A 115,343-nucleotide genomic window follows, 5' to 3' on the forward strand; every position below is an offset into this window, starting at 1 on the left:
CATTTTTTCCGTCTGAAGAATAGGTATCTCCCAGATATCCAAGATAATCACAGTTTTCAGGCTCCTGTTTTAAGATCTCCAGGATGATGTTCCGATTCCTTTCAAATTTGGACTTATCCTTCTTCTCCTGTTCCTGGTAACCGGTATGGAGAAAAGCCAGCTGCTCTGTAGCATCTGTCAGATGCAGTCCGGATCTTCCTTTTCTGACCAGGTGTTCATGTATTTTTCCTACATAGCGCAGGTCCGGCCGGTTTACAAAAAATCGGATCATGGTTCCGCCGCTTGTAATATGGTTGTTTTCATCCAGATCTACGATCCCTGTAAGAAGGCCGTCTACATCATCTCCCACATATTCCAATATCTCCGGTATCTTCTTTGTATCCTCCGGTGTAAAGCTTTCATCTGCATCAAGAAAGGCGATCCAGTCTCCTTTTGCCTGGTCAATGGCGAAATTTTTGGCAGCAGCAAAATCATTGATCCATGGAAAGAAAAATATCTTTGCCCCCATTTCCCTGGCAATCTCCACAGTACGGTCACTGCTTCCTGTATCTACTACAATCTGTTCACACATGATATCCTTCCCCCAGGAAAGGGCGCGGCGGATATTTTTTTCTTCATTTTTCACGATCATACACTGTGATATGGTTTTTTTCATCATCTGTTACCTTCTTTTTAAGTTCTAAAGGACATATTGTAACTGTTCAGTAGGTCTGCGCACTTGCTGCGCTGACCGTAAGAAAACATAGGCTGGAAGGCAAAAATCCCATCAGCGAAGCTGATCTGGAATGGATTTTTGCACGTAACTATGAAGGTACTGAATAGTTACGACATATTTAAAAAAAGAGGATCTGCGCAAAGCAGATCCCCTAAAAGATGCAGAATCAATTTCAAGATTACTGCAGCATGCTTAATACACCCTGAGGCATAGCATTGGACTGGGAAAGCATAGACTGAGCAGCCTGTAAAAGAATGTTGTTCTTTGTATAAGCTGTGATCTCATCTGCCATATCTGTATCACGGATACGGCTTTCCGCAGAGGTAATGTTCTCAGAAGTAACCTTCAGGTTGTTTACCGTATGCTCCAGACGGTTCTGGGCAGCACCGAGGCTCGCACGGTATTTAGAAACTGCATCAATTGCATTATCTACAGTTTTCATTGACTTGAGTGCGTTCTCTGTAGAATCAACCTTAAGATCATGAACAGTTAATGCTTTTGCTGTCATAGTCTGCTGAGCAACTGTCATCTGGTTGGTTTTATCTGAAGAAGCACCGATGAAGAATGTCAGGTTCGCACCCTTGTTCGCAGGAGCTAATGGTTTCTCACCGTTAAACTCTGTAGTAGAAGCGATACGGGTAATCTCGGCGCTCAGTGCATCAATCTCTGCCTTGATGTTACCTCTTGCAGTTGCGGTATAAGTACCATTTGCTGCCTGGGTAGTCAGAGTCTTCATACGCTGAAGCATGGAGTGGGTCTCTGTCATAGCACCTTCTGCTGTCTGGATCAGACCGATCGCATCGTTTGCGTTGTTTACAGCCTGGTTTAAACCATTGATCTGGGAACGCATGGTCTCGGAAATAGCCAGACCTGCTGCGTCATCGCCTGCACGGTTGATCTTGTAACCGGAAGACAGCTTCTCTAAGTTTTTGCTCAGTGCACTCTGGTTGCTACTTAAGTTTCTGTAAGAATTGATCGCTGCAATATTATGCTGAATTACCATAATGAATTCCTCCTTTTATAAAAGAAAATATGGCAGTGGACTCCTTTCCTCTGTCTTCTATTGTCCCAAGGGCCCTTTCTGGAACAGCAGAATTTTCTTTCTATATATATATATCGTCTTATGTTAAAAAAACATAAGCCTGTTTTTCATTATTTCTTTCATTTTTATTTTAAAAGTTCAAGTATGGTCTGAGGGAGATTATTTGCATTTGTAAGCATCATATTAGAGGACTGTAGGACGATGTTACTGCTGGTGTATTTCGTGATCTCCTCTGCCATATTGGTATCACGGATCTGGCTTTCTGCCGCCTGCATGTTTTCACTTGTAACGCTTAAATTATTGTGGGTGTGATCCAGATGCATATAAGCAGCTCCAAAGGATGCCCTGACTTTAGAAACAGCCTCTATCGCGTTTTCAATGTATCCCACAGATTTATGTCCCTTTTCTACATCGGAAAAATCTGTCTGATCCAGCTGTAGTTCCCTGCTTCCTATATAATAGCGTTCTACATCCAGAACTTCTCCAGCCTGAGCAGAACCGCCGATCTGGAGCGGGATCGTATCGTCCAGCTCTGGCGGCTGCCAAAGCGGTGGATCTGTATTTGTATTGGCATCTGCCCTGGAAAACAGGGAGATTTCTCCAAATTTAGTGGTAGAACCAATCCTGTCAATCTCCTCAAGGATATGGTCTTTTTCCATGTTCAAGGTTTCCCTGTTGGATTGATCATAAGTTCCATTTGCAGATTTTAAAGCCAGAGTCTTCAGTCTCTGGAGCATGGAATGAACCTCCGTCAAAGCGCCATCTCCTACATTGGTAAGTCCGATGCCGTCATCAATGTTTCTCATCGCCTGGTTCAGGCTGTTGATCCTGCTGCGCATACCTTCCGAGATCGCCAGTCCAGCTGCATCATCTCCTGCACGGACGATCCGAAAGCCGGAAGACAGCTTTTCAAGGGACTTTTTCAGCTTTCCTGTTTCGATCCCCTGATTTCTGGCAGCATTTATGGATGCTATGTTATTCTGCACCTGCATGATGTTTCACCTTCCTTTGTATCTTCTATGAATATCATCAAATAACCATTTGTTTTTATTATCGGCAAAATGCCTCATTTTATTGATACCAGGGTCAAAAGGCCGAAATTGCGGGAGTGCAAAGCGCACGGCAATCCGGTATCTGTCTGTCAGATCAGCGTACCCGTATCCTTACCCATATTCATCATCATCTGAAGACGGAGGATCTGCACCATATTAGACCAGTCTTCCCCGGAAAGGTTCTCTCCCTTTCCTGCTGCCAGAAGTGTACCAAGGCTGCCAGTGCCGGACAGATCTGTATTTCCCACAAAGCTGCCTAAAAGACTGCCTGCTGTCAGGCTGCTTCCTGTAAGGCCACTTCCTATAAGACTGCTCACTGCTGTACTGCCGGATGTTTTCCCATATGTTCCGGTACTCACCGTACGTCCTGCCAGGATCGTATTGTTTCCCGTATAATCCGCCATGATCTTTTTTACATAATTCTGGGTTTCTTTATATGGTGGGATGCCTCCGTATTTGGTCACACTGTTCGGACCTGCGTTATAAGCTGCCAGTGCAAGGCTTACGTCTCCTCCGAACCGGTCCAGATTTTGTTTTAAGTATTTTGCCCCTCCAAGGATATTTTGTCTGGCATTGTAAGGATCGCTTACTCCAAGAGAACGGGCTGTTCCCGGCATCAGCTGCATCACGCCCATAGCCCCTGCTTTGGATACAGCCTTTGGATTAAACCCTGACTCTGCCTTTGCCACCGCCCTGAGAAGTTTAGAAGGGATCTGATATAAAGCAGAAGCTTCTTCGAAAATAGAATCCATATCTTCTTTTATGGCATTCAGCCCATTTTTCAGTATCCCCTGAAATTCCTGGACCGGTGTTGTCTTCTGTGTCTGATCCGCTGCCTGTGCAGCTAACTTTCCCCCATCTCCTGTTATCGGTGCTAAACTCATATTTCTTACTCCTTTCGGCCTGCGCCGTCTGCTCCAAGGTACCAGCCGTCCTGAGAACGGTTTACTGCCATAGATCCATCGTTATTTAAATAATACCAGATATTTTTATCATACAGCCAGCCGATCTTCATATCCCCATCTGGGTTTAAGTAATACCATGTTCCATTTCCTGTGTTCACCCAGCCGGTCTTCATACTTCCATCAGGGTTTAAGTAATACCACTTTCCGTTTCCTGTGTTCACCCAGCCGGTCTTCATATCCCCATCCGGGTTTAAGTAATACCATGTTCCGTTTCCTGTGTTCACCCAGCCAGTCTTCATATATCCATTTCCGTCGAAATAATACCATTTTCCACCATACTGGAACCAGCCCCTGGTTCGGTTTCCTTCCGCATTAAAGTAGTACCATATACCTCCCACCAGCTTCCAGGTATTGACTGCCAGAGTCCCATCCGGCATAACAAAGTTGTCTCCCTTTAGAGAACCTGCTACGCCTGGACCAGTACCGCATGCTGCATGTTCTTTTTCTTTCTCCTCTTCCGCACTGTCATCTATATCCTGTTCCTGTGATGTAATAAATTCCCCTTCTTTTAAGTATTTTTTCTGTTCTGCCGTAACCGGAACCGCTTTTACCTGATAATAGTAGATCTTGTCCGGATCTGTCATGTACTCCTTTAAGCTGACAGAGTTACCTGTAACTGTCATCCGTTTCACCACTTTATCATTTCCATATAAAGTCAGGGTATAGCCCGGAGCATAGTCTACCTTCTTCCACACTGCCTTTTCTGAGTCATGTGAGCTCCAGCCTGCTAAAGCTGTGTCACCCAGAACAGTGACCGGCGTATAGTTCACTTTTACCTGCATGGTGGTATTATCCAGGGCTTTCGCCGATACAAAATCAGCCCCGGTCACACGGCATTTGGATCGTCCAAGGGACACAGGGAAATACTTTCCCTGTGCAGCATCCACAGTGATCTCCATCCGTACCTTTTTACCAGGTTTCCAGTTTTCATATTCTGTTTTGTAATAAATATCCCCAATGGATACCCCTGATCCGCTGATGGTGATCTGGGGCTGTGGTATTTCCTCCGGATCTCCAAAAGTGGTGTTAAATTTAATACTCATGGTCTCGATGATGCTGCTCTCTGCCCCATAAGCTGTATCCATATGAAAGATTCCCCCTGGCACAGACTGTAAGCTTCCTGTGCTAAGCAGCAGTCCTGTTCCGGCACAAAGGAGTATTTTTCTGATCATTTTCATTTCCATTCCTCACATATCTTTACCTGTACCAGATCCCGTCCTCATTAACATAAAATCCATTGATATACTGGTTTTTTGCCATTTCACCTGAATCCGGCCAAAAATAATACCAATTCCCGTCAACCTGATACCAGCCGGTAGCCATAACTCCGTCAGCATCCAGGAAATAAGTTTTCCCTTCCCGGATCAGCCAGCCGGTAAACATGGTTCCCTGAAGGCTGTTGTCAAGTGTGTTTAGGTAATACCAGGAACCATTCTGTTCCAGCCAGCCGGTATATAAGGAGCCGTCTTCCCTGAAAAAGTAATAATCCGCCCCTATGATCTTCCAGCCTCCATAAGCCATGGTTCCCTGTGTATGCCCATTTTCCGTTAATGGCCAGAAATAATACCACTGTCCATTGATCTTTGCCCATCCGGCTGCCATTTCCCCGGTATCATACAGGTAATACCGGTCATTTGCCATCTTCTGCCAGCCGGTGAGCATCGTGCCATTGACATCAAAATAATACCAGTATCCGTTGACCGACTGCCATGTACCCCGGCATATAGAGCCATCCGGAAATCTGTAATTCCATATATTGCCTTTTTTTACCCAGCCTACTTTATCTGTGGTTCCGCGCTTTGCGGAAGGATTTTTTGATTGCTGTCCTTTACCATCTGATACATACCGGTCTGTAATGGAAAGCTCCCCGGATTCTATCCATTCGCTTTTTCCACCATATTTTTTTTTGGAATCCGTTCCCGGTACTGTGCGTACCTTAAAGGTATACTCTCCTGTTTTTGTCATATATGGATAAAAATTATACTGAGTTGCACTGGTCTGGGAGACGCTGTAAACTTTCGTTTTTCCTCTGTAAAGCTGCACTTCGTAATAACCGGATGTGTTATCCGGCTTTTCCCATTTAGCCTGTCCCAGGCTTTTTTCATTCCACCAGGCATCTTCCGGAGCAGCATAGTCTCCTTTGATCCCTTTTACCCGCAGGGTAACTACCAGTTCATCTCCATCTCGTCTGGCAGACACAAATGTGCCCCCACTGATCTTTACATCCGCTTTTTTATAGCTGGAAACAAAATAATCTTCACTGACATCTTCCGGTTCCAGGGTGACTTTCATCTGAGGCTCTTCAGCAGCTTTCAGTTCATTGGAGCTTTTATCCGTCCATTCGGCCTCGGAAACGCTGTATTTACCTCCACTTGTATCTACTGCCACTTCTCCATCTGAAACCGTGGTCGTTTCCAGTTTTATATCCGGAAGCTTGCTGCCTACTTCCAGCTTGGATGTAACACGGATATTTACTGTTTTAATCTCTTTTGCCGCCGCAAAAGCATCTATCTTTCCCCATTGGAACAGCAAGACTCCCGAAAGAAGGAGCAGAAGCATTTCCCGTCCGTGTCTGGATCTTCTGTCAGGTATTTTCGACTTTTTCTTCATTTTCTTTTTCCTCCGGTGATGGCACATATCCTAAAAAGTAAATATAGATCTCTATGATCGCCTGATATAATTCTTCCGGCACAGCCGCTCCCAGCTGTAATCTGCTTAAAAGAGTCGCAAGAGAATCATCCTCATAAACCGGAACCCCTGACTTTCTGGCTGCTTCCGTGATCTTTTCTGCCATATATCCCATTCCGGAAGCAACGATTACCGGGGCAGTGTCCTTTTCCGGCGAATATTGAAGCGCAACTGCCTTTTGCTCTAATAACCGCTCAAACGCTGACATTAATACCATTCTCCTTTTTTCTTATCTTTGGAAAAACATCCAGCAGACGGTAATGAGCTTTCCGTTCCTGCACCTGCATCATTTTCACGCGCATCCCGTTTCTGGTACATATTTCCTGAAGCTTTGCCTGTATCTCTCCGGCTCCGGCAGAAAGATTTTTAGGAACTCCCAGCTCCATGGATATTTTATGATCCTGGAGATCTGCCAGAAGCTGGAAATCTCCCAATCCCCTGATCTCAAAGTCCACCAGAAGGCGTATTTTCCTGCCTCCATCTTTTTCTTCTTCTTTTTTCTCCGCGTCCGGATCGATCCAAAATTCAGATACTGCCTCTTTTCCCTGATATTGAAAAGGAAGGACAAAATGATTCACAGACATATATACGCTTTCGTTTACCAGCATCCCTCGCATCAGCTGATAAAAATCCTGTACATGTTCCAGCCCGGCTTCTCCTTTGGCCCCTCTTTCCACAAGTGAGCCAAAAATATCTCCATAAATATTTCCTTTTTTTCCTTTTGAACCGGTAAGTACAGCATACAGTTCTTCAGGCTCTGTTTCAAAAAAACGTTTAAAATCCCTATTAGCTGCCATTTGTTCAAAAAGGCTTCTGAGAAGGGTGCTGCTTCCGTTTTCATAACGTGCCCCATAAAGGATCAGCTGGATCACGCTGCTTCTTACATTGCCATAATCATGGGTACGGGAAATATATCTTGAAAGAAAGGGGACCAGCTTCTGAAACAGAACCTGGGAATTTTCCTTTGTTTCCCCATTTTCTGCCTTCCAGTCCAGCTGATCCAGAATTGATGCGTATTCCTGTCTTGCAGAGGTGTAAAGCATTCCTTTTATTTCATCTGTCAGTTCCTGCATCTGTTCTAAAAGATGCTCACCGCTGGAATAATTGTTGAATACCTGAAGGAATTTGAGGGCTGTTTCCTGCAGGCCTCTGTTTCCTTCCTGCTGCAAAAGAGTTCTCAGGTTTTCAAAGAAAGTACCGGAAAATTTAGTCTGTCCCTGCATTTTTAAAAAATCCAGCAGCTGGCCAGAATCTTCAAAACTGGCAGAATCCAGCAGCTGCTGCACCATTTTACCCAGACCTTCATCACCTTTAGCGATAAAGGCTCCATCCCGGAACAGGATCCGGCTCAGGGAATCCTTTATTTCATTTTCCTGCCCCAGCTTCTGAAGAAAGTCAGTATAATTTCCATTATAATTGCGAACGCTGAAGCCACTTTCATTTTCCTGGTCACCAGCGGTACCGCTTTTCTGTCCATCTGCCCGCACTACACGAGATGGGTCAGAAGGATTCTGGATCTGGGAACTGTTCAGGGCGCTTTGCTGCTCCTGGCCTGTATGGACATTTCTATTATCTATATATGTAGAAGGATCTGTTACCTGTAATATATTAGACATGTTTTATCCCTTTTCTTTTTGATTCTATATATTATGATGTTGGGGTCAAAAGATTTTGACCCCTCTGATACCGAATTACCTGCATGCTTCCATATGTATATTTAATCGGCGTTTTCCCGTTTTTTATAATTATTATTTTTCTTATATTTTCAAGAAAAAAGGCGATAATTTACATAGATATAGATTCAGTAAGCATGTGAAAATCACAGGATACTTTTGTGGTCCTGCCGTTTTATTTTAAGGTGAGGAGTAATTGTATGAAAATTCAAAATTTTATCCAGGAGCAAATACACATGGAACATGTATCAATGAGACAAAGCAATATTGCTTTGTCTGATAATATTTCTGCAAAACCGGCTGATCTTGACCGAGCCAGTTTTGAATACACCGAAGGTATTTCGGCTGATGAAACACTTTTCGCACGCTCTCTGGCCCACAGCATTACAGAAGATGTCTGCCGCGAGAAAGGCGTTTCCGTTGAAAAGGTTGCCCAACTGAAAAAACAGGTTGAGGAAGGAACCTACGAACCGGATCCCATGGCCATTGCAAGGGCCATGTATAATCTATGAGGGCGCCTGAAAGCCTGATCCCGGTATTAGAACAGCTGTGTACTGTATTAGAACAGCTATGCCGGGTTGAGGCTGATAAACTAACCGTTGTTTCAGCTGATCATCCTGACCAGCTGGAATCTCTTTTAAATGATGAAAACATGCTTTTACTGCAGCTGCGCGGACTAGATAAAAAACGAAGTGATCTTCTTCGCAGGTCGGGTCTTGAGGGGCTTACTTTCCGCCAGATTTTGATGCAGGAGGACAGCGAGGAGGCTGTGGCACTTCTCTCTCCGATCTTGGAACGGTTATCCATCCAGGCTGAAAAGCTGAAAAAAGTAAAAGGTGGCACAGACCGTCTGATCCGGATCCGCATGAAGCAGTTAGAACAGCGCCTTGCCGGTGCGAAGCAGAGCGATCCTCATGTTTATGACAAATATGTCTGATAAAACTGTGGGGACTGCAGGATATTTATATTTCGGAGGTAATAATACTTTATGGTAAGAGCAACTTTTTCCGGTTTTAATACCGCTCTGTCCGCTCTCCAGGCCAACCAGAAACGTCTGGATATTACAGGACAGAATTTGTCAAATATGAATACTGCCGGATATACCAGGCAGCAGTTAGAGGCATCCAGCCTTAATTATACGAATCCTGTTTCCCATTATTCTAATGGGAATGAAACTGCAGTGGGCTTTGGGGTAAGTATGGACCGGGTCTCACAGATCAGAGATCCTTATCTGGATATCCAATACCGCAGCCAGTCTGCTGACTGCAGCTATACCAATCGTTTACAGACTGCCCTTAATTCCCTGTCAAAGGTACTGGACGAAACAACCATTTCCGGCATCCGTCAGGCATTTGATGATGTCCAGTCTACCCTTACAAGCATGCAGGATCCTGCAAAGGTATCCGATCCCATCTATGAAAGTGAGCTGCGAACTAAAATGCAGTCTGTATGTAATCTTTTTAACCAGGCATCCAGACAGATCACACAGGCCGAACAGAATGAATTTCAAAGGCTCACAGGGGAAGGCAGCAGTGAACAGGGCGATGTGCAGAAGATCAATGACATCCTCCGCCAGATCGGCGACCTGAACGTGCAGATCAAACGTAACCAGGTTGCCGGTCATCCTTCTCTGGAACTCCAGGATGAACGAAATCTTCTTCTGGATGAGCTTTCCGGTTATATTCCTGTTGAAACCAGATATTACAAGGATGATGCCCATTCCGGGAATAACGCCTATGACTATGATGCAAATGGTGCTGTAATAGGCAAGAAGGATTGGCCTGATGACCTGGAAGTGAGCATGAATTATATTGATGCCCAGGGAAAGAGCCAGAAGCTGATCCTGGTAAATGGATCTGACCTTGGTGCTGACGGTCTCACAAAAAACTACGGTCAGTTAAGTGTGTTAAAAGGCGATCACCAGACAGCTGCTTCTATTTCTGATCCTGCAAACATTTCCATCAAGTTTGAAAAAGCCCCCAGCTATAAAGGGAATGGACAGGCAGCTGCAGATGTATACGCAGAGTTAAAAGGGATCCATTTTGAAGGCGGCTCTCTTCAGGCAAGCCTGGATATGCTCCAGAAAACAGGTACCGGCAATGTGATAAATGGATCTACTGCTGTGGATGATGTCCGTGGATACCAGTATTACTCAGGAAAACTGGATCAGTTAGCTTCCACTTTCGCAAAATCCATGAATGACATCAACAATGGCAAAAACCACACGGATCAGAATCTTTTATCTAATTCCACCGATGACTCAACAACTGGTATAACAGCCGGAAATATCGGTATCAGCAAAGGCTGGACCAGTGGAACGATCCATATTTCTACAGACGGCACCAACCGCACAGATACAATCCTTGATATGATCGCAGCTATGAAGGATACCAAGAAATTGAACGGGAAAACATTTGCTGATTATATGAATAACCTTTCCACCCAGCTGGCATCTGATTCCAGCTCCAACCAGACCGCATTAAAGACGGGCACAACTGTTTTAAACAGTATCCAGGACTCCAGAGACTCTCTTTCCGGTGTCAGCCTGGATGAAGAAGCAACCAATATGATGGCCTACGTTTCAGCCTATAATGCTGCTTCCCGTCTGATGACTGCCCTTGATGAAGTGTTGAATACCCTGATCAGTAATACTGGTGCATAAATATAAGGAGGATTAATAAATTATGAGAGTTGTACGTTCATCTGTTTACCGCAGGTATACTTCTTCTTTAAATGATCTTCAAAGCAATCTGAACAAAAGCATGAACAAGGTTTCTACCGGCGCTGCTTATGAAACAGCTGCTGATAATCCTCTTGCTTATTATCAGGGAAAGAAAATGGATCATTTATATCAGGATGCAAAGAGTAAAAGTTCTATTTTAGGTGATATTAAAAACCGTCTGTACCAGCAGGAGCAGGGCGCAAGGGATATCCAGAAAACTTTAAGCAACAGCAAGACTTCCATGCAGTATGTGCTGGATTCCTCCCACAACAGTTCAAAGACCTCTGTCCAGACAAAAAGAGATGCTCTTCTTCAGGATGTGCAGAGCATGGTCAGCAATCTGAACAGCCAGTATCAGGATTTTTATATTTACGGCGGAAATGATATTACAACAGCTCCGTTTTCTTTAAGCGGAGATGGAAAAACCCTTACTTATACCCATAAGTATTCAGACGGTACCACAAAGACGGTCAATATGACCATGGCTTATGATAAGGGCAAAAATACTTACAGCTATCATTTAAGTGATGATGACCTGAACAGCCTTCTTACAGCCATGAGAGAACAGGGGCGGGTAGATATCGGCTATGGCGATATTTCCAACCGTCAGTCTCTTTTAGATACCTATACCGGAGGACTGAATATGCTTACAGGGCTTACCTCGGATTCTTTAAATGCCATGTCTGATGATGATGCAAAGAAGGCGATCAAAGCTGCCCTGGAAACCACTCCTGTGGCACTTCTCAGCCGTTCGGTTATGGCCTGTGATAATTATATCAATGATACTACGACCGTTGATCAATTTACAGATACTATGGGCAGTGTACTTAAAGATGCAGCTAATACAGAGCATACCATCAGCACCGTTTACAGCGACCTTGGCAATAAATATTCCCTGGTAGAAACTACAAAAACCCGTCTTGATACTTTAAGTGACAACCTGACAGAGGAATACAAAGACATTCTCGGAGCTGATCCTTATGAAGCCATCACAGAAATGTACTCTTACCAGTACTCCTATTCTGCTGCTTTAAAAATGGGGTCAAACCTGATGCAGTCATCTCTTTTTGATTTTATAAAATGATACCGGTACATTGTTTACAAAAAACAAGCAAAAAATAACTTTCTATTTTCAGGTCAGAAGAAGGTGAAAATGTATGAAACCTGTGATTGAAGCAAATTTTAAACCTTTTGAATCTGTCCATTTCCGTCAAAATGCCAGTCTGGTTTCAAAGGACCAGCTGGCAGCAAGACAGCATCAGGCGATTTCCCAATACCGCCTGAAAGTACGTCAGGCTCAAAATTACGGGATCAGTTCTCCGGAAAGCATGACCTGTATCCAGGATATCAGACAAGCTTTTGATCTCCGGGATACTGTCCAAAGAGTACATGGCACAGCAAACGTCTCTGGATCAGGAAACAGCTTTTGTGATCCATTTTCTGGCAGCCCTGACAATAATGGGCTGTATACCCTTCAGAGAGGTGAATTTGAATTTCGTGTGGCATCTGGCAATCTGGAATACGTACCAGCCCTGGAAATGACCATCATAACCTCTTATCCAAAAGTAGAGTTTGTGTATACCGGCACCCCCAATTATGTTCCACCAAAAAAAGAGCCGGATTCCCCTGCTCTTAATGTTACCATATAAAAACTGACCCCCGGAGGCTTATGCAATCATGAAGATTGATACAAAATATTACGGCGAAATTGATTATACAAAAGATGAACTGGTTGTATTTCCAGATGGTTTATTTGGTTTTTCCCAGTACCATGACTATCTTCCCCTCTCTATGGAGGAAGATGACAGTTCCCTGCTGATATTGCAGTCTGTAGACGAACCTTATGTAGCCTTTTTTCTCATCGATGCAGCAGCACTCTTTCCTTCTTATTCACCGGTTCTTCTACCGGAAGAATTATCCTTTCTGGAAGTAAATTCCAGTGATGAATTATCCTATTATGTCATATGTGCTGTAAAGAAGGATTATCTGGATGGAACCGTCAACTTGAAATGTCCTCTTGCCATTAATCCGGATACCCGCAAAGGGATCCAGGTGATCTTATCCAACGCTGACTATGATTACCGCCATACCTTACGTTCTCTTCTTAGTAAAGAGATAAAGGAACAGGACACTAAAAAAGGAGATAAATAGCCATGCTGATACTGAAACGTAAAAAAAATGACAGTATCCTGATCGGGAATGACATACGCATCACTGTACTTGACTGCGACAATGGATCTGTCAGCCTGGCTATAAATGCCCCGAAGCATATTTCTATTTTGCGGGAAGAATTGACAGAAGCAGAACGCAGCAACCTGGATGCCTTATTACCTGATACAGATTCACTGCGCTCTATTGAAAAAGGACTGAATTCTTATATGAAGAAATAGACCATAAGCTTAATGACCCGCAAACGGGTGAATACTGATAAAATGACTCTTATCTGCTATACAAAATATCATATAGCTCTTTCAGCTGCCGGCGTACGAGAGAAAAAAACTCTCTCAGACGCCGGTAAAATAATGCTCTTTTTTCCATGCGGTTTTCCCGCTCTTCTTCTTTTAATATGTCTGATCTAAGATCCAGCGCCTGTTCATCTGTTTCCGGCCCAAATTTCCCTGTCATGCCGTAGAATACATTTTTCTCCAGTATATCAAATACCTGGAGTTCTTCTTCCTCTGTCTCCATGCTGGCACATTCTTCCCGTGTTCCAAACCACATATAGCTTAAATGCAGAAGCTTCTGCGCCAGTATATTTACTTTAAATTCCTTTAGCCGGTTCTCAAGCTCCTGAAACTGGTCTTCTTCTGCTGCTTTTCTGTAAAATACATATAAGTCTGTCAGATGGCGTATCTGCAGATGTCCTGTTACATATAGGTAAGCAGACTGGATCATCAGATAGACTAGCTGGTCTATGGCATTCCATTCATAAATGTAGTTACCATTTTCTTTCAGGAAAGCACGCTGGAGCAGCTTTTCCATCCCCCTCTGGTATACCTGGGTTTTAAAAGGAAAGGTATGATAGATCTCCACAGAAAAGCGACCTGGTATACGCATCTTTTCACCCACTCCCGGATAGAGAGTATCCGTTTCGTAGCCTATATTGACCAGATAGCCTTTTGCAAAAAGATAATCTTCCGGGTCAAGAAAAAAAAGCTTCAGAGAGCTTTCCCCTGCCATTTCCTCCCTTGGATACAGCTGTCTGCGGCTGCTGGAGGAAAGGACGAGTACCGGGATTTTTTTTAATTCCAGAAGGACCAGTATCTCCCGTTCTCCTTCTGTGCAGCTTTCGTTGAATTTCAGAATATCGCTGTAGCGCTCATAAAAGCGTGTTTTCCACCGTTCCGGCATTTTTTCATTATTTCCAAGGATTGCAAGATAGATCAGGTTTGAAATTTTGTTATAATCTGCAACCCGGAACAGCCTTTCCCAGTCCAGATTTCCATGAAGCGGCTTTAAATCATCCTGGCGCATAACAGATGCAGCCATATTTACCAGTATGCGGCCTTCATAAAAGTTTTGATTTTCCATTTAACTTCACCTGTTTTTTGATATTCTTCTGTTAAGTCCCCCATCGATCCTGCGTATCTTATCTAAAAGCTTTTCTGTGCGGCAACGCAGATCCTCAATACGCTTCTCCAGCATTTTTTCGCGCTCTGTCTTTCCTTTAAAACAGCTTTTTACATTCATTAATGGACCTTTAGCCAGATCTCGTAGATACCGGTCCCGAAGGCTGTTTCCCGCAGTCTGCAGGATGATCTGTTCTTCACAGTCTGCATGGCGCTGCAGCTGTTCTCCCCTCATATCTAAAAGAAGAGAAGCGGAGACTGTGTCGCCGCGCTCCACTGCCTCCGCCAGTTCTTCCGTCAGACTACAAACTTCTCTTAATATATTATATCTCCTTTGAAGATATATCAAAATTGTTTCCAAGTCTGCGCTCATATATTCTCCTTTAACCGAAAACACTTCGTTCTCTCACAATATGCTGATCGCCGGAAATCTTTCCTGCCTGGTTAAATGCATCTCTTAATTCAGAAAGTATGTGGCTGATCCTTGGAATCTCTTCTGCCCTGCGTTCCCTTCCTGCTTTAACACGGCTGATATCATAGATCAGGTACTCATAGATACGTTTCAGATCCTTGCTGATGGGATACTGCATATCCAGTATCTGTATTAAATACCGGACGATCCGTCCTGTTTTTTCGAGACATTCTTCAAAAGTCTCATATTTTTTATCCTCAAGTGCGATCTGTGCCATTTTCAGACGTTTCACTGCTTCATCATACAATAAAAGCAACAACTCCAGATTGCTCATAGAATAGATCGTACTTTCCTTGTACTGCTTAAACTTTTCATACATGCTTTCTTACCCCCATCAGCCACCTAACTGTGACAGGTAGCTGGACTGTGAATTCATCTGATTGATCAGCCTTTCCATCTGCGTAAACTGACTGATATAACGGTCCTGCTCAGTTGACAGCTGGGACTGCAGGTTTGTGATGGTTTCCTGCATATCCTTTAATTCTTTATAAATACTGTTGTTAGTCAGGGTCAGGCTTAGTTTTTCAGATCCTGCCTCTTCAATAAGCACACCATAGGAATTTCCATTCTTGCTTGCATATCTGGTGGCATAAGTAGAAAGAGTACTGTCTATGGTGTTTACAATACCATGCGTGCCTGTGAACAGGTCTGATACCTTTTCCGGATCACTGTCCATGGCAGTTTTAAACTTTTCTTCATCAAATACGATCTTTCCACCTGCTGTGTAATCATCTGAGAAGGAAATTCCGATCTTTTCAAGATCGTCATAAGAAACACCGTTTATCATCATTGAAGAGAAAATGCCCTGGGTAGCATTGTCCAGATCTTTTAAAGCGCTGCTGTTGTACAGAATACCCTCTTTTGCCTTATCCTCCCAGTTTTTAATGGAGGTTTCATTCATTTCATTTTTCTGATCATCTGTCAGAGGCTTATAATTACTGTCCGGCTTGGTTGTTGCCTGGGTGCGGACCTCATCGATCATGGCATTATAAGCTTCAATGAATTTCTTTACAGTCTCCGTTACCTTTTCTGTATCTGCTGATGCAGTAAAGCTGACGCCTCCTTCAGCAGTTGCCGAGCCTGTATTAAATGTATTCGTGGCTCTAATATCCAGACCGTCAATGGAGAAGGTATTGCTGCTGCTGGTAATGGTGGTCTGTACCCCATTATAGAGAATACTCATCTCACCATCTGTGCCATCTGTGCTAACCCCGCCGAAAATGAGATTTGCTGCATCAGTAGTATCTTTTGGATCTGCACCAAGGGTGATCTTACGGCCCTCACCTTTTTCATTGGAAGAAAGAACAAATTTATTTTCACTGCCCAGATAGATGGCAGTTACTCCCGCATCTTTATTATTATTGATCGCAGTAAGCAGTCCGTCTACTGTGGTATCTGCAGTGATATTATCTATTTTTGCACCATTGACTGTAAAGTTTTTTAATGCGTCGTTTAATTCCTCTTTTGTATTGTATTTTCCCAGTCCCAGTTTGACCCTGTTCTCCCACAGGCTGCTTCCTGTACTGATCTTATTTGACTGGGTAGATGTGATACCCAGGGCATTCTGGAGTTCCTTTGAGTCTGCGGATATCTGTAATGTCTGTTTGTTGTCTTTTGCAGTAAACGTCAGGCTGCCATTTTGACCCTCACCTACAGTAACCTTTCCTGAACCGAAGGCTTTATCCAGCTTATTCTGTAAGCTATCCTTAAAAGCTTTAAAATCTTTTATCTCTTCCTTATCGCCGATCAGTTCAATATTCTTTGTCTGTCCGCCATAAGAAACAGAGATTGATTTTCCCTTAAGATAGCCGGAAAGGGGCTGCTTTGTTATAGCTGCAGCCTCAAATGAAGATGTATGGTCGTTAAATTCCTTAAGTGAAATGCCGTTATCTATTTCATCCTGATTCATGTTGCCGGAATTAAAGCCAAGACTCTTTAAAGCAGATGATGTTCCCCTGATCACATAGCTTTTTCCTTTATCGGTAATACTGTCTGTCTGACTGATCTGGATCTGATCACCATTCAGTGTAAATTTAATGCCGCTCTTTCCATCTTTTCCGAGAAATCCCTGGGAATCAAGGGCTTCATTCAGCTGTTCTACTATCTTGTCAGAACTAGCCGTATAATCAATGGTAACTGTCTCTGTTTTTCCATTGTCCAGCTTTTTTTCATAACTGGTGGGGAACGTAAAGGTTGCTTCCGTTGTAAACTGCTTATCTGTAATACTGTAGGTTCCAAATGTCAGCTTCGTTCCGGAAAGATTGGAGGTCTTTACTTCTTTATTTTCAAAATCAGACGCGCTGATGCCGCCTAAGGTAATAGCTGAATCTTTTTCATTTTCTGTTTTCTTTTCGCCGGAGATCAATGTGGCAGATGTTGCTAATTTGTTTACTCCCAGAACTGACACTCTGGATGCAGTGTCTGCGTTTCCTGTCGCTGATATATATTTTGTATAGTCAGGATCTCCCTGTACACTGACCTGGTTTTTTGCAAAGAAATCACTGTTTTTTAAGCTCTTTGTTGCTGAATAGCTAAGGTAATTGTCCTGAAGATCTATGATCTTATTGCTGATAGAACGATATGCATCCCGCTTCCATTCCAGTTTTGTCATAGCCTGCTTCTTGGCTGTGATCTTGGATGTTGTTCTTGCTGTCATCTGTTCGATCAGTGCATCCCTGTCAATACCGGAAGCTAAACCGCCATATCCTCTTAAAGCTGTATTTCCAAGACTGCTGCTTGTTCTTGATACACTTGACATATCTGCTGCTCCTTTCAGTCATGTGATGTCGCGGAGTACATAAAATGCGCCGCTTCTGTATACTTTATCCCTGTGATTCTATAGATTCTATATAAATATTTCGGCGCAGCATGAAAATTTATAAGATATGGCGTGGATGTTCTTTTACTTCCATACAGGCTCTCATGGACTGACTTAAAACAGCCACACGGAATTTATTGCGGTAAAAGGTTAGCAGCATCGGGACTGTCGTATTATCTGCTACAATATATTTGGGCGGCAGCCTGGTAAGCATCAGCGCTTTCACATCTGCCTGACAGCGGCTGCAGGTACAGGTATCATTACTTTTCAGTGCGTCAAGGATCAGTTCCGGAGTAAGGATCTCCTCCATGATATTTACGACCCGGTAACTTGGACCATCTTCCTGCTTCTGCTCTTCCTGTTGTTCCGGTTCTTTCTGTACAGGTGTCCCTGCGTTTGTTTTGGGCTGCTCTGTCTGTTCTTCTGTCTGTTCTTCTGTCTGTTCTTCCGGCTGTTCTTCCGGCTGTTCTTCCGGCTGTTCTTCCGACTGTTCTTCCGGCTGTTCTTCCTGCTCCCCGGGCTGTTCTGCCTGCTCTTCTGTCTGTTCTTTTTCCAGCTCCTGGATCAGATTCTTCTGGATCTCTTCTGCCAGCTTTCCTTCTTCTCTTGGATCGACTACAGTCACATTAGCGGAAGGCACTCTTACCGGTTCTTCAGCAGCTGATCCTTCCTGCTGTGTTTCACCGGAAGCTGAAGAAGGCGGCTGTGTTTCGCCAGAAGACGCAACTGGCGGCTGTGAACCTGTGATAAGGTTCAGCACATGTGAGGTTTTATTTGTTTTTTTTGCCATATTATTTCTCCCTGAAACCTATGATCTTTTCTACCTCATCTAAAAACTTTCCATAATCCTTTACAGCTGATGCTCTCGGACTGTACTCAAAAATACTTTCTCCATGGGCCGGTGCTTCCGCAATCGCCACTCCGGACCTTATTTTTGTGTCAAATACCCGGGTTTCCAGCTGCCCGGCCAGCTGCCCGGCCATTTCCAATACATCCCTGCAAAGACATGTTCTTGGATTAAAGCGGTTTAGCAGGATACCCATGATCTTAAGGCCGGGATTGATCTGTATGCGGACAGATTCTACTGTTTCCTTTAACTGTGACAGACCAACCAGACTGAGGATATCCGATGCCATTGGTATAATAAGATAATCAGAAACTGCATATGCGTTAACTGTGAGAAGATTTAAGGCAGGGGGTGTATCGATCACAATATAGTCATAAAAATCCATAACTGGTTTTAAAACATTTTTTAAAATAGATTCTTTTTCTTCTCCCGGATTATACTCCAGACCACTGCTGCTTAATGTAATATCAGAAGGAAGGATATCGATCCCTTCTGTGCGGCTGATCGCCTTTTGTATGGATACATCTCCTTTTAATACATCCAGTATAGTAGATCCTCCTTCGGTATCCAGACCAAGGCAGAATCCAAGATTTCCCTGGGGATCCAGGTCTATACACAGAACCTTTTTACCTGCCATCGAAAATCCTGCAGCCAGCGCTGCTGATGTTGTGGTCTTTCCCACACCGCCTTTTTGATTTGAAACCGTAATGACCATTTTATGTATCTCCTTTTATCCTCTCTTCTGCATACAATATTTTCTGAAAGATCTCCCTGTATTATTCTCCAAGGCGTTCCATAGATTCCTCTACCTGTTTTACCAGTTCCTGGATCTCCTGATATACAGCGGCTGACTCATTTGCCATACGGCCGATCTCATCTGCTACAACACCAAAGCCTACACCTGCTTTTCCGGCACGGCCTGCTTCAATGGCTGCATTCAGGGAAAGCATTTTTTCCATCGTAGCCGTCTGCTCCAGTCCCTTTGCCTTATACTTGATCTGTCCTACTGCATCCCGTACTTTCTTTTCCTCTTTTGCAAATGCTTCTACGCTGTCTGCATTGCTCTTCCGGTAATAAAGGGCATTAGCCCACAGATTCAGCATCTCAGCTAAAAGCTGTCCACCGGCACTTACTACTTCCTGGCTTGGGGCTGAATCATCCGGGTAATCTCCAAGGACGATACCGCCGATCACTGTACCTGCACGGAATCCTCCTACTGTAAGATCCTGGGTAAACTCTCGCAGCTCATTATGTTTTCCATTGGTATACCTGCTGTAAAAGCTGGTAAAGGAGTTTCCTCTCGTAATGTATTTTCCTTTCATATCCACTACTGCTGCTGTCATGCCTGTGACCGTTAAAAACAGATCCTGGATCCGCTGAAGTTCTTTTATATCCAGGATCTGGCGGATATCCAGATTTTCTGTACTTTCATCTTTTGAAACGGTATCCATATAGGAAGTTTTCCCTGATACTGCTGATCCTGTTGCCGCTTTAGAAGCTGTATCTTCATTTTTGGTCCCATTCTGGATCCACTGGGCCAGCTTGCGGTCTGTTGCCCGGATATGCTTAACCAGCACGCTTACCATATAGTTGATCTCGCCCAGGGAATTGATCGTCGGACCTTCCTGCTCCATTTTTATAATGGCATCCCCCAGTTTCTGTTTATACCATTCATGAAATTTATGATGTTCTGTATATTCCGGATATTTTGACTGCTTCTGGAGATCCTCCTCATCTGAAAAGTGTTTCGTTACATATTCAACAAGAAATTCTCCCAGACTTGAGAGATTTTCTCTTCCCTTTCCCTTTGAGCATGCATCCAGAAGGGTATTGACTTTGTCAAAAATCTTCCTGTGCTCACTGTCGATCAGTTCATTTCCTGTTACAAGATCCTGTGTTAATACATATTTTTCCATCCTTAGAGTCCTCCTTACTGCTGACTGTACTGTTTTTTAAAACGGGCAAGCAGTTCATCCATTACTGTGATCAGATGCCCGATCTCCGGCTTGGAAAGCTGTTCGTCTGCACCTAATTCTTTCCCCTTCTGCCTCATCTGCTCATTGATCAGGGAAGAGAAGATGATAACCGGGATCTTCTTTAAATGTTCGTCATCCTTGATCAGCTTTGTAAGCCTGTGGCCATCCATTTCCGGCATTTCGATATCTGTAATGACCAGATTGACCTTATCATACAGATCAGAATCATTATGTATTTGTGAAAGGTAATCCCATGCCTCCTGGCCATTGGAAAAATTCTTTACATTGGTAAATCCGGCTCTTTCCAGGGAATCATCGATCATTTTACTTAAAAGAATGGAATCTTCCGCGATCACAATAGGACTGTTGCAGATAGGGCGGTCTCCCATCTTATCTACATCTGCCACCTGTATAGTTGTTTCCGGTGCGATCTCTGCCACGATCTTTTCAAAATCCAGGATGATCACCAGCTCTTTTCCGCACTGGGCAATACCGGTAGCAACACTGTCATCTCCATTTGCAATGGTCTTATCTGGCTTCTGTATATCTTTCCATGAAATCCTGCTGATACCTTCGATGCTGTCTACCCGGAAAGCGACCGTCATTTTATTAAAATTTGTTACGATAAACAGATCTCTTGGCCCATTTTCCCGGTCATCTCCTGTAAGATATTTTGCCAGGTTGATCACTGTGATCAGCTCATCCCTTGGTTTAAAGATGCCTTCTACTGCCGGGTTTGCATGAGGCATCGGTTTTACCTTTTCACTCATGATGATCTCCTGGACTTTTGCCACATTAATGCCATAAAATTCACCCATAACTGTGAATTTCATTACTTCAATCTCGTTTGTTCCTGATTCTAAAAGAATCCCTTCTTTTTCATTTTTGACCATGATCTTCTCTCCTTTTTTCTGTAAACAGGCATGCCACAGATGGTGACACCACCATAAATGAAAGCCCTGGCTATAGATGGCGTTCCGGTCGTCCCACTGTACGCACGATCACATCGCCTGTTGCAAGATCTAAAAGCATGGTACGGGCATAATTTCCTCCTGTATCCTCTGCTGCGATACAGATTCCTTCCTGGGCCATGACTTTTTTTACACTTTCTGCATTTCTCTGCCCGATATTTCCAAAGCTGCTGTTTCCGCTGATCTCAAACATCTTGGCTCCCCCTGCAATCTTAACTACCATCCGGCTTTTTACCATACCGAATATTTTCAGCTTTCTGAGGGTTTCCCTGATGCCGCTGTCTGCAAATTTAAATGGATTGGAATCCTTTCCTTCAAACTGTGCCGGAAGCATGATGTGCAGAAGTGCTCCCAGACGGGTAACCGGATCATAAAAGGTTATCCCGATACAGGAACCCAAAGCATAGGTTATGATCCTTCCTTCCCCTCGTGAAAACTTCATATCACCGATTCCTACTTTTAATTCTGTGCCTCCGATCATTATGAAACTCCCAACCTCTCTAAAATATCGTTTAGAGAACGAATGTCCGGCAGCATGAGCAGCCAGTCAGAAAGTGCTTTTCCGCCGATCACAAAATCTGCATTGCAATACATCAGTTTATCTGTTTCATATCCATACTCAGCAATAGGTACCATTAAGATCCCACCCAGCATGTTGATGGTAGCACTTGGAACAGACAGTTCCACCTCTACATTTACAAGTTGTGAAAAAGCATTTATATAAGAACAGATAATGATGTTTCCTACTTCTACCAGTGCTGATCTGGCCATTTCGTCCATATCCAGAAAGGACTTATAACGGCTTCCAAGCAGTTTTTCCAATACCTCATTTGCAAAATCCAGGTCGAAAAGGAACAGCATCAACCCCTCAATATCACCTGACATTTTTACAAGGGCTGCTGCAACAAGCTCCTCCGCATCACCGATCCGGTTCATGGCATCATTGTATCCAAGGATATTCACAGATGGGATCGAGATCCGGACTTCTTTCTGCAGAAGCTTGGAAAGAGCAGTTGCTGCATGACTAGTACCGATACTGCCGATCTCCCGCATTACATCCAGAGCCTGCAGGTCCATATCTTCATATCGCTTTATTTCCATTTTTTACCTTATCCTCTCAGTGAATTGATCGTTCCCTCTATATCATCTGATGTAGTGATCATTTTTACAGCATAAGAAAAGGCTCTCTGACATTCGATCACATGGACCATTTCTTTTGCCATATCGGTGCCTGAATTCTCCAGTGCCCCTTTTTGCAGGACCGCATCTGATTTTAAAGAAGCTTCCATTCCATCCTGTGCTTTATATTCATTATCTCCTACGCTTAAGAGACGGCTGGGGTTTGAAAATGTGTATACACTTACCTTAGGAAGGTCAGTATCATCCTCTGTGCTGTCTGTATCATCTGTATCGTAGTCATCGTCTTCTGACTCTGATTCCTCCTGCAGCTTTTCTACATCTGTTACTTCCAGCTTAAGAGGCTGCCGGTTCTGGTCCAGCACCAGCTTTCCATCTTCTGTTGTAAGATAAAATCCATCTTCACGTTCTCCCCTGTGAAAATGACCGTTTCTTGTATAGGTGATCTCACCTGACGCAGGATCCTGTATCATAAAAAATGCATTAGGCTCCATAATTGCATAATCATATTCTTTTCCGGTCTGAGTAGCACCGGCTGTACTAAAATCCGTCCAGGTACGCTCCACTCTGGCTCCTGAACCTGTCTGCAGCTCTGTCTGGGCATTTTCAGAATCATTAAGATTATAGTGGATCAGTTCAGAAAAAGCCGCTGTTTTAGGTTTAAAGCCTGTATTGTTGATATTGGCCAGGTTATTGGATACAACTGACAGTTTTTTTGTAAACTGTCCGGCTCCTGCTGCTCCTGTATAAAATGACATATTCATTTCTTTATCCTCCTTACAGCTTACCGACATCTGACACAGACTTACTCATGATCTGATCATACATTTTCAGTGACTGGGCTGCGCTTTGAAGCGCTCTCTGGGATGACATCATAGCTGTCATCTGCTCCACCATGTCTACATTGGATTTTTCCAGCATTTTCCATTGAACAGTTGTATCTGCAGGCGTTGTTTCTGCCTGTGCAGTAGAGAAAAGTCCATTATCCTCTGCATGAAGCTGCCCCTGATCTGGAAAATCCACTACTTTCAAAGTTCCATAATCCTCTATGGTAACTTCCTGGCTGCCGCTTTCTTCACCATCAGACTGTTTTGTAATAGCAGCAGTAATGTGTCCTTTGGAATCAACTGTAAAGTTCTCATTTTTGATCTGGACAGGCTGTCCTTCTTTGTTTAAGACTCTTCCTGCCTGGTTTAAAACCAGATATCCATCTTTATCTACTGAAAATGAACCATTCCTTGTATACCGGATGCCCTGTGATGTCTGGATGCAGAAAAAGCCATTTCCATTTAAGGCAAAGTCATAGATCCCATCTGTCTGTTCCAGACCGCCCTGGTCATAATTGGTATAAACCTGCTTTGCTGTCTTTATTTTTGAAACAGTTGCCAGCTGGGTTGGATTTTCTTTGCTATACTGTCCTGTACGATAAAGCATTTCTTCTTTGAAAGTACTGCTTACCATTGTTTCGTTTTTATATCCAGGAGTCTGGATATTCACCATATTATTGCTGATGGTATTTAAGTTCCTGCTCTGGGTCAGCATGCCTGACGCCAGATTATAAAATCCCTGATACATCTGACTTTATCCCCTTTCCATTTTTTGTTTCTATAAAATGGCGCAGCTTACGCAAGGCGATCGTGTGGATCTGGGATGCTCTGGGCTGGCTGACACCTATGACCCGGCCCACCTGTTCCATTTTCAACCCTTCCATATAATGCAGTGCCAGTGTTTTTTGCTCTTTTTCATTTAGCTGGGCTATGCCTTCTGCCAGCACCCGCATATCCTCTTCCCACAAGCATGCCTCCTCAGGCTGTACCTGGGTATCGTTGTTTGTGATCTGGAGTCCATTGGATGTATTCTGGTTTTCCAGTAAAAAATCAAGAGACTGGATATTTCTCCTGTTTTTCATGGAAATGATCCTCTGGCAGCGTTTTTTTTCTATTCCAAGATGCTTTGCCAGTTCATCAACTGTTGGTGTTCTTCCTAATTCACGCTTCATGTCCTCGCATGCAGATTCTATAATCCCCAACTGCTTGTAAAATCCCCGGGGCATCCACTCCTGTTTTCTTACATAATCCAGCATTGCTCCTCTTACCCGCGTTGTAATGTAAGTGGAAAACTTAATGTTTTTATCCGGATCATACATATCGATCCCTTTTATGATCGCCACCACACCTTCATTCACTGCATCTTCCATCTGCATGGTGGTAGAATAAAGATCATATAGTTTCGTTGCCGTGGTTCTGGCTATGTACAGATACTGCATTGTGATCTCTTTCTTTATTTCCGGATCTTTCGTTTTTTTATAAAGCGCAAATAACTCCTTCTCTGCCTTTTCCTGCTTATCTTCCATAACTTTACTCACTCCTGTTATCTGCTGTTTATATCATTTGACCGTACACTTATGATCCTTTTTTCATTGTACTTATATTTCCAATTGACTGGATCTGCACATTATTTGCGATCTCATTAAATGAAAGCACCCTGATATTAGGATAAAAGGGTTCTACCAGATGGTAAAAATGGATCCTCATAACCTGTGAAGTCAGGATCACCGGATTCTGTGATAAACCACTGAACTTTTTTATCTGCTCTGCCAGCTGCCGGATCACATGCTGGAGCATTTCCGGGTTTAATGCCAGATATAAGCCATTTTCCCCTTTTGACAAGGATGCGACCATTTCCCGTTCCAGCTGGGCATCCAGTGTGATGACTTTCATGCATCCATCTGTACAGTACATGCGGGTAATGGTACGTTTAAGAGCTGTCCTGATCTTTTCTACTGTCTGGTCCAGCTCTCTTGGAGGAAGACCTGTTTCTGAGGCTGTCTGCATCAGATTCTCTACAATGGTCTCCAGGTCACGGACCGGAATTCCTTCTTTTAGAAGGTTTGTAAGAACTCTCTGGAAATAACTGTAGCTGATCATCTGTGGTATTGCCTCTTCCACCAGCTCAGGAGCTGTTTTTTTCAGATTTTCCGTAAGCCTTACCACTTCCTGTCTTGTAAGCAGTTCGTATGAATGCTGCCGGATGACTTCTGAAAGATGCATGAGCAATACAGACAGAGGATCAATGACCGTATAACCATATAATTCAGCCCGATCTCTGTTTTCAGGCTTGATCCACCTGCTGGGTATACCGTATGCCGGTTCAATGGCCTCAATACCTTCAATTTCTTCTTCCACCTCCTCTGGTTCCAGAGCAAGGAAATAATCAATCAGGATCTCTCCTCCTGCAATTTCTTCTCCTTTTATCCGAATACTATACTGACTTGGTCCCAGGGAAGAACTGTCCCGGAGCCGGATGGATGGGATCACAAATCCCATATCCTGGGCATATTGGCGGCGGAATATAACGATCCTGCTGATCAGCCTTCCGCCTACTGACTCATCTGCCAGAGGGATCAGACTATAACCAAACTCGATCTCCACTGGCTCCAGTGTAAGAAGGCTGTATACATTATTTACATCTTTAAAATATTCTTCCTCACTTACTTCCTCTTTTGCAGCAGCTGCCTGAGCCTGTGGGGAATCCTGAAGCTGGGTAGAAGGAGCCATTGCCATTTGTGACAATGCCTGTGGCTCTTTTTTTATCTTTCCGGAAAGATAAAATCCGCTTCCCATAAGACATGCAGCCACAACCAGAGTCCTTACTGCCGGCATTCCAGGTATCACAGCCATGACCGCCACTGCTGCACCACTAACGATCATAGCATGAGGCTGGGCCAGAAACTGCTTTGATACATCTTCATTTAAGCTGCCTTCTGAAACAGCTCTTGTAACGATCATTCCTGTTGCAGTAGAAATAAGAAGAGCCGGTATCTGGGATACCAGACCATCACCTACTGTCGCAATGGAATAGGTACTCAGCACGGCTGAGATGCTGCTGCCGGACTGTACAATACCGATGATGCTGCCGCCGATCAGATTGATGGCAGTTGTGATAAGTGACATAACTGCATCACCCTTTACGATCTTAGTCGCACCATCCATTGCGCCATAAAAATCTGCTTCTCTCTGAACCTTGGCACGCCGTTCCTTTGCCTGTGTTTCATTGATCAGGCCAGAACTAAGGTCTGCATCAATAGCCATCTGTTTTCCCGGCATGGCATCCAGATTAAATCTGGCTGCCACCTCTGCCACTCGTTCTGCACCTTTTGTGATAACAATAAACTGCATCAACACGATGATCAGGAAGATGATCAGACCTACTACTACGTTTCCTCTTAAAACGAAATCACCAAAGGCAGCAATGACACGGCCTGATGAACCTCCCTGAGAAAGGATATTTCTCGTGGTTGAAACATTGATACCCAGACGGAACAGCGTGGTAATAAGCAAAAGAGAGGGGAATATGGAGAATTCCAATGGCTCCCGAATGGTCATGGTTATTACCAGGATCATCATGGAAAGGGACATATTCAATATGATCGCCACATCCACCAGTCCCGCCGGAAGGGGAATGATCAAAAGCAATATGATCGTGATCACAAACATAACCACTGAGTAACTCAATAACCGTTTCATTCGTCCATTAATCTCCAACTATTATTTTTTATCTTTATTTTTCCCGTTATCCTGTTTATACAGATATACCAGGATTTCTGCTACTGCCGTATAAAATTCTGAGGGGATCGGCCTGTCCAGTTCACAGGAATTGTACATAGCCCGTGCAAGTGGTTTATTTTCAATGGTATAAACATTGTTTTCTTCCCCCACCTTTACGATTCTTAACGCCAGTTCATCTAATCCCTTGGCAAGTACTACCGGAGCATTGTCATGATCAGGATCATATTTTAAAGCAATGGCCACATGGGTAGGATTTCGTATGATCACATCTGCCTGGGGAACCTTCTGCATCATCCTGCTGGATGCCATCTGACGCTGCAGGCTTTTGATCCTGTTTTTAATCTCAGGATTACCTTCTGTCTGTTTATACTCATCTTTTACTTCCTGCTTTGTCATGCGAAGCTCTTTTTCATATTCCCAGCGCTGATACAGATAATCGCCAAAGGCAATGACCATAAAGGCAATACATACACGTATCAGCAGATCAAAGATCATTTTCATCATATAAGCCGCAGATGCTGCAGGACTCATATCGATCATTGATGCCATGGGCTGCAGATCCTGCTTCAGTATGTTGTAAAGCAATACCAGCAGCAGTGTTATCTTGATGGAGTTTTTCACCAACTCTACTGCATTTTTCATGGAAAACAGACGTTTTATGCCTGAAAGAGGATTAAGCCTGTTCCATTTTGGCCGGATGGATTTAAAGGATACATTAAAACGTGTTTGTACTCCATGCGCCACAATTCCAAGTAAAAGGGCTAAAAGCAACAGAGGAAGCGCACATTTTAAAAACACAGACAGTGTAACAAAAACAAGGCTGGCTGAAAGCATATCTTCTGAGGACCGGGCTGCTCCATCTATGACCCAGGTCATATAATTTTTCATCTGTCCATATATAAAAGGAAGCCATATGCGGATCCCGAAAAATATGCCAGCCAAGATCACTACGGTAGCTACATCCCTGCTTTGGAAGATATTTCCTTCTTTTCTGGCATCCCGCCGCTTTTTGGCGGTAGGCTGTTCGGTTTTCTCCTGGCCACTCTGTCCCATCTTCTATGACACTCCTTTCAGACTGGTTTCATATTGCTTAAAAGCTTCCACATCATCTGATACATATATGTAAAGATGGTATCTATATAATCTGCCATTGGCGAAAACAGCAGCAGCATCATCAAAAGCCCCATTATGATCTTTACCTGGAAATTTACCGTAAAAACATTGATCTGGGGAATGATACGCATCAGAATCCCCATTGCCAGTTCTGATACAAGCTCAATTGCTATCATTGGAAATGCAAACTGCATACCAGTAAGGATCCCCTGGCAGAATCCATCTGTGATCACATGGACCAGCATGGGATTAAATGTCACTTTTCCAAAAGGGATCAGCTGTACCGACTGGTAAAACAATGCTAACAGCCGCAAATGACTGTTGCTGGCAAAAAAGATCAGTACCATAAATGCATAATAAATACCGGAACTGACCGTTGACTGGGTTCCATACTGGGGATCATAAACCTGAGCCATGCTAAGTCCCATTGAATAATCCATAATGGAAGAAGCAAACCGGATCGTAAGGAATGCCAGTTCCATTGCAAAGGCTAACACTGCCCCAAGAAAAAGCTCTCCCGCAAGCATCAGGATGTATTCTGCCATTGATCCCGGATATGCCATCTGGGTCTGGTCTGCAGACAGATACAGGAGCAGTGACAGGGCAAAAATAAAATATGCCCTTATTTTTACAGGAAAATTACTTTTTCCAAAAAGGGGATTGAATCCGATGGCTCCGCTCATACGCATCACTGCCATTGAAAATGTGATAAACATAGATCTTCTTTACCCCTTTGCGATCAATTCCACTATGTATTGAAAAAATTCCTGAAGCATGACCAGCATAGAACTTCCTAAAAAACCTAAAAGCACCATAATAGCCAGCAGCTTGGGGACAAATGTCATTGTCTGTTCATTGATCTGTGTGGCTGCCTGAAAAACAGCAATGACCACACCTACGATCATACTGATCAACAGAAATGGCAGCGACAGCTTCATTGCCAGCTGGAATGCTTCATACATGATATCCAGGATCTGCACTTCTGTCATATTCCCACCTCTTTCCTACCGGAAGCTTTGTACCAGACTGGAAAATAAAAGTTCCCAGCCATTTACTGTAATAAATAAAAGTAACTTAAAGGGAAGAGAGACCATAGTTGGCGGAAGCATTACCATACCCATGGACATAAGGGTGGTAGACACCACTATATCTATAAGCAGAAATGGAAGATAAATCAGAAATCCTGCAAGAAACCCTTTTTTTAATTCGCTGGTCATAAAAGCTGGTACAACAACAGTAAGAGGATATTCTTTCACATCTTTCTTAACTTCCTGTTTTGACATCTGTACAAAATGATCCAGCGTATCCTTCTCTGTATTGCGAAGCATGAATTGCTTCAGTGGATCTGCCATGCGGCTTACTGCCTCCTGCTGTGTGATCTCCCCATTTTTATAGGGCTCGTAGGCAACCGTATTGATCTGACCTATAACCGGACTCATAATATACAGCGACAAAAAAAGTGCCATGCCTGTTAATACCATATTAGGCGGCGTCTGCTGGACTCCCATTGCATTTCTCGTAAAAGAAAGTATGATTATAATACGCATAAAGGAACTCATCATAACCACAATGGAAGGAAGCAATGCTGCAAAGGTAAGCAGCATGATAATATCCAGCGCAGGAACATTTCCTCCATTTAAGCCTGTAATCAGCTCATTCATTCGTTTTCTCCTCCTTAAACCGTTCCAGAACCTGGATCCCCGTCTGACTAGTCCCAAGCAGATATTGGTTTTCATCCAGTTTAAGAAGAATAATGTACTGATCATTTCCTACTTTTAGTTGTTCCAGTATCCGCATCTTTCCCCCTTTATTTCCATAAGGGGCGTTTTTCCCCAGGTACCGGCTTGCCTGCCATGCCAAAAACAAAATGACTACAAAAGCAAGCAGCATACCTGTTGTAGAAACAATATCTGTTATCATATTAAGGGCTCTCCGGATTGATATCCCTGGTTACAATATCGGTAATACGGATACCAAAATTATCCTCTACTACTACAATATCTCCCCTGGCAACACACTGTCCATTTACATACAGGTCTGCCTGTTCTCCTGCCATTTTGTCCAGGACTACAAGAGATCCCTGGGTAAACTCCAGAATATCCTTTACCAATTTCTTAGTGCGTCCTATTTCCACTGATATCTCCAACGGCACCTTCATGAGCATTTCCTGGTTGGCGCTTTCTTCTCCATTTTCACTTCCAGAAGATTCAAGACCAGGCGCATTGGCCGGCCGGATCAGGGCAGGTTCCCTGGATTCCTTTTTCCCTTCCTGTTCCCGTTTTTCCATATCCTGCATCAGCTGCATCATCTGCACCTGTGACTGCTGCATCTGATTCAAAAGCTGTAAAATAGCCGGATTCATATCTGCAGAAATACCAGCTGGAATCTGGGAATATACCGGCTGCGATGTAGGTGCTGGCTGCGGTGTAGGTACTGGCTGCGGTGTAGATGCTGGCTGTGGGACCGGTGCTGGCTGCGGGGCCGGTGCTGGCTGCGGGGCCGGTGCTGGCTGCGGTGTAGGTGCTGGTTCTGGATCAGGCTGCGTTTTTTCTTTCTCTGCTGCCTCTTCTATTACCTTCTCTGCAGTTTCTTCTGCTGCCTTTGATCCTGACTCCTTATTTTCTGTCTGAACCTCTGCTGCTTCTTCCAGGGATATCTCAAATGGTTCCAAAAGCCTTTTGGCAAGCTTTTCCGGCATAATATTTAAAAACTCACTTTTCAGCTTTCCTTCGATCTCAAGGGTAAAGGAAATGACCACCATAGGAATTGCTTCCGGAAAATACTTGTTTTTAAAGCTTTCTGCGTCTGTGATCTCAAAAGAAACTGGTGTGGATATATTAACTGTAAATTTCAAAAATTCTGAAAGTGCCGTTGCTGAAGCACCCATCATCTGGTTCATTACCTCACAAATAGCACTTCTGTTGATCTCATCCAGTTCAAATTTATCATCTGGTACCTCTTCGCCCAGAAGGGTTCCTACTATGATGCGCACGTCATTTCTGCTGAACATCATAATATTGCTTCCTTCCAGGCCCTCTACATAAGCGATTTCTACTCCTACTGCCGGTTCCAGCTTTTTAAACTCAAACTGATCCCTTGTAAGGATCTTTACCTTTGGAGTCGTGATGTGAACGGTAGATCCCAAAAGGGTAGACATTGCTGTCGCTGATGCTCCAAGGCTGATATTCATCATCTCCCCAAGAGCATCTATTTCCATCTCATTAAAGCTGAGTGCACCCATTCTTATTTTCCTCCTGTTTTCTACTTACCGATTTCCAGTGCTTTCTGAGCCATCAGCTTAATTGCGTTTAATGCTGTTACATTTGCTTCATAAGACCGGGTCGCTGACATGCTGTCTACCGTTTCCTTCAGCACATCCACATTTGGCATAGTCACATAGCCGTCTGCATCCGCATCCGGATGATCCGGATTGTAAACTTTCTTAGCTTCTCTGTCATCTTCCACAATGCCAGAAACTCTTACTCCTGCATGACGGCTGGTTATTCCTTTTCCCCGTGCTGCATTTTCCATTGCCTGGGCAAAAGACGTATCTGAATAGCTTTCAAGAAGTACATTTTTCCTTCGGTATGGACCACCTGACTCTGTCCGCGTTGTGTCCATATTTGCTATGTTTTCTGCCGCAATATCCATCCTGACACGCTGTGCGCTCATTCCAGAAGCGCTTATATCGAATGAACCTAAAAATGCCATAACAGTTCCCTCCTTATGGATCATTTTCCTAAAATGTCATTTACAGTTTTTACAATTCTCTGTGCATCAAAAGGCTTCACCACAAAATCACGGGCACCTGATTTGATCGCATCTACAACCATGCTTTCCTGTCCCATTGCTGTACACATAACAACTTTGGCATTTGGATCACCTTCACGAATTTTTTTCAAAGCCTGAAGCCCGTCCATATTTGGCATGGTGATATCCATAATTACCATGTCCGGTTTTTCCTCACTGTATTTTTTTACTGCTTCTGCCCCATCCTGTGCCTCGATAAAATCGTTATATCCACTTGAACTGAGAGCTTTCTTGATCATCATCCTCATAAAAGCAGCATCGTCTACCAGCATTATCTTAGCCATTTCTTATTCCTCTTCTTCCTTCATTCTTATTTATACTCCCGTATTCCGGAGCGTATTTATCCTTGTTCTTTTACAGATCCGTCACTGTTATCAGGATCTTCTTCCTTCTGCGGCATTATATCCGTTTTCTTTTCTTCTATTTGTGACGCAATGCATTTTTCAATCTTCACAGCCACATTTTTCTTATAACATCCCATTTGTCCTGTAAACCAAGGCTGACGTCCTACAAAAAGTCTGACCGGACTGTCTTTTGGCTTTCCAAGATCGATCACATCTCCTACCTGGATCTGATAAAGTCCTTTCAGATCCAGCTGTACCGTGCCAAGCTGTCCTGTAATAGGCAGTTTGGAGTAACGGATATTATCCATGATCTTCTCTTTATTATCCTGATAAGAAAATCCTCTTGCCAGGTGCTTGCGGTTGTCAATACTGTGAAAGATCACCGTAAGAAGATTGCCCGGAAGGCAGATCTTTACTTTTTCCTGTGCCTGTCCAGATATGTCCACATTTAAAATGATAATGGCTACTGTTTCATCCAGACCTACATCCTGGACCATGGTTGGATTTTCTTCTACATGTTCTACGGAAAAAACAATGCTCACATAATTCGAAAATCCATCCTTTAAGGTACCTGTCATATATTCTACAATCCGCTTGTACAAAGCACGTTCCACGTCGGAATACCGGTAATCATCCTCTACTGCTACAACATCTTCGCCCCCCAGCATATGGTTGATCAGTGTAATCACCATACCCGGAGTTACAAACAGCATCAGTGGAACACTCATTTTTTCTTCTCCTGCTATTGATGCGTCTATCATTGTCATGCAGTCGTTTTCGTGAAGGGCATTTACGTATTCGTAATACCTTCTTTCCTGTACATCCAGCACCGTTATGTCCGTCATCACGCGGAAAATACCGTTGATCTGGGAAGTAAGAATACGTGCATAATTCTCAAATACACTCCTGAGGATCTTCATTTTTTCTTTTGTGAATTTCCTCGGGCTGAAAAAGTCGTATTTAATATAGTTCTTTTCTTCTGGTGACAGAGGCTGTACAGATTCGGTTTTCTTTTCCTGTGCTGGTGCATCCGCACTCATGGATTTTAAAAGTGCATCTATCTGGCTTTGTGATAAAACATCTGCCATTCTTCCTGACCTCTCTTATTCACTGGTATTTTGCATTTTCTCCACAGACCCTGCATCTTCTGCACCTGCATCTTCTGCACCTGCATCTTCTGCACCTGCATCTGCTGCACCTGCATCTGCTGCACCGGTATCTACCGGTGCCTCTGTATCTGCCGGTACGGTTTCACCACCCTGGGAAGAGCTTTGTGACTCTCCTACTGTTACTACTGTAGTATTCGCATATTCACCGCTCTTAAACTCTTTATAATACTCATTCAGGTCTCTTTCTTTTGCCCCATTATCTAAAAGCAAAAATTCAATCCTGCGGTTTTTTATCCTTCCTTCTTCTGTGGAATTATCTGCTATAGGGCGATATTCACCATAACTTATATCCACCAGCTTCTCCGGCTTTATTACATTCTGCTGCTGAAGATAAATACATACTTCTGCAGATCTCATCGCCGAAAGGATACGGTCTTTTCGTATAATCTGTGGATTGATCTGTGAATTATCTGTTACTTTCGCAGTGTGGGACATGATATTAACCTGTTCAATCCCACCTGCTGCAGGAGCTATGGCTTTTGCAAATGTATAGAGGACTGCCTGTCCTTCCCGTGTAAGCACGGAGCTGTCTGCACCGAAAAACACATTATTTGCAAAAGAAACATAAGTATAATCATCTCCCCTGATGACCGTAGCCTCCTTTACACCCGCCTGATTCAGGCTTTCAGCGATCGTAAGATACAGCTCATTTACATCTTCTGCCTGAAGAGCTTCCTGGGCAATCTCCTGGCCGATCTCCTGGCCTTTGCTATCCACCTCTGGGGTATCTGACATCTGGGAATTAATGGTAATATTCTCTGATCCCTGGTTCTGTATGCTTGGGATGCTTTTCACAAAAATAGTCCATTTCTGTGCGTCCAGGTTAGACATGGAATACAGCATGATAAAAAATGTAAGCAGCAATGTTACCATGTCTCCATAAGTATCCATCCAGTTGCCGCCGCTGTCTGTGGGGCGATTTTTCTTACTCATTTATCTTCCTGTTCCTTCCCCTGAAAATCTCCAGCTTCTGCTTTTGCAAGGATCTTCCGCTGCTGTGACTGTTTAATCGATGCAAGAAGATGTTCCCTCAGGTATTTTGGATTTTCTCCTGCCTGTATGGCAATGATCCCTTCAATGATAGTAGAACAATACAGTTCTTCCTCATCCTGACGGATCCTCAGTTTCTTTGCGATCGGATTAAAAATAACATTTGCAAGAATACAGCCGTAAAAGGTTGTGATCAATGCTACTGACATGTCACTGCCGATAGTAGATGAACCGCCTGCATCCATATTCATTCCCTTCAGCATGTTGATCAAACCGATCAGGGTACCTATCATACCAAAGGACGGTGCATAAGATGCAGCTTTTTCATAAAGACCTGCCGCCTGGTCGTGACGGACCATCATATTATCCAGTTCTCTTTCCAGAACCAGCCTTACTTTGTCCGGATCGTTTGCATCTACGATCATCAGGACACTCTGCTTAAAGAAAGTATCCTTGATCTCCGCCGCTTTATCCTCCAACGCCAGAAGGCCGCTCTGCCTTGCTATGGTTCCCAGATCTACAAGCTGTTCGATCAATTTGGGGATATTATAGCGGTTTCCCCTTATAAGTACTGCAAAATGCTTTGGGATATCCTTTAATATCCCTAATGGATAGCTGGACAAAGTTGCTGACAGAGTCCCACCAATTACAATGACCATACTGGGGATATTAATAAAGTTACCAATCTTGGCAAAACTGATTCCGTTTACAATTAAAGCAAAACCCAGGATTATACCTAGTAATGTTGTAGGATCCACCTGCTTTTCCTCCTAAATCTGCATCTCTTTTTTTATGCTGACACACCTTTGAAAGAACCCGGTCACCTGATCTTTGATGCTTTCTACACTGTCTTTTACCAGATAGTAATCTCCATTCATCATACGGATCTTTGTTTCCGGAATCTGTTCGATCAATTCAACCTGAAGCCAGTTCAGATATAAAATCTCTCCGTTAAGTCGTTCTACACAGATCATATTCCTTACCGCTTCATGTTGATCAGATCAGACAGGATCTCATCACTGACTGTGATGATCTTTGAATTGGCCTGAAAGCCTCTCTGTGTTGTGATCATATCAGAAAATTCCTTTGCAAGATCCACATTGGAAGCCTCCAGATATCCGGTCATTAAAGAAGAGGTGCTTCCTCCTGGGATCGTAGCGGAAGCATTACCACTGTTATCGCTTTCTGCTGCCCCATAGTAAAAAGAACCCTTTTTGCTTAAGCCCTCCGGATTCTGGAAGGTGGCAATGGCAACCTTACCGATGCTGACGGTTTTTCCATCCTTATCCGGATCCGTTGACTTTACTGTACCTGAAATCTCTCCCAGACTGTTAATCTTTACATTTGTCAGCTGCAGCGGATCATCACCAAAATCATTGCCTGTTACATCACTAGGAACCTTGATGGCTACAAGATCTCCATCAAATCTCGTTGGCTTATCTACCTCATCCGGACGGAAACCATAAACAAAATTTCCGTTGGCATCTGTAAGATATCCATTTCCGTCAATATTGAACTGACCAACTCTGGTATAATCAAAGTCCGTTTTCTTCATATCCGCTACTGTAACCGTTTCTGTGCTCTTTGGGAATGTAATAAAGAAGCCTTCTCCGTCTACACTTGCATTAAGACCACCTACATAGGTTGGTGTAGAGGCACTCATATCCGTACTGATGGAACCCATCATGGAACCATATCCATACTGGGCTGCATTTACACCACCGGCATTCTCGCTTCCCTTTGTGGAGGTGGTGGAAGTCTGGTACATCGCCTCTTTAAAGCTGTAGCTCTGGGACTTAAAACCAAATGTATTTACGTTTGCAATATTGTTGCCGATGACGTCCAGTTTGTTCTGATGCGCCCGAAGACCTGATACTGCTGAATCCATTGCTCTTAACATATTCTTTTGCTCCTTTTTACATTTCTTCTGTTTCTGTATCTTCAGATCCTGTGTCTTTCAGATCTGCATTTGCTAACTGTTCTGTGATCTTATCTGTTTTTTCAGATCCTCTGTCAGGATCTTTTTCACCTGCTTTCTCTGGAAGCTTTCCTACTCCCAGGACACTGGACATCTTATAGCTGGTATCATCACCTTCCAGACGTACCACCGGATCTCCCTGGGTAAAATCAACAGAAATTACCTTCCCATATTTCACGCCATTTGCTGCCCCGGTATCAGGATCCGTAACCGCCACTGTTATCTCCTGACCGATCAGGCTGCCTGCATATGTCTGAGTTGTAACAGCAGCTGATGTATTTAATGACTCTGTCATGGCAGTAAGTGACTGGACCATTGCCATATTTGTCATCTGGGACATCATTTCGCTGTTATCCATAGGGCTTGTCATATCCTGATTGGAAAGCTGTGCTGCTAACAGCTTGATAAAGCTGTTTACATCCATCGTGTTCTTGCTGTTGGATCCGGCACTGTAAACACCTGCCTGATACGGGTTTGCAGTGCTGCTGACTGTTATTTGATCTGCCATATCACTTTAATCCTCCTTCTAGGCCAGTCCCAGCCTTAGCTGTTGGGCAAAGCTGTCATCCTGCTTCTGGCGCTGCTCTTTTTGATCCTGCCTGCCGTTTCTGCCATGACCGGGATCCTGATCCATGTTTTGCCTGTTTTCAGTCTGTTCCGGTGTGTAAATAACGGTAGGGGTTCCTGTTTTTTCTTCCAGGATCTGTGCCAGATGCCCTGCTTCTTTGCTTAATATCTCCAGTGTTTTTGCACTGGTTGAAAAAATAGTGACCTCTGTTTTTCCTTTTTCATACTCCAGCCGGATAGTCAGCTTTCCAAGCCTTTCCGGCTCCAGGGAAAGCTCCAGCTTTCCTTTTTTTTCACTGATCTTTGTATCCAGGTAGTTTCCCAGATCCTCTGTCAATGTATCCTGGGCTGTTGGCAGCCGGTCTGCCGGTCCTGTATCAACAGCAGCTGGTTTTGCTGCTGTGCCAGCTGAACTTTCAACAGTTCCTGTATAACCGGGCGATGCCAGGGCTGTCATTTCCTTTCCGGAAATATGTTCCTTCTGGTCTGGTATTTCTTCTTCCCGGTTCATTTTGGCAGTTTGCTTTGACTGCCCGGCTTCTCCGGTCCGTCCTGCAGCTTCTGTCTGTGCCGGTCTGTTCTGGAGCTTTAAGTCATCTGCATGGACAGCTGTTTCTGTGTGGGGGGCTTCGGTCTTCTGTATGGTACTGACCGCTGCCGACTGGTCCTCCATTCCTGTTTCCACCGTTGTCTGTACAGCCAGATCTTGTATTCCATTTATTTCATTGTTGTAAACAGCAGGCGTTTTACTATTTTCTGCTGTTATCTGTACAAAGGTCCTGTAGCAGGCTTCAGAAACATAGGCAGCTGCCAGTTCCTGCTCCTGCTCTTTTTCTCCATCCTGGCTGTTCTTTCCGTCCTGTATGTCTGTTACTTTTATTTCTGCTTTTATTTCATCTGTTTTTACGTTTTCTCCGGACTGCCTGCCATTAACCTGTTTTTCATTTCCCCTGTTTTTGGTTTCTTCTGGCTGTGTTTCTTTATTTTTTGTTTCCCCTGTTTCTGCTTTTTTTGTTTCGTCATTCTGGGCTGCTTTTTTCTGGTATTTTGTCAGCATCGATGCAAAATCTGACCCATTCTCCACTTTTTCTTCTGGGTTCGTACCTGACTTCACAGAATATCCTGTTTTTATCTGACCGGTATTTTCAATCCTGCTCAACCTAGATTACCTCCCTGTTTTGAGAATATCTGGCTGTTCTTGAAGCAAATTCTTCTATAAACAGCTCCTGTGCCTTTTTAGCAGCTTTTTCATACTCACTCTGCCGCCTGTCCTTTAACTTTTCATAACGGGACGTATCTATCTTTGCAGCGATCACCTGTACTTTTTTCTTTTCTTCTTGCTGCTGTAAAAGCTTTAACTGTTCCTGTTTTTTCCGGATCTGATTTTCCATTTCACTGATATACATACCATAAAGACAAATATCTTTTATCTGTACATCCTGTTTTTTCAAATCATCCATCTTATTCTGGGCAGATACCAGCTTGTTCTCCAGTTCCTGTATCTCTGCTTCTTTTTTCCGGATCTGTGCCAGAAGTGTACCATGTTCTGCCTTAATGCTGTCCAGAATCTGTTCCTTATAATGAAGTACATTTTCAAGACTGTATTTAAATCTCTTCATCTTAAGTATCATCTCCTATAACTGCTAACCCACGATTTTTTCCATTCTCCTTATGCTTTCCTCATAAGGGATATTTTCATTTGTTTCCTGTTCCAGAAATTTATTCATATCACCTATGCGGTCAACTGCTTCATCCAGAGCACTGTTTGCACCTTTTTTGTAAGCGCCAATGGAGATCAGGTCTGCATTTTTCTGATAAAGACTTAACATGTTCCTGAACCTTGAAGCTGCTTTCCTGTGTTCTTCCCCGGCTATATCATTCATAAGACGTGAAATACTCGCACTGATATCAATAGCCGGAAAATGGTTTGCATTAGCCAGCTGCCTGCTTAAAACAATATGACCATCCAAAATACCTCTGACTGTATCAGCCACCGGCTCATTGGTATCGTCTCCCTCCACCAGTACCGTATAAATCCCGGTAATGGAACCTTTTGCAAAATTCCCGCTTCTTTCCAGAAGCCTTGGAAATTCTGCATAAATAGAAGGTGTATAACCTCTGGCTATAGGCGGTTCTCCAATAGCAAGACCGATCTCCCTCTGTGCCATGGCATATCTGGTAAGAGAATCCATCATCAGCAGCACATCTGCTCCCTGATCCCTGAAATATTCAGCGATCGTTGTTGCAACCAAGGGACATTTCATACGCAGCATTGCCGGCTGGTCTGATGTGGCTACAATAAGGACAGAACGTTTCATGCCCTCTTCTCCCAGATCCTTTTTAACAAATTCCAGAACCTCCCTGCCTCGCTCTCCTACCAGGGCGATCACATTGATATCTGTTTTTACATTCCGGGCGATCATTCCCATCAATGTACTTTTTCCAACACCGGAGCCTGCAAAAATCCCCATTCTCTGACCTTTTCCAATGGTATTTAAACCATCAATGGCCTTAATCCCAAATTCCAGATGTTCCCTGATAGGAGGACGGTTAAGGGGGTTGATATAGGCACTGTCTACTGTATAAAGCTTCCCTGGGGGAAACTCTCCTTTTTCGTCAATGGGATGCCCCAGCGCGTTGATGATACGGCCTTTCAGGAAGTCTCCCACCGGTATCTGCAAACGGCATCCGGTATTGCGGACAAAACTTCCCGCTGTGATCCCGCTGATATTTTCATAGGTCATCAGCTGTATTTTGCCATTTTTGAATCCTACCACTTCCGCAGGAACCTGACAGTTCTCAGCTTCATTGTAGATCATAACAATATCACCAATACCGGATCTGCCTCCGGAAGCTTCCATTGACATTCCCACTACATTTTCAATTTTTCCAATGCGGTCTGCTGTTTCTGCCTGCTGTATTAACTTCAGGAGATTTTCATACATGGTTTTCACCTCTGTGTACTTTATGTATCCATAAAATCTTTATGTATTGGCGTTGTCTACAAGTCTGTGTATATTTTCAAGCTGGGTATCTACACTCATATCTATAATCCCGTCCGGCATTTCGATGATACAGCTTCCGCATTTTCCGTCCTCCATTACTATAAATTTGACGTTGTCAGAGAGCCGTGACAGTTTCTCTGCCAGATGTCCATCTGCCTGAACCATGGTCTCATAGTCTTCTTTTTCCATATAGATCTTGACCCAGTCCATTTTCTGCAGTTTTTCTGTTTCAGCTTCTATCATCCTGCTTATAACAGAACCGCTGGATCTCAGGCTGATATGGATCACTTTTTCAGCCACTGCCACAGCAATATCTTTTAATTCTTCCAGATATTCTCTGAGGCATTTTTCTTTTTCTTTGTTGATCTCTATTAAGGCTTTTTCCAGGCTTTCTTTAAAAAACCGCTGATTTTCACGATGTTTCGCCTCATTTTCCTCTTCTGCCCTAATCAGTCCCTCTTCATAGCCTTTTTGTCTGCCTTCTTCAAATCCTTTCATCTGGGCTTCCTCAGAGATCTGTTCTGCCTTTTCGTTTGCTTCCTGTTCAATGGCTGCCGCTTCTTTCCGGGCTTCTTCTAATATTTTTTCTTTTTCCCTAAGCACCAGCTCTATTTGTTCCTGACTGCATTCCAGACCATTGCATGTATCATTGCCCGCATTTAAAGAAGCTTCCGTTTCTTTTTTATTCTGCTTTTCTGTTTCTGGTTTCTGTGCATCCGGTGCCGTAAATACCTGTAAGGGAAGCTTCCGGACTCTGGCTTTATTTTCAAAGCCTGTATCCTGATCAGACAACAATGTTATCGTCATCTCCTCCCTTATTGATTATTACTTCTCCTGCATCTTCCAGTTTACGGATCAGATTAACAATACGCTGCTGTGCCTCTTCCACTTCCTTAAGCCTTACATTGGTAGTGATCTCCAGGTCTCCCTTGACTGTTTCTGCCATACGCTTGGACATATTTGCAAAGAATACGTTCTTCATATCCTCTGATGCAGTCTTTAATGCATATACAATATCCTTGGAATCGCAATCCCTGATAAAACGCTGTACAGATCTTGGATCCATATCGATGATATTCTCGAACATGAACATCTTGTCCCTGATGCTTTTTGACAGTTCCGGATTATCTTTATCCATTTCATCAAAGATCTGTTTCTCGTTTCCTCGGTCAACATGGTTCATCACATCTGCCACATAATCAATACCGCCCAGGTTCATATTATCCTCACTGGTAATGATCGTAGCGAATTTCCTCTTCATTTCCTCTTCCACAATAGCTATTGCCTCAGGAGATACACGGCTCATATTTGCCATGCCTTCCAGTACCGGTATCCTTTTTTCATTTGGAAGCTGTTCCAGTATCTGGGCCGCCTGCTGAGGATCCATATAAGCCATGATCAGAGCGATCACCTGGGGCCGCTCATGCTGGAGCAGGGCAAGAAGGGATTTGGGATCTCCCTTTGTAAAAAAGTTAAATGGCTTGGACTGGAGAGTCTTGGATACTTTTTCCAGAAGATTTCTGGCTGTGGTTTCTCCAAAAGCTTTTTCCAGTACACTTCTGGCATAATCCAGACCTCCATCTGTCATCATCTTGTGGGTAAGGCACATTTTATAAAACTCATCTAATGCATTCTCCACCTGGGCATTATTTGTTTTTCCAAGCTTTGCTACCTCATAAGTCAGGTCTTCGATTTCCTGTTCACTGAGATATTTATAAATCTGGGAAGCGCGGTCTGCTCCTAAAGACACAACTACCACTGCTGCTTTCGCCCGCGCATCCATTTTATCCAGTTCGGATCCCCCGGTAATATCTGTTATCTTACTTCCCTCTATTTCTGCCATCGTTTCCTCCACCAGTAAGCAGCCAATTCTGGATCAGTTTTGCTGCGATCTGCGGATTTTCATCCACAAAGGAACCGATCTCCTGTTTTAATTTCAGACTGTGCTGCATTTTCAGATTTAAAATTTCTTCATTTTTCTTAAGTTCATCGTCCTGTCCCTGAAGCGCCGACTGTTCCTCTTCAGTTAACAAGGATATATTCCCATCATTTTTAGTTTTATTGTCGGCGGCAATGGCATTTTGAGAATTTTCAGTAATCGCACCTCCATCCGGTATCTGTTCCAACAGTGCCTGTCTTTCTTCTTCTGACGCTTTCAAATGCTGCCTGCTGAGTATCAGCAAAGCAATCAGCAATACAAGAAGCAGCCCACCTGCCCCTATGGCGATCAAAAGAGGCAATGGAAGCTTTGCTTTCTGTGCCGGTGCTGTTACCGGCACTGCATCTGTGTTTTTACTGGCTGCTGAAAGGGCTCTTATAACCGTGATCTTTGAAGGAGCGTCCTCCTGGGTAATACCTGCTGAATTAGCTACAAGACTGACCAGATCTGCGTCTGCAATAGATGTATCATCTGTATCAATAGTAACGCCTACTGTTGTATTTTCCAGAACACCAGGATCGATCTGACGCTGTTCTTTTGTGGAATTATACAGCCACTCTCTTATTGCGCTGTTGTTGGAATATGTATCTGAACCTGCCTGTGTGCCTGTCTGGCCCGTATAACGGGGTGTATCTGCATTAGCATCTGCGCCTGCTACGCCTCCATTTCCCGAAGACGTACTTCCCGTATTCTCCCCTGCTGTTTCTTCTTTTTCCAGCAGTCCTGTTTTATCATTCTGGTCAACCTTATCCGGAGTGGTATACTGGACTGTTTCCTGGATCAGCTTCTGCATATTCAGTGTGCCTTTTACAGAAACTGCAACTTTTCCCTGTCCATACATTAATTCCAGGACCCGGCGCACATTTCCTGCTATACTTTTTTCTACCTGACTGGTAAGCTCTGCTACATCTTTTCCTGTACCGGCAGTATTACCTGCCTCATCTTCACCGCCGACTTCCATCATGGTAGCAGCATCAAATACAGAAACATTGGTAAAATTCATTCCCTTTACAGCTCTTGCGATCAGGTTCTTGATAGCAGCTGCCTTTGTATCTGTCAGATCCTGTCCGGGATCCATTGTCACCACAACAGAGGCTGATGCATCTGTCTGCTGTGTATCATCCAGTGCATATTTCTGGGTTCCGCCTTCTGCTATGGTCACTTTTGCATCACGTACCCCTTCAAATAATCCGATCTGGGCACCAAGACGATCCTGAAGTTCATACAATGTATATTTTTCCTTATCCTTTTCAGTGCTCATGATTCCCGCATTATTACGGTACATATCATAAGTAAAGCCGCTTTTAGGATATCCTTTGCTTAGCAATTCAGCCCTGGTCTTATCTACTGTATCTGACATTACCTGGACAGAGCCGTTTTTGTCATTGTATCTGTAATCAACACCTTCATCCTGAAGAAGACTTACAACTGCCTGGGCATCATCCGAGCTCATTCCTGTAAACAAGGTACTGTATCCTTTTTTCGTGCCTATATTCAGGACCAGAAGTCCGGCTGCCGCCAGGATAATCGTCCCCGCTGCAATGACTGCGATCATTTTTTTTGTTTTCCCTGGCATCTTCTGCCATGCTTCTTTTAGATTCTGCACTGTTCCATTCATCCTTTGCATTTCCATATATAGCAAATATTAAAAATCTACTGTTCCATTCCATGGCCAGCAGTATTAAACACTCATCTTTAAAATTTCGTTATACGCTTCCATTGCTTTATTTCTAAGAGAGATCATAACTTCCAGGCTCAGTTCTGCTTTTGCCTGGGCGATTGGAAGACTGTGGGCATCTTCTAACTGCCCCGTTGCCAGAAGATACTGTTTCTGTTCTACATCCTTCTGTGTGTCATAAACATTTTGCACTGTATCTTCAAGCACTGACTGGAACACAGATTTTGTGCCATTTTCTGTTCCTGTTATTTTTTTATCATTCTTTTCAACAGCATCCCACCCTTTCATAGGGGTAATAAACCCATTCACCTGTTCAATCATTTTATATTTTCTCCTTAACTGTATAATTTGTATGATTTAAAAGTTTTTAGCTGCGCTGCGCAGACGTGAAAGGTCGCTACTTACAGAACTGATCATAAACTGGTATTCATAAGCTGTTCTTGCCAATTCAACCTGTTCCTGATCCATATCCACATTATTCTCATCCAGTCTGGTTGATTCATTTAAGGTTGTATGGACAGACGGTCTCATATTTTCAATCCCTCTTGCCACATTTTTCATAGAAGCCTTCTTCACAGTAAGAGCAGACCGGATCTTCTGTGCCAGTTCATTCTCAAAGGTCATATATTGTGACTTAAAACCTGGCGTATCAACATTTGCAATGTTGTTCATAGTCAGGTTCTGTCTCATCCATAAGCTGTCCAGGGTTTTTTCTCCAAGTAATAATCCATTCCCATACAAGTCCATCATAAATGTTCATCCTCCTGTGTGGCCGATATAATTTTCTTCAAAAAATACATACCGTTAATATCCCTTGATGGAAGGGGTTACAATTTTCGTATTTTTATCATTATCTATACACTCTATATAATATATAATTCTTATGTTTTTTTCAAGTCTTATGTTTTTAGCTGCCGCCTTTTTTGTATTGGTAATTTGTCACAAAGTTTTATAGCAATTTGCATTGTCTTTTTATTATATCTATTTATTTTTTTATTTTGCCCATACAATTGTGATTTTGCATAACTCCACCGTTATTTTGCACGTTTTAGATGTTATATTTTGTCAATAAATATACTTTGTTAAGTTTTTTAATTTTGCTACTATAAATGAGCAAATTTGAAAAATGGAATTTATCAAAAAGCACTTTTGCATATTGCCGAATATCGATGTGCAAAATTTGCATGCTCCGCTTTCATCATATGCAAAAAGAGGACAGCCACCCATCCTCTTTTCGCCAAGTCTATCTATTTCCTATCCTTAGAAATTCCCCGGCAGGATCTCCTTACCCGCAAGAACCTCCTCATAATCCTTCAGGTTTCTCTGCAGCAGCTCCGGCGTATTCAGACCATACGGGCACTTGCTCATGCAGTGGCCGCAGTGGATGCAGTCCTTGATCTTCATCATCTTCGCCTGTACCTCCGGTGTGAGCTGGAGGTGGGACGGGGATCTTCTGAGAAGCAGGGACATTCTCGCGCAGGTGTTGATCTCGATCCCGGCCGGACATGGCATACAGTAGCCGCAGGCACGGCAGAAGCTTCCGAATAACTGTTTTCTGTCATTCTCGATCAGGGTGCGGATCTCGTCGTCCATCACCGGCGGATTGTCGATATAGCTTAAAAATTCGTCAAGCTCATGTTCCTTCTGGACACCCCAGATCGGAAGTACGCTGTCGTACTGTGCCTGAAACGCGTAAGCGGCTCTTGAATTGTTGATCAGGCCGCCGGACAATGCCTTCATGGCAATAAAGCCCATATCTGCCTTTTTGCACTTTTCCACAAGCTCCAGATCCTTCTCGCTGCAGAGATAGCAGAACGGGAACTGTAACGTCGCGTACAGACCGGAATCCACCGCCTCGTTTGCAACCGCAAGGCGATGATTCGTGATGCTGATGAACCGGATCTTTCCCTGTTCCCTTGCCTTTAAAGCAGCGTCATAGAGGCCGGATTCATCGCCCGGCTTCGGACAGACTGCCGGGTTGTGGAACTGGTATACATCGATACAGTCCGTCTTTAAAAGACGAAGGCTGGTCTCGAGATCCTTCCAGAAGCCTTCTGCCGTCGTTGCCGCTGTCTTTGTCGCCAGATAGATATGGTTTCTGACATCACTTAAGGCATATCCGATCTTTTCCTCACTGTCAGAGTATGCTCTCGCCGTATCGAAATATGTAATTCCGCCGTCATATGCCTTTCTCAAAAGCTTTGCGGCCTCTTCCTTCGTGATTCTCTGGATCGGAAGCGCGCCGAATCCATTCTTGTTCACCGTGATCCCGGTCTTTCCAAGTGTAACTGTTGTCATGAAGACTCTCCTTTCTTCCTATCCGTTTGCCCGTAACCTTTTCCCATATCTGTGACCTTAAGCTACGGGCATACCAAAGCTACTGTTTTCCGGCGTCCAGCATCTCCTTCAGCGCTTCATCCCCGTCATCGATCCACGCGTCCTCTTCGTCCGCGTTGAGACCGAGGAATTTCGCCAGCGTTCTCTCGTCATCGCTGTTGTTCCACTCATCCACATAGTCATCGATGGCTTCAAATTCAATTTCTCCTGCCTGGTACTTTTCTTTGAATGTCATTTTCCTGCTCCTTCAGATTCTTGAGAATCGTGATCTCCTGATTGTCGATGTGTTCCCGCACAGCCATCTTCGCCTCCTGGATATGGCGCAGCGTCAGTGCCTTTAAAATATGTTCATGCTCCACCATAAGGATCTGGCGCTTGTCCGCGTCCTTAATGTATTCCAGGCGGTAGCGGTACATCTGCTCTCTTAAATTGTTTAAGATCTGGACCAGCTTCTGGTTCTTCGTGCTGTTGTAGATGATCTCATGGAACTGCTCGTCAGTCTGGGCGATCTGCATCGCGTCCCCGTTCCCGATGGCTGCCTTGAAATCAACTTCCGCTTTATTTAATGATTCCAGCTCTTCCGCGGTGATTCTCTGGCATGCAAGGTCGATGGCAAGCTCCTCTAAGGAACGGCGCACCTCCAGAACATCCCGCAGGTTGCTCTCAGAGATCTTCGCAACCTCCGCGCCCTTTCTCGGTATCATGAGGACCAGGCCCTCGAGCTCCAGTTTACGGATCGCCTCACGGATCGGGGTACGGCTCACGCCAAGCCGCTCCGCAAGCTGGATCTCCATCAGGCGTTCGCCCGGCTCCAGCTCTCCTTTTAAAATTGCCTGGCGCAGGGTCTTGAACACAACATCCCGTAATGGCAGATATTCATCCATATTTACTTCAAAATGATTCGTCATCGTGTCTCTCTCCTCTATCTGGCTTTCTTCCGGTTGTAGAATTCAGTCAGGTACACCTGACGGGTCAGACGTCCGCCGTCCGCTTCCCTGAGGGCCTGACAGGCCTTTTCTGCCAGTTCCCTATCCTTGTATATACCGAATACCGTCGGCCCGCTGCCGCTCATCAGGGAGCCGCAGGCGCCGTTCTCCATCATTATTTCCTTGATTTCCGCGATCTCCGGATGATCCGGGACCGTCACGGTCTCCAGGACATTTCCAAGACGTTCGATCACACCGTCCAGGTCACCATTTTTGATCGCCGCCATCATGCCGTCGATATCCGGGTGTTCCTCCGGTGCAAGCTCATTCACGCGCAGTTTTCCGTATACCGCTTTCGTTGACACGGAGATCTGCGGCTTCGCGATCACGAGATGGCACTGCGGAGGCACCGGGAGCTCTGTCAGGATCTCACCGATTCCTTCCGACAGGGCCGTTCCACGCATGATACAGTACGGAACATCCGCGCCGAGCTTTACACCCCGCTCCATAAGCTCTTTTTTCGTGAATCCAAGATCAAACATCCGGTTCACACCGACTAAAACGGCTGCCGCATCGGTACTGCCTCCGGCCATGCCGGCCGCAACAGGAATATATTTGCGGATCTTTATAGTCACGCCGTCCTTGATCCCCTTTTCATCGAGAAGCAGCTTCGCCGCGCGCCACGCAAGGTTTCCCTCCCCGTCCGGAACGAACGGGAGATTCGTCTCCGTCCTGATCACGCCGTCTTCGGTCCGGTCCATCTCGATCCGGTCGTACAGGTTCACGGTCTGCATGATCATGCGGACCTCGTGGTACCCATCCTCTCTCTTCCGGACCACATCCAGGCCAAGGTTGATCTTGGCATACGCTTTGAGGTCTAAATGGTCTTTCATGTTATCACCTTCTATATTTTCTACACGCGAGTCCTACCATCGGAATGCTTCGCATTCCCAGGAACAAATTTAAAGCTTCTCCTGCAGGCAGGCTTGAGCCGAACCTTTAAGCTTGTTACCCTGGTATCATCAAATTGTATTTGTGTTGTTTGTATACAATGTTTAATATACATGATTGATACACCATTTGACAAGAGAAATCTTGCGGAATTAATGACTTTTTTCCTCAATAAACCTTTATTCCGTCCGCACGAATCCCAGGCTTTCCGCGACCTTCTTTGACACGATGTTTTCCTTCCCGATCCTGACGATAAACTGGACAGTTCCAAACTCTTCCTCAGCGTATTCGATCGCCGCCCGGCATGCCTCTTTCGCGTATCCTTTTCTCCGGTATTCCGGGAAAATATGGTAGCCCAGCTCCAGCGTGTCATCCAGGATATTCTCATCATCCAGGGACAGGACATAATAATCCACATCCCCGATGCCGTCATCCTGCGGGATCCGGAACCCCACAACACCGGTGAGATTTCCGCTCTTCTTTTCCTCGACCGCCCAGAATCCAAACTCAAACACCTCATAATGGTGCTTTGTGTAACCGGCTACCTTCTCCACCGTATCCAGGTCGGCATCCACATGGTTCTCCACGATCTCCTCATAATCGCCTTCCGCGATCTCCCGGATCTTAAGCCGCTCCGTCTCGCAGATCGCCCACGGCAGCCCAAGATGCCTTCTCGCGATCCGCCCCAAAAACTCTTCGTCCGCATCCTCCACATCCGCGATCAATGTGTCCGCCGCGCACCACTCATTCCCCTGTGTGTCTTCTCTCCATAAGCCAACAATGGCCCTCCCGGCAGCCTTTGCCGCCAGGAGAGCCTCGTTTTCATCGGAGAGCAGGACAGGAATTTTCTCACCGTCTACAACTGCATAACGGGTCTCCTGCATAGCACGTCTCCTTTTTTATATTTGCGGCAGTTGTTCCTGCTCCGCCTGCACACCTGCCGAATCTCCTCCGGCAGCTTCTTCCGAATGCATGACAGCTCAAAAACAGTACTTTTCCATGTCTGGAATCCAACTGCCATTTTTATCGGCACTTCTCCGGTTCCGGATACTCTACGCCGAAGGTCTCTGCTGTGATAGATTTGATCTTCTGCTCCTTCATCGGACGGTCGCTGTAATCGGTGCGGACCTCAGCGATCTTGTTGACGATGTCCATACCGTCGATGACCTGACCAAACGCTGCGTACTCACCATTTAAGTATGGAGCGTCCTTGTGCATGATGAAGAACTGGGAGCCTGCGGAGTTCGGGTTCATCGCGCGGGCCATGGAGAGAACGCCCTCGGTATGCGCCAGATCGTTCTGGAAGCCGTTGTGGGAGAACTCGCCCTTGATGCAGTATCCCGGGCCGCCCATTCCGTTGCCGTCCGGGCATCCGCCCTGGATCATGAATCCCTTGATCACGCGGTGGAAGATCAGTCCGTTATAGAATCCCTTATTTACAAGACTTAAAAAGTTGTTTACCGTATTCGGAGCAACGTCCGGGTAAAGCTCAGCTTTGATGATATCGCCGTTTGTCATTTCGATGGTAATGACCGGATTTTTCTTTTCTGCCATTGTCTTTCTCCTTTTTAACTGTGGGCTTTTACCGCCTGAACAGTAATTTACATGACTGCCAGGATACTGGACAGCCACTTGATCGTACCCTATATTATACAGGGCATGGTCCTGGATGTCCACTGTTTTCCGGTCCATGCCCTGTGAATTACCTAGTCTCCCATGGAGAACACGATCTTAATATTCGCGCTGACTTCCATCTCTCCCGGCATCACGTTCATATCTGCCGCGGTGTCCTCTGCCCCGGCTGCCTCCATTACAGCGCTTTCCTTTTTCAGGTTCACGCCGCCGTCCACATATCTGCCGTACTGGCTGTCCGAATACTCTTCAATACTCACCACATATCCGAGTGTCCGTCCGCTGGCCTCCGCAAGTGCCTCCGCCTTCGTCCGGGCAAGATCAACTGCTTTCTTTAACGCCTCCGCATACGCGTCATCATATCCGCTGGAATAGTAAGACACGGAATAGATCTCATTCGCCCCGTTTCCGACACCGTTGGAGAGCAGCGTGCCGACCTGGTCCACCGCAACATCGGAGACGGTCACCTCGGTCTGCATCTCGTATCCAATGAGCTTCCTCGTGTTGCTGCTCCAGTCATACCGCGGGTTCAGGTAATATCCGGAGGTCGTGATGGACTTTTCATCGATCCCCTGTCCTTTCAGGTATTCGGTCAGGGAATTTAAGCTCTCCGTATTCTTCTGCTGGCACTCATCTGCAGCCTTCGCCTCAGATCTCACCGCAAACACGATCTTCGCCATATCCGGCACGATCTTCACCGTCTCGCTGCTGTCCATGGTGATCTTTCCGTCCGAGCTGTCTCCCACATTTTCGACCTTCACGGTATCCGGCACAGACACCGTCGTGCTGCATCCCGCAAGAGAAACTGCCATTATCATCGCCAAACCTGCCGCCGCCAATGTTCTTTTCTTCATACTGGATTCCTCCTTATCCCTGAATGGTATGGTTTCACACTCCAAAACATGCCTGCAGATATGCGTATTTCCTGCGTTGACTGTGAACCATACGAAAACACGTCTTTTATATTAAGGAGTATAACAGAAAAACATTGCAGCGTTTTATCTTTTCTCTTACTTTTTTAGGACATTTTCCTGTAGAAAAAATGGCATCCGATAAGCGATCTTTCCTTCTGTTCTATTGAAGCGATATCCGCATACTGCTGGTCGATTTCATTACTCTTTTAAGATTGGTCTTCTATCAATGCATGTAAAATCTCCGGCAGCTCCACAAGCAGGCTCTTCCTGTTCACCCGCTCTGTTCTCCTGTGGATGTCTTTTCCCCATGGGCCCATGAGAACGGCTGGGATATTCAGCTTTCCGATCTCTTCAAAGTCTACCTGGTAGCCGCCGCCCCAGAGCGGAGTCTCGGCGGCGTAGCCGGAAAAGTCCATATCCCCGCAGGTGCCGCAGTAGCTGAGGTCGGAGATTCCTGTAAAGTAGTGGACTTTCTTCACCATGCATCCGGCTGCCTCAGACGCTTTCTTGATCTTTCTGAACTGCCAGCTTCCGGCGCCCTCTTTTCCGGTCATCTGATCGCTGTGGTATGCCGGGTAGAGCGGCGGGGCGAAGCTGATGACCATCACCGGCTCTGTGAGTCCGGACCAGTCCAGGACCTCCGTCATCATGTCGATAGTCGCCTGGGGGTAATTTGTCTCTCCGCTGCGGATCCGCGCTTCTGTGCGGACCTTCAATTCCGCCATAAAGCATTCAAAACCATCCGCATCCTTTTCGCTGCATTGTCCGGAGAGTTCCGCGAAAGAGAGCACTGTAAATTTCTGCCGCGCTTCGTTCTTTTCTGCATCTTCTTCACTGTCGCTGTCCGCATATTTTTCCGATGCCGGGTCTGCAGTATCTGTACTTCCATCAGCTTCCGCCTGAAGTTCTGCGGTTTTTACACATTGCTTCCTGTCCCTTCTCGTCCCGGCCCATGGGTTCCAGATCGATCAGAAGGTCGTAGGAAAGCTTTTCCCGCTCCCGAAGATCCGCAAGAAATCCAGCTGCGCCGCGCATGCCGACGGAATAAGACTCCTCATCCGGAACCGACAAAAACAGTACATTTCCATCCATCCTGCATGTCCCGTCAGAATGATCGTCCGTCCGGATTTCCTATTTCCGCGCACCAGCCCGTAAACCAACGGACGCTTTCTCGCGTCCCCAGGGATCTCCACCGTACCGAAGTTTTCCGGGTATGCCCGAAAATACGGCTGCTCCGCAAGGATCTCCCTAATTGCCTCCGCCGTCTTCCGCTCTTCATCCGTATCCGAAATCCCAGGAACCGATACGAGTCTCTTTAAATATTCATAAACTTTCTCTTCCATCCGGCATCTCTCCTTATATACATGAAAAAAAGCACCCCGCCGAGTGCTTTTCTTCAACAAAATAATTATTTGAAAAAGGGAGGAGAGCTGATAATCACTTATCAGCTCGAGTATTATGAAAAAAATCTTATAAGCAGCATCTATATCAGATGTCTTTCTGTTTATGGTTATATGATATCCATAAAACATGAAGAAATCGTGTGAATTGTGTAAAAGAATTTTGAAGACTTTTTGAACAAGATATGAACACGAAAAAGGGCAATTTTGTACCGCCGTAAGACGTATCGCACACCCCTCTCCGGCGTGAGGCAGCAGCTATGGATCCCGCTTTTCCCCCGGCGCATAGATCTCCCCCGCCAGCAGCACCAGCGCCGCCAGGTTCGGCACCGCCATCAGTCCATTAAAGATGTCCGAGACCTCCCACACCGTCTCCATCGCCCCGAGACACCCGAGAAACGCCGCCAGAAGATATCCCACCGCATAGACTGCCGGGATCTTTCCCGAGATCTTCCCGCCAAGATACTCCGCCGCCTGCCGCCCCATATAGTACCATGCGATGATCGTGGAGAACGCGAACAGCACCACGCAGACCGCCACCGCATACCCGCCGGGACTCCCAAGCGCTGTAAAAAAGCAGAGACTTGTGAGCGATGCTCCGTTCTCCGCCCCGAACTCTGAGGCCGTCCCGCTGCCCGCCACGCAGAGGATCACAAGCGCTGTCAGCGTACAGCTCACGATGGTATCAAAAAATACCTCAAAGATCGCCCACTGCCCCTGAAGCTCCTCCGATGCCATCTCCGCGCTCCCGTTTAACACTGCAAGACTCCCGAGCCCCGCCTCATTGGAAAAGACACCTCTGGCGATCCCATAGCTGACGCATCGGGAGATCCCGTAACCCGCGACTCCGCCAACAGCGCTGCGGAAGGAAAATGCATCCACCAGAATTCCCAGGATCACTCCCGGCACATTCCCGGCATACAGAATGATCACTGCCAGCGCTGCTGCCGTATAAAGCCCCGCAGACAATGGAACAAGCCGCTCCGCCGCGAGAAAGATCCGCCGTCCGCCGCCTGCCAGCACGATACCCGCAAGGACCACAAGGATCATCCCCACTGCAGCCTCTGGGATTCCGTACACATAGGACACCGTCTCCGAGATCGCGTTTGCCTGCACCATGCTTCCCATGCCGAAAGCCGCCGGAATACAGAAAAATCCGTAGAGGACTGCCGCCCTGGGACAGCCCAGCCGCTTTTCGAGATACATCATCGGTCCCGCCATCCATCCGCCGTCCTGTCCTTTTTCCCGGTACCGGATCCCGAGAACTGTCTCCCCGTAAGCCGTCGCCATTCCGAGGAAGGCGGACACCCACATCCAGAACACCGCACCTGGTCCTCCGGCGATCACAGCCGCCGCCACCCCCGTGATATTCCCGGTTCCTATGGTTGCCGCCAGCGCCGTACATGCCGACCGGAAGGATCCCTGATGACTCTTCCTGTCCCTGAGAAGGTTCCCGATCGTCGCGTTCCACCAGCATGGGATCTTCCTGAGCTGAAAGAACCGGATCCGCACACTGTATACGGTCCCCACCATCAAAAACAGTACCGGTGTCCATGGTCCCCAGACAATATCATGGATCTCCCCAATCATATTCATTCCATATCACGCCCTGCAGCCTGACGGCCTCATTTTCTATCCCGCCGCGCATTACCGCCGCCCGCCGCGTTTTTACCTTTTCTATTTCTTACTACGTTTTATTCCCATTTCCACACATCTATGCTATAATAAACACTGTGTCTGCCCATGGCAGCTTTTATTTGCACAAGCAGAAAGCCAAAGTCCGCGCCGGAGCAGGACCTTGGCATTTTCTTTCAAAGGAGATGATTCTTGTGCCCGGATTTACGACTCACTACCTGTTCGGTGTAAAGGCCTACAATGACCTTCCGAACAACTACCTGAAACATGTGATATCCAAATACCGCTGGCTCTACCAGCTTGGTCTCCAGGGACCTGATATCTTCTTTTATAATATCCCGATCCTCCGTCACAGGGACTACCGCAACGTCGGCTCCCATATGCATGAGTATCAGGTAAACGACTTTTTTAAGAACAGCCTCCTAGAGCTCACCGAGATCCACTCGAGACAGCAGAAAGAGGAGGCGGCGGCATTCCTCGCAGGATTCATGTGCCACTATATCTCTGATTCGATCTGCCACCCCTTCGTCTACGGGCGGATCAAGTACCGCACCGATAAGAAAAAGACCGAGTGTCATGGACTCCATGCCGCCCTGGAAAACGATATCGACGCGATCCTGCTCTGGAAGTTCAAGCACAAAAAGCCGTCCGAATTCAACCAGACCGCTTCCCTCTGTTTAAACGCCCAGGAGAGCCAGTTTATCTCCAGATATCTCAGCCGGTGCATCAACCGCACCTACTACCAGATCACAGAGAAAAACAACTTCCAGGTCACAGACGGAATGGTTGCCCGCTCGATCTTCGCGATCCGTTTCGGAAGCCGGATCCTGTCCGATCCCGAGGGACATAAGACCCATGTGATCGGTTCTCTGGAATCAATCTTCCTCAAGCATCCGATCGCTTCTAAAAAGCTTGTGACGGATAAGCTTTCCGCCCAGGTCCGCGATATCCTGAACCTGGACCATGAGGTCTGGACGAATCCATGGGATAATTCCATCGCCTCGACGACGTCATTCCCAGATCTGTACCATCAGACCTTGAAGAAATGCAATGCAGTCTACTATTACCTTAATGCGTTCCTGATCGCGAATGTCCCATCCGGGCCGCCGGATATGTCCGCGCTGTTGGCAGAGCTTGGAAACTATTCCTACCACAGCGGGCTTGATGTGGGATGACCTGCATCATCTGATGCCAGACACGGATCCCGGGAGGCTTCGCTTTCCGGGGCATATCGCTTAAAACGGATGATTTCTGCCCTGTGCTGCAGAATTATCATATACTATCATAGCTGTTTCACTTTTTAAACAGCTGCCATCTATCAACTTCCGCTCTGTCTGTATGAGAGACAGCCGGATCCATTCCGTCAGATTTCACTACGGGGACAGGCAGACGGCAGAAATGGAAAAGGAGAATTACATTATGAAACCATTGATCTTACTGACCGGAGGAACCGGCGCAGCAGCCAACGGAACACCGACATGGGCATTAAACCAGAACTATGCTGAGAATATCCGCCGCGCAGGCGGCATCCCGATCCTTGCAGTCAACAACGACTGTGCTGAGGAGTACGCGGATCTCGCTGACGGACTTCTCTTAAGCGGCGGTAAAGACGTTGAACCAAAGCTCTACGGTCAGGAAAAGATGTTTGACTTCGTCATCACAGACCCACAGCGCGACGATCTGGAATACAAGATCATCAAGGCCTTCGTTGACCGCAGGAAACCGATCTGGGGCATCTGCCGCGGAATCCAGATCTTAAACGTATACTTCGGCGGTACTCTCACCCAGGATATCCCGACACAGCTCGGCGGTGATCACTCCAAGGGTGTCTGCCATCAGGTGACGCTCAAGAAAGATTCCATCTTAGGAAACCTTTACGGCGAGTCCATGGAAGTAAACAGCTACCACCACCAGGCCCTCGACAAGCTCGGCGAAGGTCTCCAGGCCATCGCATGGGGCGAGTCCAACGGACACACTTTCACAGAGGCTGTGCAGCACGAGACTCTTCCGATCTGGTCCGTACAGTGGCACCCGGAGCGCATGACCGGCCCGGTTACAAACCCGAAGGAATGTGCCGACTCTCTTCCGATGTTTGAGTACTTCGTGAAGCAGTGTGCAAAATAAGCCGCGTCAATAAACGCAGGTCTGAAATTTAAAACTGAATCCATATATAAACGCCGCATTTATTCTGCCGTTAAGAATAGTGCGGCGTTTGTTACTGTTCAGCAGGTCTGTGCAGACCATAAGAAAATATGACAACAAAAAATGGCAGGACGCTTTCTGGATCACATTGAAAAGCATTCTGCCATTATATTGTCTTAATTATTTATTCTGTTAAAATTATTCCAACTAATTACTTGGAAGCCTTTGTCTCGTCAAGCTTCTTCGGTGAATCGTCTGCAACGTCCTCCGGACCTTCTGCAGCAGTCTCGTTGCTCTTGAGGTCGATCTTCTCTCCGGCCTTGTAGCTCTTATCTACAAGTGCCTTTCCTCCCTCAGTAACAACTTTTACATCAAGGGAGAACTGGTTCCAGAGTGTTCCGAAGGAATCAGTGCTGGAATTCTCAAGATCCATGCTCTGTGCAGCGATGATATCGTTGAACTGCTTAACCATTGTCACAGCATATTCCATAGCGTCATCGTTTGTTGTGTCGTTCTTTACTGTCCATGTGAGACCGATGTTTAATGCGGACTCATCATAAGTGAACTCCATCTTTACAGACTGCGGGAATGCAGATGTGTCGTTGAACAGTCCGTCGCACTCGCTCTGTGCCTGCTCCCAGTCGTACATCGTCGTCTCTACAGTCTCATCCTCTACAAGGAAGTTCTGGTCTCTCGGAAGTGTCTCGTCGTCATCCGTCTCCATTTTTGCCGGATCCACTTCTTCACTTCCGGATACCGGTGCATCTGTTGAAATGCTGCTCTTTGTACATCCGCCAAGGGCAAGAACTACTAAAGACAGCACAGCCATTCTCTTTAATAATTTCATGATAAAATTCCTCCTCTGAATTCAACGGATCTCCCATTATGCTAAATAGAATTTTCCGGGAAATCGGCATACTCACGTATTATATACGATTCCCTTTTATTTTTGAAGTCCTTTTCTCAAATTTACACAAATAATTCATGATTTTGTAATGTTTTTCCAGTGGTTCCGGTGGGAGTCCGCCGATCACAGCTGAAAAAGTTCCTGCCAGGATCATTTTCCATGCATAGAACCTACCGGACATCCTGTCCATCTGTATCTTTGCTTCGGTTTTTTTTGACATTAGCAGTATCTTTCACGATATACACCGGCCTGTCCTTGATCTCCGCAAACAGGATCGCGATATACTCGCCGATGATCCCCACGATCACAAACAACACGGAAAACATAAACGAGATCAGTACCACGATGGTCGCATAGCCGTTCGGCGCCCCATAGATTTTCCAGGTATAGACGGTATAGATCACCATGATCAGTCCGAAAAGCGCTGTGATCACACCGGAATAGATTCCAAGCTTTAACGGCAGATCAGAAAAGCACAGGATCGTGTTGATGGAAAATTTGAACAGACTCTTTAAGCTGTACTTGCTCTCCCCTGCAAAACGCGGTCTCGCCTCGTACTCGATGGTGGTCTTCTCAAAACCGATGCTCTGGACATAGCCCCGCAGGAAGCGGACCTTCTCCCGGTAGTTGTTCCTGAGAACCTCCGCCGCGTTTTTGCTCACCGCAAAAAAGTCCGAGGCGTTGGCCTCAAACTTCACATCGGAGAGATGGTTGATCAGCTTGTAGAATGCCGCGGATGTGACATTCTTCACCAGCCCCGCCGTCTTATTCCTCGTGCGGACCATGCTGATCACTTCATATCCCTCGTCAAATTTTTCCACGATCTCCGGCAGGCACTCCGGCGGATGCTGCAGGTCCGCGTCCATGCAGACGATACCGTCACCGCCCGCATAGTCCAGCCCTGCGATCATCGCCGCCTCATGCCCGAAGTTCCTGGAAAAATTGACGATCTTCACTTTTTCGTCCGACGCCGCGAACTCCTTTAGGATCGAAAGGGACTGATCCCTGCTGCCGTCATTCACGAACAGGAACTCATAGTCCCAGTTTCCCGGCAGCCTTTTCAGGATCTTCCCTGTCTCTGCATAGAATTCTCTTAGCGCCAGCTCCTCGTTGTATACCGATACAACGACCGAAAGCAGTTTAGTCATAAATTTTGATCTCCATATCGGAATGTTCCGGAATCTGTTTTTCCTCCGGCGGAAGCTTCATGTAGTCGCCGTAAAGCTGCGTCAGAAGCTCATCCCAGCCGGCCGGAGCGTAGAACCTTGTGTCCTCAAAAGGCATCTCAACGACCTCATCGTCCCACTCTCTCTTCATCTCCACATAGAACCAGTTCGGCGCGTAACCCGTGTAGAAATATAACGGGCGCTCTTTCCTGCTGTCCATATGGCACAGGGCATTCCACAGCTTCCAGATCACCGGGAATGGGATCAGCTTTCCGATGGTCGCGAGAACTGCCACAAAAAGCTTCATAACGCCCTTGTAATCGCTGTAATCGATCTCATACCGGTGTCCCAGGGCAAATCCGTAGAGAACGCAGTGGGAGAGCTTTGTGAGCTTCTTCGCGAGCTTTCCCTCCGGAAGTCCGTCTACGATGAATAGGTCCACGTTCAGGCGGCTGATCTTATCGTCATAGAACTCCATCTTTCCGGAGTCCTCGAACTTCTGGCTTTTATTGTAGGTCACACGGGAGATAAAGTCGTAGAACGCCTTTCCGCCATGGTACTCGTTCGGCTCCACAAAGGACATGTCCTCCGGCAGCTCCCGTCTTACGACCTTCGCGAACATCTCGTAGTTCTTTCTCGTGAACATGACGTCCACATCGTCATCCCACGGGATGAAGCCGCCGTGGCGCACCGCGCCCAGAAGCGTGCCGGAATCCAGTGCGTACTTGATCTTGTACTTTCTACAGATCCGGTCGATCTCCTTTAAAAGCTTTAAGTTGACCTCATGGACTTTCGTCAGGTCAAAGGATTTTTCTCCGCTCACTGTAACAGCCCCTCTTTAATCACTTTTGCCATATAGTCGATCTTTTCGTCTGTCATTCCCGGATAAACGCCAACCCAGAAGGTGTCACTCATGATCCGGTCCGTATTTTCCAGGGTTCCTACTACGCGGTAGCCCTTTTTCTCTGCTCTCATCTCGTCGAAGCACGGATGCTTAATGAGGTTTCCGGCAAACAGCATTCTCGTCTGGATGCCTTTGCTCTCGATGTACTGGACGAGTTTATTTCTGTCAGTTCCCTCTTTACATGTGATCAGGAAGCCGAACCAGCTTGGTCTGGAATTCTCAGCCGGTACCGGAAGGATCAGACGGTCCTCTGTCTCAGCGAGAGCTGCTCTCAGGCGGTCGAAGTTGTGGCGTCTGCGCTCCACGAAGGTCGGGAATTTCTCGAGCTGGGCACATCCGATGGCTGCCTGGAGGTCTGTGGCTTTCAGGTTATATCCGAAATGGGAATATACATATTTGTGGTCATAGCCAAGCGGAAGCTCACCGTACTGTCTGTCAAAGCGGTGTCCGCAGAGGTTGTCATGTCCGGACGGGCAGACACAGTCACGGCCCCAGTCGCGGAAGGAACGGATGATCTTGTTTAACAGCGGATTGTCCGTGTAAACGGCTCCGCCCTCACCCATGGTCATGTGGTGCGGCGGATAGAAGCTGGATGTTCCGATATCGCCTACGGTTCCGGTGAATTTCTCCTCACCGTTGATGGTGTATCTGGAGCCTAACGCGTCGCAGTTGTCCTCAACGAGCCACAGGTTATGTTTCTCACAGAATTCCTTCACTGCCTTTAAATCGAACGGGTTTCCGAGTGTATGGGCGATCATGACTGCCTTTGTCTTATCGGAAAGTGCCGCCTCTAACTTCGTGACATCGATATTGTACTGCGGGATCGTCACGTCAACGAACACCGGGACAGCGCCATACTGGATCGCTGGAGTTACGGTGGTCGGGAAACCTGCCGCAACAGTGATGATCTCGTCCCCGCGCTTTACACGGCGCCCGCCGAGAAGCGGGGATGTAAGTGTCATGAATGCGATCAGATTTGCGGAGGAACCGGAGTTTACGAGGGCGCAGTAGCGCACACGAAGGTACTCCGCGAGTTTTTTCTCGAACTCATCCGTGTAACGTCCGGATGTAAGCCAGAACTCCAGGGAGCTGTCCACAAGGTTTACCATCTCCCTGCTGTCGTACACACGGGACGCGTACGGAATACGGTCTCCCTCATGGAATTCCTTTTTCTGGTTATGGAATTTATCGGCATATTCGGCTACGAGGTCAAGGATCTCTTTTCTTGCCTCCGCCTCTGTCTTGTTTTCAAACATAACTTTTTCCTTTCCTGATGATACAGCAGACCAATTTCTGAACTCGTTCCTGCTGTATACAATGTTTCATTTGCCGGGAAGTTTCTGCACGCACCTCCAGGTTTCCTGTCTTTTTCAAATAGTGGACGATTTTCTTCTGTTCTACTGGAACATCTCCTTGATCTGTCTGTCCATGACAGCCACAACATCGCCGTTCTTCTCATACTCCTGGCACCACTCAACGGTGAGTCCGATGGCTTCCTTCACGCCATAACGCGGATGCCATCCAAATGTGGTCTTCAACTTGGAGCAGTCGAGTTTTAAGAAGTTTGCCTCGTGAGGACCTCCGTCGCTCTTGTTTTCCCAGGAAAGTCCATTTCCCCAGGCGCTGCAGAACATGTCCACAAGCTCACCCGTGGTCACGCAGTCCTTGTCATCCGGTCCCACGTTGTAGTATCCGGCGTATTTTCCGTCCTCATACTGGGCCTTCGCAACCATGAGATATGCCGCTAACGGCTCCAGCACATGCTGGTACGGGCGGGTAGAATGCGGATTGCGGACAACGATCGGCTTTTTCGCCATCGCCGCGCGGACGCAGTCCGGAACGATACGGTCATTCGCGAAGTCGCCGCCGCCGATGACATTTCCCGCACGGCAGGTTGAGATCGCGCAGTGCCCGTCCGCAAAGAAGGACTTCCTGTAGCTGTGTGTCACAAGCTCGGAACATGATTTGCTGTTGGAATACGGATCATAGCCGTCCAGGCGGTCCACCTCGCGGTAGCCGTACTCCCACTCCCTGTTCTCGTAGACCTTATCCGTCGTCACGTTTAAGAAAGACTTCACGCACGGATTCAGGCGGACACACTCCAAAATATTGACGGTGCCAATGACGTTCGTCTCGTAGGTGTAGACCGGATCCTTATAGGAGTCCCGCACGATAGGCTGTGCCGCCAGATGTAAGACGATCTCCGGTTTTGTATCCTCGAATACCTGCTTTAAATGGGCGAGGTCCCTGATGTCACCGATGACAGAATTCATCTTACCCTCAAGACCTGCCATGTTGAACAGTGCCGGGTCTGTCGGCGGGTTTAAGGAATATCCTGTGACCTCCGCCCCCGCGTTTACAAGGATCCTGGAAAGCCAGGTTCCCTTAAAGCCGGTATGTCCGGTTACGAGGACCTTCTTTCCTTTATAAAAGCTAAATACTTCTTCCAAATTCATTTTCGTATCTCCATTTACGGATTTTTGCTCTCCGCGCAGCCGTTTTCTGCGATCCTCACAGCGGCTTCCGAAAAGCAGGCGTGTGAACCTATTCCCAGATCTTCCACGGCGCGTTTCCTGACTGCCACATCGCCTCTAACTGCTGTTTCTCGCGCTGGGTATCCATGCACTTCCAGAATCCCTCGTGGCGGTATGCCATGAGCTCGCCGTCCTTTGCGAGGTTTCTTAACGGTGCCTGCTCGAATACGGTGGAATCACCCTCAATGTAGTCGAATACGCCCGGATTTAATACCATGTAACCGCCGTTGATCAGGCTGCCGTCATCGTCATTCTTCTCGCGGAAGGAATTGATCTTTCCGTTATCCTCGAGGTCGAGGACACCGAAGCGCTGTCCGATATTGACTGCCGTGATGGTTGCGAGCTTTCCATGGCTTCTGTGGAACTCTTCCAGTGCCTTTAAGTCGATGTTTGCGAGACCGTCGCCGTAGGTCAGCATAAACGGCTCATTTCCCACATACTCTTTGATCCTCTTTACGCGTCCGCCGGTCATGGTGTTGAGTCCTGTGTCGATCAGAGTCACCTTCCACGGCTCCGCATAGTTGTTGTGGACCTTCATGCTGTTGTTCGCAAGATCGAAGGTCACATCAGATGTGTGAAGGAAGTAATCCGCAAAGAACTCCTTTACCACATACTGTTTGTATCCCAGACAGATAATAAATTCGTTATACCCGAACTGGGAATAATATTTCATGATATGCCACATGATCGGCTTCTCACCGATCTCGATCATCGGCTTTGGTTTTAAATGACTCTCCTCGCTGATCCTTGTTCCGAATCCTCCTGCCAGGATTACTACTTTCATAGGTTTACCTCCATATATTCCAACCGTTTTCTTTGAGGACCGTAAGTGCTTCCCGGCATCCCGGTTTGTGATACTCCAGCGCGTCCTCCAGTGTTTTGTCTGACTCGTTTTCAAAATTTAATAAGATCTGTTTTACTTCGTCCCGGTTATGTTCTTTCCGGTACTTTCCGAAGCAGAATTCCTCCGCCGTCGTCATCACGTTTCCGATGAGGAACATGGCGGCGAGGGCGATCGATAATCTCTTTACCAGCTTTGGCAAAGGATCCTTTTCAGTCCTGCTGATATGCTGTGCCCCTTTCGGCTCTGTGCCTCTGCTTTCCCTGCATTCTTCCTTTTTACAGAATCCGCACTTCGCAGCCAGAGCGAACGTAAGAAAGATTCCGATCACACCGATCTGATACTGCAGCGCATACCGGGAACTCATCCCATACTTGTCATTCGGCATAAAGATATACCGGCTCACAAGCACCATCAGGTGGTTCATACCACCGCCTGCCAGGAGCATCAGCGGCAGGATCGTCTGTTTCTCGATCCGGTAATAAAAATTCATCCACAGCGCAAAGAAATACGCAAACAGGACGATCACACCGACCGCGCACCAGACCTTCCCCGGAATCCCTGCAAAGCTCCTGTCAATCAATTCTACTCCAAAAACCATGGAAGAAAAAGACTTAAGAAGAAATTTAATAAAAAATTTCGGATCCTGTCGGAAAGCCGTAAAGAGCGGCACATTTACCGCCCCCGAATACTCGTAAACCGCCTGGGAGTTGCTCCAGAGGTAAATGAGAAACGGAATGACTGCCACTGCGATCAGGGCGATCACGCGGGCGGTTCCGATTCCGGCAAGATCATCTGAAATTACACCGATCACGCCAGCGTTTTCCCTGCCTTTGCCCGATACGTTTTTCCTATCCGTGCTGCTTAAATTCTGTCTGTCGGCCTTTGCCTGATATTTTCCAGATAAACTCTTTGCAATTACAATATCGCGCACGTAAATAAACAGGTACGCCATCACGATCGTTACCGTGTAGATCGCGCAGTACGGTCCCGCCGCCCCTATGGTGATCACAAACGGCAGTACAAAGAGAAGTACAAGCTCCGATTTCTTCGCGTTTCGGAATCCCTTTTCGTACACCTGATCCAGCAGGGCATAATTCCAGAAAAACAATCCGAATGCCAGGAAATGCGCCCATCCGGTTCCGTTGTACAGCATCTCCCACTTATTAAGGCTGAACATAACGATCATCATCGCCGCGTACCAGACCGGGCAGAGTTCCTTTTTCCTGCTGTACCGGCCGATGACCAGGGCGGAGAGTCCAAATCCGAGGATGCCCATGATCCGGTCCACAGTGACGCTGTATCCAAAGATCATGACATTCAGTCCGCGCTCTAAGAAGTTCACCGGAATTCTTGTGAGCAGATCCGCCACAAAAAACTTATCCGGGTTCCACACGTCCGGCAGATAGGAATTGATGAGCCGGATATAATCGGAATACACCATGTCAATGGCGGAGCGCCTGATATATGCCAGATAAAAAATCATCCCCAGAACTGGAAGTCCGATATAGACATAGCTTTTCTTATTCTTCATGATCTCCTCCGCCTGCTGCGGTTCTTCCTACGTTATTTCCTGCATGTTCCGCTGCCGGTCTTCTTTTCGGTCTGCGGCGGCGTCTCGCTGTCGGATCTGCTGCGCCTTCATTCTGTGTCTGCCTTGCTGCAATATTCCCCTGCGTCCGCTTTTCCGCTTCTCCACTCTTCCGCTTCAATTGCGGTGCTGTGTTCTTCTTTGACTTTTCTGACTTCACTGTCTCTTTCTTATCAGTTCCCGCTGTCCATCCGCCGGTTGGCTGACTGAGTGTCACGATCCTCATGGAAGTCTGGGGCTGTACCTGGCGCGGTTGGCGATCTGTCTCTTTCCCATGACACACAGTGCGTTTTTCTGTCGGCTTTACCGTTTTTTCTGTCGGCTCTGCTATTTTTTCTGTCGGCTTTGCTGCCTTACTCTGCGGTGCAGTCTCGCGAACCATTCCTGCTGCCTCAGCCTGCTCTCTGGCTGCTTTCGCGCGCTTTCTTCTCTGACGCCTCTTCGCGGAAGAACTCAGCTTCTCCGGCTGGGCATTCTCTGCGGTCTTCTCTACAATCTTTACTTCCCTGCTCTGCTGGGCTTTATTGACCGCTGTTTTTACTTCTCTCTTCTGCTGAGTTCTCTCCGACGTCTCATTCTTTCCAGCTGCCTTCCCATTGCTGCCGTTCTGCGGCTTTCTCAATGTCTGCTTATTCTCAGTGCTTTTCTGTTCCGCCGTTTTCTTTCCCTCGGTCTTCTGAACCACTCTCTGATTGCCGCTTACCTTTGCGTCCTGCCTCGCGTTCCCGCCACTGGTCTGCTTTCCGCCTTCACGCTTCCGGGCATGTCCCTGTCCGCTGTTCTTCGCCTGGCTTTTTCCTGCCTGACTCTGTCCTCCACTCTTTGACTGCCCCTGTCCGCGTCCTTTCATCTGTGCCACGGACGTCTTCTTCACGCTCGCCCCATGGCACCCCGTCTGGCTCTTTTTAACCGCCGGTCCTCTCTGTTTCCGCCGGTTTGCGTGGTGGTCAGCGACGATCCGCAGAACATCTTCCATATAATTGTACTGATTCCAGGCATCTTCCTTAGAAACATAGTTCTCATGAACCGCCTTGTTTCCGATCACGCGGATCTCGTTCAATTCCCACTTTCCGACCCGGTCCAGATACCCATTCTCGTCGAGCCACCATCCAAACTGCTGGAATGTCATGACTCTCTGACGCTTTCTCCCGTTCATCCGGTAAGTTTCGCGCTGTCCTCTTCCATCCGGACCGCTCTTGGCGTTCGCCATCGCCTGGGCAGAATTGTCGAGCTCGATCCCATTAAATTCCGCCACCAGCTTCAGAAACAGTTCCAGATTCTGGCGGCCCTTTACCATAGCCGCATTATACTCCCCGCGCCGCAGCCATTGCTTTTCCTTCTTGAGTTCCCGCTTTACGGGAGCAAGATGGGCAGTCATGTCCCTCTTCCTCAGGAAATACCCGAGTACAAGGAACAGGACCACAGCAACGGCAAAGCCCGCGCACATTGGAGCCCACTGCTGTCCATTCATTCTTCTGATTCTCCTTTTTTACTGTCGCAGCCTTCTCCTGCTGCCCTTTTGCAGAAAATTTCATTCCTGCGTTTTCCCGTTGGTCCGCAAAAATTTCTGCGGACCTGCCTCTTTTACTGGTCTACCACCTTCACGACCATCGCCAGATTTTCCTCCCCGCGGTGTTCCTTCGCCCCTTTCACATAGAAGTTGCAGGAAAATTCCACGGTAAATCTCTGATACGGCGCAGCCGGGATCTCGTAGTACATCGTGTTGTCCGTAAATACAAGATCAGCCATCTGCCGTCCGTTCACCTTGATCTTACAGGTCTCACCGCCTGTAAGCCTGCCCGGGTAGTAGCACTTTAAGGTCAGCTTGCTGCTCTCACCGTTTGTCAGAACGATCTTCGCGTGCTCATCGATCCATCCGTCCGAATAGCTGCCGAAAGGCGTGTCGAACCTCTGCCTCTTCACGATCTCCGTCACATCGTTGTATGCGTTGTGCTCCGGATCCTCACACAGGATCACCATGTCATCCGTGATCTCTTTGAGATCCATGTCACTGTCGATAAACTGGAGCTTCGGAACATTTGTTTTATCTTTTGCATATACTTTCAGGAATGTTTCAGCATTAAAATCACTGATCTCAAAATCCTTCCCGATGATGTAGATCTCCTTGTCGAAGATATCGTCCCCGTATGTTCCGTATGTCTTCTCCGCCAGGGAATTATACTGGCTCTGGGGCGCCCACAGATACAGGTTGTCCCAGTTGTCCCGGTAATATGTCTCCACCGGGAAGATCAGGCAGCCGTACAACAGCACCAGGATCCCCGCCTTCCCCATCACCCGTGACAGGTAGGCAAAGAACAGAAGCGCCGCCGCATAGGCCACATAGACCCAGCGCATCTCCACACGGATCGTCACGCTGGAGCTGCCGATGCAGAGTGTGATAAACACAAGGAACAGCACCGCGTTCTTTAAATGGCAGACGATCTCATCCCGCGCCCGGATCATACCGATCACAGCCGCCAGAACGCCGACACCCAGAATTGCCTCCGCCGCCAGGATTAGATTTTTGATTCTATCCGGGCTGTCCGCAAACGGTTCGATACAGAGGTGGAGCGGTCCGGAGTTTCTCCCAAACACGAGTCCCACCTGGTTCAGTGCCTGTCCAATGGCGTCCGTGAACTTAAAAGTATCTGCCACGTCAGTTCCGCCGGTTCCCGCCGGTGAAAGCGTTCCGATAGTGTAAAGGCGGATCATCTGGATCGCGCCGAACACGAAAAGCGTGATCACGAAAAGCAGGAACTTCGGGAGATGGAAACCAACCTTCTCCTCAGCCGCTGCTGTGCGGGCCGCCGCCTCTTTTTTATTCTGCGCCCCGCGGCTCTGTCCTCTTCTTCGGCTTCGTCTCGGCTCCGCGGCGCGGTTCGGTTCACTATTTCTCCCTGTCTCCGCTGTCACAGTCTCCGGCGCCAGTCCCTTTCCAAATCCGAAGACCACTGCCAGAAGCAATAACGGAAGAAGCGCCATATACCGTTCATGAATGAAGCTGACCACGAAATACAGGAGGTTTGCCATGAGAAAGACCCCTGTTTTTTTCTCATTCACATACCGGTACAGAAACCACAGTATCCCCAGCGCTGCCCAGAGCGCCAAACTCTCCATCAGACCGTAAAACTGACCGATCTGATAATATGCCATTCTGGATGACAGGTAGAGAAGCCCCACAGCGAAGCTTATGATCCTTCGCCCGTCGCTGAATGACACCGCCATCCTGTAAATGCTGTATGCGATTCCCGCGTTCAGGATGATGTTGAATGGAACCATCCATTCCACATGTCCCCCGATGAAGAAAAGCTCCAGCCAGGACGCCAGATAAAACAGGAAGCGGAAGCGGCTGCTGCCCATTGGGAATACATACTCCGTAAATGACTGGTTCCCGTAGCAGGACCAGAGATACAGGTCATCCATGTAAAGTCCCTTTAATTCCACTCCCCGGTTGATCCAAAATCCAAATCCCAGAAAGATTGCAAAGATCAGAAGCTCCGGGCTCCATCTCTTCCACGCTTCCAGGATCTTCTCCTGTAAATTCATGTCTTATCCCCTTACTGCTGTTCTCCGGGCCAGTATTTTTCAGTAAACTCCGCTAAAAGCGCCTCACTCTCCTCCTCGGTGAGGTTCTTCGGATCAGACGAGAATACCGCAAGCCCGTTTCCGTTTTCATACAGGAGATCCATAAGATACCCCTGTTTTAAGAGACCTGTCACGTTCCGGAATCCATCCGTTCCAGGCTTTAAGTATCCGCTTCCGAGATAGATGTAATCTACTCCCGCGAATGTAAAGAAGTCCGCCAGCGCCTCCGGGCTGGATGAGAGATTAAAGTTTCCACCGCTTCCCTCAATGTCTGTGTAACTCTGAGTGCTGCACGGGAACCTCAGCATTTCCGGCTGCTCACCGAATACGACGACGCGGTTTCTCGGGTTCTCCGCCAGGATATCCCATATCTTCTCATTTCCGTAGAAAGCAAGCAGTTCATGGGACTCTTCCATATGATCATAATATCCCTTGTGGATGAACTTCACCGGTGTCAGTCCCAGGGTTCCGCCCCAGTTGCTGACCGCCGTGATGGTCACATTAAAGAGAATAAACGGTACCAGCATCCTGCATATGGATCCGCGCAGGAAACCGCTCTTTAATTTTCCTACCACAATCACCGCCATGATCGCTGACAGCGCATAGAGAAGCAGGAAATAGTTGCCGTCCACCTGCCATAACAGGTAAAGTGCCACAAGACTCATGAGTCCATTCGTCACAAATACCAATGCCAGGCAGATCACGGTATTTTTCTCTTTCCGTCTCGATCTTCTCACATCCGCCAGCACCGGCAGACAGACGAGAAGAAGAAAGAGCAGAAGCAGCGGTGTGCTCCAGGCGATCCGCACATGGGCCATGTCCTCGCCCACAGGGGCCATGAGGACACCATAAATTCTCTTTAAAATGTGCTTTAGTCCCTCGATTGAGATCATGGATCCGCCGTTCGACGGCAAACTTTCAAACCGGTACGGGTACCTCACGGTAAATCCGAGGGCCGCCCAGATCGAGTTAAACACGGATGTCAGCGGAAGTCCCGTATGCAGCCATGTCCGGTACCAGATGAGAAGCCACATCGGGATCATATAAATACAGGAAGGAAGAAAACTTCCCTTCAGTCGAAATTTCAGCTGTCTCGTGAGCAGGATATAAAGCCCCGCCGTTCCAGCGGCCACCGTTGAAAATACAAGTGCCGTTGGCTTTAACACAAGCGTCATCAGGTAGGCGTCCACCGCCAGCACGAGATACGCGCTCCTCTGTCTGCGGATATAGAGCAGAAGAAACAGCAGCATCACAAGCTGCATAAACACCGTCATGGAATCCGTTTTTGCCGTGATGGACATGTTCATGATTCCCGGAATGCAGGAGAGAAGTGTCATGCATCTCACCGCATACCTTCTTCCGACAAACAGCTCCACGATCTGTCCCGCCGCGATCAGAGTGCCGACAGTCATCCAAATCTGGAAGCTCAGGAAAAATCCGTAGGACGGCAGCCCGGAGATCGGTAAAAGCAATGTCTCAAGGCCTTTCGAATAGGTGTACACCACATTGACCATTCCGAGATTTTCATAGATTCCGCCGCCGTTGTCCAGAACATACTCATTCCGCAGTCCGTAATGGAGGGAATCGTAGTCGGCACAGATATTCATTCGTCCCGCCTGCAAAAGGATCATGGCGAACATGAGCGCGATACAGATGGACATCTCCAGGGAGATCTTGGTTCTCTGCGGCACGCGTTTCCACGGCATTCCGCTATCTCCCGCCGCCCTCAATTCCATCATCCGGTACCCAGCCAGAAGTCCAGCGATGACCACTGTGAGAAACCGGAAGCTTGTGATCCCACATCCGAAAAACAGGGATCCCAGGCAGAACAGGCATATCATAAATCCACTTCCAAGAAGGAAGTCCGCCAGCCCTGTGATCACATGGTACTCCCTCCATCTGTGCTCACGGTCCATCCCTCTGCGGATCCGTGCGCCGAGCATCAAAAGCACCAGCACATACGCGCCTGACAGGATCATCGCCGTGAATGCCTGATGGATCCAGAGAAATCCGGCTGTGATGAGAAGTACCGCACCTGTCCGGATCCGGTTCGATTCAATTTTCCAGATCGTGAACAGATATAAAAAGAACAGCACTGCGATCTCCGTCAGAAGGTCGATGGTCTCCGTTCTTCTGAGCCTGATCCCGTCTACGCCTGTCACATAAACCTGTCCGATGGCAACTAACAGTGCGGGTACCGCCGCCAATGCCAGAATAATTAACGAGGCACATTCCCGTCTCTTCATAATTTTCCCCCGGTTGCGGTTCTTCTCCGGCATGATTCCTGCTGTCTGCCCATTCGCACATCCGGATATCGTCCGCAGGCATTCATAGGATTTTTCAACATCATGCAGACATGTATTATCATATCGGTACTATTCCGCATAAAATCTGTCTTCCAGCATCAGGCAGAGCGCATGGTAGATCGGCAGGTGGAGTTCCTGGATCTTATAGGTCTCCTGCTCCGGCACGATAATAGTGACATCTGCGAGCTTTGCGAGCTTTCCGCCTGTCTTTCCCGTAAGACCGACAACTTTAAGTCCCTTTGCCTTTGCGGTCACAGCGGCATACATCACATTCTCAGAGTTTCCGGAGGTGCTGATTCCGAGGAACACATCCCCTGCTTTTCCGTAGCCGTTTAACTGCTGTGCGTAAGAGAGCATTCCATCCACGTCGTTTGCGAATGCTGAGGAGAGAGCCGCATGGTTTGTGAGGGCGATGGCCGGGAGCCCGCCCTGAAGCTTTTTCGCCAGTTCTTCCCCTCTCTCCGGGTCTGTCTGCTTTAACGCCTCGGCGAGTTCCGCAGATACCGGGCGACGCTTTACAAAACCTTTCATCAGCTCTCCGACGATATGGTCAGAGTCTGCGGCACTTCCGCCGTTTCCGGCGATCAGAAGCTTTCCTCCGTCCTCATAGCATGTCTCCAAGATCTTGTATGCATCCTCGATCTGCCCCTTTACGGATTCCAGAACCGGGTATCTCTTTACTAATTCTTCAATCATTTCTTTCTCCTTTTTGTCCCGCCCGATCATTGATACGCATAATGGGCAGGCAATGCCATTTTCATGCTATCCATTTTAACACATAAGCGCCTGTCTTTCCACCGCCAAATTACTTACAATCGCCCCAAAATGAAAAGAATGTGCCTTAGCACATTCTCGCGCCTCGCGCGGCCGCTTGCGACAATCTACATCTTTGCGCGAGTGTGCATCTTTGGCACGTCAGTGCCTTTTTATGTAACGGGGAATTCCTCGGAATTTCCTGTTACATGAAAAAATCCGCAGGAAGTCATCTTCCTGCGGATCAAAACATTCAAAGTATAAAAGTTGAGTAACTGTTCAGTACCTTCACAGTTACATGCAAAAATCCATTCCAAATCGGCTACGCCGATGGATTTTTGCCTTTTAGCCTAGGTTTTCTTACGGTCAGCGCAGCAAGTGCGCAGACCTACTGAACAGTTACAAAGTTGATTACTTAAGAGTAATCTTAGCGCCTTCAGCCTCAAGTTTTGTCTTGATGTCGTTAGCTTCGTCTTTGGATGCACCCTGCTTAAGAACCTTCGGAGCGCCGTCTACAACGTCCTTAGCTTCCTTGAGGCCAAGACCTGTTACTTCACGAACAACTTTGATAACTTTAACCTTGTTCGGGCCTACTTCTGTAAGCTCAACGTCGAACTCAGTCTTCTCTTCCTCTGCTGCTGCGCCAGCGCCTGCTGCTGCAACTACTACGCCTGCTGCTGCGGATACACCGAACTCTTCCTCACAAGCCTTTACTAATTCGTTTAACTCTAATACGGATAATTCCTTGATAGCTTCGATAAACTCAGCGGTTGTTAACTTTGCCATTATAATTTACCTCCATAATAATTTATATTTCACGTTTGTTTTTCACAACTTTTATACAGCATCTATGCTGCCTTTGACGGGATCACGCGATGCGTGTTTCCGCCTGCAGGACCGGGATGAGGATTAAGCCTCTGCCGGAGCTTCTGCGCCTTCGCCGTTCTTCTCTGCGATCTGGTTGAGAACGCGTGCGAAGTTTGTGATCGGGGACTGCATGCTTCCAAGAAGTCTTCCAAGAAGAACCTCTCTGGACGGGATGCTTGCGATCACACCGATACCTGCTGCATCGTAGTATGTTCCCTCTACAACGCCGCCTTTTAATTCAAGCTTGTCAGCTTTCTTTGCGAACTCAGCTAATACTCTGGCCGGAGCTGTTGCATCTTCTTTAGAAACAGCAAGTGCTGTCGGTCCTTCAAGATGCGGCTCAAGTGCTTCGAACTCAGTTCCCTTTGCAGCGAAGCGGATCATTGTGTTCTTATATACTTTATAAGAAACACCAGCTTCTCTTAACTGTTTACGAAGAGCAGTATCCTGCTCAACAGTTAATCCACGGTAGTCAACGACTACAGCAGACTTTGCTCCGTTGAGGACTTCAGCGATCTCAGCAACTACCGGCTGCTTTAATTCAACTTTTGCCATGAATGGTTTACCTCCTGTTTTATTTAGTATTGGATTCGCCGTCACAGCATTTTTTCGCTTATCAGAAAAACCTCTCTGTCCGCAGACCGAGAGGTTTACAAAATTCTGTGTGAGTTTTGTACGTCCCTCGGCAGGTGTTTTTACCTTACGCCTTACGGCACCTGCTGTCTTCGGCATTCAATACCCAAATAGTTTATCATAATATATTTGGATTGTCAATCACTTTTTTAGTTTTTTGCATTAAAATACTGCCAGACGGTCAATCCGGTTGTACGCCGCTGGGGCGCAGAACCAGATCAATGTCTGACAGTTAAAATGACACAATCGACTAGTTTGTTAACTTAGCTACGTTTAACTTAACGCCCGGGCCCATTGTGGAAGTAAGAGTAACGCTCTTTAAGTAAGCGCCCTTTACTGTGCTCGGTTTTGCTTTGTTGATTGCATCCATAAGCGTCTGGAAGTTGTCCGCTAACTGTTCTTCTGTGAAAGAAGCCTTACCTACTGGCACGTGAATGATGTTTGTCTTATCGAGTCTGTACTCAATCTTACCAGCTTTGATCTCTTTGATAGCTTTTGTAACGTCCATTGTTACGGTACCAGCCTTCGGGTTCGGCATTAAGCCCTTCGGTCCAAGTACACGACCAAGACGTCCAACAACGCCCATCATATCCGGTGTAGCAACAACTACATCGAAATCTAACCAGCCTTCGTTCTGGATCTTCGGGATTAAATCCTCTGCTCCAACGAAGTCAGCGCCTGCAGCCTGAGCCTCATCAGCCTTCGGTCCTTTAGCGAATACAAGGATACGAACAGTCTTACCTGTTCCGTGCGGCAGAACTACTGCACCACGGATCTGCTGATCAGCATGACGGCCATCACAGCCTGTTCTTAAGTGAGCCTCGATTGTTTCATCAAATTTAGCAACAGCAGACTTTTTAACTAATGCGATTGCATCTGCTGTATCATAAAGAGTAGCGCGGTCGATAGCTTTTGCCGCTTCTACGTATCTTTTTCCTCTTTTCATTATAAAAAACCTCCTGTGGTAGTGTCGGGAGTCCTCCCTCCCACGTGATTGTTGCTGTATATGGAGGTCCATCCTCCATTCAGTCGCTTACGATCAGTCTGTTACGGTGATACCCATGGAACGAGCAGTACCAGCGATCATGCTTGTTGCAGCCTCGATGCTTGCAGCGTTTAAGTCTGGCATCTTGAGCTCAGCGATCTTCTGTACTTCTGCTCTTGTAAGAGTAGCTACCTTTGTTTTGTTCGGTGTTGCAGAACCGGATTTGATCTTTGCAGCCTTCTTTAATAATACAGCAGCCGGCGGAGTCTTTGTGATGAAGCTGAAGCTTCTGTCAGCATAAACTGTGATAACAACCGGGATGATCATATCGCCCTGATCAGCAGTCTTAGCGTTGAACTCCTTTGTGAACTGTACGATGTTTACACCGTGCTGTCCAAGAGCCGGTCCAACTGGCGGAGCCGGTGTTGCCTTGCCGGCAGGAATCTGTAATTTAATATAACCTGTAACTTTCTTTGCCATAATTAGGCACCTCCTAAATAATGTGGTAATGTCGGGGATTTCCCTCCCACGCGGGCACAAAGTCCGTTTTCCTAAAAAGGTACGGACGACCGGTCAGGACTTTTGTCCGTTTACGGTCACATCTTCTTGATTTCAGAAAAGCTCAGTTCCACCGGTGTTTCACGGCCGAACATTTCGACGTTGATTGTAATGGACTGCTTGGACTCATTGACGGTTCTAATGACACCGACGGTATCCTTCCATGCGCCGGCCGTAACAACGACGGTATCTCCGACGGCGAAATCTACAACGACATCCGGTGCCTTAAAGCCAAGGCTCATCATCTCTTCTTCTGAAAGCGGCACCGGCTTGGATCCCGGTCCTACGAATCCGGTCACACCTCTGGTGTTCCGTACAACGTACCATGTGTCGTCATTCATGATCATATGAATCAGCACATAGCCCGGGAACATCTTACGCTCGACCTGCTTCTGAGCACCGTTTTTAAGCTCGATGACTTCTTCCAGCGGGACGGAGACCTCTAAGATCTGATCCTGAAGACCTCTGTTTTCGATTGTTTTCTCAATGTCAACCTTTACCTTATTCTCATATCCGGAATAAGTGTGTACAACATACCATTGTGCTTCTGACATATCTTCACCTCATCCTTAACCAAGTACAATATTGAGACCAAATTTGATGATCAGGTCAAGGGCTGCGATAACAATCCCCAGAATTACTGTTGATACGACTACTACAACGGTCTCTTTCGTAAGCGTATCCTTATCCGGCCAGATGATCTTATTGAATTCAGCTTTTAAGCCTTTGATAAAGTCCGTTTTAGGGGCTTTCTCATTACTTGCCGTTTCTCCCATAAATTCACGTCCTTCTTGCAAACCGGATTACTTAGTTTCTTTGTGCATCGTATGTCTCTTGCAGAATCTGCAGTACTTCTTTGTCTCCATGCGGTCCGGATGAGTCTTCTTATCCTTCGTCATGTTGTAGTTGCGCTGTTTGCATTCTGTGCATGCCAGTGTAATCTTAGTGCGCACGACTTCCACCTCCGTTTAAATTCTTTGTAAGGCGGCCTTTTCTCTATTCATTGCTATCGTTTTTTGAGCATAAAAAAAAGACCTATATCTTCCATTCGCCCGAATATTGTAACATAAGAATTGCGGCGCGTCAAGCATTTCCTTGAGAAATAAGAGTTTTCGTGGAGTTTTAGTTGATTGGCGGGGCAGGGAACTTTCAGAAAGCAGTGCTTGTGGGATTCAGGGAAGGTTCCTCTAGGCTTGCGGGCGACTGCTAGGGACGAAAAAAAGATGATGCAACTCGCTTCGCTCAGACAAGCATCATCTTTTTTCCAACGCATTCACCTGCGAGCCAAGAGGAACCAGATCCCTGTATCCAGGCACTGCTTTCTGAAAGTTCCCTGCTGCTGTGTAGTTGGCACGCCAAGGAGAAGGGGCACTATTGAGAACAAGATTTTGCGCAAGAGCGGACTTTGATCAGTTGTCGCGTAAATAAAAAAAGCCTCTCGTTTCCATCTTTCAGGCAACAAGAAGCTTTTCATTATCTAATATTTACAGGACCTTCGATAAAAATTCCTTTGTTCTCTCATTCTTCGGATGCGCGAAGAATTCTTCCGGTGGAGCTTCTTCGAGAATTTTTCCCTGATCCATAAACAGCACGCGGTTTGCAACCTCTCTCGCAAAGCCCATCTCGTGGGTTACAACGACCATGGTCATTCCTTCGTTTGCAAGCTCCTTCATGAGATCCAGTACCTCACCTACCATCTCCGGATCGAGAGCACTCGTCGGTTCATCGAAGAGGATCACATCCGGCTTCATCGCCAGAGCGCGGACGATGGCCACACGCTGCTTCTGTCCGCCGGAAAGAGTGGACGGGTAAACGTCTGCTTTATCCTCAAGACCGATGCGGCGTAACAGCTCAAGGGCTTCCTCTCTTGCCTGTGCCTTGATCTCCGCCTTTGTCTTCGGCGCATCAGGCGCCAGCGTTCCTTTTCTCTTTGCCTTCTTTAACTCTTTACAGCGCACATAGACCGGCGCCATCATGATATTCTCGATCACAGTCATATTGTTGAACAGGTTGAAGTGCTGGAATACCATGCCCATATGGCGGCGGTGGATATTGATGTCCACGCGCATATCGGCGATATCTACGCCGTTAAAAATGATGCTGCCGGAGGTCGGATCCTCCATACAGTTCAGGCATCTTAAAAATGTACTTTTTCCGGAGCCGGACGGACCGATGACTACAACGATGTCACCTTTATTGATGGTCACATTGATTCCCTTCAGGACTTCCAGATCACCAAATGTTTTTTTCAGATCAATGACGTCTATCACTCTTCTTCAGGCTCCTTTCCATCAGTTTTACAAGAATTGAGATCACCAGCACGAGAACGATGTAGATCGCCGCCATGACAAGATACGGGACCATGAACTCGTAGCTGTTGCTTCCGATATAGTTGAAGGCAACGTAAAGATCCGCCGCGCCGACGAAGCTGACAACGGAGGTTTCCTTGATCAGGGCAATAAACTCATTGCCCAGAGTCGGAAGAATATTTTTCACTGCCTGCGGGATTACGATCCGGATCATCGCAGGACCAAAGCCAAGACCAACTGCACGTCCCGCCTCAAGCTGTCCCGGATCAACGGACTGGATACCGCTTCGCATGATCTCGGAAATATACGCGCCGCTGTTCAATCCAAAGACCACCATGGCAACACGGACACCCGGCAGCTTGATCCCCATAAGGGGCAGCATAACGTAGTAGAAGATCAGAAGCTGCACAACCATCGGGGTTCCGCGGAAGAGACCTACGTAGAAGCTGCAGACCGCGTTCAGCGCCCGCGGAAGTGTCTTATATTTCGGCAGGACGCGGACCGTCGCGATGATGGTACCGATCAAAACACCGATGAGCATGCCGACTACCGCGATCAGAAGCGTATTCTGCAGACCCTGCACAACTTTGACGTAACCGTTTTTCTCAATAAATATCTGTACAAACTTGTTCCATTTGTTCCCGAAGTTTCCCATAATACCTCCAGATAGCAAAAACACAGCGTTTCCTGCCATGTTCCAGTACAGTCAAAAAGCGGGAGCGAACCGTATCTTGCCCCCGCTTTTCTGACCGGTGTTTCCAATATTTTTACTGCATTGCGTTGATCGCCTTTGTGATGCTTTCCGCCGGAGCCGCATCAATGATCACGTACTTCACGTTGCCGTTGATCATATCCTGAACTGCAAGAGATGCACTCTTATACGGTACCCACTCTGCCGGAAGTCCTTCAAAGCCCCAGTCATCACTGCCCTCAACAAAGTACTGTGCTGTGGTTCCCTGCTGTCCGCCAATCTTGTCGCTCGCGCTTAAGCCCTTAAGAACCTCTTCTACGGAAGCTGCATCCTTACAGTCATCAAAAGCCGTATCATCTGCCAGTGTAACCAGTCTCTGGGATGCTTTATAATACGGATCGGAGAAAGTTACATATTCTTCTCTCTCCTCGTTGATCGTTAAGCCGGCCATTGCGATGTCGCATTTGTGCTGACCAACAGATAAGCATACTGCATCAAAGTCCATGTTTTCAATTACAAGCTCCTTGCCAAGCTCCTGTGCGAACAAAGCTGCGATTTCCATATCGATTCCCTTGTAGCTGTCGCCGTCAACATACTCAAACGGCTCAAAGGACGCGTTTGTCGCAACAACCAGCTGATCCTTAGAAGCATCATACTCTGCGGATTCTACTGCAGCCGGCTCGCCGTCACTGAAATATTTATCACAGATCTCATTGAAGGTTCCGTCCTCCTGGATCTTTGCGATAAATGCATTTACCTGCTCAAGCAGCTCCGGCTGGTCTTTATCCACGCCGAATGCATACTGCTCATCTGTAAGATCATATTCGATCACCTTAACAACCCCAGCTGCCTCATCTTTCTTTTCTGCCGCAGCCTCACCTGCTGTTGTCTCTGTCTTGTTCTCTGCTGCTGCCGTTGTCTCTGTAGTCTTGCCGCCGCAGCCTGTAAGAAGTGATGCTGCCATCGCAGCAGTTAAACATAATGCAATCGCCTTTTTCATAATATGTTCCTCCTCTAACCCAATACGGATTTGCAACTTTTTCGATGAGACCCACTATACCACAGGCCTATACAAAAAGCAAGTGTTTATGCATGTATTTTTGCATATTTATGCAGTCTCTCTCATTCTATAACCTGTATGCATATCACTTTTTTCCTGTCCTATCTGCCCCCGGTCATGCAGATCACAACAAAATAGACCCGGCTGATTCCCGATGCCCGCAGGGCTCTCGCGCACGCCTCGATGGTACTGCCTGTTGTATAAATATCATCCACAAGGATCACGCTCCTGATCCCCTCCGGGATCTCCCCCGCCGCGAAGGCACCGGAAAGGTTCTTAAGCCGCTCTGCCGCCGAGAGATCCTTCTGCGGCAGCGTCTTCTTATTTCTCACCAGCATTTCCGGCATCACCGGAATCTCAAGCTTCTTTCCGATGACCCGGGCCAGGATCTCTGCCTGATTGAATCCCCGGGTCTTTTTCCTCGTGGCATGGACCGGCACCGGGACCAGGGCATCTGCCTGCATCCGGCGGATTGTCCGTCCGTACCGTGCCGCCAGAGCTGTCCCGTAAAAATCCAGGTACTCTCTCTTATTATTGTACTTGATCTGCGCCATGGAATGCCTCGCCGCCTCATCGTAATTTAATAAGGCGATCCCGTACTCAAAGGCACGCGGATGGCGCATGCAGTCCGGGCAGAACTCCAGACTCCCGTCTTCAATCTCTTTTCCGCATTTTTTACATACCGGTGATCTTACAAACGATAGTTTATGAAGGCAGTCCGGACAGATCATCCGCCCGGAACTGCCAGTGATATCCCCGCATACCGGACAGCGGCGGGGATATAGGACATCAAGAATTTTATTAAATTTCATGTTAAATATAAATATTAGAACAAATAGTGCAGGTCTATTTCTGCATCATAGATGTATCAATCTCCAGAATCCGGTCCTTCAGCCCTGAGTACCGTTTCTGCTCCACCTCATTGTCCACCATCGCCTGGAACACCTCCGGGATCCCGACCAGGCAGACACACGATTTTGCTCTCGTGACCGCTGTATAGATCAGGTTTCTCGTCATCAGCATCCTCGGACCGGAATGGACCGGGATCACCACTGCCGGATACTCGCTTCCCTGGGACTTGTGGATCGTGATCGCATAGGCAAGTTCCAGCTCCTCCAGCTGCTTAAAACTGTACTCCACCATCCGGCGCTCATCAAACTCCACCTCCATCGTCTCCGCGAAGCTGTTGATGGAGCGGATGATCCCCGTATCCCCGTTGAAAACGCCTTCACCCTTATCCACCGGGATTCCGTAACGGTTGCGGACCTCCCACTCGATCTGGTAATTGTTCTTGATCTGCATGACCTTATCGCCCACGCGGAAGATCGTCCCGCCGGACTCTTTCTCCTGCTTATTCGGCGCAGGCGGGTTAAACTTCTCCTGGAGCTGCTTATTTAATGCTTCAACTCCGAGAGCGCCTTTCCGCATCGGCGTCATGATCTGGATATCCGACATCTCCGCATGGACGTAGTTCGGCAGCTTATCCTGTACAAGGACCATCATATCCTTCACGATGTCCGCCGGATAGTCACGGCGAATAAAAAGGAAATCACGGCTCTTCTTATTTAAGGGAACCACCTCGCCGTCATTGATCTTATGGGCATTGACAATAATGTCACTCTGGGCCGCCTGGCGGAAGATCTTTGTAAGTTTCACCACAGGGAACGCCTCAGACGCGATCATATCCCGCAGGACATTTCCCGGTCCGACGCTCGGAAGCTGGTTCACATCTCCCACAAGGATCAGCCTCGTCCCCACATTTACTGCCTTTAAGAGTGAGTGGATCAGGCTGATGTCGACCATCGACATCTCATCGATGATGATCACATCCGCGTCGAGAGGATTTTCCTCGTTCCGCTCAAAATGCATGCCCTCCAGCCGGTTCTCGCCAGAATTGCCGTTGTTTTTCGGATCCGCGACAGGCGCTCCGGTCAGCTCCAGAAGGCGATGGATCGTCTTTGCCTCATATCCGGTCGCCTCCGTCATGCGCTTTGCCGCACGCCCCGTCGGGGCCGCCAGAAGGATCTCCATATCTTCCTGGTCAAAATAGTGGATGATCGTGTTGATGGTTGTCGTCTTACCGGTTCCCGGACCTCCGGTGATGATAAGGAGACCATTGCCCACCGCCTCCAGAACTGCCTGCTCCTGGAGCTCGTCCAGCTCGATCTTCTCCGCCTCCGTGATCTTTTTCAGGCGATTTTTCACGTCATCCTCATCGATCTTCGAGTGGAGATTCAGGTCATGCAGCATTCTCGCTGTATTGAGTTCCATATAGTAGAACTGTGCCGGATAGACGATCCGCTTTCCGTCCTTTTCCTTCACCACCAGCTTCTTCTCCATCTGGAGATCCACCAGATGTTTTTCCATGTGCTCCGGTTCCACATTTAAGAGTGCCGATGCGTTGGCAAACAGCTCCTCCTCCGGCAGATATGTATGGCCATTTCCCGTCGCCTGGAGCAGTGCATAGAAGAGTCCACTGCGGATCCGGTAATCGGAATCCGTAAAGATACCGACTTTCGCCGCGATCTCATCCGCGATCTTAAAGCCTACGCCCTGGATATCATCCGCGAGCTGATAAGGATTTTCCTGGATGACCGAGTACATCTTCGGACCGTAATGCTGGTAGATCTTCACCGCAAGGTTCATGGAAATCCCGTACTGCTGAAGGAAGACCATGGCCTGGCGCATATCCCGTTTTTCCTCCACCTGACTGCTGATCTCCATCGCCATGCGCTCGCTGACACCCTTTACCTCTGCGAGACGTTCCGGCTCCTCCTCCATGATCCGAAAGGTGTCCGCCTTGAACTTCTTTACGATCCTTTTAGCTAAAGCAGCTCCGATGCCTTTGATAGCACCGGAGCCGAGATACCGTTCAATTGCCAGTGTGTCCTCGGGAGCTTTTATCTCATAGCTCTCCACCGCAAGCTGTTCACCGTAGATGGAGTGTTCCACCATCCGGCCCGTCGCCTCGATCCGCTCTCCCTCACTGATGTAGGGAAATGTGCCGACGAGGATATATTCTTCTCCCCCGTCCGCCACGCTTAAGACCGAGTAACCGTTATCCTCGTTGCGGTATTTGATTCTTTCCACATAGCCTGTTACAGTTGCCATTTTTTATTTTTCTGCGCCTTTTCCGCCGTGTGCGAACTCGATAAACTTACCGGTTCCGATCGCAACCGCTGTAAGCGGCTCCTCCGCGATCATTGTCGTGATTCCGGTCTTCTCCTCGATCAAGGCGTCAAGTCCGGAGATCAGGGATCCGCCGCCGGTAAGAACAATTCCGCGGTCAAAAATATCAGCCGCTAGCTCCGGTGGTGTACGCTCCAATACATTGTGTACAGCGTCTACGATCTGCATCGCCGGCTCTCTTAACGCCTCGAGTGTCTCGTCAGATGTGACAACGATGGTCTTCGGGAGACCTGTCACAAGGTTTCTTCCGCGGACTTCCATCGTCACAAGCTCCGGACGGCGGTAAGCCGCACCGATATTGATCTTGATCTCCTCAGCGGTTCTCTCACCGATCAGGAGGTTATGTTTCTTTCTCATATAGCGGACGAGAGCTTCATCGAAGTCATCTCCGGCAGTCTTAATAGAAGTACTTACTACAGTACCTCCGAGAGAGATCACTGCGATATCCGCAGTACCGCCTCCGATATCTACGATCATGTTTCCGCATGCCTTGGAGATATCGATTCCTGCACCGATAGCTGCCGCAACCGGCTCCTCGATAATGCAGACCTCACGGGCACCTGCCTGATAAGTTGCATCCTCAACGGCCTTTCTCTCAACCTCTGTCGCTCCGCTCGGGATGCAGACAGCGATACGCGGTTTTCTTAAGGTTCTCTTTCCGACCGCTTTGTTAATGAAATATTTTAACATTTTTTCGGTTACGGTATAATCGGAAATTACACCTTTACGGAGCGGTCTTACCGCAACGATATTACCCGGAGTACGTCCGATCATCAGACGCGCCTCCTCACCGAAGGTAATTACTTTATTCGTCTCTCTGTCCAGTGCTACTACGGACGGCTCCTTTAAAACAACGCCTTTTCCCTTAATGTATACAAGGATGCTGGCGGTACCTAAGTCAATTCCAATGTCGTTGGACATCATCATTGTCGTCTTCCTCCTGTCTCTCTAACTGAAAATCTCCTGAATCCATTTCCACATCCCATCGGTGGGATGTGCCTCGCTTATCTCTCTATCAGAAAACCCTGCTTTATTCAGGGCGCGAAATATCAGTTTTTATTATATACGAAAGACCTTTGTTTTTAAAGGGGTTTTTGAAATTTTTATTCTACTGCACCCAGACGCCATTTTTATCAACATAATACTGTCCGCCGATCATCTGGCTCGTGAGCATCGCGCCGTCAGCTCCGCAGTAGTACCATGCGCCGTTCGTCTGTACCCACTGGCTCTTGACCAGCGCGCCGGACACTCCGCAGTAATACCACCGGTTGTTGTTCATTACCCACTGGTTCTCTGTCATATATCCGGACTGGTTGAAATAATACCATACGTTGTTGATCAGCTTCCAGTTCGCCACTGGGTAAGTCTTATCCGGGTTGCACCACCACCAGCCGTTGCCGTCGCGGAGCCATGCGCCGTCTGCGGTGCTGGAGGAGCTGGAGCTTGTCTGATTGTTTGATCCTGAGGAACCGCTGCCGTAATACTTCGCTGCTGCTGTGCGGTTCGCGTAGATTGCGGATGCCTCGCTGCTGTTTACATCTTTGGAGTCAGACTCCTGCCAGCTGGTCTCGTTGTTTCCCCGGATCGCTTTTACCTTAAATGTATAACTTCCACTTTTTGCGAAGGAACCACAGAAGTTGTAGTAATCATTCGTTGTCGTATATGTGGAGCCCACTGCGCTTCCGTCCCTATATAAACGAACCTGATATTTCTTTGCGGAATCAGATCCCTCCCAGCATGCAACTCCACCGTAGCTGTCATCCCAGAAAAGATCATATACTTCCAAATCATCATCAGAATCATAGTCCGTGTCGATATCTTCGATCTTCGGGAGTGTCACATAGACAGACAGCTTTGAAGTACTTCTCGAAACAGATGTCACCGTCTGATCATCATTTCCGAGATATACATCGGATCTACCGAGTCCGGTGGAGAAAGTATATCCGCTCTCCGCGCCAAGAGTAACTTTTACCTTCGGCTTTGTGCTGTCGTTCCAGTCTCCGCTCGGTGTATTTGTGACTGTCACCTCATCCACATAACAGCCGTCATCCGACACTTCCGCCTCAACTTCAAGGTTGTCGGAATCTGTCAGGACTGCACTGATATCGATCGTGACCTCCTCGATCCTTTCCGATGCCATAACCGGAAATGCCAGCATTGCTGTCATAAGAAACGCTGCGGGTACTAATATCATTTTTTCTTTCTTCATTGTGAACCTCCCCGTTTTCTTTTTCTCTTATCTCAAGATGTTGGGATCAAAAGCTTTTGGCCTCTCTGATACCAATTTATTATATAGTATATCAGATATTTATGGACAATTTATGTTCAAATTTCCTGCCAAACTTCGGCAAAAATGCGGCAGATCTCCGGGAAATCCTCGGCGCAGGATTTGTTGTCTGTCTCTGTGCCAATTTTCGCCATATTTCGATACGGCTCTTCATTATTCGTTAAGTAATTTTACTTTCTTTTAATTTTTTACTCACAGTTTAGACACATTTTGTCTATATAATATAATTACGTTATCCGAAAGGATAACCTGCCTTTGTTTCAAGTGTTACACTTGAACACACAAAGCTTTTTCATACTCATACCTGTCGGAGGCAACTCTGGCAGGTCCCCCTAAAAAATTGATACTTTCCATACTCCCCTTAGGGACTGCAGGAACGGCTGCGGTCCCTATTTTTTGCTCTGCCAGCTTGCCAAAGTTCTTTTTTCCTATATCCTTGTTTTTAACTTTTATTTCCGGACATAATTGTTTCAATTTCAAATTCCGGCATTTTCCCCTTTTCACCAGTTTTACGTCCCTTTCCATTGACTTCTATTCCGCCTCACGGTATAGTAAATATATGAACATTGCCAACAGTGCGGAGGAATTATTTTCAGGAATCAATGCTCCGCAAAAAATGGCTCATTCCACAAAGGGGAAATCTTATGAATTCACTGAAGCGCATCGCAGCTGCCGCGCTGTCCGCAGCGCTCTGCTTTTCCATTGCCGTTCCGGCCTACGCCGACCACTACCAGACTCCAAAGTCCATCAAGGGCGTTCTGATCAATGAACATGCCCAGATCCCGGACGTTCTCGAGGTCGGTGCTTCTCAGGTCGTTTTAAATTTTCCGATGTCCTGGGCATTCAGCAGCCAGTTGTCTGTCTGCCAGGATCTCTACACAAAGCTTGACCAGGCAGGCGTCACTGTGACGCTGATCGTCTTAAACGACTGGGCAGCAGCGAGCTACAGCCCGTCTCTTCTTCCGGTATCCCAGCCAACCGGCGCAAGATACTACGCGTTCAACACCTTAAACGATGCCGGCGTCCAGGCCACAAGAGAGGCCGCGAAGCGCGTCACAGAGGCATTCAGGGATTGTGTCTCCAACTGGGTCATCGGCAATGAGATCAATGATGGACAGGCGTGGAACTATATCGGGCAGATGGATATTGACACCTACTGTTCCAACTACGCGACCGGATTCCGCACCTGGTACGACACCATCAAAGGTTCCAACAAGCTGGCAAACGTCTATATTCCGTTCGACTTCCGCTGGAACTGCGGACAGGTCGAGGGCTTCAAGTACGGCGCTATGGACATGATCCCGCGGTTAAACAGCCGCCTGAAAGATACCGACTACGGTATCGCATGGCACGCATATCCGGAGACCTTCGAGGATCCGGTCTTCTCCGATGACAAATATACACTGGAAAAAGCAGATACTTATATCATCAACCTGAAGAATCTTCATATTCTGACCGATTATATGCAGCAGGCCGACATGCTTTCCCCGTCCGGAAAGGTCCGCCACCTGATCCTCTCCGAGCAGGGATTCACTTCTGATTCCCCGGTCCACGGCGGTCAGTGCCTCGATCTCCAGGCCCAGTGCATTAAGGAAGCTTATGAGACCGCAAAGGCAAATCCATACGTTGAGGCATTCCTGTTGAACCGCATGAAGGATGAGCAGGGACTTCTGGGTGCGCATTATGCGTTCGGTCTCATCGATGTGAACGGAAATAAGAAGCCAAGCTTTGAGGTTTATAAAACCCTTCAGTAATTTTTCCAATGCCTGACCGTCCGTGTTAAGAATACAGCAGACAACCAGATATTTTTACAATAAATCAATTGACAAAACAGCCGCCCCGGTCATATCCAGGCGGCTGTTTTCACATCTGTTTTCTTTTTCCAGGCCTGTTCTTTCGTTACACCTTGTTATTTCCCTGTTCCTGTCGTATGATATGGATAAACTGAATTTACAACCGAGAGGAGACTTATGTATACTTACACCTGGTATCAATGGCTTACGTTTTTTTATCTATACTGTTTCTTTGGATGGATCTTCGAGTCCACCTATGTTTCCTTAAAACAGAAGCGATTCGTGAACCGAGGCTTTCTGCGGCTACCGATGCTGCCGTTATACGGAAGCGGCGCAGTCATGATGTTATGGGTATCTCTCCCGTTTCAGGACAGCCTGATCCTCACCTATATCTCCGGCGTTATCGGTGCCACGGCTCTGGAGTACGTGACTGGATATGTGATGGAGCGGCTTTTCAAAGTCCGCTACTGGGATTACAGCAACCAGCCCTTTAATCTCCACGGTTATATCTGTCTCAGCTCCTCCATCGCCTGGGGATTTCTGACGATCTTTATGACGCACCTGATCCACAAGCCCATCGAGCGGGCTGTCCTCGCAATGCCGCTCTACTGGGATCTGTTTTTTGTGTTTTTTGTGACGGTACTCTTTGTTTACGATTCCATCATCTGTACGAAGGAAGCACTTGCCTTCGGAAAGTCCCTGGAAGCTATGCAGAAGCTCCGTGCGGAACTTGACAATCTTCAGGTACAGCGCGCGCTCCTCAAGATGAATGCCGAAGACCGCTTGCAGGCCGCCAAAGAAGAACTGCTGGATCAGATCGAGGCAAAGAGAGTTCAGGCTGCCGCTCTCACCGGAATGAGTATAGAAGAATTCCGGGAAAAAGCCGGTACAAAGTTCAAATCCATCAAGGAAAAACCGGCTGCCGGTATGTCCCTGATCCAGGAAAAAGCCGGAGCTGCCGCAGATTCCATCCGCGATCTCTCCAATGTCAGCCTTGAGGAATTAAAGGCAAAGGCCGGAGGAAAGCTCGACAGTCTGAAGGACCTTACCGGAATCCATCTGGAAGCGCTCCGCGGGAAATCTGCGGAACAGCTTGCCGAGATGTTAAAGGAACGGGAATCCCGCCTCGCTGCACTCCGAAAGGAACGCCGCCGTTTCCGCAAAGAAAGGATCCACTCCAACCCAACCGCAGTTTCCCCGAAGTATGCGCGGGAATTTGAAGAATTGAAAAAGTACTTCGAGGACGAAGGAAGAAATGCAACGCCGCAGTAAAAACAGGAAGTTTCTTCCCGGCTCACCCAAAAAAGAATGTGCCTTGGCACATTCTCGCGCCTCGCGCAGTCGCTTGCGACAATCTACATCTTCGCACGAGTGCGCGTCTTTGGCACGTTAGTGCCTTTTTATGTAACAGGGAATTCCTCAGAATTTCCTGTTACATAAAAAAGAGGTTCATCTCCACATAATCGGAAATGAACCTCTTTCTTTTCTGTTTTTCAGGTCTTACGCCTCCGGTTTTTCAACCTGAACGATCGCCTGTTTCTGCATCGGGATACGGCAGTTCTTATTGTTGCCAAACTCAACGATAACGGTATCGTCTGTCATATCAATGATCACTCCGTAGAATCCGCTGGATGTCAGCACGCTGTCACCGACTGCGATGCTTGCCATCAGTTCCTGCATTTTTTTCTTTTCCTTCTGCTGCGGTCTGATCGCAATGAAGTACATGAAAGCAAAGATTAAAACAATATATCCAATCCAAAATGCCGGGCTGTTAGTCATATCCGTTGCACCTCCTTTTCTTATACCTTGTCTTTATAGTTCCCTGTCACGCCCTCCAACTTTTTCTCTTTGTACTCGGCGTAGCAGTGGTTCTCGATAGCTTCCCTGATCTCCGTCATCATTGTGTTGTAGAAGTAAAGATTGTGGAGCACGCATAAGCGCATTCCAAGCATCTCTTTTGCCTTCAGGAGATGGCGGATATAGGCCCTGCTGTATGAGCGGCAGGCCGGACACTGGCATCCCTCTTCGATGGGGCGCATATCCTTTGAAAACTGCTCATTAAACAGGTTGATCTTTCCGTGGTTTGTATATACATGACCATGACGGCCATTTCTTGTCGGGTAAACGCAGTCGAAGAAATCGACGCCGCGGTCCACCGCTTCAAGGATGTTCGCCGGGGTTCCGACACCCATCAGGTAAGTCGGTTTCTCTTCCGGCAGATGCGGAACCACCGCATCGAGGATGCGGTACATCTCCTCGTGACTCTCACCGACCGCAAGTCCGCCGACCGCGTAGCCGTCGCAGTTCATCTTCGAGATCGTATCCGCATGCGCGATCCGGATATCCTCGAAGGTTCCGCCCTGATTGATGCCGAACAGAAGCTGTTCCTTATTGACGGTATCCGGCAGGGAATTTAATCTCGCCATCTCCGCCTGGCATCTCGCCAGCCACCTTGTAGTTCTCGCGACAGAATTCTCCATGTATTCTCTGGTACACGGATGCGGAGCGCACTCATCGAATGCCATCGCGATCGTGGAGCCAAGGTTTGACTGGATCTGCATGCTCTCCTCCGGTCCCATGAAAATCTTATGACCATCGATATGGGAGTTGAAGTACACGCCTTCTTCTTTGATCTTTCTGAGTCCGGCGAGGGAAAATACCTGAAAGCCGCCGGAATCGGTGAGGATCGGACGGTCCCAGTTCATAAACCTGTGGAGCCCGCCGAGCTCTTTAATCAGCTTGTCGCCGGTCCGGACATGAAGATGGTAGGTGTTGGAAAGCTCCACCTGTGTCCCGATCCCGCGAAGGTCATCGGTGGACACAGCGCCTTTGATCGCGGCGACAGTTCCTACATTCATGAATACCGGCGTATGGATCGTGCCGTGGACTGTCTCTACGTCAGCCCGTTTGGCACGTCCGTCTTTTGCCAGAATCTTATATTTCATATTTTTCTTGCCTTATAAATTAGTCCCGAAAATTATTTTCCGGATTTCTTCGCTTCCTTTGCTGCCTTCTCAGCATCCTTCTTTGCCTGTTTTTCAACCGCATCCTTCTTCTGCTTCTTTGTGGTCATTACATACCACATAGCGCCTGTCAGGCATACGGAAGAGTAGGTACCACAGATGATACCTGCCATTAACGGGAGTGCGAACTCACGGATGGAAGATACGCCCATGATGAACAGAACAAATACCATGACAAAGGTCGTCAAGGATGTATTGATGCTTCGTGTGAAGGTCTGGGTGATACTTGTATTTACGATATCAACGGTGGATGCCTTCGGTCCCATGAGCTTGATGTTCTCACGGATACGGTCGAAGATAACGATCGTCGCGTTGATGGAGTATCCGACGATGGTAAGCAGGCAGGCGATCGCTGTGGAGCCAACGGACCACTTTGCGAGGGCGTAGCATGCAACTACAACCAATACGTCATGGACCAGAGCTAAAACAGCACTTGCAGCGAAGCGGATATCCTTGAATCGTACCCAGATATAGAGAAGCATAAATACAGTAGCGATCGCTGTAGCCATAACCGCGTCGCGCTTCATCTCAGCACTTACCGCACCAGAGATGCTCTCTGCAGTGATCTTGGACTCATCAACGCCGAAGTTCTCAACAAGTGCCTCGTCTAATGCCTGACGTTCTTCCACGCTTAAGGTTCTTGTCTTGATGATCACCTCGTTTGTTCCCGCAACCTTCTGTGTCTGCGTATCCGCACTGTTTGTGATGGATTCAACTACCGGAACAACCTCGCTTGAGATTCTCTCCAGAGACATGTCCTCATTAAAGGTCACGCTTGTGGAGGTACCGCCCTGGAAGTCAAGGGAGTAATTGAACGCGTTTCCGATGGAAGACTTGTTCATTACCATTCCCGCAACGCCTGCGAGGATCATAACAGCAGAGATGATAAAGCAGATATTTCTCTTTCCGAGGAAATTGAGCGCCTTCTTCTCTTTTCTGATGCCGTAGAACTTCTGATCCTGGAATCCAAGGTTATACAGGGTGTTCAGTGTGAACTTTGTAACGAAAAGTGCTGTGAACATGGAAAGAACGATACCAAGGGCAAGTGTTGTAGCGAAGCCCTTAACTGTACCGGAGCCTCTCCAGTAAAGAACAGCCGCTGCGATCAGTGTTGTCACGTTACCATCGACGATGGCGGATAACGCTTTCGCAAAACCTGTCTTGATTGCGGAATGAACGGTCTTTCCGAGACCGATCTCCTCCTTGATACGGGTGAAGATGATGACGTTCGCATCAACCGCCATACCGATGGAAAGGATGATACCGGCAATACCCGGAAGTGTTAATGTAACCTCAAAGGCCGCGAGCAGGATCAGCATCAATGCCACATAGAGGCAGAGTGCAAGGGATGCCGCAAGACCCGGGATGAGGTAAACTACGATCATGAATACGCATACGATTCCGAAACCGATCGCGCCGGCCTTTAAGCTTGTCGTGATCGCTTCCTGACCAAGTTTCGCGCCTACCACGTTGGAACGGAGTTCCTCCAGTTCCAGGGAAAGGGAACCGATACGGATCGTGGACGCAAGATTCTCAGCCTCTTCATAGGAAGTCATGCCGGAGATAGAGGCCTGTCCTCCTGTGATCGCCTGCTGTACGGTCGGGTTGGAGTACATCACGTTATCGTAAACGATCGCGATCTTCTTGCCGACGTTCGCTGCTGTCACATCTGCGAATTTCTTAGTACCTTCATCCGTAAATGTAAGCGCTACTTCATAGTTATTGTTTCCTGTCTGCTGGTCTTTATAGATCACAGCTTTCGCAGAAGCTACATCGGTTCCTTCCAGTACAACGTTCCAGTTCTCATCATAGAACTGTAAGGATCCCGGCTTACCGAGCTCTTCCAGGATCTTGTTCGCGTCTGTGACACCCGGAATATCAACATTGATACGGTTTCCGCCTTCCTGATAAACCTCTGCCTCAGAGCTGTAGTTTTGTACTCTCTGCTGCAGCTTGTACTGGGTATCGGACATATCCTCGGCGCTCGGATTTTCTTCCTTCGCCTGGTAGGTAATGCTGACGCCGCCTGCCAGATCCAGACCGAGCTTGATTCCGCCATTCTGGGAAGTTACTCCGTTCTCATCGGTGACCAGCTTACTCTTCTGAAGAGTATCATAGCCGAAAAATCCGAAGATACCGAGTACAACGAGCAGTCCCAGGAGGCCGAGCAGTCCCTTTCCTTTGTTGCTCTTCATGATAAAATCTCCTTCTTGATATGATTTCGAGGTCGAAAAAGCTTTTTGTCCCTCTTGATTCCGGAGTCCGCCGTAAGCACCGCCTCCGTCATCCTTACAATAACAGTCCAGGGCTTTCCGCCCCCTGACCGCTATGATCAATTTAGTTGTTTTCCTCGTCCTCCGCTAAAGCAGCGCGGATCATGATCGCGCACTCGATACGTTTTTTCTGCATCTCGCAGCCGATATCGTAGGCATCCGTAATACTGCCGTGGAAGTTAAAGGAATTTGCCGCGCATCCGCCGCTGCAGTAGAATCTCGCAAAGCAGTTTTTGCATTTTTCTTTCGCGTATACATTGCAGAGTTTGAATTCATCGCGCACCTTCGTGTTGACCACGCCGGTATCCACGTTTCCAAGCAGGAACTCTTCATTTCCAACGAACTGATGGCACGGATATAAGTCTCCCCACGGAGTCACTGCAAGATACTCGGTTCCTGAACCGCAGCCGGACAGACGTTTCGCAACACACGGTCCCTGGCTTAAATCAAGCATGAAGTGGAAGAATTTGAATCCTCTTCCCTCTTTCTGACGCTTTACAAACTCTTTTGCGAGTCTGTCATACTCATCCATAATCTGCGGAAGGTCTTCCTCACGGATGGAGTACGGCTCTTCCGGAGCTGCAACTACCGGCTCCATGGAAAGCTTCTCAAAGCCGAGGTCCGCATAGTGGAGGACATCGTTTCCGAAATCCAGGTTGTTTCTTGTGAAGGTTCCACGGACGAAATAATCCTTCTCGCCGCGTGATTTCGCGAATTTCTGGAATTTCGGAACAATAAGTTCATAGCTTCCCTTACCGTTTCTGAACGGACGCATCCGGTCGTTGACCTCCGGACGTCCGTCAAGGCTTAAGACCACGTTGCTCATTTCCCTGTTGCAGAACTCCATGATCTCATCGTTTAAGAGTACGCCGTTTGTTGTCAGTGTAAAGCGGAATTTCTTATTGTGCTCCTTCTCCTGGGAACGTCCGTATTCCACAAGCTGTTTTACAACGTTCCAGTTCATAAGCGGCTCGCCGCCAAAGAAATCAACCTCAAGGTTGATGCGGTTTCCGGAGTTTGCGATCAGGAAATCCAGTGCCTTCTTTCCGACCTCAAAGCTCATGAGGGCGCGGCGTCCATGGTACTCGCCTTCCTCTGCGAAGCAGTACTTGCAGGCAAGGTTGCAGTCATGGGCAATATGAAGGCAGAGTGCCTTCACGACCGTCTGACGTTTCTTGAAATCGATCACATAGTCTTTGTAAATATCCGCAGCGAACAGCTCCTCCGCGTCGATGAGCTCCTGAATATCGGAGAGCGCATCCTCAATATCTTCTGCAGAGTACTTACAGACCAGTGCTTCTCTCACTGCTTTTTTCTGGTCATCCGTGAGAGGCATCGGTTTTTCCATATCCGGGACGATCTTCGCGAGAACCTCCACGGCATCGTAGAGCAGCGCATCCACGGAATGAACCGATCCACTGTTTACGTCCAAAACAATATGGTATCCATTATTTATATACTGATGTATCAAAGCTAACTTTCTCCTACTGTCTTAATTTTCAGGTGACTGTTCCGTCTCTTCCCGATTACAGTCACGATCTGATGGTCTCCTGACTTCTTTCTTACCTGCCCTTTGTGGTCTGTCAGTGGCGGCTTTCCCGGCATCGCTGTCCGGGAAACCCGTCACCGGCAGATTCTTTGATCAGACAAGAAATAGCCCCTACAATCATACGACCGTAGGGGTCTCTTTAAAAACTTCCGTTTATTCGAAGCCCCGCATTAGCGGTTGCTGTTTTCACAGCTCTGGTTTCCTACTGTGCAGGATGTCTTGCATGCAGACTGGCAGGATGTCTGGCATTCGCCGCAGCCGCCCTTCTTCATGCTGTTCTTTAAAGTGTTGGAACTTAAAGTCTTTACATGCTTCATGGTATCATTTCCTCCTGTTCTCTTATCGTGGGCATAATACCCCGAATTTAAATGAAATTATACCATACGATTTTCTATTATGCAACGGATTTTATTGCCGTGATGCAGGAAAATCCGGTACAAATATCCACTTTTTGTCCGCATAACATGCCGCAGGCAGCTTCCAAATTGTATCCGGCAGCCGCAAAGAAAAAATATCCGGGGCGTTTTTTTCAGCCAAACAGATTCACCGCTTACAAGATCAGCCGCGCAATGCATATGCATGGCCTTTCCCCACATATCCTGTATAAAGCAAATGTCCACATCATGATGTCCTCTCAGAATCTTTCTGTACCTGGTTTTATGAGTCCCGGAAAGACTCCTGGAGTACATCCTTCAAGAAAGGAGTTTTCTCATGCAGACAAACCCGGTATGGCGCATGGTACGCGCCCTGATCGCAACTTATATCCTCTCCGGAATTCTTCTGATGGTACTGTCCTTCGCCCTCTTTAAGTTCCGTCTCCCGGAAAATCAGGTCAATCTCGCCGTCTGCGCAGTCTATGTCCTCTCCTGCTTTTTTGGCGGCATGATCGCCGGAAAAACAATGAGGACCAGGCGCTTTTTCTGGGGCCTGGTCCTCGGAACTCTCTATTTTCTGTTTTTATATCTCATGTCCCTCGCCCAGAAGGACGGTGTCACGGAAGACACCAAAAGACTTCTCTCTGTCCTCGCCATGTGCACATTGAGCGGAATGGCGGGCGGGATGGTGAGCTAACGGTCTCCCACCTTCGTGAGGAGATAAACAACGAGCGCCAGGATCCCCATCACAACGAAGATTCCAAGCATTCCCTTCCACATGATTCCCAAAGCAAGCATTGTATTTACATTCATAGTCCAGACCTCCTACATAAAGAATCCAAGGATGATTCCGCCGGCAACTGCGGATGCGACCTGACCGGAAACATTAGCTCCGATGGCATGCATCAGAAGATGGTTTGTTCTGTCCTCCGCGATCCCCATCTTCTCAATGACACGGGCAGACATCGGGAATGCGGAGATTCCTGCTGCTCCGACCATCGGGTTCACTTTGTTCCTGCTGAACAGATTTAAGAATTTCGCAAACATGACGCCGCCGATGGAGTCAAAAATAAAAGCGAAAAGTCCAAGTCCCATGATCATCAGTGTCTGTAAGCTTACGAACTGATCCGCTTTCATGGAGAAAGAAATCGTGATTCCGAGAACAAGTGTGATCAGGTTTGCGAGTGTCGTCTGTGCTGTTTCGGAAAGGCTGTTTAAGCAGCCGCATTCACGGATCAGATTTCCGAACATCAGGAATCCTACAAGAGCAACCGACGCCGGAGCGACAAGTCCTGCGACAAATGTTACAATGATCGGAAAAGCGATTCTTGTGAACCGGCTTACTTTTCCCGGCTCATACGGCATGCGGATCATGCGTTCTTTCTTTGTCGTAACCGCTTTAATCGCCATCGGCTGGATGATCGGCACAAGTGCCATATAGGAATATGCCGCCACCGCAATCGCTCCGATGTAGTTTGACTTCAACACCTGAGATACCAGAATCGAAGTCGGACCATCTGCCGCTCCGATGATTCCGATAGAGGCAGCGTCCTTGATATCAAAGCCGAGAAGTGATGCCATAAAGATCGTAAAAAAGATACCGAACTGGGACGCCGCACCGAAAAGGAACATCTTCGGATTCGAAAGCAGCGGTCCAAAGTCGATCATGGCTCCGATACCGATAAAGAGCAGCAGCGGGAAAGCCTCCGATGCCTCAATGCCGGATTCAAACAGCCACTGGATGATTCCGTGAGTCTCACCGGCGCCCTCCATAAACTGGTTTAACACACCGCTGGCCGGGAGATTCACAAGGATCGCACCGAAGCCCATCGGCAGAAGAAGGGCCGGCTCATAATTTTTCTCGATTGCCAGGTAGATCAGTAAAAGCCCTACCACATACATGACGACCTGCTGCCAGGTGATCGATAGTAATCCACTCCATAAAAAGTCCATAAAAACTCCTCCTTGAAAATAGTATGCGCAGGTTTTTCTCTTTCCCTGCCAATGGATTCCATGAAATTTTACAGACCGTCTTTTTTTGCCGCCATATCGGATCGCTCTCGGATCCTCAGAGCAACAAAAAAAGACTTTCTGCAGAAATTTCTCTCTGCAAAAAGTCTCGTTACCATTTTACCGGTATGCACCACCAGACGTTTCCGCCGCGATTGTTGACAGTGCATTTCAACTACTCCCCTTTTGGATAGATTCATATTAATTGGTTTGAAAAAAATTGTCAAGACCGAAAGCTGTACATTTTTCGCTAATTTTATCGCGGTTCAGGAATTTCACCGTTCGGGTTTGCTCTCCTGCTCACTTTCTTCGCTCTTCTGCGGCGCATCCAGAATATACAGATGCACCTTGTCAATCCTGTTTCTCTCCACCGTATCCACCACAAACCGGAGATTTCCGCTTGTGACTTCCTCCCCTGCCTGCGGGAGATGGTCTAAAAGGCCGATAATATAGCCACCGACGGAGTCGTAATCTTCTGACTTGAGATCCAGACCAAGCTGGTCGTCGAGATCATCAAGTTTCATGGCACCCTCGATCACATATTCCTTCGGATTGATCTTCCTGATGCTGTCTTCCTCATCCGCATCGTACTCGTCGCGGATCTCTCCGACGATCTCCTCAAGCATATCCTCCAATGTGATAAGCCCGGCCGTCGCGCCATACTCATCAAGGACGATGGCAACGCTGTTCATGGTCTTTCGAAGTTCCACCATAAGCTCCGTCGTCTTTTTAAACTCGTAGGTGTAATACGGCTCACGCAGGTAATCCCGCAGCTTAAATTCCTTGTCTTTCGGGATCAGGAACAGGTCCTTGATATTCACGATGCCAATGACATTGTCCGTCGTCTCCTCATAGACTGGATATCTCGTATACTTCTCCTGTCGGAAAATATCCATGATCTCCTGATAGCTGGCATTCACATCGAGGAATGTCATATCGATACGCGGAACCATAATGTCCTTCGCGACAGAATCCCCAAAATCGAACACGTTGTAGATCATCTTCTTCTCGTCTGACTCGATCACACCCTCTTCGTGGCTGACCTCCACGATCGTGCGGAGCTCATCCTCTGTGATCGCGTCCTGTTTCTTGTTCGGATCCACATGGATCATCTTTAAAACGCCCTTGGAGAGGACATCAACGACCACGATCAGCGGGGTCAGAACCTGCATGATCAAATAGATCGGTTTCGCGAACTTGAGTGACAGGGTCTCGGAATAGATCGTCGCGGAAGTCTTCGGTGTGATCTCACCAAAGATCAGGACTAACAGCGTCAAAACACCGGTTCCGATACCGACATATTTATTTCCAAGCACGTCTGTGACCAGCACAGTCATCAGAGAAGACGCTGAAATATTGACAATATTGTTTCCTATTAAAATTGCGCTAAGCATTTTGGGCTGATTGCTTAAGATCTTCTCCAGCACAACGGCATGACTGAGTCCCGCCTCCGCGAGATTCCGCACACGGATCTTATTTACCGTCATCATTGCCGTCTCCGCCGATGAGAAAAACGCGGATAACGCCAGAAGTCCAATTACGATCAGTCCCTGCAGGGCTTGCCCTGAATCCAAAAAAATCAACTCCTAAATCTTTATAAATTTGACGCTTCCCGGTTTCTTCCGGGGCTTCGTCCATGATTTGTCTCCTCGCACGCTCCGCTCTGTGTTTGGACCGGTCGAAGATTTACGAATGATTGTACAATACTCTATATGCAGTGTCAATGGTTTCGGGACGTTTCCGCGGTGTTTTTTTAATGGCAGTTACAGTACACGGGCACTCCATGCCCGCGCACTGTAACTGGATTTTGCCCATGCTTCGCATTCCGAATCGGCAAAATCCGCGGTCATAACGGTATCATACGGAATTTTCAGTTCAGAAAATTCCTACCCATGAAAAGTAACTAATGGCACCGTTCCGTTCGTTCAGGCCTGTGATCTGCTGCGGTCAGCGCGAAAGATCTTAAGCATCCTCATTCTTCTCGATCAGACGCATCCCCGCTGTTTCCGTCACCGGCAGAGAGAAGACGATCGCCCCCGCCTTGCTTCCGATCCCGGCTTCCTTCATGATGCTCTGCATGATGCCGTTTTTATCCTTTGTCTTCGTGACCATAAAGATCATCTCTTTCTCCTGAGCAAGGGAAACGCCTAAAAACTTTTCCGCCTTCTCCATTCCCGTTCCCTTCGCATGGATCACGGTTCCGCCGGTAGCGTTGGCCTTTCGCGCCGCGTCCATGATCACATCCGTATAGCCCTGATTTGCGATCACCACAAGAAGCTCGTAGTCTGTTCTTTTCAAGCTGCTTTCCTCCTCTTTCTCAAATCCACGGTCCTCAGTCAAAAAGCGAAGCTGCCGCTTTCCGCCGATGCTGCTCAGGGGAGTCACAAAGGCGATCCCCGTTCCCGGAATATCGATCTTGATCTCCTGTTCCAGGCCCTTTTTTACCTTTTTCCATTCTGCCGCCGTCACTACTGCAAACTGGACGGCCTTTTCCGATGCCTCTAACCCGAAGGCGTCCAACACCTCCGACGCCGCGGTTCCCCGGCCTAACGTCAGGAATGTGACGGAAATCCCATATTCTTTATAGAAGGCGAGGAATCTCCGGCTCTGGTTCCGGTCGCTGATCGTCGCCATCAAGTATAATTCGCTCATAAAACCTCCTACAATTCAATAATCGCGTCATCATCCAGCAGCTCAAACGCCGCGTATGCCCCGGACTGTCCATGAGCTGCGGACATTCCTTCCTGCACTCCGCGCTTCGCTCTTATCCTCGAAGCCAGACCCATGACCTGGATCGTGATAAGCGGTGTCATGGCAACCATCGCGACCACACCGAAGGCATCTGTGACGATGTTTCCTCCAAGAGCGGAGCAGGCTCCCTGTGCCATCGGAAGCAGAAACGCTGCCGTCATCGGTCCCGATGCCACGCCGCCGGAGTCGAAGGCGATCGCGGTGTAGATCTTCGGCACAAAAAACGAGATTCCCAACGCGATCGCGTATCCCGGAATGAGAAACCACAGAATCGAGATCCCTGTGAGTACCCGCACCATCGCAAGTCCGAGAGAAACCGCAACACCCAGGGAAAGTCCCATTCCCATGGCCTTCGAGGAGATTGCTCCGTCCGTGATCTCCTCAACCTGTTTGTTGAGAACATACACGGCCGGCTCTGCCTTTACGATGAAGTATCCCATGATCATTGCGATGGGAACAAGGAACAGCGGGTGGGCGGACTTCGCAAGCACCTGTCCGAGATAATTTCCCGCCGGCATGAAGCCCACGTTCACTCCCGTAAGAAAAAGTACCAGCCCCGCGTATGTATAGGCGAGACCGATTGCGATCTTCTTTAATTTTCTTGTTGTTAATTTTAACATGAAAATCTGGAAAATCATGAAAAATAAGATAATAGGCAGTAAGGAAACCGCGATCTCCTTCATGTAGGCCGGAAGTTCCCTTGCAAAGAGCAGGAACAGTTCTTTTGAATCACCGATCTCCGGAATCACCGGCGGTGTGTAGGAGCTGCTGTCCGCCTTGAAGATCATGCTTAAGATCATGACTGCGAGGATCGGTCCGATGGAGCAGAGCGCCACAAGACCGAAGCTGTCGTCCGCCGCGTGGCGGTCGCTTCGCGTTGCAGAGATTCCGACACCGAGTGCCATGATAAACGGCACCGTCATCGGTCCCGTCGTAACGCCGCCGGAGTCAAAGGCCACACTTAAAAAATCCTTCGGCACGAACATCGCCAGTGCAAACACCACGCCGTAAAAGGCAAGCAGCAACGGCGGAAGTGCCACGGAGAACAGCATTCGCAGCAATGCCACGACAAGAAATGCGCCGACTCCGCATGCAACGGACAAGATCAGCGTCATGTTCGGCACAGCCGGAACCTGATTCGCCAGAACCTGAAGATCCGGCTCCGAGATCGTAATGATGAAGCCTAAGAGAAAGGACAGCCCGATCACCACCGGAAGCTTCCGGCTCTTCGTCAGGCACGTTCCCACTCGCTCGCCCATCGGTGACATGGCAAGCTCTGCGCCAAGTGTAAAAAGCATCATTCCCGCGAGCAAAAGGACTGCTCCTAAAAGGAAACAGAGCAGGATGCTGGAGGAGATGGGCGCGATCACAAAGCAGAGTACCAGCACGATCGCAATGATCGGCAGTACCGCCTGCAGCGCCTCATTCCACTTCTCCCGCAGTTTTTTTGTCATTCCCAAATTTTCACTCTCCTGTGTTTGTGAGACGGACATTCTAAGCTCCGTCCGGTTACTTGGTTTTTTTCCACATTCGTGTTCTCTCCGCCAGGTATTTCACGAACAGGGGATGCCGTTACAGGATCTGTGGGCTTGCAGCGCCACGATCCTGTAACCGGCGAATTATGTTTAGTATAACATGGGAATTGTGAGAAAAGTATGTTTTGAGAGGTTAAGATTCCGCTAAAAAAAGGCGGCTTTGTTCAGATAATTTACTATAAAAAAGATATCAGGCGGTTAAACAGCCCGGAGCTTTCCCTGCCCGCCTGCTCACAGGGAACATCAATAAACGTAAACCGACAATGCTATAAAAAATACCTGTAGGATCGTCATGATCAAAAACAGAGGTGTAATAAATTTATACCATCGCTCAAGCGGGATTCCCATCAGACCGCATTCCAATGAACAGTTCGTTGGCCAGAACATGTCCGAAAAGCCGTCACCAAAACAATATGCCAATACCGCTGTCTGGCGGCTTACGCCTACAATGTCAGCTACAGGTGCTATAATTGGCATAGTGATCGTAGCCTGACTGGAAGAACCATTAATGAAAATATTAATGATGCTCTGTAAAAACAACATTCCAATAGCAGAAATGACGGGATTCCCGATATCCAGAAGAGAAGAAAGGTAGTAAACTATTGTATCGGAAATAAGTGCTTCTTTCATGACAATAAGAATACCCCGGGTAAATCCAATCACAAGGATCGAGGATACTACGCTCTTAGTTGACTCAATAAAAGTAAGACAGATCTCATTCAGACTGCTTCCTCCCACGACTCCCGCCACTACCATCATTGCTAAAAATAATGAAGATATCTCATCGATATACCATCCAAGCATGCTCGTTCCGTAAAGCAGGATCCCTATCGTAGCAAAAAACAAAATCGTACACAATTTGCGGCGAAATGTAAAGTTCACCTCTTTATCATACTGCTTTTTGTCCGATTGTTCCACTTCATCACAACCATATAAAACTGAAAGTTCAGGATTCTGCTTTACTTTTCTGGCATAGCGCATCACATACCAAATAGATACCATTTCAAATACTGCAAAAATCACGGCGCGATAGGCAACACCGGAATTCAGCGGTACATCAGCGATGGTCTGGGCAATTCCTACTGAAAACGGATTTGTCATAGCTGCCGCAAATCCGGTAGCTACGCCAATATAAACAACGGCACCTCCTACAAGATTGTCATAGCCTAATGCCAGCATTATGCTTGCAAACAACGGCACAAGACCATAGGTTTCTTCAAATATACCCAATGTTGATCCGAGCAGGCCAAACAACAGCATTCCCACAGGTATCAACAATTCGGTACGTTTCCCCATTAATTTAAGCAGCGCAGACACCGCAGCATCCAGTGTGCCGTTGTCTTTCAATACATAAACAAAGCCATATGCAAAAACAATAAGAAACAAGATATCTGCAGCACTTACATAGCCACGAGACACCGAAAGAAAAATATCAAAGAAGTCTGGGCGGTTTCCTTCAACAAAATGGAAACTGTCAGGTAATACGATCGTTTTTCCATTCGCAGGATCAATTACCCGATCATATTCTCCTCCGGGAATGATATACGTCAATCCTACTACGACCAGTAAAATAATCGTTAAAATTACATATGTATGAGGTAATTTCCACCCGATAAATGACTTTTTACACTTTTCAGTCAAGTTCCTTTGTTTTTTTAACATTCCTGTTTTCCTTCAATAAAAACATGTTCTGCTTTCGCATGAATATCAAATGGATGATGACTCCAGATAACGAGATCCGCATCTTTTCCGCTGACAAGCGCACCTTTTCGATCATCGATACCCAAAATCTCTGCAGGATATGATGTTACTGCGCGCAATGCTTCCGCATCATCCATGCCAAAGCGAACAGCCATAGCAGCATAAATAGGCAAATAATACAGCGGTGTTACATCATGATCGGCAGTGATGCAGACTTTAACACCTGCCCTATTGAGGATGCCGGCAGTCTCAAAGCTCTTATTCCAAACCTCCTGCTTGCTGCACGGGTTCATGCTTGGACCGACAATCGCAGGAAAACCGCTGGCTGCTATATGTTCAGCAATGTCAATCCCATCCGTGCAATGAACTATAACAATCCTGATATCGTACTCCTTGGCAATACGGATCGCTGTACAGATATCATCTGAACGGTGAGCGTGAATATGCAACGGTATTTCTTTCCTCAGAACCATAGCCATATTTTCCTTGCCGGGATCGCATCGGAAATGATCACCATTCTTTTCCGCTTCTTCCTTCTCAAAAAGATATTCCTTCGTATCTTCCAGACACTTACGTAAGTGATAAGCAGTACCCATGCGTGAGGCGAATCCATGCTTAGCTGCCTTCGGGTTTTCTCCAAGGCTGCCTTTCACAGCAGCCTTGCGGGTCACGATCATCTCATCTGCAATCTTACCCGTTAACCGGATAACCGAAGCAACACCTCCGATAACACCATCACTGCCCGGACAAACACAGGCACAGGTCACTCCTGCCCGGACAGATCGTTCCACCGCTCTGTCAAAAGGATACAGACCGTCCAGCACTTCTAACTGAGGGGTAATCGCATCCGAGTAATCGCAACAATCATCACCCACTTCTCCCATACCTTCTTCGCTGATACAAATATGACTGTGAGCATCAATGAAACCTGGCGTTATATATTTTCCCGCCGCATCTATCACTTCTTCATTTTCTTTTGGAGAAATATTGAAATCCACTTCCGTTATTTTCGTATTTTCGATACGAATATCCAATTTTTCAAAATCATTTGTACAAGTAGTAAACAAATATCCGTTTTTAATAAGCATCCGTGCTACCTCTAAATATAATATTTTTTATTCCTATATATGGGATATATGGGATCTGTTAATAACCAATCATTACAGCAGCCGTCATAAATACAAACTCCATAATAAACAGGATGCCAAACAACGGTGTAATAAATTTATACCATTTGTTAATCGGCACTCCCATCAGACCACAACAAAGAGCGCAGGAAGTCGGCCAGAATATATCTGCGAAGCTGTGTCCCAACTGGTATGCCAATACGGCAATTGAACGGCTCATACCAACCAGCTCGGCTGTTGGTGCCAAAATCGGCATTGTAATCGTTGCCGCACTTGTTGAACCATTGATAAAGAGTTTTACAATGTTCTCAATTATGATCATTCCGTAGGCAGAGAGGTATGTACTTGTATTTTTAAGCAGGCTCACCAGGCCGTATACGATCGTATCTGTGATCATGCCCTCTTTCATTAAAATCAAGATTCCTCTGGTAAATCCGACAATTAACATAGAAGAAACCATGCTCTTAGTAGACTCAATAAATGTCTTACAGATCTCAGTTGCAGAATAACCGCTGATAATACCTGCAACCACCATTGCCATTAAGAAAAATGCTGATATTTCATCTACATACCAGCCCAGATTCAAAATAGCATAGAATAAAAATATAATGACTCCAAAGAAAAGGACTAAACATAACCCCTGACGGATATTCATAGATGCTGTCTGTAATTCATTCAAAGATTTTGCCTTGACTGCATCCAGCTCAGTGCCATAAACCACAGATTTGGTCGGATTTTTTTTGACTTTGCGGGCATAGTACATCACATAAGCAATGGCAATGATCTCTGTGACAGCAAAAATGAGCCAGCGGAATCCCATGCCTGAGTAAAGTTCAACACCTGCAATATCCTGTGCAATAGCGATGGTATAAGGATTCGTGGTGCCTGCGGCATATCCGATCGATACGCCCAAAAAGATAACTGCGCCACCTACGACAGCATCATAACCCAGGGCAACAAAGATTCCTACGAAAACCGGAAACAGTCCATAGACTTCCTCATAAATACCCATAGTAGATGCCATTAAACCAAGAATCAGCATTGTGATCGGAATCAATAGCTGGACACAATTGCCAATCTTCCGTACTAAAGTTCCCAGCGCAGCATCCATCGTTCCATTTTTGGTTAAAACATAAACAAAACCATACGCAAAAATAATGAGGAACATAATATCAGCAGCGTCCACATAACCAGCTTCCAGAGCCTGAAACAGACCAAACAGCCCCGGCGCCTCAGCATCTACATACGCGTAAGAGTCAGGCACAACGACCATCTTTCCTGTAACCGCATCCTCTACACGCTCATAAGATCCGGCAGGAATGATGTGTGTAAGAATCAGCACGATGAACATAATAGTGACAAGTATCACATATGTATGCGGCATCTTAAAGTTTTTGATCCTTTCCTTTAAAGTTCTCATAAGTACCTCCTTAGTTTATAATCTTTGTAGCAACACTGCATGTTTTCTGAATGCTTATCCATCACCTTGCAGCACCACACTATAATACACATTCAGTCCCTTCAGCATTGCCTTTTCTTATATTTAAATCCTTAAAGTTACTTGAATGTCAAGTGTGAAATTGTTATAATAATAATAGTTGCTTTTTGATCATTATCCACATTCACCGGAGTTCTAAAAATGGGCAAAAAAAATCTTACCATCGGAGAAATATCCGAAATATTGAACATTACCCCTTCAACTCTTCGTTTTTGGGAAAAGGAGAACCTCTTTCATGTCAGCAAAAAGAGTAATCACTACCGAACCTATACCAATACGGATTTAATCGACATAGCTGATATCCTGTATTATCGGAATCTTGGAGTACCGGTTAAAGACATCCGTGCATTTTCTTCTCTGGAATTATCTGAATATGATCAGTTTCTGGAAAATCAGGAACGGGAACTCAACAAAAAGATTGAAGAATATCAACAGATGCTGCTAAGATCGCAAAGTCTGAAGAGGAACTATTATCGGTTGCTGAGACTGCTCGTCAATCCCTTTATCCTTGAGACTCCGGACTTTCATCACGTCATCTCGTGGGATTTCCGTGAAAAAGAACGGATCCGGCAATACGTATCCGATCCTTCATATTACGTCTGGTGTAAAGATACCAACTCAGAAATTTCTGGACGTAAAGGACTCATTGTATCTGAAAACAGTTCTTATTCCCGCTCGGATCTCATATGGGAAAACAGACCCGGCAGCCGCTACATCAGCTTTCCCGTCAAAGCCATGATTGAAAATGATTATTCCGGACTTGAAGCGCCAAAGATCGTAGGTGAAGTACAGCGCCATACCACTACCGGTTATTTAATTACTCGTCACCTCTTAAACTGCAAGATCAATGGCGAAAATGTCGAATATCTGCAGGCTTATCTTGAAATCACTGGAGCGTGGGATGATTCATTTACAAAAAGATTAATGTTAGATTAATGTTTTGGTGAATATATCCTGTTTAGACAAATGAAATTATGCATGATTTTTCACAAAAAACACTCTTTAGATTTGTAAAATAACTCCCTTTTCGGAATTGTGTACCCATGGGAAATGAGTTTATAAATATACAATGCAAACAGCAGACATCTATTTTACAATCAAATATATAAAAACTAGTATTTATAGGGGGGTAAATCAGCATGAAATGTCCATATCGTGGTGAAGAAATGATGAGAGGATACCTGATGAGCTCACGAGACATTACTTTTACAATTGATAATCAGACAAAAGTTTTTCATACAAAAAAATCGGACGATTTGGAATTGAGTAAAAGTTCAGGAGGAATCCCTCATTGTGAAGCTTATCGTTGTAGTAGTTGTAAAAAGATTTTGATTGATTATGCAAATAGATAACTTCCAATCTTTCGGTGAGATTGAAACTCAGCGACAACTCGGAAGTTGTCGAACTGACACATTAGAAAGGGTTATATATGAGTGAATTGATTAAGGCTGATAATGAATATAAAGAGTGGATTACCGGAATATCTACTGATTTTAGAAAAAGCCAAATCAGAGCTTCTATGAAGATAAATGATGAGATGCTAAGGTTTTATTGGAAGCTTGGTAAGGGTATTTCATCTATGAGTGAACAGTTCGGATATGGAATGGGATTCTATAAAACGGTGAGTGATGATTTGAAATCCATTTTGCCAGATGTGAAATCATTTTCTCCAACTAATTTGAAATATATGAGATACTTTTATGAGATGTATTCTGATGCAGTATTTTGTCCTCAGGTTGAGGATGAATTGATTGCAGATGCAAATCGTCCCCAAGTTGGGGATGATTTACAAATCATTTTTAGAATTCCATGGGGACATAACAAAATAATACTTGATAAATGCAGAGGAAATTCTGCAAAGGCATTGTTTTATATCAGAAAGACTATTGAAAACAATTGGTCAAGAAATGTTTTACTAAACTTCTTAGGAACGGATTTGTATGAACGCCAGGGCAAAGCAATAACTAACTTTTCTAATACACTTCCGATAGAACAGAGCGATTTAGCGCAAGCAATTACGAAGGATCCATACAATTTTGATTTTTTGACTTTGCGTGAAAGGTATGATGAAAAGGAACTAAAGGATGCGCTTATAGAGAAAGTTAATAATTTTCTTATGGAGTTAGGTACTGGCTTTGCTTATATGGGCAGGGAAGTGAGAATTGAGGTAGGAGATACTGAAAAATTTATAGACATGTTATTTTACAATACTCAAAGGCATTGCTATGTAGTTGTAGAAATAAAGACAGGAAAATTTGATTCTTCCTATGCAGGTCAATTGGGAACTTATGTTGTAGCTGTTAATCATCAGATGAAAACAGAAGCTGATAATCCTACTTTGGGACTTCTGATTTGTAAAGATATGGATAAAGTAGAAGCCCAGTATGCATTAGAATCAACTAGCCAGCCACTTGGTATTTCTAGTTATGAATTATCAAAACTTATACCAGAAGAGTTCAGAGGTAGTATGCCTACCATTGAAGAGATTGAGGCTGAATTAAATGAATAACTTCCAGGTTGTCGAGCTGATAACTTATATCCTCGAAAGGCAGAAGAAACAGAGCTAAAGCATTTTGGTAAAATGTTTTTTGAAGTAAGGACTCAATAAAAGCACATGACCTTGACGGAGGCTGGTATTGTCCAAATTGCAAGAAGGTAATTGTGCTTTGGAAGCAAACGAGCAAAGGCAACTCCCAATTTATCGAACCCATACAAACGGGGAGTTGGAGGAGGTATCTATGATAAAGCGATTTGATAAAGTTGATGGCAGTTATGTTGAAAAAATATATGGGCAAGATAGATATGGCTATTCCAAGAGTGATACGATAGATTTCTATGATTTAGTCGAGTTAGCAAAGGAAGGAATTAGTAGAGGATCGGTTGTACTTATCTATGATTTCGAAAAAGGGAAGGTATACACTCCATTTGAAAAGCAGAATAATATTGTTTATGGAGATCCGGTATATGTAGAAAAATTCATATATTTTTTGCAGTGTGATTATAACAAGAAAAGAATTTCTTTATATCGCTATTTACCAGAGAAAATACTGGAAAAAGTTGCAGAATTAAACCTCGATGATTTGAATCCATATAATTTGCATATTGTAGGTAATCCACTATATATCATAAGTCAGGAAGCTGGAGAAGGATTTCGATGTTATTATCCAACGGAATTTTTCTTCCCATTAAAGCACAATGAATCGGTGATTTTTATAGAGGATGGCAAGGTCTATATTGAAGCTTGGATAGAAGAAGGTTGGGATGACGAAAACAACTGTGCAACAGATGATTATAAATATTACGACAAAATCATAGTAAAAGATTTTGCAGGTAATAAAATTTCCGAAGAGGTAGGTTGTTTGAACAAAGGTCCTGATGGAAATTGGTGGATTTCATAAATACAAACAACTCGATTGGTCGGAAACTGGTGAATGATAATGGCGATAAATGTAGAGCAGACAAAAAAGTATTATAAGGATATTAAGCAAGAGGATTTGTGCGACTGTAATTACTGTAAGAATTATTATTTGCAAGTAAAAGATGCATATCCTAAGGTAGCAGAGTTTTTGGACAGCATAGGAATAGATATTGAAAAGCCATTTGAAACAAGCCCATTAGAGCCTGATGAGCATGGGATGCTGGAGTATTGTATATGCCAGTATATAGTAATTGGTTCCGCTCCAAGTGAATTATCAAAAGAAATAGAAAATGTGAAGATTGATATTTCAGAATCGCATCCGAGTACAGATCTGATTCAGGAACATTTTGTGATAGACATTTATCCAATCTGTTTAAAATGGATTCTGTAATGCGGGCAAATTCCAGTTTGATGAAATAAAGAAATTATTGGAGAGGGAAAATATGGTTGGAAGTATTTCGATTTCAGAGCAGATGGATTTGGGAAAAGCAGAGCGTTTTATTTCAGAGACCCGGATGGAATCATTCTTGAGATGATGCAACCGTTATAAAAGGAGACTAATCAGAATTTGTAGTATGATTTGTGAATCAAAGTGACAATGATGATAATTTCCAAAATAACTTGACATGATAAGAAGTCAGAGGTATTATTGAAACCGTTAAAGGGAATGAAGTTCTCCCTTGGGAAACCTAAACCGCTTTTTAAGCTGATGACTTCTGCGATTATCTGTTCGCAGAAAGGCATCAGCTTTTTTGCGTCCAAAGGAGGAGAATTTTATGTTAACATCACTGGCTTTCATTTTTCTTGTTGGTCTGTTCATGGCTGCAATTTGTCAACGGCTCAAGCTGCCCCGCATTATTGGTATGCTGATTACGGGTATTGTGCTGGGACCTTATGTCCTTGACCTGCTCGATCCCTCTATCCTGTCCATTTCCGCTGACCTACGGCAAATGGCTCTTATCATCATTCTGCTCAAAGCAGGGCTATCCCTCAATCTGGCTGATTTGAAAAGGGTAGGACGACCCGCCATTATGATGTCCTGTGTCCCGGCAAGCTGTGAAATATTAGCGTTCTTTCTGTTTGCGCCTGGCATTTTAGGCGTTACCAGAATAGAGGCCGCTGTCATGGGCGCTGTCCTCGGCGCAGTTTCTCCGGCAGTCGTTGTGCCACGCATGGTTCAGTTGATGGACTCAAAATACGGCACAGACAAAAGTATTCCCCAGCTTATTCTGGTAGGGGCGTCCTGCGACGATATTTTCGTTATTGTGCTGTTCTCTACCTTTCTCGGCATGGCACAGGGCGGTCATGCAAATTTGATGGATTTTATCAATATCCCGGTTTCCATCGTCCTCGGCATTGCCTTGGGCGCAATCACCGGGTATCTGCTCAGTTTGTTTTTTGAAACTGCCTACACACATAACCACTGCGTCCGAAACAGCATGAAAGTAATCGTTGTTTTGGGCGTATCGTTCCTGCTCATGGCGATTGAAACATGGTTGAAGGAGAGTATATCTGTCTCCGGTCTGTTGGCTGTAGTAAGCATGGCTTGCGTTCTCAAAATCAAAAGTGTTACCTTTGTATCAAAACGATTGTCTGAAAAATTCGGAAAACTCTGGCTGGCGGCGGAAGTGCTCCTGTTTGTGCTGGTCGGTGCGGCGGTGGATATTCGTTATACACTGAACGCTGGCATTGCGGCGATATTGATGATCTTCCTCGCCCTTATTTTCCGTTCTGCGGGTGTTGCTCTTTGTTTAGTCGGCACACCTTTGACATGGAAAGAGCGTCTTTTCTGTATGATTGCCTATCTACCCAAAGCCACTGTACAGGCAGCAATTGGTTCTGTGCCACTTGCAGCAGGTCTTGCATGTGGGAAAATCGTTTTATCAGTTGCCGTTATGGCAATTGTTACTGCTGCTCCTGTGGGTGCTTTTGGAATGGATGTCTTGTATAAGAAATTATTAAATAGAGATTTAACAGATTGATATATCGAGTATAAATCCAAGTTTGAAGAACCGTTAGGTAAGTTCAGGTTCAATAAACCCATGTGTAAATATGCATATTACTTAGAATTTTAAGTAAGGGGAACACTTTTCCGAAATGGGAGTAAAATAATACTTTTTATGAGCTATCTATTGCATCACATACACTAAGAGCAGCGGATAGCATTCCGCTGCTCGTAATAGCTTCTTCTTTTATTGGAATATCGTTTTAAAAACCGGCTGCATGGACGAGATCCATGTATTCTCTTCCGCATTATAATACTTTGTATCTGCATTTACCGCAAACGGAATTCCTGCATCACTCAATGCTTTCGTCATAAATCCTGCAAATACTGTCTGTTCTTCTACACTATATGTATTTCCTTTATTATAGTTTCCCGGCATCCAGGCTCCAACCCATGTCGGAATCCCCGTCTGCTGCTGCCATGCAAGCGCCGTCTGGATCTTATCTGTAATCAGCTTCTTCTCAGCATCCGTTCCCGTAGTCCACAGCTTCTTTTCATTTGCCTTATCCGGCCCGGATGCGTAAAAGTGCCATTCTGCCATAAGATATCCATTGTGTGCACTTGGAATTTTCAGCTCTGACAAATAATTAGGGTCTGACCGCAGTCGTGGAGAGATCATAATGATTCTGTCCGGATTTGTTTTTCTGATTGCCGCAACCGTCTGTTCATACATTTCATTCAACGTATCCGGCAATTTATTGATCGCATCCGAAGATTCAATCATCAGATCAAAGGCCACCAGATGTGAAGCATCTTTAAAATGTTCTGCGATCTGGCTCCACCATTCCGTCACATGATCCATATTTTCCTTTGTTGGATTTGTTTTAAACTCATGCGCCTGATATGCAATAACAGGAATAATTCCGTTTTTCAGGCAATCAGTGATCTGCATATCCAGCAATGCCAGAAGCTCGGTGCTGATATCATCCTGTACCCGAATTCTGACATGGCTGACCCCGGCTTTCTTAAATTCCTGTACCTGCTTAATGCTGTATGTTCTGGTCTGCTTCTGAAATTCTGACCATGTGACATCCAGACCTTTTCCCAAAAAAAGTCTGGTACTGCCACGGAAGTACCGCCTGATCTTTGCTCTGCCCGAGTCCTTCGATCCAGGCACCATCTGCGCCCGTGACATATCCATCCGGCGTCATGCAGTTTGCGCTCATGTAACCATCCGATTCAAAGTAATACCATTTACCGTCATCGTCCCGAAACCACTGATCCTGAAGAAATGTCTGATCATCGTTCTCATATTTCCATCCTGCCATGTCCTGCTTCCACTGTCCGGCATATGATGGGAAACTGCTGACCGCCAGAAGCACAGAAGCTGCCAGGCCCAAATAAATTCTTTTCAATCTTGTTTCCTCCACTTATTGCCCGGAAGAAAGAAGATCATCAATCTGTTTCCAAATGCTATTGATCTCTTTCAGCATTTCCAGACGTTTTTCCTTTTCTTTTTCTGCTTCTTTTAATTTTAGGATTGCTGTGTCAAAATCTTTGTTCTCGGCAGCCGCCTTCGCTTCTGCGCGAAGATTCTTTACCTGGGAATCCCCGTTTTCCTCACGGATCGTTTTTATTTTCCCATGAAGTGTTTTTGCCTCTTTCCACACTTCCTTGTCAACCGGAAGCTCTCCTGTCTCCTTTTTGTTCAGATGAATATTCTTGAAATGTTCCTTGATAGTTTTATTGGATTCCCTGAGAACATCCATCTGCTCCTCCATCACTTTCATCTCAGTACGGATCGGTTCCGCTTCCGCCCTATATTCTTTTCTTGTCTCAGCCGCAAACGCAGAGAAGGACATGATTGCAGTAAGCGATAACGCCGCGCATAAAATTTTTAAACTCTTCTTCATCTTGTTACCTCCATCAGTAAATTATTTTATGTGTTTATCATACCGTTATCCCTATGTGCATTACCAGTTCACCTGTGTGGCAAGAATGTGGCAATCATTTACGGTTTTAAACTTTCATGTTAATATGAAAACATAAATACAAACGAGGTAATTTATCATGTCAAAACTGATCTATGTAGTAGATGATGAGTCAAATATCCGTACAATGATGCAGCTATTTCTTGAAAATGAAGGCTTTACAGTAGAGACGTTTAAAGATGGTCAGGAAGCCTGTCAGGCCTTTTCCGCAAAAGAACCCGATATGCTGATCCTCGATATCATGATGCCCGGAATCGACGGTCTCAGTCTATGTACCTATTTCCGTCGTCAAAGCCACGTTCCCATTATTTTTGTATCTGCCAAAGATACGCCGCTCGACCGTGTTATGGGAATCACTCTCGGAAGCGATGACTATATTACAAAGCCCTTTCTTCCATTAGAGTTCGTTGCGCGGGTAAAGGCATTATTCCGCCGGTCTGATCCACACTTTTACGATGCCGGCATGACCGATCCTGTCACTCGGTTTGTATGTGGAAATCTGGTTCTTTTTCCTGTCAGCCACAGAGTCACAATTCAGGAACATGATCTCAATGTAACACCGACAGAATTTGATTTTCTGCTGTATATGATACAACGGGCAGATAACGCTGTTTCTAAAAAAGAATTAGCCGAACAGGTCTGGCATTTTCAAGGTCCTGATCCGGAAGCAGATATGCCGGAGGATTTTATTAAACGACTTCGAAAAAAACTACTTTCGTTCGGATCTACTGCCCTGATCGAGACGGTATGGGGCTTTGGTTATCGAATGGGCGAACGAAGGCCAGAAGGGATCGAATCAATATGATTGGAAAGAGTATCCAGACACGTTTATTTTCTGCAGTTTTTCTCGTGATTTTTATGATGACTTTCGGAGTCGGAATCACCTTTTTCCTTTCTTCCCGCTGGTATGTACAGTACACTGCCAGGAAAGAAACAGAGCATCTGATCAGGATGGTTCAGTCGGAGTCGGATCGTTTGAGCACTGACCCGGCTTACACTTCTTCAGATTCTAAGGAAAATACGCGCGAATCTTCAAAAGCTTTGCTTCGTTCTGTCCGGCTGCAGCTCAGAGATCAGCCTTATAATGGTATATTTCTGATTTTTAATTCCAAGCAAAAACTTGTCTTCCCTAAATCCAGTAATGACCGGAATATTTATCCGATATCTGCTTTGGAGGAACAGTGCCGCCGGATGATCCAGTCAGGTGAACTGATTTCCGGAAAAACGTCCCGGATTTTACTTTCTGAAGACTTCTGGTACATCAGTATGTATGTGTTTCCGTCCAGTACACCTGTGCGGGCAAAGTATTTTGTTTCTGTTGTCCAAATTCCGGATTCATCTGTTTTCTGGAATTATACATGGAAATTGTATCTTGCGATTTTAATCGCTTCTGTGTTTTTATCATCTTTTTTAGTATGGGGAATTGCAAGAACCATCTCTGTCCCGCTCCGGCATCTTTGTCTCCAAATCCAGAGGATCAATGGAGAAACAGACGCACAGATCCATGATTCCTATTCTTTAAATGAACTGGAATCTTTAAAACGATCCTATAACCAGATGGAAGAAACGATCCGAAGATCCGAGGAAGAAAAAAGACAGTTTTTTCAAAACGCTTCCCATGATCTGAAAACGCCGCTTGCGTCTATCACCGGGTATTCCCAGGGAATCGTTTCCAATGTCATAAAGGATCATCAGAAAGCTGCCAGTATCATTCTTTCTGAAAGTCTGCGCATGACTGACCTTGTAGAAAGCATTCTTTCTCTCTCAAAAATGGACAGTCACACATTTGACCTTCATCCGACAGATCTGGAAGTAATGGAGTTTCTTGATGAGTGTGTGGATATCATGAGTACGATCCGAAAGGACTGCGTGATACATCTTGAAGCTGAACGCCCACTAATGATCCACACGGATCCGGAATTGTTGAAGCGGGTGATACAAAATATTCTTTCAAATTGTCTGCGATATGCCGATCACGAGATTCTGATCCGTATGAGTACAGATGGTAACTCGCTGATCCTTCTGATACAGGATGATGGTCCGGGATTCCCGGAGAAAGATCTCCCTCATATTTTTGAACGTTTTTATAAGGGTAATGGTGGAAAAAATGGAATTGGTCTTTCGATTGTATGGACCGGCATCCACTATCTTGGCGGATCCATTACCGCCGGAAACCGCGCTGTGCCGGAACACGGGGCTTATTATCAGCTTTTATTTCCCCTGTCTTTTTAACCGAATCAAGTAAGTCCTAGCTTCAATTGCGAAAAGCAATAAGCAGTGGGTGGGGACTTGCTTGTATCAGGAGGAGTGCAAGCTCCTTCTGATAAACTGCGGAGCAGTTATTCGGTTATGAGCAAGCAGCGAAGCGGATTGCGAATATCCGCTTGACAATTGCCAATCTCTCGTACAAACACAGGCTTTAACTCAGTACCCACGTATGTACGCAAAAAGACCGGCATATCAAATTTCTTCTTGATAAACCGGTCTTTTTATTGCTATTCGGCCTTTTTATCCATTAATGGATAATTTTTTACTATTTCTGCAACTTCTACAGGTTTCTCTCAACCAGATTCTTTAAGGTTCCCTCGAACGGCTTGAACGGAATCTCCTTGTCGTAGTTTAAGAAATCTTTCACATATCCAAGTGCTGCTGCAACACCGTAGATCATGCCGCGCTCATCCACATCGAATTCCGGTGTGTGATGGTTTGCACCGGTTCCGGCCTCCTCGCTCTGGATACCTGTGAAGGTGATGATACCCGGCCAGAGCTTTAAGCATGCCTGCATGCTCTCAGATGCCATCCACGGCTGTGCAACCGTAACAGCATCCTCACCGATATATTTTCTTACTGCGTTCTTCGCGATCTCGCTGCAGACTGCGTTGTTCTGGCATTCGAACAGTGGATCCGGCATATGAAGAATTTCATATGTACACTGGCAGAGCTCGCACTCTTTCTCAACTACATCCATCATCTGTTTTACAAACGGAGCGCCTGCACCGTCAACATTGAAGGTACGGATCGTACCGCCGAAGGTCAGCTCGTCCGGAATAATGTTGCGGACGGTTCCGCAGTTTACGAAACCAACGGAGCAGGTCAGGATATCCGTCGGAGCCACATATTTCATGCGGATCATATTGATATGGTTATAGATATTGTTGAAACAGTCTAAAACACTGTGGGCAAGATCCGGACGGGATCCGTGACCGGCCTGGCCATGAAGCTTGATGATAAATCCGTATGCACCGGAGAATACCGCGCCCGGCTCCGCGGAGATCGTTCCTGTCGGAACATCCCATTTTACATGTGTTGCCATACAGGTATCGATCTTTAATTTCATTGTCTCAACGGCATACGGAAGTAAATTTCTGATATTTCCGCCAGCTTCCTCGCCGCGCTCAAAGAGGAGGACGATATTGCCGTTTAAGTCTTCCTTATTCTCGTTTAAGATCTTTGCCTCAGCGAGAAGCATCGCTGTGTGGGCGTCATGTCCGCAGGCGTGGGAGATTCCATCGTTCTTAGAGATGCAGACCTTTTCCTTTGTGAGGTTTGTCTTGCTCTCCTTGATCGGAAGTGCGTCCATATCGGCACGAAGAAGAACGGTTTTTCCAGGTTTTCCGCCGTGGATCTGTCCGATAATACCACCTTCCGGAACGACTACATACTCGATTCCCAGCGCATCGAGCTCAGAGGCAATATATTTTACTGTCTCGTACTCAACACCGCTGTTTTCCGGATACTCGTGCATATGTCTTCTGATTCTTACCATGTAGTCGAAATTTTTCTTAGCTTCGTTTAAAATATCCATGTTTTCTCCATTCCGGCGGAACCGCTTCGTCATTTACCGACAGCGCAGTTTGTCCGTCTCTTCAGTTTTGGATTTTCAATAACTGCTCATATCTTCACAGTCACGATCTGAAAATGTCTGTTTCCAGACATCTCTATATTAGCATGCGCAGGGAACTAATTCCAGTCCCCTGCGCAGCTTATTTTTTATTTAACGTTACAGTACACGGGCACTCCATGCCCGCGCACTGTAATAGGATTTTGCCGATGCTTCGCATTCCGAATCGGCAAAATCCGCAGTCATAACGGTATCATACGGAATTGTCAGTTCAGAAAATTCCTCCCTATGAAAAGTAACTATTTAACTACAACGCGTCTGAAGTTCTTCTTACCGCGCTTTACAACGATTCCTTCACCGGAAAGCTGCTCTTTCGTGTATACAGACTTAATATCCTTCACGATCTCACCGTCTACGGAAACGCCGCCCTGTTCTACGTTTCTTCTCGCCTCAGAACGTGACGCGCAGAGGCCGGATTTCTGTACGATGGAAAGGAGGTCGATCGAACCATCAGAAAGATCTGCGTCGGAAAGTTCTGCTGTCGGCATTTCTGCCGCAGCGCCGCCTGCGAATAATGCACGTGCGCTCTCCTGTGCTTTCTTTGCTTCCTCCTCGCCGTGAACAAGGCTTGTAAGCTCGTATGCAAGGATCTCCTTCGCCTGATTTAACTGGCTGCCTTCCCATTTGTCCATCTCATCGATCTGCTCAAGCGGAAGGAATGTGAGCATGCGCAGGCACTTTAATACATCTGCGTCGCCGACGTTTCTCCAGTACTGGTAGAACTCAAACGGAGTTGTCTTATTCGGATCAAGCCATACAGCGCCGGACTGGGTCTTACCCATCTTCTTGCCCTCAGAGTTTAAGAGCAGTGTGATCGTCATTGCATGAGCGTCCTTGCCGAGTTTTCTTCTGATCAGCTCTGTACCGCCGAGCATGTTGCTCCACTGGTCATCGCCGCCGAACTGCATGTTGCAGCCGTATCTCTGGAACAGCTCGTAGAAGTCGTAGCTCTGCATTAACATGTAGTTGAACTCTAAGAAGCTTAAGCCCTTCTCCATTCTCTGCTTGTAGCACTCCGCGCGGAGCATGTTGTTGACGGAAAAGTGCGGTCCGATCTCTCTTAAGAAATCAATGTAATTTAAGTTCATGAGCCACTCAGCGTTGTTTACCATCATGGCTTTTCCTTCGGAGAAGTCGATGAAACGGCTCATCTGCTTCTTAAAGCAGTCACAGTTGTGCTGAATTGTCTCAACCGTCATCATAGTTCTCATATCGGTACGTCCGGACGGATCTCCGACCATTCCGGTGCCGCCGCCGATCAGCGCGATCGGCTTGTTTCCAGCCATCTGCAAACGTTTCATTAAGCAGAGTGCCATGAAATGTCCCACATGAAGGCTGTCCGCAGTCGGGTCAAAGCCGATGTAGAATACGGCTTTTCCTTCATTGACCATTTTGCGGATCTCTTCTTCGTTTGTGACCTGCGCGATCAAGCCGCGGGCCTGTAACTCTTCGTAAACTCCCATTTTGTCTACTCCTTTTCTGTAATTTTCTGCGGATATTCGTTTCTTCCGCCTGTGTTGGTCTTTATATGAAGACCTGCTAT

The 115,343-nt window shown here is 46.5% G+C and carries 118 protein-coding genes, 1 pseudogene, 1 riboswitch and 1 other annotated feature (2 of these 121 running past the window's edge); of the genes and pseudogenes, 20 read left to right on the forward strand and 99 right to left on the reverse strand.

The window, feature by feature from the left end:
- The 8 genes from DW826_RS00990 to DW826_RS01025 all read right to left on the reverse strand — a co-directional run.
- A protein-coding gene (locus DW826_RS00990; protein ID WP_117551768.1) for a glycosyltransferase crosses the window boundary here: on the reverse strand, positions 1–658 show its beginning. It extends 671 nt beyond the left edge of the window; 658 of the gene's 1,329 nt are visible here — the first part of the coding sequence; the start codon lies at positions 656–658; its stop codon lies off the left edge, out of view.
- Between the two features lie 235 nt (positions 659–893).
- Complete coding sequence (locus DW826_RS00995; protein ID WP_117551769.1) at positions 894–1,718, reverse strand: flagellin; 825 nt, start codon at positions 1,716–1,718, stop codon at positions 894–896.
- A 164-nt stretch (positions 1,719–1,882) separates the two neighbouring features.
- Positions 1,883–2,749 carry a flagellin gene (locus DW826_RS01000; RefSeq protein WP_117551770.1) on the reverse strand — a complete coding sequence of 289 codons (867 nt, stop codon included), beginning with the start codon at positions 2,747–2,749 and terminating at the stop codon, positions 1,883–1,885.
- A 149-nt stretch (positions 2,750–2,898) separates the two neighbouring features.
- Positions 2,899–3,693 carry a lytic transglycosylase domain-containing protein gene (locus DW826_RS01005; RefSeq protein WP_117551771.1) on the reverse strand — a complete coding sequence of 265 codons (795 nt, stop codon included), beginning with the start codon at positions 3,691–3,693 and terminating at the stop codon, positions 2,899–2,901.
- Positions 3,694–3,698: 5 nt separating this feature from the next.
- Entirely contained in the window at positions 3,699–4,859 is a 1,161-nt protein-coding gene (locus DW826_RS01010) for an N-acetylmuramoyl-L-alanine amidase family protein (protein WP_242994019.1), read from the reverse strand.
- Between the two features lie 112 nt (positions 4,860–4,971).
- Positions 4,972–6,384, reverse strand: coding sequence for an N-acetylmuramoyl-L-alanine amidase family protein (locus DW826_RS01015; protein ID WP_117551772.1), 1,413 nt, complete (start codon positions 6,382–6,384; stop codon positions 4,972–4,974).
- Entirely contained in the window at positions 6,359–6,670 is a 312-nt protein-coding gene (locus tag DW826_RS01020; RefSeq protein WP_015553167.1) for an EscU/YscU/HrcU family type III secretion system export apparatus switch protein, read from the reverse strand. The genes DW826_RS01015 and DW826_RS01020 overlap by 26 nt, the downstream gene beginning before the upstream one ends.
- Entirely contained in the window at positions 6,657–8,078 is a 1,422-nt protein-coding gene (locus tag DW826_RS01025; RefSeq protein WP_117551773.1) for a hypothetical protein, read from the reverse strand. The genes DW826_RS01020 and DW826_RS01025 overlap by 14 nt, the downstream gene beginning before the upstream one ends.
- Positions 8,079–8,335: 257 nt before the next feature.
- Between DW826_RS01025 and DW826_RS01030 the strand changes: the two genes are divergently transcribed.
- The 7 genes from DW826_RS01030 to DW826_RS01060 all read left to right on the forward strand — a co-directional run bounded on the left by DW826_RS01030 (position 8,336) and on the right by DW826_RS01060 (position 13,247).
- A complete protein-coding gene (locus DW826_RS01030) occupies positions 8,336–8,647 on the forward strand; it encodes a flagellar biosynthesis anti-sigma factor FlgM (RefSeq protein ID WP_117483977.1) in 312 nt (103 codons plus the stop codon).
- Positions 8,644–9,072 carry a flagellar export chaperone FlgN gene (flgN, locus tag DW826_RS01035; RefSeq protein ID WP_117551774.1) on the forward strand — a complete coding sequence of 143 codons (429 nt, stop codon included), beginning with the start codon at positions 8,644–8,646 and terminating at the stop codon, positions 9,070–9,072. The genes DW826_RS01030 and flgN overlap by 4 nt, the downstream gene beginning before the upstream one ends.
- 51 nt (positions 9,073–9,123) lie before the next feature.
- Positions 9,124–10,797: a flagellar basal body protein gene (locus DW826_RS01040; RefSeq protein WP_117551775.1), complete on the forward strand. Its 1,674-nt coding sequence runs from the start codon at positions 9,124–9,126 to the stop codon at positions 10,795–10,797.
- 22 nt (positions 10,798–10,819) lie between these two features.
- Positions 10,820–11,941: a flagellin gene (locus tag DW826_RS01045; RefSeq protein WP_117551776.1), complete on the forward strand. Its 1,122-nt coding sequence runs from the start codon at positions 10,820–10,822 to the stop codon at positions 11,939–11,941.
- Between the two features lie 73 nt (positions 11,942–12,014).
- Complete coding sequence (locus DW826_RS01050) at positions 12,015–12,506, forward strand: hypothetical protein (protein ID WP_117551777.1); 492 nt, start codon at positions 12,015–12,017, stop codon at positions 12,504–12,506.
- 28 nt (positions 12,507–12,534) lie between these two features.
- Entirely contained in the window at positions 12,535–13,008 is a 474-nt protein-coding gene (locus DW826_RS01055) for a flagellar assembly protein FliW (protein ID WP_117551778.1), read from the forward strand.
- A 2-nt stretch (positions 13,009–13,010) separates the two neighbouring features.
- Entirely contained in the window at positions 13,011–13,247 is a 237-nt protein-coding gene (locus DW826_RS01060) for a carbon storage regulator (RefSeq protein WP_117551779.1), read from the forward strand.
- Between the two features lie 49 nt (positions 13,248–13,296).
- Here the strand turns inward: DW826_RS01060 and DW826_RS01065 are convergent, their stop codons facing one another.
- From DW826_RS01065 to DW826_RS01285, 46 genes are all read right to left on the reverse strand, one after another.
- Entirely contained in the window at positions 13,297–14,388 is a 1,092-nt protein-coding gene (locus DW826_RS01065; RefSeq protein WP_117551780.1) for a nucleotidyltransferase family protein, read from the reverse strand.
- A 6-nt stretch (positions 14,389–14,394) separates the two neighbouring features.
- A complete protein-coding gene (locus DW826_RS01070; RefSeq protein WP_117551781.1) occupies positions 14,395–14,799 on the reverse strand; it encodes a hypothetical protein in 405 nt (134 codons plus the stop codon).
- Between the two features lie 10 nt (positions 14,800–14,809).
- Positions 14,810–15,217, reverse strand: a complete 408-nt coding sequence (locus DW826_RS01075; protein WP_117551782.1) for a flagellar export chaperone FliS — start codon at positions 15,215–15,217, stop codon at positions 14,810–14,812.
- Between the two features lie 15 nt (positions 15,218–15,232).
- Complete coding sequence (gene fliD, locus DW826_RS01080) at positions 15,233–17,656, reverse strand: flagellar filament capping protein FliD (RefSeq protein ID WP_117551783.1); 2,424 nt, start codon at positions 17,654–17,656, stop codon at positions 15,233–15,235.
- 118 nt (positions 17,657–17,774) lie between these two features.
- The gene (locus tag DW826_RS01085) at positions 17,775–18,506 is read right to left on the reverse strand and encodes a late competence development ComFB family protein (protein WP_117551784.1); all 732 of its coding nucleotides are present in this window, start codon (positions 18,504–18,506) and stop codon (positions 17,775–17,777) included.
- 1 nt (position 18,507) lies between these two features.
- Positions 18,508–19,278, reverse strand: a complete 771-nt coding sequence (locus DW826_RS01090) for a ParA family protein (protein ID WP_117551785.1) — start codon at positions 19,276–19,278, stop codon at positions 18,508–18,510.
- A 61-nt stretch (positions 19,279–19,339) separates the two neighbouring features.
- Positions 19,340–20,479 (reverse strand): hemerythrin domain-containing protein, encoded by a 1,140-nt coding sequence (locus DW826_RS18510; RefSeq protein ID WP_242994020.1) that lies wholly within the window; start codon positions 20,477–20,479, stop codon positions 19,340–19,342.
- 14 nt (positions 20,480–20,493) lie between these two features.
- Positions 20,494–21,432, reverse strand: coding sequence for a chemotaxis protein (locus DW826_RS01100; RefSeq protein ID WP_117551786.1), 939 nt, complete (start codon positions 21,430–21,432; stop codon positions 20,494–20,496).
- A gap of 70 nt (positions 21,433–21,502) precedes the next feature.
- Positions 21,503–21,991, reverse strand: a complete 489-nt coding sequence (locus DW826_RS01105) for a chemotaxis protein CheD (RefSeq protein ID WP_015553149.1) — start codon at positions 21,989–21,991, stop codon at positions 21,503–21,505.
- Positions 21,991–22,611: a chemotaxis protein CheC gene (locus tag DW826_RS01110; RefSeq protein WP_015553148.1), complete on the reverse strand. Its 621-nt coding sequence runs from the start codon at positions 22,609–22,611 to the stop codon at positions 21,991–21,993. Before DW826_RS01110 ends, DW826_RS01105 begins: the two co-directional genes overlap by 1 nt.
- Before the next feature lie 8 nt (positions 22,612–22,619).
- Positions 22,620–23,411 carry a flagellar hook-basal body complex protein gene (locus DW826_RS01115; RefSeq protein ID WP_015553147.1) on the reverse strand — a complete coding sequence of 264 codons (792 nt, stop codon included), beginning with the start codon at positions 23,409–23,411 and terminating at the stop codon, positions 22,620–22,622.
- Positions 23,412–23,424: 13 nt separating this feature from the next.
- Positions 23,425–24,222: a flagellar hook-basal body protein gene (locus DW826_RS01120; RefSeq protein WP_117514362.1), complete on the reverse strand. Its 798-nt coding sequence runs from the start codon at positions 24,220–24,222 to the stop codon at positions 23,425–23,427.
- Positions 24,203–25,000, reverse strand: a complete 798-nt coding sequence (locus tag DW826_RS01125; protein WP_015553145.1) for a sigma-70 family RNA polymerase sigma factor — start codon at positions 24,998–25,000, stop codon at positions 24,203–24,205. Before DW826_RS01125 ends, DW826_RS01120 begins: the two co-directional genes overlap by 20 nt.
- A 49-nt stretch (positions 25,001–25,049) precedes the next feature.
- Positions 25,050–27,173: a flagellar biosynthesis protein FlhA gene (gene flhA, locus DW826_RS01130; RefSeq protein ID WP_117551787.1), complete on the reverse strand. Its 2,124-nt coding sequence runs from the start codon at positions 27,171–27,173 to the stop codon at positions 25,050–25,052.
- Between the two features lie 21 nt (positions 27,174–27,194).
- Positions 27,195–28,268, reverse strand: a complete 1,074-nt coding sequence (flhB, locus tag DW826_RS01135) for a flagellar biosynthesis protein FlhB (RefSeq protein ID WP_117483989.1) — start codon at positions 28,266–28,268, stop codon at positions 27,195–27,197.
- A 17-nt stretch (positions 28,269–28,285) separates the two neighbouring features.
- Positions 28,286–29,044 carry a flagellar biosynthetic protein FliR gene (locus DW826_RS01140; RefSeq protein WP_117551788.1) on the reverse strand — a complete coding sequence of 253 codons (759 nt, stop codon included), beginning with the start codon at positions 29,042–29,044 and terminating at the stop codon, positions 28,286–28,288.
- A 9-nt stretch (positions 29,045–29,053) separates the two neighbouring features.
- Complete coding sequence (locus DW826_RS01145) at positions 29,054–29,317, reverse strand: flagellar biosynthetic protein FliQ (protein ID WP_015553141.1); 264 nt, start codon at positions 29,315–29,317, stop codon at positions 29,054–29,056.
- Positions 29,318–29,332: 15 nt separating this feature from the next.
- The gene (gene fliP, locus DW826_RS01150) at positions 29,333–29,989 is read right to left on the reverse strand and encodes a flagellar type III secretion system pore protein FliP (RefSeq protein ID WP_015553140.1); all 657 of its coding nucleotides are present in this window, start codon (positions 29,987–29,989) and stop codon (positions 29,333–29,335) included.
- The gene (gene fliO, locus DW826_RS01155) at positions 29,982–30,248 is read right to left on the reverse strand and encodes a flagellar biosynthetic protein FliO (protein ID WP_015553139.1); all 267 of its coding nucleotides are present in this window, start codon (positions 30,246–30,248) and stop codon (positions 29,982–29,984) included. The genes fliP and fliO overlap by 8 nt, the downstream gene beginning before the upstream one ends.
- A 1-nt stretch (position 30,249) precedes the next feature.
- Positions 30,250–31,569 carry a flagellar motor switch protein FliN gene (fliN, locus tag DW826_RS01160; RefSeq protein ID WP_117551789.1) on the reverse strand — a complete coding sequence of 440 codons (1,320 nt, stop codon included), beginning with the start codon at positions 31,567–31,569 and terminating at the stop codon, positions 30,250–30,252.
- Between the two features lie 20 nt (positions 31,570–31,589).
- Positions 31,590–32,039, reverse strand: a complete 450-nt coding sequence (flgC, locus tag DW826_RS01165) for a flagellar basal body rod protein FlgC (RefSeq protein WP_015553137.1) — start codon at positions 32,037–32,039, stop codon at positions 31,590–31,592.
- 20 nt (positions 32,040–32,059) lie between these two features.
- Entirely contained in the window at positions 32,060–32,422 is a 363-nt protein-coding gene (locus DW826_RS01170) for a response regulator (RefSeq protein WP_015553136.1), read from the reverse strand.
- A gap of 56 nt (positions 32,423–32,478) precedes the next feature.
- Positions 32,479–33,570, reverse strand: a complete 1,092-nt coding sequence (locus DW826_RS01175) for a FliM/FliN family flagellar motor switch protein (RefSeq protein ID WP_117483991.1) — start codon at positions 33,568–33,570, stop codon at positions 32,479–32,481.
- A gap of 15 nt (positions 33,571–33,585) precedes the next feature.
- Complete coding sequence (locus DW826_RS01180) at positions 33,586–34,584, reverse strand: flagellar motor protein MotB (RefSeq protein ID WP_117551790.1); 999 nt, start codon at positions 34,582–34,584, stop codon at positions 33,586–33,588.
- Positions 34,581–35,399 carry a MotA/TolQ/ExbB proton channel family protein gene (locus DW826_RS01185; protein WP_117551791.1) on the reverse strand — a complete coding sequence of 273 codons (819 nt, stop codon included), beginning with the start codon at positions 35,397–35,399 and terminating at the stop codon, positions 34,581–34,583. Before DW826_RS01185 ends, DW826_RS01180 begins: the two co-directional genes overlap by 4 nt.
- A 12-nt stretch (positions 35,400–35,411) precedes the next feature.
- Entirely contained in the window at positions 35,412–35,615 is a 204-nt protein-coding gene (locus DW826_RS01190) for a flagellar FlbD family protein (RefSeq protein WP_117483994.1), read from the reverse strand.
- Positions 35,616–35,620: 5 nt separating this feature from the next.
- Positions 35,621–36,541 (reverse strand): flagellar hook-basal body complex protein, encoded by a 921-nt coding sequence (locus DW826_RS01195; protein WP_117551792.1) that lies wholly within the window; start codon positions 36,539–36,541, stop codon positions 35,621–35,623.
- Positions 36,542–36,557: 16 nt separating this feature from the next.
- On the reverse strand, positions 36,558–37,127 hold the full coding sequence (locus DW826_RS01200) for a flagellar hook capping FlgD N-terminal domain-containing protein (protein ID WP_117551793.1): 570 nt from the start codon (positions 37,125–37,127) through the stop codon (positions 36,558–36,560).
- Between the two features lie 18 nt (positions 37,128–37,145).
- Positions 37,146–38,345: a flagellar hook-length control protein FliK gene (locus DW826_RS01205; protein WP_117551794.1), complete on the reverse strand. Its 1,200-nt coding sequence runs from the start codon at positions 38,343–38,345 to the stop codon at positions 37,146–37,148.
- Between the two features lies 1 nt (position 38,346).
- On the reverse strand, positions 38,347–38,805 hold the full coding sequence (locus DW826_RS01210) for a flagellar FliJ family protein (RefSeq protein WP_178274605.1): 459 nt from the start codon (positions 38,803–38,805) through the stop codon (positions 38,347–38,349).
- 24 nt (positions 38,806–38,829) lie between these two features.
- Positions 38,830–40,131 (reverse strand): FliI/YscN family ATPase, encoded by a 1,302-nt coding sequence (locus DW826_RS01215; RefSeq protein WP_015553129.1) that lies wholly within the window; start codon positions 40,129–40,131, stop codon positions 38,830–38,832.
- 39 nt (positions 40,132–40,170) lie between these two features.
- On the reverse strand, positions 40,171–40,998 hold the full coding sequence (locus DW826_RS01220; RefSeq protein ID WP_117551796.1) for a FliH/SctL family protein: 828 nt from the start codon (positions 40,996–40,998) through the stop codon (positions 40,171–40,173).
- A complete protein-coding gene (fliG, locus tag DW826_RS01225) occupies positions 40,976–42,034 on the reverse strand; it encodes a flagellar motor switch protein FliG (protein WP_015553128.1) in 1,059 nt (352 codons plus the stop codon). Before fliG ends, DW826_RS01220 begins: the two co-directional genes overlap by 23 nt.
- The gene (gene fliF, locus DW826_RS01230; protein WP_347472265.1) at positions 42,012–43,748 is read right to left on the reverse strand and encodes a flagellar basal-body MS-ring/collar protein FliF; all 1,737 of its coding nucleotides are present in this window, start codon (positions 43,746–43,748) and stop codon (positions 42,012–42,014) included. Before fliF ends, fliG begins: the two co-directional genes overlap by 23 nt.
- A 63-nt stretch (positions 43,749–43,811) precedes the next feature.
- Entirely contained in the window at positions 43,812–44,129 is a 318-nt protein-coding gene (fliE, locus tag DW826_RS01235; RefSeq protein ID WP_015553124.1) for a flagellar hook-basal body complex protein FliE, read from the reverse strand.
- A 36-nt stretch (positions 44,130–44,165) separates the two neighbouring features.
- Positions 44,166–44,558, reverse strand: coding sequence for a flagellar basal body rod protein FlgB (gene flgB / locus DW826_RS01240; protein ID WP_117551797.1), 393 nt, complete (start codon positions 44,556–44,558; stop codon positions 44,166–44,168).
- A 510-nt stretch (positions 44,559–45,068) separates the two neighbouring features.
- Positions 45,069–46,106, reverse strand: coding sequence for an aldo/keto reductase (locus DW826_RS01245; protein WP_242994021.1), 1,038 nt, complete (start codon positions 46,104–46,106; stop codon positions 45,069–45,071).
- A 79-nt stretch (positions 46,107–46,185) separates the two neighbouring features.
- A complete protein-coding gene (locus tag DW826_RS18515) occupies positions 46,186–46,380 on the reverse strand; it encodes a hypothetical protein (protein WP_015553121.1) in 195 nt (64 codons plus the stop codon).
- Positions 46,343–47,053, reverse strand: a complete 711-nt coding sequence (locus DW826_RS01250) for a GntR family transcriptional regulator (protein ID WP_015553120.1) — start codon at positions 47,051–47,053, stop codon at positions 46,343–46,345. The genes DW826_RS18515 and DW826_RS01250 overlap by 38 nt, the downstream gene beginning before the upstream one ends.
- A 14-nt stretch (positions 47,054–47,067) precedes the next feature.
- Positions 47,068–47,964, reverse strand: a complete 897-nt coding sequence (gene ispE / locus DW826_RS01255) for a 4-(cytidine 5'-diphospho)-2-C-methyl-D-erythritol kinase (RefSeq protein ID WP_117551798.1) — start codon at positions 47,962–47,964, stop codon at positions 47,068–47,070.
- Positions 47,965–48,201: 237 nt separating this feature from the next.
- Positions 48,202–48,906 carry a GNAT family N-acetyltransferase gene (locus tag DW826_RS01260; RefSeq protein WP_117469095.1) on the reverse strand — a complete coding sequence of 235 codons (705 nt, stop codon included), beginning with the start codon at positions 48,904–48,906 and terminating at the stop codon, positions 48,202–48,204.
- Positions 48,907–49,045: 139 nt separating this feature from the next.
- A complete protein-coding gene (locus DW826_RS01265) occupies positions 49,046–49,576 on the reverse strand; it encodes a peptidylprolyl isomerase (protein ID WP_021904634.1) in 531 nt (176 codons plus the stop codon).
- A gap of 152 nt (positions 49,577–49,728) precedes the next feature.
- A complete protein-coding gene (locus DW826_RS01270; protein ID WP_117469094.1) occupies positions 49,729–50,508 on the reverse strand; it encodes an SIMPL domain-containing protein in 780 nt (259 codons plus the stop codon).
- 266 nt (positions 50,509–50,774) lie between these two features.
- Positions 50,775–51,293, reverse strand: coding sequence for a hypothetical protein (locus tag DW826_RS01275; protein ID WP_117551799.1), 519 nt, complete (start codon positions 51,291–51,293; stop codon positions 50,775–50,777).
- Positions 51,294–51,536: 243 nt separating this feature from the next.
- A complete protein-coding gene (locus tag DW826_RS01280; protein WP_117484006.1) occupies positions 51,537–51,911 on the reverse strand; it encodes a hypothetical protein in 375 nt (124 codons plus the stop codon).
- A 315-nt stretch (positions 51,912–52,226) separates the two neighbouring features.
- Complete coding sequence (locus tag DW826_RS01285) at positions 52,227–53,564, reverse strand: amino acid carrier protein (protein WP_117551800.1); 1,338 nt, start codon at positions 53,562–53,564, stop codon at positions 52,227–52,229.
- A gap of 224 nt (positions 53,565–53,788) precedes the next feature.
- Here DW826_RS01285 and DW826_RS01290 point away from each other — a divergent pair, with 224 nt between their 5' ends.
- Both DW826_RS01290 and DW826_RS01295 read left to right on the forward strand, forming a co-directional pair.
- Positions 53,789–54,778, forward strand: coding sequence for a zinc dependent phospholipase C family protein (locus tag DW826_RS01290; protein ID WP_347465601.1), 990 nt, complete (start codon positions 53,789–53,791; stop codon positions 54,776–54,778).
- A 244-nt stretch (positions 54,779–55,022) separates the two neighbouring features.
- Positions 55,023–55,727 carry a gamma-glutamyl-gamma-aminobutyrate hydrolase family protein gene (locus DW826_RS01295; protein WP_158552996.1) on the forward strand — a complete coding sequence of 235 codons (705 nt, stop codon included), beginning with the start codon at positions 55,023–55,025 and terminating at the stop codon, positions 55,725–55,727.
- A gap of 229 nt (positions 55,728–55,956) precedes the next feature.
- On the opposite strand, the gene DW826_RS01300 is transcribed toward DW826_RS01295, so the two are convergent.
- The 26 genes from DW826_RS01300 to DW826_RS01425 all read right to left on the reverse strand — a co-directional run bounded on the left by DW826_RS01300 (position 55,957) and on the right by DW826_RS01425 (position 83,436).
- Positions 55,957–56,592 (reverse strand): hypothetical protein, encoded by a 636-nt coding sequence (locus DW826_RS01300; protein WP_015553110.1) that lies wholly within the window; start codon positions 56,590–56,592, stop codon positions 55,957–55,959.
- Between the two features lie 230 nt (positions 56,593–56,822).
- A complete protein-coding gene (locus tag DW826_RS01305; protein WP_117503152.1) occupies positions 56,823–57,800 on the reverse strand; it encodes a glycosyltransferase family 2 protein in 978 nt (325 codons plus the stop codon).
- A complete protein-coding gene (locus DW826_RS01310; protein WP_117469087.1) occupies positions 57,793–58,641 on the reverse strand; it encodes a LicD family protein in 849 nt (282 codons plus the stop codon). The genes DW826_RS01305 and DW826_RS01310 overlap by 8 nt, the downstream gene beginning before the upstream one ends.
- Positions 58,638–59,978, reverse strand: a complete 1,341-nt coding sequence (gene rfbH, locus DW826_RS01315) for a lipopolysaccharide biosynthesis protein RfbH (protein ID WP_117551801.1) — start codon at positions 59,976–59,978, stop codon at positions 58,638–58,640. The genes DW826_RS01310 and rfbH overlap by 4 nt, the downstream gene beginning before the upstream one ends.
- Before the next feature lie 141 nt (positions 59,979–60,119).
- Entirely contained in the window at positions 60,120–61,178 is a 1,059-nt protein-coding gene (rfbG, locus tag DW826_RS01320) for a CDP-glucose 4,6-dehydratase (protein ID WP_117551802.1), read from the reverse strand.
- A gap of 88 nt (positions 61,179–61,266) precedes the next feature.
- A complete protein-coding gene (gene rfbF / locus DW826_RS01325) occupies positions 61,267–62,040 on the reverse strand; it encodes a glucose-1-phosphate cytidylyltransferase (RefSeq protein WP_117469084.1) in 774 nt (257 codons plus the stop codon).
- A gap of 4 nt (positions 62,041–62,044) precedes the next feature.
- Positions 62,045–63,631, reverse strand: coding sequence for a hypothetical protein (locus tag DW826_RS01330; protein ID WP_117551803.1), 1,587 nt, complete (start codon positions 63,629–63,631; stop codon positions 62,045–62,047).
- Entirely contained in the window at positions 63,621–65,159 is a 1,539-nt protein-coding gene (locus tag DW826_RS01335; protein ID WP_117469082.1) for a hypothetical protein, read from the reverse strand. Before DW826_RS01335 ends, DW826_RS01330 begins: the two co-directional genes overlap by 11 nt.
- A 113-nt stretch (positions 65,160–65,272) precedes the next feature.
- Positions 65,273–67,234 carry a hypothetical protein gene (locus tag DW826_RS01340; protein WP_117551804.1) on the reverse strand — a complete coding sequence of 654 codons (1,962 nt, stop codon included), beginning with the start codon at positions 67,232–67,234 and terminating at the stop codon, positions 65,273–65,275.
- An 11-nt stretch (positions 67,235–67,245) separates the two neighbouring features.
- Positions 67,246–69,519 (reverse strand): hypothetical protein, encoded by a 2,274-nt coding sequence (locus tag DW826_RS01345; protein ID WP_181967949.1) that lies wholly within the window; start codon positions 69,517–69,519, stop codon positions 67,246–67,248.
- A gap of 129 nt (positions 69,520–69,648) precedes the next feature.
- A complete protein-coding gene (locus tag DW826_RS01350) occupies positions 69,649–70,275 on the reverse strand; it encodes an SIS domain-containing protein (protein ID WP_242994022.1) in 627 nt (208 codons plus the stop codon).
- Between the two features lie 468 nt (positions 70,276–70,743).
- Entirely contained in the window at positions 70,744–71,118 is a 375-nt protein-coding gene (gene rplL / locus DW826_RS01355; RefSeq protein ID WP_015553100.1) for a 50S ribosomal protein L7/L12, read from the reverse strand.
- Between the two features lie 123 nt (positions 71,119–71,241).
- On the reverse strand, positions 71,242–71,754 hold the full coding sequence (gene rplJ, locus DW826_RS01360; protein WP_015553099.1) for a 50S ribosomal protein L10: 513 nt from the start codon (positions 71,752–71,754) through the stop codon (positions 71,242–71,244).
- A 54-nt stretch (positions 71,755–71,808) separates the two neighbouring features.
- Positions 71,809–71,946, reverse strand: a sequence feature (ribosomal protein L10 leader region).
- A 136-nt stretch (positions 71,947–72,082) separates the two neighbouring features.
- Complete coding sequence (gene rplA, locus DW826_RS01365; RefSeq protein WP_015553098.1) at positions 72,083–72,778, reverse strand: 50S ribosomal protein L1; 696 nt, start codon at positions 72,776–72,778, stop codon at positions 72,083–72,085.
- A gap of 93 nt (positions 72,779–72,871) precedes the next feature.
- Positions 72,872–73,297 carry a 50S ribosomal protein L11 gene (rplK, locus tag DW826_RS01370; RefSeq protein WP_015553097.1) on the reverse strand — a complete coding sequence of 142 codons (426 nt, stop codon included), beginning with the start codon at positions 73,295–73,297 and terminating at the stop codon, positions 72,872–72,874.
- Positions 73,298–73,413: 116 nt separating this feature from the next.
- On the reverse strand, positions 73,414–73,929 hold the full coding sequence (gene nusG, locus DW826_RS01375; RefSeq protein WP_015553096.1) for a transcription termination/antitermination protein NusG: 516 nt from the start codon (positions 73,927–73,929) through the stop codon (positions 73,414–73,416).
- A gap of 15 nt (positions 73,930–73,944) precedes the next feature.
- Positions 73,945–74,151, reverse strand: coding sequence for a preprotein translocase subunit SecE (gene secE / locus DW826_RS01380; protein WP_015553095.1), 207 nt, complete (start codon positions 74,149–74,151; stop codon positions 73,945–73,947).
- A 27-nt stretch (positions 74,152–74,178) separates the two neighbouring features.
- The gene (rpmG, locus tag DW826_RS01385; protein ID WP_008726232.1) at positions 74,179–74,328 is read right to left on the reverse strand and encodes a 50S ribosomal protein L33; all 150 of its coding nucleotides are present in this window, start codon (positions 74,326–74,328) and stop codon (positions 74,179–74,181) included.
- A gap of 531 nt (positions 74,329–74,859) precedes the next feature.
- A complete protein-coding gene (locus DW826_RS01390; RefSeq protein ID WP_117469075.1) occupies positions 74,860–75,645 on the reverse strand; it encodes an amino acid ABC transporter ATP-binding protein in 786 nt (261 codons plus the stop codon).
- Entirely contained in the window at positions 75,629–76,339 is a 711-nt protein-coding gene (locus tag DW826_RS01395; protein ID WP_015553094.1) for an amino acid ABC transporter permease, read from the reverse strand. The genes DW826_RS01390 and DW826_RS01395 overlap by 17 nt, the downstream gene beginning before the upstream one ends.
- A gap of 112 nt (positions 76,340–76,451) precedes the next feature.
- On the reverse strand, positions 76,452–77,375 hold the full coding sequence (locus DW826_RS01400) for an ABC transporter substrate-binding protein (RefSeq protein ID WP_117503142.1): 924 nt from the start codon (positions 77,373–77,375) through the stop codon (positions 76,452–76,454).
- Between the two features lie 161 nt (positions 77,376–77,536).
- The gene (locus DW826_RS01405; RefSeq protein WP_117551807.1) at positions 77,537–78,247 is read right to left on the reverse strand and encodes a ComF family protein; all 711 of its coding nucleotides are present in this window, start codon (positions 78,245–78,247) and stop codon (positions 77,537–77,539) included.
- Between the two features lie 34 nt (positions 78,248–78,281).
- Positions 78,282–80,546, reverse strand: coding sequence for an ATP-dependent RecD-like DNA helicase (locus DW826_RS01410; protein ID WP_117551808.1), 2,265 nt, complete (start codon positions 80,544–80,546; stop codon positions 78,282–78,284).
- 3 nt (positions 80,547–80,549) lie between these two features.
- On the reverse strand, positions 80,550–81,548 hold the full coding sequence (locus DW826_RS01415) for a rod shape-determining protein (RefSeq protein ID WP_330579494.1): 999 nt from the start codon (positions 81,546–81,548) through the stop codon (positions 80,550–80,552).
- A 184-nt stretch (positions 81,549–81,732) separates the two neighbouring features.
- Positions 81,733–82,833, reverse strand: coding sequence for a cell wall-binding protein (locus tag DW826_RS01420; protein ID WP_015553089.1), 1,101 nt, complete (start codon positions 82,831–82,833; stop codon positions 81,733–81,735).
- Positions 82,834–83,178: 345 nt separating this feature from the next.
- Entirely contained in the window at positions 83,179–83,436 is a 258-nt protein-coding gene (locus DW826_RS01425) for a hypothetical protein (protein ID WP_117469071.1), read from the reverse strand.
- A 119-nt stretch (positions 83,437–83,555) separates the two neighbouring features.
- Here DW826_RS01425 and DW826_RS01430 point away from each other — a divergent pair, with 119 nt between their 5' ends.
- Both DW826_RS01430 and DW826_RS01435 read left to right on the forward strand, forming a co-directional pair.
- Positions 83,556–84,665, forward strand: coding sequence for a DUF5722 domain-containing protein (locus tag DW826_RS01430; protein ID WP_117551809.1), 1,110 nt, complete (start codon positions 83,556–83,558; stop codon positions 84,663–84,665).
- Positions 84,666–84,881: 216 nt separating this feature from the next.
- Positions 84,882–85,976 carry a hypothetical protein gene (locus tag DW826_RS01435; RefSeq protein ID WP_117551810.1) on the forward strand — a complete coding sequence of 365 codons (1,095 nt, stop codon included), beginning with the start codon at positions 84,882–84,884 and terminating at the stop codon, positions 85,974–85,976.
- 228 nt (positions 85,977–86,204) lie between these two features.
- Here DW826_RS01435 and yajC read toward each other — a convergent pair whose 3' ends face one another.
- The 5 genes from yajC to scfA form a co-directional block, all read right to left on the reverse strand.
- On the reverse strand, positions 86,205–86,483 hold the full coding sequence (gene yajC / locus DW826_RS01440; protein ID WP_015553085.1) for a preprotein translocase subunit YajC: 279 nt from the start codon (positions 86,481–86,483) through the stop codon (positions 86,205–86,207).
- Positions 86,484–86,503: 20 nt separating this feature from the next.
- Positions 86,504–87,649: a tRNA guanosine(34) transglycosylase Tgt gene (gene tgt, locus DW826_RS01445; RefSeq protein ID WP_015553084.1), complete on the reverse strand. Its 1,146-nt coding sequence runs from the start codon at positions 87,647–87,649 to the stop codon at positions 86,504–86,506.
- A gap of 32 nt (positions 87,650–87,681) precedes the next feature.
- The gene (locus DW826_RS01450) at positions 87,682–89,922 is read right to left on the reverse strand and encodes a protein translocase subunit SecDF (RefSeq protein WP_021904609.1); all 2,241 of its coding nucleotides are present in this window, start codon (positions 89,920–89,922) and stop codon (positions 87,682–87,684) included.
- A 142-nt stretch (positions 89,923–90,064) separates the two neighbouring features.
- Positions 90,065–91,471, reverse strand: coding sequence for a thioether cross-link-forming SCIFF peptide maturase (gene scfB / locus DW826_RS01455; protein WP_117469067.1), 1,407 nt, complete (start codon positions 91,469–91,471; stop codon positions 90,065–90,067).
- A 248-nt stretch (positions 91,472–91,719) separates the two neighbouring features.
- A complete protein-coding gene (gene scfA, locus DW826_RS01460) occupies positions 91,720–91,866 on the reverse strand; it encodes a six-cysteine ranthipeptide SCIFF (RefSeq protein ID WP_015553081.1) in 147 nt (48 codons plus the stop codon).
- A 394-nt stretch (positions 91,867–92,260) separates the two neighbouring features.
- Between scfA and DW826_RS01465 the strand changes: the two genes are divergently transcribed.
- Positions 92,261–92,620, forward strand: a complete 360-nt coding sequence (locus DW826_RS01465) for a TIGR04086 family membrane protein (RefSeq protein WP_117551811.1) — start codon at positions 92,261–92,263, stop codon at positions 92,618–92,620.
- Here the strand turns inward: DW826_RS01465 and DW826_RS01470 are convergent.
- The 8 genes from DW826_RS01470 to DW826_RS01505 form a co-directional block, all read right to left on the reverse strand.
- Positions 92,617–92,736, reverse strand: a complete 120-nt coding sequence (locus DW826_RS01470) for a hypothetical protein (RefSeq protein ID WP_021904606.1) — start codon at positions 92,734–92,736, stop codon at positions 92,617–92,619. The two genes, DW826_RS01465 and DW826_RS01470, sit on opposite strands and share 4 nt — an antisense overlap.
- Before the next feature lie 12 nt (positions 92,737–92,748).
- Positions 92,749–93,876: a sodium ion-translocating decarboxylase subunit beta gene (locus DW826_RS01475; protein WP_117551812.1), complete on the reverse strand. Its 1,128-nt coding sequence runs from the start codon at positions 93,874–93,876 to the stop codon at positions 92,749–92,751.
- 332 nt (positions 93,877–94,208) lie between these two features.
- Positions 94,209–95,507, reverse strand: a complete 1,299-nt coding sequence (locus DW826_RS01480) for a hemolysin family protein (RefSeq protein ID WP_117469063.1) — start codon at positions 95,505–95,507, stop codon at positions 94,209–94,211.
- A 388-nt stretch (positions 95,508–95,895) separates the two neighbouring features.
- Positions 95,896–96,585 carry a P-II family nitrogen regulator gene (locus tag DW826_RS01485; protein WP_117551813.1) on the reverse strand — a complete coding sequence of 230 codons (690 nt, stop codon included), beginning with the start codon at positions 96,583–96,585 and terminating at the stop codon, positions 95,896–95,898.
- Between the two features lie 8 nt (positions 96,586–96,593).
- Positions 96,594–98,138 carry a DUF1538 domain-containing protein gene (locus DW826_RS01490; protein WP_117484041.1) on the reverse strand — a complete coding sequence of 515 codons (1,545 nt, stop codon included), beginning with the start codon at positions 98,136–98,138 and terminating at the stop codon, positions 96,594–96,596.
- Between the two features lie 324 nt (positions 98,139–98,462).
- Positions 98,463–99,881 carry a TIGR00366 family protein gene (locus DW826_RS01495; RefSeq protein ID WP_117551814.1) on the reverse strand — a complete coding sequence of 473 codons (1,419 nt, stop codon included), beginning with the start codon at positions 99,879–99,881 and terminating at the stop codon, positions 98,463–98,465.
- Positions 99,875–101,008 carry an amidohydrolase gene (locus DW826_RS01500; RefSeq protein ID WP_117484032.1) on the reverse strand — a complete coding sequence of 378 codons (1,134 nt, stop codon included), beginning with the start codon at positions 101,006–101,008 and terminating at the stop codon, positions 99,875–99,877. Before DW826_RS01500 ends, DW826_RS01495 begins: the two co-directional genes overlap by 7 nt.
- Positions 101,009–101,066: 58 nt before the next feature.
- Positions 101,067–102,467 carry an AbgT family transporter gene (locus tag DW826_RS01505; RefSeq protein WP_015553071.1) on the reverse strand — a complete coding sequence of 467 codons (1,401 nt, stop codon included), beginning with the start codon at positions 102,465–102,467 and terminating at the stop codon, positions 101,067–101,069.
- A gap of 219 nt (positions 102,468–102,686) precedes the next feature.
- Between DW826_RS01505 and DW826_RS01510 the strand changes: the two genes are divergently transcribed.
- The 6 genes and pseudogenes from DW826_RS01510 to DW826_RS01535 all read left to right on the forward strand — a co-directional run bounded on the left by DW826_RS01510 (position 102,687) and on the right by DW826_RS01535 (position 107,945).
- Positions 102,687–103,481 carry a MerR family transcriptional regulator gene (locus DW826_RS01510; protein ID WP_015553070.1) on the forward strand — a complete coding sequence of 265 codons (795 nt, stop codon included), beginning with the start codon at positions 102,687–102,689 and terminating at the stop codon, positions 103,479–103,481.
- A gap of 493 nt (positions 103,482–103,974) precedes the next feature.
- The gene (locus DW826_RS01515; RefSeq protein ID WP_117503131.1) at positions 103,975–105,054 is read left to right on the forward strand and encodes a PDDEXK nuclease domain-containing protein; all 1,080 of its coding nucleotides are present in this window, start codon (positions 103,975–103,977) and stop codon (positions 105,052–105,054) included.
- A 229-nt stretch (positions 105,055–105,283) separates the two neighbouring features.
- Complete coding sequence (locus DW826_RS01520) at positions 105,284–105,943, forward strand: hypothetical protein (RefSeq protein ID WP_117503130.1); 660 nt, start codon at positions 105,284–105,286, stop codon at positions 105,941–105,943.
- A 33-nt stretch (positions 105,944–105,976) separates the two neighbouring features.
- Complete coding sequence (locus tag DW826_RS01525; RefSeq protein WP_117503129.1) at positions 105,977–106,354, forward strand: hypothetical protein; 378 nt, start codon at positions 105,977–105,979, stop codon at positions 106,352–106,354.
- A 60-nt stretch (positions 106,355–106,414) separates the two neighbouring features.
- Positions 106,415–106,513: pseudogene (locus DW826_RS18930) on the forward strand (VOC family protein); the annotation flags it as partial.
- A gap of 104 nt (positions 106,514–106,617) precedes the next feature.
- A riboswitch (Fluoride riboswitch) is annotated at positions 106,618–106,689 on the forward strand.
- Between the two features lie 50 nt (positions 106,690–106,739).
- Complete coding sequence (locus DW826_RS01535) at positions 106,740–107,945, forward strand: cation:proton antiporter (RefSeq protein WP_117503128.1); 1,206 nt, start codon at positions 106,740–106,742, stop codon at positions 107,943–107,945.
- A 210-nt stretch (positions 107,946–108,155) separates the two neighbouring features.
- Here the strand turns inward: DW826_RS01535 and DW826_RS01540 are convergent, their stop codons facing one another.
- Genes DW826_RS01540 through DW826_RS01550 form a run of 3 tightly spaced genes read right to left on the reverse strand, consistent with a single transcriptional unit; the run spans position 108,156 to position 109,821 of the window.
- The gene (locus DW826_RS01540; RefSeq protein ID WP_181967950.1) at positions 108,156–109,016 is read right to left on the reverse strand and encodes a cellulase family glycosylhydrolase; all 861 of its coding nucleotides are present in this window, start codon (positions 109,014–109,016) and stop codon (positions 108,156–108,158) included.
- Complete coding sequence (locus DW826_RS01545) at positions 108,952–109,323, reverse strand: hypothetical protein (RefSeq protein WP_117551816.1); 372 nt, start codon at positions 109,321–109,323, stop codon at positions 108,952–108,954. Before DW826_RS01545 ends, DW826_RS01540 begins: the two co-directional genes overlap by 65 nt.
- 15 nt (positions 109,324–109,338) lie before the next feature.
- The gene (locus tag DW826_RS01550) at positions 109,339–109,821 is read right to left on the reverse strand and encodes a hypothetical protein (RefSeq protein WP_117551817.1); all 483 of its coding nucleotides are present in this window, start codon (positions 109,819–109,821) and stop codon (positions 109,339–109,341) included.
- Between the two features lie 157 nt (positions 109,822–109,978).
- On the opposite strand from DW826_RS01550, the gene DW826_RS01555 reads away from it, so the two are divergent.
- Both DW826_RS01555 and DW826_RS01560 read left to right on the forward strand, forming a co-directional pair.
- On the forward strand, positions 109,979–110,704 hold the full coding sequence (locus DW826_RS01555; protein ID WP_117551818.1) for a response regulator transcription factor: 726 nt from the start codon (positions 109,979–109,981) through the stop codon (positions 110,702–110,704).
- A 386-nt stretch (positions 110,705–111,090) separates the two neighbouring features.
- Positions 111,091–112,131 carry a HAMP domain-containing sensor histidine kinase gene (locus DW826_RS01560; protein WP_181967951.1) on the forward strand — a complete coding sequence of 347 codons (1,041 nt, stop codon included), beginning with the start codon at positions 111,091–111,093 and terminating at the stop codon, positions 112,129–112,131.
- A gap of 316 nt (positions 112,132–112,447) precedes the next feature.
- Here DW826_RS01560 and DW826_RS01565 read toward each other — a convergent pair whose 3' ends face one another.
- From DW826_RS01565 to DW826_RS18150, 3 genes are all read right to left on the reverse strand, one after another.
- Positions 112,448–113,704 carry an amidohydrolase gene (locus DW826_RS01565; RefSeq protein WP_242994023.1) on the reverse strand — a complete coding sequence of 419 codons (1,257 nt, stop codon included), beginning with the start codon at positions 113,702–113,704 and terminating at the stop codon, positions 112,448–112,450.
- 335 nt (positions 113,705–114,039) lie between these two features.
- Positions 114,040–115,263, reverse strand: a complete 1,224-nt coding sequence (gene tyrS / locus DW826_RS01570; RefSeq protein WP_117469058.1) for a tyrosine--tRNA ligase — start codon at positions 115,261–115,263, stop codon at positions 114,040–114,042.
- Positions 115,264–115,268: 5 nt separating this feature from the next.
- Positions 115,269–115,343: the 3' portion of a hypothetical protein gene (locus DW826_RS18150; RefSeq protein WP_181967952.1), read on the reverse strand. The gene runs 69 nt beyond the window's last position; the window shows 75 of its 144 coding nt (coding positions 70–144); its start codon lies beyond the right edge, outside the window; it ends in the stop codon at positions 115,269–115,271.

Origin of the sequence: Clostridium sp. AM34-11AC, from assembly GCF_003435375.1 — a bacterium.
Taxonomy (GTDB): Bacteria; Bacillota; Clostridia; order Lachnospirales; family Lachnospiraceae; genus Pilosibacter; species Pilosibacter fragilis.

Excerpts from the sequence above, each read along its gene's own strand:
- DW826_RS00995 (WP_117551769.1), bottom strand. The coding sequence starts at position 1,718 with ATGGTAATTCAGCATAATATTGCAGCGATCAATTCTTACAGAAACTTA.
- DW826_RS01000 (WP_117551770.1), bottom strand. The coding sequence starts at position 2,749 with ATGCAGGTGCAGAATAACATAGCATCCATAAATGCTGCCAGAAATCAG.
- DW826_RS01005 (WP_117551771.1), bottom strand. The coding sequence starts at position 3,693 with ATGAGTTTAGCACCGATAACAGGAGATGGGGGAAAGTTAGCTGCACAG.
- DW826_RS01010 (WP_242994019.1), bottom strand. The coding sequence starts at position 4,859 with ATGGATACAGCTTATGGGGCAGAGAGCAGCATCATCGAGACCATGAGT.
- DW826_RS01015 (WP_117551772.1), bottom strand. The coding sequence starts at position 6,384 with ATGAAGAAAAAGTCGAAAATACCTGACAGAAGATCCAGACACGGACGG.
- DW826_RS01020 (WP_015553167.1), bottom strand. The coding sequence starts at position 6,670 with ATGTCAGCGTTTGAGCGGTTATTAGAGCAAAAGGCAGTTGCGCTTCAA.
- DW826_RS01025 (WP_117551773.1), bottom strand. The coding sequence starts at position 8,078 with ATGTCTAATATATTACAGGTAACAGATCCTTCTACATATATAGATAAT.
- DW826_RS01030 (WP_117483977.1), top strand. The coding sequence starts at position 8,336 with ATGAAAATTCAAAATTTTATCCAGGAGCAAATACACATGGAACATGTA.
- flgN (WP_117551774.1), top strand. The coding sequence starts at position 8,644 with ATGAGGGCGCCTGAAAGCCTGATCCCGGTATTAGAACAGCTGTGTACT.
- DW826_RS01040 (WP_117551775.1), top strand. The coding sequence starts at position 9,124 with ATGGTAAGAGCAACTTTTTCCGGTTTTAATACCGCTCTGTCCGCTCTC.
- DW826_RS01045 (WP_117551776.1), top strand. The coding sequence starts at position 10,820 with ATGAGAGTTGTACGTTCATCTGTTTACCGCAGGTATACTTCTTCTTTA.
- DW826_RS01050 (WP_117551777.1), top strand. The coding sequence starts at position 12,015 with ATGAAACCTGTGATTGAAGCAAATTTTAAACCTTTTGAATCTGTCCAT.
- DW826_RS01055 (WP_117551778.1), top strand. The coding sequence starts at position 12,535 with ATGAAGATTGATACAAAATATTACGGCGAAATTGATTATACAAAAGAT.
- DW826_RS01060 (WP_117551779.1), top strand. The coding sequence starts at position 13,011 with ATGCTGATACTGAAACGTAAAAAAAATGACAGTATCCTGATCGGGAAT.
- DW826_RS01065 (WP_117551780.1), bottom strand. The coding sequence starts at position 14,388 with ATGGAAAATCAAAACTTTTATGAAGGCCGCATACTGGTAAATATGGCT.
- DW826_RS01070 (WP_117551781.1), bottom strand. The coding sequence starts at position 14,799 with ATGAGCGCAGACTTGGAAACAATTTTGATATATCTTCAAAGGAGATAT.
- DW826_RS01075 (WP_117551782.1), bottom strand. The coding sequence starts at position 15,217 with ATGTATGAAAAGTTTAAGCAGTACAAGGAAAGTACGATCTATTCTATG.
- fliD (WP_117551783.1), bottom strand. The coding sequence starts at position 17,656 with ATGTCAAGTGTATCAAGAACAAGCAGCAGTCTTGGAAATACAGCTTTA.
- DW826_RS01085 (WP_117551784.1), bottom strand. The coding sequence starts at position 18,506 with ATGGCAAAAAAAACAAATAAAACCTCACATGTGCTGAACCTTATCACA.
- DW826_RS01090 (WP_117551785.1), bottom strand. The coding sequence starts at position 19,278 with ATGGTCATTACGGTTTCAAATCAAAAAGGCGGTGTGGGAAAGACCACA.
- DW826_RS18510 (WP_242994020.1), bottom strand. The coding sequence starts at position 20,479 with ATGGAAAAATATGTATTAACACAGGATCTTGTAACAGGAAATGAACTG.
- DW826_RS01100 (WP_117551786.1), bottom strand. The coding sequence starts at position 21,432 with ATGGTCAAAAATGAAAAAGAAGGGATTCTTTTAGAATCAGGAACAAAC.
- DW826_RS01105 (WP_015553149.1), bottom strand. The coding sequence starts at position 21,991 with ATGATCGGAGGCACAGAATTAAAAGTAGGAATCGGTGATATGAAGTTT.
- DW826_RS01110 (WP_015553148.1), bottom strand. The coding sequence starts at position 22,611 with ATGGAAATAAAGCGATATGAAGATATGGACCTGCAGGCTCTGGATGTA.
- DW826_RS01115 (WP_015553147.1), bottom strand. The coding sequence starts at position 23,411 with ATGAATATGTCATTTTATACAGGAGCAGCAGGAGCCGGACAGTTTACA.
- DW826_RS01120 (WP_117514362.1), bottom strand. The coding sequence starts at position 24,222 with ATGTATCAGGGATTTTATAATCTGGCGTCAGGCATGCTGACCCAGAGC.
- DW826_RS01125 (WP_015553145.1), bottom strand. The coding sequence starts at position 25,000 with ATGGAAGATAAGCAGGAAAAGGCAGAGAAGGAGTTATTTGCGCTTTAT.
- flhA (WP_117551787.1), bottom strand. The coding sequence starts at position 27,173 with ATGAAACGGTTATTGAGTTACTCAGTGGTTATGTTTGTGATCACGATC.
- flhB (WP_117483989.1), bottom strand. The coding sequence starts at position 28,268 with ATGGGACAGAGTGGCCAGGAGAAAACCGAACAGCCTACCGCCAAAAAG.
- DW826_RS01140 (WP_117551788.1), bottom strand. The coding sequence starts at position 29,044 with ATGTTTATCACATTTTCAATGGCAGTGATGCGTATGAGCGGAGCCATC.
- DW826_RS01145 (WP_015553141.1), bottom strand. The coding sequence starts at position 29,317 with ATGACAGAAGTGCAGATCCTGGATATCATGTATGAAGCATTCCAGCTG.
- fliP (WP_015553140.1), bottom strand. The coding sequence starts at position 29,989 with ATGAATGAGCTGATTACAGGCTTAAATGGAGGAAATGTTCCTGCGCTG.
- fliO (WP_015553139.1), bottom strand. The coding sequence starts at position 30,248 with ATGATAACAGATATTGTTTCTACAACAGGTATGCTGCTTGCTTTTGTA.
- fliN (WP_117551789.1), bottom strand. The coding sequence starts at position 31,569 with ATGGGTGCACTCAGCTTTAATGAGATGGAAATAGATGCTCTTGGGGAG.
- flgC (WP_015553137.1), bottom strand. The coding sequence starts at position 32,039 with ATGGCATTTTTAGGTTCATTCGATATAAGCGCTTCTGGAATGAGCGCA.
- DW826_RS01170 (WP_015553136.1), bottom strand. The coding sequence starts at position 32,422 with ATGGCTAAGATAATGCTGGTAGACGATGCTGCTTTTATGAGGATGATG.
- DW826_RS01175 (WP_117483991.1), bottom strand. The coding sequence starts at position 33,570 with ATGGCAGATGTTTTATCACAAAGCCAGATAGATGCACTTTTAAAATCC.
- DW826_RS01180 (WP_117551790.1), bottom strand. The coding sequence starts at position 34,584 with ATGAGTAAGAAAAATCGCCCCACAGACAGCGGCGGCAACTGGATGGAT.
- DW826_RS01190 (WP_117483994.1), bottom strand. The coding sequence starts at position 35,615 with ATGATCTGTGTAGAACGACTTAACGGAGAGATTTTATATCTGAACTGG.
- DW826_RS01195 (WP_117551792.1), bottom strand. The coding sequence starts at position 36,541 with ATGTTAAGAGCAATGGATTCAGCAGTATCAGGTCTTCGGGCGCATCAG.
- DW826_RS01200 (WP_117551793.1), bottom strand. The coding sequence starts at position 37,127 with ATGGCAGATCAAATAACAGTCAGCAGCACTGCAAACCCGTATCAGGCA.
- DW826_RS01210 (WP_178274605.1), bottom strand. The coding sequence starts at position 38,805 with ATGAAGAGATTTAAATACAGTCTTGAAAATGTACTTCATTATAAGGAA.
- DW826_RS01215 (WP_015553129.1), bottom strand. The coding sequence starts at position 40,131 with ATGTATGAAAATCTCCTGAAGTTAATACAGCAGGCAGAAACAGCAGAC.
- DW826_RS01220 (WP_117551796.1), bottom strand. The coding sequence starts at position 40,998 with ATGACGATAACATTGTTGTCTGATCAGGATACAGGCTTTGAAAATAAA.
- fliG (WP_015553128.1), bottom strand. The coding sequence starts at position 42,034 with ATGGCAGAAATAGAGGGAAGTAAGATAACAGATATTACCGGGGGATCC.
- fliF (WP_347472265.1), bottom strand. The coding sequence starts at position 43,748 with ATGAATGGAACAGTGCAGAATCTAAAAGAAGCATGGCAGAAGATGCCA.
- fliE (WP_015553124.1), bottom strand. The coding sequence starts at position 44,129 with ATGATTGAACAGGTGAATGGGTTTATTACCCCTATGAAAGGGTGGGAT.
- flgB (WP_117551797.1), bottom strand. The coding sequence starts at position 44,558 with ATGATGGACTTGTATGGGAATGGATTATTACTTGGAGAAAAAACCCTG.
- DW826_RS01245 (WP_242994021.1), bottom strand. The coding sequence starts at position 46,106 with ATGACAACAGTTACACTTGGAAAGACCGGGATCACGGTGAACAAGAAT.
- DW826_RS18515 (WP_015553121.1), bottom strand. The coding sequence starts at position 46,380 with ATGACATTCAAAGAAAAGTACCAGGCAGGAGAAATTGAATTTGAAGCC.
- DW826_RS01250 (WP_015553120.1), bottom strand. The coding sequence starts at position 47,053 with ATGACGAATCATTTTGAAGTAAATATGGATGAATATCTGCCATTACGG.
- ispE (WP_117551798.1), bottom strand. The coding sequence starts at position 47,964 with ATGAAAGACCATTTAGACCTCAAAGCGTATGCCAAGATCAACCTTGGC.
- DW826_RS01260 (WP_117469095.1), bottom strand. The coding sequence starts at position 48,906 with ATGCAGGAGACCCGTTATGCAGTTGTAGACGGTGAGAAAATTCCTGTC.
- DW826_RS01265 (WP_021904634.1), bottom strand. The coding sequence starts at position 49,576 with ATGGCAGAAAAGAAAAATCCGGTCATTACCATCGAAATGACAAACGGC.
- DW826_RS01270 (WP_117469094.1), bottom strand. The coding sequence starts at position 50,508 with ATGAAGAAAAGAACATTGGCGGCGGCAGGTTTGGCGATGATAATGGCA.
- DW826_RS01275 (WP_117551799.1), bottom strand. The coding sequence starts at position 51,293 with ATGGCGGAATTGAAGGTCCGCACAGAAGCGCGGATCCGCAGCGGAGAG.
- DW826_RS01280 (WP_117484006.1), bottom strand. The coding sequence starts at position 51,911 with ATGGAAGAGAAAGTTTATGAATATTTAAAGAGACTCGTATCGGTTCCT.
- DW826_RS01285 (WP_117551800.1), bottom strand. The coding sequence starts at position 53,564 with ATGAATATGATTGGGGAGATCCATGATATTGTCTGGGGACCATGGACA.
- DW826_RS01290 (WP_347465601.1), top strand. The coding sequence starts at position 53,789 with ATGATTCTTGTGCCCGGATTTACGACTCACTACCTGTTCGGTGTAAAG.
- DW826_RS01295 (WP_158552996.1), top strand. The coding sequence starts at position 55,023 with ATGAAACCATTGATCTTACTGACCGGAGGAACCGGCGCAGCAGCCAAC.
- DW826_RS01300 (WP_015553110.1), bottom strand. The coding sequence starts at position 56,592 with ATGAAATTATTAAAGAGAATGGCTGTGCTGTCTTTAGTAGTTCTTGCC.
- DW826_RS01305 (WP_117503152.1), bottom strand. The coding sequence starts at position 57,800 with ATGACTAAACTGCTTTCGGTCGTTGTATCGGTATACAACGAGGAGCTG.
- rfbH (WP_117551801.1), bottom strand. The coding sequence starts at position 59,978 with ATGTTTGAAAACAAGACAGAGGCGGAGGCAAGAAAAGAGATCCTTGAC.
- rfbG (WP_117551802.1), bottom strand. The coding sequence starts at position 61,178 with ATGAATTTGGAAGAAGTATTTAGCTTTTATAAAGGAAAGAAGGTCCTC.
- rfbF (WP_117469084.1), bottom strand. The coding sequence starts at position 62,040 with ATGAAAGTAGTAATCCTGGCAGGAGGATTCGGAACAAGGATCAGCGAG.
- DW826_RS01330 (WP_117551803.1), bottom strand. The coding sequence starts at position 63,631 with ATGAAGAATAAGAAAAGCTATGTCTATATCGGACTTCCAGTTCTGGGG.
- DW826_RS01335 (WP_117469082.1), bottom strand. The coding sequence starts at position 65,159 with ATGAATGGACAGCAGTGGGCTCCAATGTGCGCGGGCTTTGCCGTTGCT.
- DW826_RS01340 (WP_117551804.1), bottom strand. The coding sequence starts at position 67,234 with ATGAATTTACAGGAGAAGATCCTGGAAGCGTGGAAGAGATGGAGCCCG.
- DW826_RS01345 (WP_181967949.1), bottom strand. The coding sequence starts at position 69,519 with ATGAAGAGACGGGAATGTGCCTCGTTAATTATTCTGGCATTGGCGGCG.
- DW826_RS01350 (WP_242994022.1), bottom strand. The coding sequence starts at position 70,275 with ATGATTGAAGAATTAGTAAAGAGATACCCGGTTCTGGAATCCGTAAAG.
- rplL (WP_015553100.1), bottom strand. The coding sequence starts at position 71,118 with ATGGCAAAGTTAACAACCGCTGAGTTTATCGAAGCTATCAAGGAATTA.
- rplJ (WP_015553099.1), bottom strand. The coding sequence starts at position 71,754 with ATGGCAAAAGTTGAATTAAAGCAGCCGGTAGTTGCTGAGATCGCTGAA.
- rplA (WP_015553098.1), bottom strand. The coding sequence starts at position 72,778 with ATGAAAAGAGGAAAAAGATACGTAGAAGCGGCAAAAGCTATCGACCGC.
- rplK (WP_015553097.1), bottom strand. The coding sequence starts at position 73,297 with ATGGCAAAGAAAGTTACAGGTTATATTAAATTACAGATTCCTGCCGGC.
- nusG (WP_015553096.1), bottom strand. The coding sequence starts at position 73,929 with ATGTCAGAAGCACAATGGTATGTTGTACACACTTATTCCGGATATGAG.
- secE (WP_015553095.1), bottom strand. The coding sequence starts at position 74,151 with ATGGGAGAAACGGCAAGTAATGAGAAAGCCCCTAAAACGGACTTTATC.
- DW826_RS01395 (WP_015553094.1), bottom strand. The coding sequence starts at position 76,339 with ATGGGAAACTTCGGGAACAAATGGAACAAGTTTGTACAGATATTTATT.
- DW826_RS01400 (WP_117503142.1), bottom strand. The coding sequence starts at position 77,375 with ATGAAAAAGGCGATTGCATTATGTTTAACTGCTGCGATGGCAGCATCA.
- DW826_RS01405 (WP_117551807.1), bottom strand. The coding sequence starts at position 78,247 with ATGAAATTTAATAAAATTCTTGATGTCCTATATCCCCGCCGCTGTCCG.
- DW826_RS01410 (WP_117551808.1), bottom strand. The coding sequence starts at position 80,546 with ATGGCAACTGTAACAGGCTATGTGGAAAGAATCAAATACCGCAACGAG.
- DW826_RS01415 (WP_330579494.1), bottom strand. The coding sequence starts at position 81,548 with ATGATGTCCAACGACATTGGAATTGACTTAGGTACCGCCAGCATCCTT.
- DW826_RS01420 (WP_015553089.1), bottom strand. The coding sequence starts at position 82,833 with ATGAAGAAAGAAAAAATGATATTAGTACCCGCAGCGTTTCTTATGACA.
- DW826_RS01425 (WP_117469071.1), bottom strand. The coding sequence starts at position 83,436 with ATGGAAAGGGACGTAAAACTGGTGAAAAGGGGAAAATGCCGGAATTTG.
- DW826_RS01430 (WP_117551809.1), top strand. The coding sequence starts at position 83,556 with ATGAATTCACTGAAGCGCATCGCAGCTGCCGCGCTGTCCGCAGCGCTC.
- DW826_RS01435 (WP_117551810.1), top strand. The coding sequence starts at position 84,882 with ATGTATACTTACACCTGGTATCAATGGCTTACGTTTTTTTATCTATAC.
- yajC (WP_015553085.1), bottom strand. The coding sequence starts at position 86,483 with ATGACTAACAGCCCGGCATTTTGGATTGGATATATTGTTTTAATCTTT.
- tgt (WP_015553084.1), bottom strand. The coding sequence starts at position 87,649 with ATGAAATATAAGATTCTGGCAAAAGACGGACGTGCCAAACGGGCTGAC.
- DW826_RS01450 (WP_021904609.1), bottom strand. The coding sequence starts at position 89,922 with ATGAAGAGCAACAAAGGAAAGGGACTGCTCGGCCTCCTGGGACTGCTC.
- scfA (WP_015553081.1), bottom strand. The coding sequence starts at position 91,866 with ATGAAGCATGTAAAGACTTTAAGTTCCAACACTTTAAAGAACAGCATG.
- DW826_RS01465 (WP_117551811.1), top strand. The coding sequence starts at position 92,261 with ATGCAGACAAACCCGGTATGGCGCATGGTACGCGCCCTGATCGCAACT.
- DW826_RS01470 (WP_021904606.1), bottom strand. The coding sequence starts at position 92,736 with ATGAATGTAAATACAATGCTTGCTTTGGGAATCATGTGGAAGGGAATG.
- DW826_RS01475 (WP_117551812.1), bottom strand. The coding sequence starts at position 93,876 with ATGGACTTTTTATGGAGTGGATTACTATCGATCACCTGGCAGCAGGTC.
- DW826_RS01485 (WP_117551813.1), bottom strand. The coding sequence starts at position 96,585 with ATGAGCGAATTATACTTGATGGCGACGATCAGCGACCGGAACCAGAGC.
- DW826_RS01490 (WP_117484041.1), bottom strand. The coding sequence starts at position 98,138 with ATGACAAAAAAACTGCGGGAGAAGTGGAATGAGGCGCTGCAGGCGGTA.
- DW826_RS01495 (WP_117551814.1), bottom strand. The coding sequence starts at position 99,881 with ATGTTAAAAAAACAAAGGAACTTGACTGAAAAGTGTAAAAAGTCATTT.
- DW826_RS01500 (WP_117484032.1), bottom strand. The coding sequence starts at position 101,008 with ATGCTTATTAAAAACGGATATTTGTTTACTACTTGTACAAATGATTTT.
- DW826_RS01505 (WP_015553071.1), bottom strand. The coding sequence starts at position 102,467 with ATGAGAACTTTAAAGGAAAGGATCAAAAACTTTAAGATGCCGCATACA.
- DW826_RS01510 (WP_015553070.1), top strand. The coding sequence starts at position 102,687 with ATGGGCAAAAAAAATCTTACCATCGGAGAAATATCCGAAATATTGAAC.
- DW826_RS01515 (WP_117503131.1), top strand. The coding sequence starts at position 103,975 with ATGAGTGAATTGATTAAGGCTGATAATGAATATAAAGAGTGGATTACC.
- DW826_RS01520 (WP_117503130.1), top strand. The coding sequence starts at position 105,284 with ATGATAAAGCGATTTGATAAAGTTGATGGCAGTTATGTTGAAAAAATA.
- DW826_RS01525 (WP_117503129.1), top strand. The coding sequence starts at position 105,977 with ATGATAATGGCGATAAATGTAGAGCAGACAAAAAAGTATTATAAGGAT.
- DW826_RS01535 (WP_117503128.1), top strand. The coding sequence starts at position 106,740 with ATGTTAACATCACTGGCTTTCATTTTTCTTGTTGGTCTGTTCATGGCT.
- DW826_RS01550 (WP_117551817.1), bottom strand. The coding sequence starts at position 109,821 with ATGAAGAAGAGTTTAAAAATTTTATGCGCGGCGTTATCGCTTACTGCA.
- DW826_RS01555 (WP_117551818.1), top strand. The coding sequence starts at position 109,979 with ATGTCAAAACTGATCTATGTAGTAGATGATGAGTCAAATATCCGTACA.
- DW826_RS01560 (WP_181967951.1), top strand. The coding sequence starts at position 111,091 with ATGATCCAGTCAGGTGAACTGATTTCCGGAAAAACGTCCCGGATTTTA.
- DW826_RS01565 (WP_242994023.1), bottom strand. The coding sequence starts at position 113,704 with ATGGATATTTTAAACGAAGCTAAGAAAAATTTCGACTACATGGTAAGA.
- tyrS (WP_117469058.1), bottom strand. The coding sequence starts at position 115,263 with ATGGGAGTTTACGAAGAGTTACAGGCCCGCGGCTTGATCGCGCAGGTC.